Below are 114,110 nucleotides of genomic sequence, written 5' to 3' on the forward strand. Positions count from 1 at the left end.
TGGACCGTCCCATCACGGATGACGAGCAGGCGGCTCGCTTCGGTGGGCAGGTGCTCGCCAGCGGCAGGTTCCTGGTGAAGCTGACGGACCCGCTGGAGTCCTTCCCCACCATCTTCCTCTACGTGCGGGATGGCATGGGCTCCAGCTTCGAGTGGCTCGGGCTGCAGGTGGCGTGGGCGTTGGGGGAGCTGACGGGGACGGGCTCGCTCGTCTTCTCGCTGGCGGCGGCGGTGCCCGCGGTGGTGGTGGCCTGGGTGGCCACCCGGCGGCTGGGCCCGGCGTGGGGTGGGGTGGCCGCGCTGCTGGTGCTGCTGTCACCGATGTCCGCGCTGCTGTCGATGACCGCTCATGCGCACCTGCTGTCCCGCGCGGCCTTGTCGGTGGCGGTGGTGTGCTTCCTCCAGGCGGAGGAGAAGGGCGGGCGCTGGTGGACGTGGCTGGGGCTGGTGAGTGGTGTCTCCTTCCTGTGTCGGCCGTTCGAGACCCTCTTCTTCCTGGCGCCGTTCTACCTCTGGGTGCTCTGGCGGCTGGTGCGCCGGGAGCTGCCCGTGGGAGCGTGTCTGGGAGGGCTGGTGCTGGGCTGGTTGCCGGCGGTGGTGGCCTTCCTCGCCTTCAACCATGCGGTGACGGGGGACGCGTTGCTCCCCGCGCGCGTGTCCATGTACACCTTCCCGGCGAAGCTCTCCGCGCATGACGCCTCGATGCTGGAGCGCTTCGGCGCGAACACCAGCTACAACGCGTTGATGCTCGCGGTGTGGTTCCTCGGGCCGGTGGGGGTGCTCCTCGTGGGAGTCGGGGCGTCGTGGGACCGGCTGACGAAGCTGTTGCTCCTGTCGGTGCTGGCGCTGCTGGGGCTGGGGCTCTTCCACGACAACCACGGCATCCACTCGGTGGGTCCCATTCACTATTCGGAATGCGCGCCGGCGCTGGCGCTGGTGGCCGTGCATGGGCTGCGGAGGCTGGTGGATGTGGCCCGCCGGGCTGAGCTGCCGTCCGCGACAGTCATGGCGGGAGTGCTCGGTTCCCTGGTGGTCGGACTGGGCATCTTCGACATGCGCAACGCGCTGGCCCTGCGAGAGCAAGCCCTCATCCACGAGTCGATGGAGGCGTACCTGAATGACGCGGGGCTGGGGCGCGCGGTGGTGCTGGCGCCTCAGTACGCCGTGGCCTGGAATCAAGTGCCCGCGTTCCGGAAGGTGGGGAGCTTCGTCCTGGAGTGGCCTCCTCCGCACCCGAGCTACGAGGAAGACCTCATCGTCCTGCACGATGGGCCGGGCTTCGCGGAGAAGCTGCGACCGCGGTTCCCGGATCGCCGCTTCTTCCGAATGGTGCCCGGCAAGGCCCCGGACCCCTTCCGGCTGGAGCCCCTGGACGACGGTGGCGCGCCTCCTCCCGCCTCGCCCGCGCCCACCGCGGAAACGGGCGGACGTTGAAGCGCGTCATGCGAGCGCGCGAACGCGTGGGCGCCGCGAGTCCGTCCCTCGCGGCGTTTCAATCCGCCGTCATCCCGTCCTTCTGGCCCTGAGCTTTCGAGGCCCCTCATGGCAACCTCCGCCGCGCGCCCCAGCTCCCTCCGTCCTTCTCCGCACTCCCTCCTCGTCTTCGTCACGGCGCTGGCGGTGTATGCGGGGACGCTGCGCAACGGGCTCGTCTATGACGACATCCCGCTCGTGGTGCAGAACCCGTGGTTGCGCTCGCTGGACACGCTGGCCGAGGCCTTCCAGCGCCCGCTGTTCGCGTTCGACGACGAGCCCACCTCCCAGGTGGATCGCAGCCCCGCGGAGAGCTACTTCCGGCCGCTCGCCCACGTGCTGTTCTTCGCGCAACGCGCGCTCTTCGGCACCACGGCCTGGCCGCACCACCTGGTGCTGATGCTCCTGCATGGCCTGGCGTCGCTCCTGGTGGGATGGCTCCTGCGTGAGTGCCTCCGTCGCCCCGGGGAGAACCTCTCCGAGGCAGGAAGCTGGGCCGCGCTCGCCGGCGCGCTGCTCTTCGCCGTGCACCCCGTGCACACGGAGTCGGTGGCCTGGGTGAGTGGGTGCATGGACGTCGCGGCCACGCTGATGGTCCTGCTCTCGGTGCGCCTCATGGTGGGGAGCTCCGGCTCATGGCGATGGGGCGTGGGAGCGGGCCTGTTGTGGTTCGCGGGCCTGCTGTTCAAGGAAGTGGCGGTGGTGTTCCCCGTGGTGCTGTGGGCCACGGACCGTGCGGTGGGCACGCGTCCCGCCCGCCCGGGGCTTCGAGGGTGGGCGCTCCGATATGCCCCCCTGGGGCTGGGGCTGCTGGGGTACGCGGCCCTCCGGCTCAACGCGGTGGGCTTGTCTCTTCCCGTCCCCGTGGGGTCGGGGCGCACGGGGCTGTATCCCCTGCACATGCTGGCCCTGGCGGGGAAGCTGCTGGGCAAGCTGCTCTGGCCCCATCCGCTCGTGCTGACCATTCCCCTGCGTGTTCCACCCGAGCCGACCGAGATAGCCCTGGGCGCCGTGTTGCTCGTGGCCCTGCTCGGCCTGCTGTGGTGGAAGCGCCGCGACGCGGGGCCGGCCTTCGCTGGCGGCGTGTGGCTCCTGGCCCCGCTCCTGCCCGTCTTCTTCTTGCAGCTCAGAGGCGTGGAGGCCTACGCGGAGCGGTTCCTCTACCTGCCTTCCGTGGGCTTCTGCCTGTTGGCCGCAACGGGGCTGCGAGGGCTCCTGGAGCGATGGCGCGAGCATGCGCGAGCAGTGAAGCTCCTGGTGGGGGGTGTCGTCGTGGTGTGCTCCGTGCTGACGCTGGTGCGTGTGCCCGCCTGGCATGACGAGGTCTCGCTCTGGGAAGACACGGTGGCGATGACGCCTGGCCAGCCCATCCTCAGAGGCTATCTGGGCGGGGCCTATCTCAAGGCGCGTCGCCCCGAGCAGGCCCTGGCGGAGCTCCAGCTTGCCGCGGTGGAGCTGCCACGCAGCTATCAAATCCAGAGCGACCTGGCGGTGGCCTACGCGCTCCTGGGAAGGATGGACCTCGCCATCGTCCAGTTCGAGCGCATCCTCCAGCTTCGTCCTGGCGAGCCGGTGGTCATCCACAACCTCGGGCTCGCGTTGCGGCGGACGAAGCGGATGGAGGAGGCGGTTGCTCGCTTTCAGGAGGTCCTGCGGCTGGCTCCGCGTCGCGCGGATTCTCACCTGGAACTCGGGCGTACGCTGCTGCAGATGGGACGCCCGGCGGAGGCCGTGGCTCCACTGGAGGAGGCCTTGCGCCTCCAGCCAGAGTCAGAGCCCGCTCGGCGAGGATTGCAGCAGGCCCGGATGGCCCTGGGCTCCCCGCCCTGATTCAGGTGACAGCGCGAGTGAGGGGCGGCCCACTTGGTCCGGCCCCACCTCGTCAACGGAAGTCGCGCCGCTCGAAGATGAAGATGGCGGCGGCGGTGAAGAGCGCAGCCCAGCCCAGGCCGTAGCCCACGCCCGAAAGGAAGGTCGAGGTATCGACCGGGAGGCCGTACGTCGCATAGGGGCGGAAGTTCATCCGCTCCAGATTCGGCAGCAGGTAGTAGAGCGCCTTCGCGAAGGTCTTCACCGAGCCGTCATCCAGTCGGTTCGCGATGTCGTAGAGGTCCGAGGCCAGGTGGCCGGTGAAGTAGATGCCGGTGGTGGCGATGGCCGACACTGCGGGGCCCGTGAAGCTCGAGAAGAGGATTCCCGCGCTGGTCAGGACCAGCAGTTCGAACCAGAGACCCACCGCCGCGACGATTTGCGTGGGGTGGATGCTCACCTGGAACATCAGCAACTGGCTGGCGAAGATGAGCATCATCGCCCCCATCATCACCGCGAGCGTCAGCATGTTGCCCGCCAGCCGCGCCAGCAGGAACTGGGTGCGCGACACGGGCTTGCTCACGACGAGGAAGATGGTGCGCCGCTCGATTTCGCGGCTCAGCAGCCCACTCGACAGGAAGATGGTGAGGAAGACGAGGATGAGGCTCATCATCCCCAGGCCAAAGTCGGTGAGCACCCGGTCGAACGTGGCGACCGTCACCTCCGTAATCAACGTCGACGACAGCAGCACCACCGCCGCGAAGGCTCCGACCACCACCGTGACGCGGTTGCGGCGTGCCTCCCGGAACCCGTTCCAGACCATCGCGCCGAACGCGCTCATGTGTTGATCTCCCCGCCGACACTCGTCGTTCGTCCGGAATCCTTGAGGGCGTCCATGAAGAGCTGCTCCAGGGAGAACTGAGCCGCCTGGAGGCTGTTGACGCGTCCGCCGGCCGCCAGCACCTGGCCCAGCATCTTCTGGCTCTGGGCATCGGGCACCTGCACCCGCACACGCCCGTCCAGGGACTGGGTGGACTCCAGGGCCACGCCCAGGCTCTTCACCTGCTCCAGCGGCAGGCCTTCCACCACCATCTCCACGGTGGGCACCTGCGTGGAGAGCAGCTCCCTGACGCTGCCCTCGCGCACGCGACGGCCGCCCACGAGCACGGCCAGCCTGTCACAGAGTGCTTCCACGTCCGGGATGATGTGGCTGCAGAAGAGGACGGTGGTCCCCCGGTCCCTCTCGGCGAGGATGAGGTCGCGCATCTGCCGTCGCCCGACGGGGTCCAGACCGCTGGTGGGCTCGTCGAGGATGAGCATCTTCGGTCGGGCCACCAGCGCCTGCGCGAGCGCCACGCGCTGCACCATGCCCTTGGAGTAGCGCCGAATCTGGAGCTTCTCCGCGGCCCCCATCTCCACGGAGCCGAGGACCTCCGTCACGCGCACGTCGAGCTCGTGGCCGCTCATGCCGCACAGCTGGCCCGCGAGCGTCACGAACTCACGGCCCGTGAGGTACTCGTAGGGCGCGGGATTCTCAGGCAGGAAGCCCACGAGTCGCCGCGTGGCGGCCTTGTCCACGGGCTGGCCGAACAGCAGCGCGTTGCCGCTGCTGGGCCGCACCAGGTTCATCAGAATCTTGATGGTGGTGGACTTACCGGCGCCGTTGGGACCGAGCAGGCCGTAGATCTGCCCGGCGCCCACCTCGAGGTCCAGGCCCTGGAGGGCGCGAACGGTGCGGTTGAACCAGAAGCCTACCTTGTAGGTCTTCGAGAGTCCCCGGACTTGGATGGGAGGGGCGTCAGGGCTGAGGGGATTCATGGTTCTTCGCGTCCATGGGCTTTGGAACGAGGCGCTCCCCGTCCGACGTCTTCTCGTTGTAGATGATTCCCAGCCGGAACCGCGTCGCCGTGGAATAGGCGCGTCCGTCGTCACCCAGGAAGAGCTTGCCGCCCAGGGGATCGCCAGGAAGCTCGCTCAGGTCTCCTGCTGAGACGAGGGCTTCAAGGGAGCCGGGCAACTGGCCGGTGCGAGCCTTGTGGTGCTGGAGGGCCTCGTCGAGTTGCTGGAGAAGGCGCTCCTGGAGGATTTCATTCACGCGGCGCTCGTAATACGTGCGCGTCTCCTCGTCTTCGGCGCTGTCGCGCAACGTCTGCGCGAGACCCAGGCTGGTTTCGAATTCCCCGGCCTGGGCATACAACCGGGTCGCCAACCCCGAGTACCACTCCGGCGCGCCGGGCTCCCGCGCGAGCTCTTCGATGATGACGGCCGCCTCTTGATAGCGGCGCTCGAAGAACATGAGGTTGTAGGCGAGCTGGAAGTGGATGCGCTTGTCCTCCGGCGTGTTGGCCATGCCCTTGCGGAGGATGGTCGAGGACTCCTTGACGTTCGCGTACTGCTCACGACCCATGTGGATGGGGATGGTGATTCCCGCGAACGTGTAGACCTTGGCGAACCGGGGGTCGAGGTCCGTGGTGAGGTCCGCGTAGTAGTAGACGTCGCGGTAATCAGACACAGACCTGGCCGAGCCGACCCGGTTGATCGTCAGAATCCAGAAGTAGTCGGTGACCAGGCCGAGCTGCGCCTTGAACAGTGCCTTGAGGAAACCAGGGCGCGGCAGGATGGGACGGTCACCCAGATGCGGAGGGGGGCGGGGCTGGCCAGAGAGGTAGACCACCAGAAGCAGTCCAGCAGCCAGCAGCACGGTAGGCAGCTTGCGCATCATTCCCTTGAAGAAGCAGACACGGGACACCCGAGGATCCTCGGATGTCCCGTTGATACAGCGCGGCGCTTCACCCAACCACAGGTCCAGCGCCTACATGACTACGGGCAGCTCACGTCGTTGTACGCGTTACCCGGCTCGCCGCCGCCAATCCCGCCCGGCGGGTCGATGCCGCACGTGCCCGTGAGAGTGGTGGAAATCGTCGCGAGGGAGGTGATGCCCCAGGTGTCGCCGAGGGGGTCGTTGTCAACGTTACCGGCCGCCGTCGCGTAGAAGTCGCAGTTCGGGCAGGTGCCGTCCACGCCAATCTTGCCCAGGGGCGCCTGGGTGACGGTGGGGGGCTCCGTGAAGCGCGCCAGGTCCTGGCCGATGCAGCCCTTGTCGTAGAGACGCGCGCTGACAGCCTGCGCCGCCGCGGTGCAGTTCGAGGCGATGGCGTAGGTGAAGCGGTTGCCCGGCTCCGGATCAAAGCCGACGACCTTGAAGTCCGAAACGTACTTGTCCTTCTCGCCGAAGTACGCCTTCTGGGCCGTGAAGATGGCCTTCAGGTTCGTCTTGGCCTCGGACTGCTTGGACTTGGCCTGGAAGCGGATGAAGTTCGGGATGGCGATGGCGGCCAGGATGCCGATGATGGCGACCACGATCATCAGCTCGATGAGGGTGAAGCCACCCTTCTTCTTCAGGAGACGGTTCAGCATGTCGGGAGTGCTCCGCAGGTGCAGAGGGGGGTTGAACGACAGCCCGGATTCATAGCACGAACGGTGCCATGGCCAACAGTTGCCCCAACCCGATGAATTCCCACAGCGGGGTGGGGCGGATCTCGCTCGCCTGTCGCCTGAGCTGCCAAAAATTGTCACCGCGCCTGCCGCAAATCGTCGATCCGCGATGCTGTCCTCCCTGGGCCGCGACGCTAGGATGCCCGACTCCGTGACGGACTCCTCCCTCGTGCCAGGCTGGGCCGGGCCCCTCTTCACCGCCTTCCTCCTGGTCCTCGGCCTGTGTATCGGCAGCTTCCTCAATGTTGTCATCGCCCGTGTCCCTGAAGGACTGAGCATCGTCCGGCCGGGTTCGCGCTGCCCCAAGTGCGGGCATGTCCTGTCCTGGTACGAGAACATCCCCGTCCTCTCGTGGCTCGCGCTGAGGGCTCGGTGTCGTTCGTGTCACGCGCCCATCTCCCCGCGCTACGTGCTGGTGGAGGTGCTCACCGGACTGCTCTTCCTCGCGTGTTTGCGGAGGTTCGGGTGGACGTACGAGTTGTTCCCCGCGCTCGTGCTCGTGTCGCTGCTGATACCGCTCACCTTCATCGACCTGGCGCACTGGATCCTGCCGTTTTCGCTGACGGTTCCGGGCATCGCCGCGGGGCTGGTGCTCGCGGTGCCCCGAGGCGCGGACGCGGTGGTGGATGCCACGTTGGGAGCGGTCATCGGCTTCCTCGCCTTCCGCCTGATGGAGTACGTGGGCTGGAAGGTCTTCCGGAAGGAAGCGCTGGGCGGCGGTGACAAGTTCCTCGTCGCGCTCCTGGGGGCGTTTCTTTCCTGGCGAGCCCTGCTGGGCATCCTCTTCATGTCATCGCTGCAAGGCGCGGTGGTGGGACTGGCCATGCTCGGACTCACCGGGCGCGCGGGGCCGTCGACACCTCCCGATGCCGCGCCCGTGACGCCTCCCGAGGGCGTCGCGCCACCTCCCGATGCTCCGCGCGTCAAGTCATCCGAAGGCGCGGCTTCCCCTTCCGAGGAGAAGCTCGTCTCGCACACGACCGAGGGCTCCGCCCTGCCTTCCGGTACCGAGAGCGCGGCGCTTCCGCCTGTCGTTCCGGCTGACGCGTCGTCTCCTGGCATCGGCGCGACGACGGCCGGGCCCGAGGGCACGAATGAGTCCGAGCCCGAATCCACGATGACGTGGGAGTTCACCCGGCCGGGGATTCCGTTGTGGAAGCGCTTGTTGCTGGTGCCCTGGTGCCTGCTCTTCCAGCCGATTCCCGATGCGCCCATGGACGATGAAACGGGCGAGGAAGAGGAGTGGGTGCCTGGGCCCACCAACATTCCCTTCGGGCCGTGGCTCGCGCTGGCGGGCCTGGAGGTGATGTTGCTGGGGCCGTGGCTCGCGCGCGTGCTGCCGATGGACATCGCCATGTTGCTCGGGGGCGCGCCGTGAAGCGCGCGCACGCGCGATGAAGTGGCGCATCGCCAGCGTGGCGTTCCTGCTGAGCTCGCTCTGCACGGGACTCTCCTGGTTGTCGCTGCAGCCCGTCCTCATCCGGTTGTTGGAGCTGGGGCGTCGGCTCGTGTCGCCGGGGACACCGGACGCGGAGGTGCTGACGCAGGTGCGAGGCTTTCTGCCGCTCGCGCTGGGACTGGACCTGGTCGCGCTCACGTTGCTGTCGTACGTGGTGTTGGACCTGACGGTGGGCCGTCCGCTGCGCTCCGCCGAGGCCATGGTGGAACAGCTGGGGCGACTGGAACTGGACCCGCACCTGACACCCACGCAAGGCGGGCCGCTGCTGTCGAGGATGCAGCGCGCGTTGCAGCGGCTGGCGGAGGCGCTGCGTTCGGAGCAGGCCCTCACGCGCTCCCAGGTGGAGTCGCTGCGGGAGGCCAACACCCGTCTGGCGCGAGCCCAGACGGAGCTGGTCTCCGCCGAGCGGCTGGCCACGGTGGGCAGGCTCGCGGCGGGCGTGGCTCACGAGGTGGGAAACCCCCTGGCGGGCATCCTCGGGTACCTGTCGCTGGCGCGGATGAAGGCGCCCACGGAGGAGCTGAAGGACTACCTGGAGCGCATCGACCACGAGGTGCAGCGCATCGACCGCATCGTCCGGAGCCTGCTGGACCTGGGGCGGCCGGAGACGGCGTCGCCAGGGCCGGTGGATGTCGGCTCGGTGGTGGAGACGTGTGTGCGGCTGGTCCGCGCCGCGCCCGAGCTCGCGGGTGTGTCGGTGGACCTGGCGCTGGAGCCGGGGGTGTTCGCCCGGGCGGAGGCCGGCCCGCTGTCGCAGATCCTCATCAACCTCCTGCTCAACGCCGCGCAGGCCATGGGAGGGCAGGGGAGCGTCAGTGTGGTGACCCTTCGTGAAGAGGGAGAGGCCCGGCTGGTGGTGAGGGACCACGGCCCAGGCATTCCGCCCGAGGTCATGCCCCGGTTGTTCGAGCCCTTCTTCACCACGAAGGGGCGACAGGGCACCGGGCTGGGGCTGGCTGTGTCGCTGCGGCTGACGCAGGTCATGGGCGGTCGGCTGGGGGCGGAGAACCTGCCTGAAGGTGGCGCGCGCTTCACCGTGTCCCTGCCCGCCGTGTGAGCGGACGCTGTCCGGCCAGAAGATATCTCCTGCCTCGGGACTGGGGGATGATGCCAGAAGGCCCCCATGTCCTTGTTCCGCACCATCCTCGTCGCCGATGACGAGCCCTCCATCCGGCACATCCTCACGTTGGTGCTCACCGACAAGGGCTACGACGTTCGCGCTGTCGCGGACGGGGAGGAGGCGCTGCGGGAGCTGGCCACGCGCGACTACGACGTCCTCGTCTCCGACGTGCGGATGCCTCGCAAGGATGGGCTCACGCTGCTGCGCGAGGCGCAGGCCGCGCACCCGGGGCTCACCGTGGTGGTGATGAGTGCCTACGGCTCGCAGGAGCAGGCCCTGGAGGCGGTGTCCGCCGGCGCGTACGACTACGTCCAGAAGCCCTTCAAGCCCGAGGAAATCGTCTTCGTCCTGCGCAAGGCCGAGGAGCGCGAGCGGCTGCTGCGCGAGAACCGGCGGCTCAAGCAGGGCGGTCTTCCCTCCGTGCCCCAGGGGCACATCCTCGGAGGGAGCGCGTCGCTCCATGCGGTGCTCAAGCAGGTGGCGCGCCTGGCACCGGTGGACACCACCGTGCTCATCAGCGGGGAGAGCGGTACGGGTAAGGAGCTCATCGCCCGGGAGCTGCACGCGCGCAGCCCGCGAGCCCCGCTCCCCTTCGTCGCCGTCAACTGCGGCGCCATTCCGGGAGGGCTGCTCGAGAGCGAGCTGTTCGGTCACGCCAAGGGCGCCTTCACCGATGCGCGCACGGCCAAGCGCGGCCTCTTCTCCGAGGCTGACGGCGGCACGCTCTTCCTGGACGAGGTGGGCGAGCTGCCGTTGCCCGCGCAGGTGAAGCTCCTGCGGGTGCTGCAAGAAGGAGAAATCCGTCCGGTGGGCGAGAACCGGGTGGAGAAGGTGGACGTGCGCGTGGTGGCGGCCACGCTGCGGGACTTGGGCAAGCTGGTGGAGAAGGGGGAGTTCCGCGAGGACCTCTACTACCGCCTCAACGTGGTGAACGTGAGGGTGCCTCCCTTGCGAGAGCGCCGCGAGGACGTGCCCCTGCTGGCGAGCGCCTTCATCCACCGCTTCAACCGCGAGCTCAACCGCGAGTCTCCCGTGGAAGGTCTGTCGCCGGAGGCCGAGGCCCTGATGTCCGCCTACGCCTGGCCGGGCAACGTGCGCGAGCTGGAGAACGCCATGGAGCGGGCAGTCCTCCTGGCGGATGGCCCGCATATCCTTCCGGCCAACCTGCCCGAAAGGCTGTGGGCCGCGCCCGCACCCGGGCCGACGGGAACCAACACCGGCGGGATGCCACAGGTCGGTAGCGACCTGTCGCTCAAGCGGGCCATCCGGGAGCTGGAGGAGTCCTACATCCGGGCGGCCCTGAGACGGACGAAGGGGAACCGGACCCGGGCGGCGGAGGTCCTGGACATCAGTCACAGGGCGTTGCTGTACAAGATCAAGGAGTACGGCATCGACCCGGACGCGGAGGCTGAACGGAGCTGAAGGGGAGATTCCGTCGGGCCGTATTTGACGGAATGCGGCCGGAGCCGGAAAATCGGGCCTCCGCGACCGTGGTGGGGGGCCCGGCGCAGTTTGGACGCAGGGGTCCCGGCCGAACGGAGAGCAGGCGGGCTCCGGGCACTTTTTAGGAGGGGTTGACGGCCAGTGCTACGCTGGCTGCCTCTCGACGGAGTCAAGCATGGCGAAGGGCAAACTGGCACTCGGTCTGGACATCGGATCGACCTCCATCAAGATGATCCTGCTCAAGGAGCAGCGCAAGCGGGGCGAGGTCGGCTTCGCGTTGCAGAGCTTCGGCATGAAGCCGCTGCCGCCCGAGGCCATCGTCGATGGCGCGCTGATGAACTCCACCGCCATCGTCCAGGCGGTGCAGGAGCTGATGTCCGAGCTGAAGGTGAAGGGCAAGGACGTCGCCATCGGCGTGTCCGGCCACTCGGTCATCATCAAGAAGATTCAGATGCCGCGCATGTCCCAGGAGGAGCTCGAGGAGAGCATCCAGTGGGAGGCCGAGCAGTACATCCCGTTCGATGTGAAGGACGTGAACATCGACACGCAGATCCTCGACGGGGGCGGCAACGACGCCACCGGGCAGATGGACGTGCTGCTGGTGGCCGCCAAGAAGGACATGATCAACGACTACACCACGGTGGTCTCCGAGGCGGGGCTCGCCCCGGTGGTCGTGGATGTGGACGCCTTCGCCGTGCAGAACATGTTCTCCGTCAACTACGACCTGCCGGAGAAGGAGACCGTGGTCCTCATCAACGCGGGCGCCTCGGTGGTGAACATCAACATCATCGCCAACGGCGTGACGGTCTTCACCCGCGACGTCACCATCGGTGGCAACCAGTTCACCGAGGAGATCCAGAAGCAGCTCAACGTCTCCTACGAGGAGGCGGAAGCGCTGAAGATCGGCGGCAACCGCGCGGACGCGGATGCCGTGGTGCCCCAGGAGGTCGAGCGCGTGCTCTCCAGCGTCGCCGAGCAGGTGGCCGGTGAAATCCAGCGCTCGCTGGACTTCTACGCGGGCACCGCGGCGGACTCGAACTTCACCAAGGTCTACCTGTCCGGCGGCACGGCGAAGATTCCGGCCCTGTTCAAGACCATTGAAGCGCGCACCGGGGTGCCGGTGGAGATCCTCAACCCGTTCCGCAAGATTGAAGTGGACAACCGCAAGTTCGACCCCGCGTTCATCATGGACGTGGCGCCCATGGCCGCGGTGGCAGTGGGACTGGCGCTCCGGCGTCCTGGCGACAAGCTGGCCTAGACCGTCCACTTCCTGGAGACGACGCACATGATGATTCGCATCAACCTGCTTCCCGTCCGGAAGGTTCAGACCCAGCAGAAGGGCCGGCAGATCCTGGTCCTCTTCGCGCTGGCGCTCATTGGCGCCGCCGTGGGCAACTACCTCTGGTTCGACGACCGCGACAGTGAGTTCCAGCGCAACGCCCTGTCCATCACCCAGACGCGCGCGAAGATCGCCGAGCTGGAGAAGGTCATCGGCGAGGTGAAGAACATCAACGCCCGCAAGACCGAGGTGGAGAAGAAGCTGGCCGTGCTGGACTCGCTGCGCAAGGGCCGCAACGGTCCGGTCCGGATGATGGACGCGCTGGCCTCCGCCACGCCGAAGAAGGTCTGGGTGAAGGCCTTCGTCGAGACCAGCAGCGCGGTCGCCATCGATGGCTCGGCCGTCAGCCACGATGAGGTCGCCGAGTTCATGCGCGGCCTCAACGGCGTGGTGTGGACGCCCAAGGGCATGGGGCGCCTGGTGGATCAGCGCCGGGACACGAAGACGTCTCGCGTGGAGCTCCTGACGGCGGAAGCCACCATCGAGGAGTTTCCCGCCGGCCAAATCACCCCGTTCTTCACCAACATCGACCTGACCAGCGCCGTGCAGACGAAGGGGTCCGCGGGGCCCACGGGTGTGCCCTCCCTGGTTGACTTCAAGATCACCCTCACCGCGAACTACGCCATCTGACCGAGGCCATCGCCATGGACAAGTACCTGGACCAATTCGTCAAGGCGTCCCCGGCCGCCAAGTTCGGTGGCCTGGCAGCGGTCATCATCTTGATGACCGTCGCCAACTTCTTCCTGCTCATCGACCCCACCGAGACCCGCATCAAGCACCAGCTGTCCGAGCGGCGCACGCTGGACCTGGAGCTGGCGGAGAAGAGTGAGATCGCCCAGAACCTCAACGAGCGGCGGCGTGAGATGGACGTGCTGGAGCAGAAGCTCGCCGAGGCCCTCACGGAGCTGCCGGAGAAGAAGGACGTCGAGGAGCTGCTCGCGCAGATCAACGACATCGGCAAGAAGAGCGGCCTGGAAATCTCCCTGGTGCAGCCCGACCGCGAATACGTGGGCAGCGGCGAGTTCTTCGCCCGCATCCCCATCCGGATGACGGTGAGCGGCAACTACCATGAGATCGGCATGTTCCTGCAGGAGATGGCGAACATGCGCCGCATCGTGAACGTCAACAACATCAACCTCGGCCAGCCGACCCTCAAGAACGAGAAGGTCGTGCTGCAGAGCACCTTCCTGGCGACGACTTTCCGGTTCGTCGAGACCAAGAACTAGAAACTTGATCCGTCCGGAAAGTAGGGCGACAAGGGGATTGAGGATGAAGATGTTCAAGGCCACCATGACGACTGCCGCGCTCGCGCTGACGCTCGCTGCCTGTGAGGAGGCACCTCCGCCCCCTCCGCCGGTGGCGGCGCCGCCTCCCGTGGCGCAGGCCGCGGCGCCCGTGGAGACGGCACCGACCGCGGTCGAGGCCGTGGCCGTGGCGCCATACGTCTACAGTTACAACCCGGTGGGCAAGCGGGATCCGTTCCGCAGCCCGTTGGAAGAGCTGGGCCCGGTGGCCCAGGCCAATCCCGTCACGACGTGCATGGAGCCTTTGTGCGCGTTCGACCTGGACCAGCTCAAGCTGGTCGCGGTCGTCACGGGTGACGCCAATCCACTGGCGATGGTCGAAGACCCGCTGGGTCGAGGTCACATCGTGCGCCGCAACACCCGGGTTGGACGCCAGGGTGGCAAGGTCACGCAAATCCTTCGCGATTCGTTGACGGTGACTGAGGTGTTTTCGGGCAACGGAGAGATCATCAAGAATCCGGTGACTCTGCAGCTCAAGCCCGATGACCAGCAGGACCCTAGTTACAATCTGATGACGGGCAAAAACTACGGGGAGTAGCGCCCCCTGTGGCGCGCCCGCGGGCGGCAGCCCGCTTCCAACTTGGTGAGGGGACGCATGCTCGAGAGGAGCGCTGTGACGAGGGGCAAGTGGATGTTGGCGACCGCTTTTGCGGTCGTCCTTGCGGGCGCCAGCAGCAGTGGCGCCGAACTGAATACGCTTCGGGACCTGGATGTGTCCCGTACCGGCTCGGGCGCCCAGGTGGTGGTGACCGGAACCCGGCCCCCCACCTTCACCGTGTTCCGGCTGAGTGGTCCGGAGCGGTTGGTGGTGGACCTCTCGTCGGCTGACGCGACGGGTATCAAGGGCCACCACGACGGCTCCGGCCCCGTGGCCGGGGTCGTGGCGTCGCAGTTCTCGGACGAGCGCGCGAGCGTCGGCCGGGTGCTGCTGGCGCTGGACAAGGCGTCGCAGTACGACGTCCGGGCGGATGGAAACCGCGTGGTGATTTCGGTGGATGGCGCGACGCCCGCCGCCGAGGTCAAGCGTCCGGAGCCCGTCGCCGCTCCTGTCGCCACGGCTCCCGCTGCCCCGACGCCCGCACCGGTCGCCGAGGTCAAGCCCGCCGCGCCCGCCGCCGTCATGGTGGCCGAAGCGCCGGCGAAGCCCGCCGCTGAAAAGCCCGCGCTGCCAGAGAACGTGGTCGCCGCCGAGGCGGATGAGCGTGAGGTGGCTCAGCCAGCTCAACGCATCACGCAGCTGGCCTATTCCGACGACACGCTTCGCATCCGCGCGGATGGCGACATCGCGCGCTACGAGGTGCTGGAGCTGGCGGACCCGCCGCGGCTCGCGGTGGACCTGTACGGTGTGGGGCTCTCCGCCCGCGCCCCTCGCGTGAATGGCGCGACCCTCAGGGACGTGCGTGTCGGCGCCCACTCGGACAAGGTCCGGCTGGTGCTCGACGTGCGCGGCAAGATGCCCGCCTACCGGGTGGACCGGGCCGACAAGGGCCTGGAAGTGGTGCTGGGTGGAGCGGTGGCCCGCAAGGCCGCGCCCGAGCCCTCGCCGCAAGAGGTCATCGCGTCAGTGGCTGAAGTGGAGCCGCTGCGCCCCGCGCCCCAGCCGGTGGAGGCGCCTGTCACGGCCTCCCTGGTGGAGGTGAAGGACCTGTCCTTCCAGGAGGGTGGGGCGGGTGGTCGCGTGGTGCTGAAGCTGTCCGGAACGGCCGCCTGGAAGGTGGACCGTCCCGACCCGCGCAGCGCCGTGCTGACGCTGGACAACGCCCGGCTGCCGAAGAAGCTGGAGCGCAGCCTGGACACCAGCGCGCTGGAGACGCCGGTGAAGATGATCAGCGCTTTCAGTGTCCCCGGTGAGGGCCGCAAGGTGCGCGTGGTCGTCGCCGCCGACGGCGCCATCGAGGAGAAGGTCACCCAGAACGGCGGGACGCTCTCCTGGCGCCTGGACGTGAAGGGCGTGAAGACGGACGAGGTGTCCGTGGCGCAGCGCACCGCCGGCTTCACCGCCGAGGCGCCCGCCTATGCCGCCGAGGGCGCGCCGCAGCAGGCCCGCTACCGTGGCAAGCGCGTCTCCTTCGAGTTCAAGGACATCGACATCCAGAACCTCCTGCGGGTCATCGCGGAGATCTCCAAGAAGAACGTGGTCGTCGCGGACGACGTGTCCGGCCGTGTCACCATCCGCCTGCGCAACGTTCCCTGGGACCAGGCGCTGGACCTCATCCTGCGCACCAAGCAGCTGGGCAAGGAGGAGTTCGGCAACATCATCCGCATCGCTCCCCTGAAGACGTTGGAGGAGGAGGCCCGGTTGCGTCAGGAGCGCAAGAAGTCGCTCCAGCAGCAGGAGGACCTGCTGGTCAACCTCATCCCCGTCAATTACGCGGTGGCGGCCGACATGGCCTCGCGGGTGAAGGACGTGCTGAGCGAGCGCGGCAACGTCACGGTGGACACGCGCACCAACGTGCTCATCGTGAAGGACGTCCGCTCCAACACGGAGAAGGCCCGCGCGCTGGTGCGCAGCCTGGACACGCAGACCCCGCAGGTGCTCATCGAGAGCCGCATCGTGGAGGCGAGCACCGCCTTCAGCCGTCAGCTCGGCGTGCAGTGGGGCGGCCAGGCGCGCGCTTCCCAGGGCACGGGCAACCCCACGGGCCTCATCTTCCCGAACAACGTCGCCGTCACGGGCGGCTCCGTGGGCACGGCCCCGGGTCTTCCCGCCGCGCCGAACTTCGCGGTGAACCTGCCGGCGTCGGTGGGTGAGGGCGCCGGTGGCGCGCTCGGCTTCGTCTTCGGCTCGGCTGGCGGCGCGCTGCAACTCAACCTGCGGCTGTCCGCGGCGGAGAACGAGGGCACGGTGAAGACCATCTCCGCGCCCCGCGTGACGACGCTGGACAACAACACCGCGCGCATCAGCCAGGGTGTGTCCATCCCGTTCAGCCAGACGTCGGCGGGTGGTGTGAACACGACCTTCGTGGAAGCCCGCCTGTCGCTGGAGGTGACGCCGCACATCACCCAGGACGGCAGCATCCTGATGTCCATCAACGCCTCCAACAACCAGCCGGACCAGTCCAACACCGGAGCGAACGGGCAGCCGTCCATCCAGCGCAAGGAAGCCAACACCCAGGTGCTGGTGAAGGATGGAGACACCACGGTCATCGGCGGCATCTACGTCCGCCGTGGCGCGACCACGACCAACGCGGTGCCCTTCCTCTCGAAGATTCCGGTGCTGGGACTCCTCTTCAAGAACTACTCGGAGCGGGATGAGCGTCAGGAACTGCTCATCTTCATCACGCCCCGCATCCTCAACCGGCAGACCATCGCGCAGAGCCTGTAAGGCATCGCGCCTCTTCATGCAGGAGAGCGTTCGCTCATGAAGCCCATCTATCTCGCCGCGCTGCTGGCGTTCGGCACGGTGTCTTGTGTCGACAACCTCCCGAAGCTCCAGATTCTCCAGGCCGCTCCACCCGAAGAGGACTGCAACGTTCCTGATGACGTGGCGTTGCTGAGCGGTTCGTTGAACCTCGCGCTGGCTGGTGACTACACCTCGGGGTTCATCGTCACCTCCAACCTGTCCGACACGCCCATCGTCGTCGGTGAGGCGCCGGTCTCCGATATCGACTCCACCGCCGTCTATCTCACCGAGCTCGAGCTCAGCTATCAGACCGAGCCGGAGCTCAACATCCCCAGTGCGACGATTCCCATCTACGGGACCTTCCGTGGCAATGAGGATGGTTCCCTGGTGCTCGGACTGTTGACGCGCGACGCGGAAAGCGCGCTGCGGTCCGCGGTCGGCGGAGGCGGCACCGTTGTCGACGTGCTCGTGACTCTGCGGGTCCGAGGACACACGGTCGCTGGCGGCGACGTGGAGACGAACGAGATTTCCTACCCGCTGGTCGTGGGCTTCGCCCCCTACGTCTGCCCCACGGCGGGCGATGTCCACGGCCCCCTCGTGGGGCCGTGTGACCCGCGTGGGCAGAATGGCGCTGTCCCCGAGTGCGTGACGCCCTGAGCGGCGCCGCTGCCCAAGAACCCTGAGAGCCCATGTCCTTTCGCACGCACCTCGAGTCAGTGGTCAACCAGGTGGATGGAGCCCTCGCCTGCAGCGTGATGGGCTTCGACGGCATCTCCGTGGACACCTTCCAGCGCGAGGAGGCAAGCGAGCTGGACTTGAGTGGTGCCTGGGTGGAGTACGCCAACCTCCTCACGCAGCTGCGCAACGCCGCGGAGACGCTCAAGACGGGGACGGTCAGCGAGGTCAGCGTCAACAGCGACAAGGTGCTGACGCTGATGCGGTTGGTGTCACCGGAGTACTTCCTGGTGCTGGCGCTGCGCGCGGATGGCAACTACGGCAAGGGGCGCTATGTGCTGCGCGTGACGGCCCCCAAGGTGAGCGCGGAGCTGTAGCCGCGCTCGCTGTAAACCAGTCACCCAGACGACGCGCCGCTCCACTGGTTTCCCCTTCCCATGGAAGGGGGCATGGGCTAGACACCCCCGACTTTTCAAGCTTCCGCTATTTCGAGTCTGAAGGAGTCGGTCCCCATGGCCGGATTCATTGATACGTCCGAGTTTCACAACAACATGAAGATCGAAATCGACGGTGAGCCGTTCGTCATCGTCGAGTTCCAGCACGTGAAGCCCGGCAAGGGTTCCGCCTTCGTTCGCACCAAGATTCGCAGCCTCCTCTCGGGCCGCGTCCTCCAGCCCACGCTGAAGTCCGGCGAGAAGGTGGGCAAGCCGGACATCGAAGAGAAGGACATGCAGTACCTGTATGTCCAGGGCGACGACTACTACTTCATGGACAAGCGCGACTTCGAGCAGACCTTCATCAGCGAGAAGGCACTCGGCGACGCGAAGAACTTCCTGAAGGAGAACATCGACGCCACCATCCTGTTCTGGAACGGGAAGGCGATTGCCGTCACGCTGCCCAACTCGGTGGACCTCAAGGTCGTCAAGTGCGACCCGGGCGTGCGCGGCGACACGGTGTCTGGTGCGCTGAAGCCCGCCACGCTGGAGACCGGCTTCGAGGTCTACGTGCCCCTGTTCATCAACGAGGGTGACGTCCTGAAGATCGACACGCGCGACGGTGGCAAGTACCTGACCCGCGTCGCCACCGCGGGCTAGCTCAGGCTCCGCTCGGAGGGACGCGAGAATGGCAACCAAGCGCAAGTCGACCCGGGCGTCCGCGCCCACCAGCGCGCCCGCCCCGGCGAGCGCGCGAGACGCGGGCAACACGTCCCTGGACGTGGAGGCCCTGCGAGAAATCGTCAACATCCTGGAGGCCTCGGACGTGACGAGGCTGGTGTGGAAGCGCGGGGAAGAGAAGCTCTTCATCCGCCGCGGCCACGCCCCGGAGACGACCATCGTCCACCACTCGGCCCCCTCGGCCGTCCAGGTGGGCCCGGCCGTCGAGTACACGGCTCCGTCGGCGCCTCGCGCCGCCCCGGTCGCCGCTGCCCACTCCGTGGCCGAGAAGGCGCCGGAGAAGCCGGGCCACGTGGTCACCAGCCCCTTCGTCGGTACCTTCTATCGGACGCCGGCGCCGGATCAGCCCGCCTTCGTCGATGTGGGTTCGGTGGTGAAGAAGGGCCAGGTGCTCTGCATCATCGAAGCGATGAAGTTGATGAACGAAATCGAGTCCGAGGTGTCCGGCCGCGTGGCCGAGATCCTCGTGGAGAACGGTCGCCCGGTGGAGTTCGGCCAGGCGCTGTTCCGCATCGAGCCGGCTTGACGCGGCGCGCGCGCCTTCGCTTTTCGCGGGGCGCGCGCCCGAGCCGGCCGTTTCAGGAGACACCCCCGTGTTCAAGAAGGTGCTGATTGCCAACCGCGGGGAGATTGCCCTGCGGGTCATCCGCGCCTGCCGGGAGCTGGGCATCGCCACGGTGGCGGTGCACTCCACGGCGGACGCCAACGCCCTCCATGTCCGCTTCGCCGATGAGGCCGTCTGCATTGGCCCGCCAGCGTCCAAGGAGAGCTACCTCAACGTCCCGCAGTTGCTCTCCGCCGCGGAAATCACCCGCGCGGACGCCATCCACCCCGGCTACGGCTTCCTCTCCGAGAACGCCGAATTCGCCGAGGTGTGTGAGAACTGCAAGATTCGCTTCATCGGTCCGCGTCCGGAGATGCTGCGGATGATGGGCAACAAGGTCCGTGCGCGGCAGGCGGCGCGCGAGGCGGGCATGCCCCTGTTGCCCGGCAGCCCCGGCACGGTGAAGGACCCTCGCGAGGCGGAGGCGTTCGCCCGGGAGATTGGCTTCCCCGTCATCCTCAAGGCCGCCGCCGGCGGTGGTGGCAAGGGGATGAAAATCGTCCGCGAGCCGAGCGCACTGGCCCAGGCGTTCTCCACCGCGCAGGCGGAGGCGGTGGCCTCCTTCGCCAACGGCGACCTCTACATCGAGCGGTACGTGGAGAAGCCGCGCCACATCGAAATCCAGATTGTCGCCGACGAACACGGCAACGTCATCCACCTCAACGAGCGCGAGTGCTCGGTGCAGCGCCGGCACCAGAAGCTCATTGAGGAGTGCCCGTCACCCGCGCTCACGCCGGAGCTGCGGCAGCGGATGGGTGAGGTGTCCGTCCAGGCGATGCGCAAGCTGCGCTACAACAACGTCGGCACCATCGAATACCTGCTGGACGAGCGCGGCGAGTTCTACTTCATGGAGATGAACACGCGCATCCAGGTGGAGCACCCGGTGACGGAACTCGTCATGGGTGTCGACCTGGTCCGTGAGCAGATCCGCATGGCCTACGGCCACCCGCTGCGCTTCAAGCAGGAAGACGTGCAGATGCGCGGACACTCCATCGAGTGCCGTGTCAATGCCGAGGACCCGATTACCTTCGCGCCGTGGCCCGGCAAGATTACCGGCTACAGCGTCCCGGGTGGCTACGGGGTGCGCGTGGACTCGGGGGCCTACGAGAACTACACGGTGCTGCCGTACTACGACAGCCTCCTGGCCAAGCTCATCGTCCACGCGGAGGACCGCGAGACGGCGATCCGCCGCATGCAGCGCGCGCTGGGCGAGTACGTCGTGGAAGGCATCCGCACCAACATCCCCTTCCACCGCGCGGCGCTGGCGGACGAGTCGTTCCAGGAAGGCAACTACGACACGCGTTTCGTCGAGCGTCTCCTGGCCAGTGAGACAGGTTCTCGCCGGCTGAAAAAAGCAGTCGAAGAGACGCCGTAGCACACGTCCGCCTACGTGGCGTTCCCGCCCGTGGGGCGGGCATGCAAGCAGGTGAGCTGGCCCCGGGGGGAGCCGGGCTGTTTCTTGACCCGCGTTGGAGGATTCCGTTAGCCTCCGACTCTCCCCCTTTTGAAGATAGAAACCCGCGAAGTTCCAAGGGGTTTCGGCTTTCCGGAAGCCCACGCTCGATGGACAAGAACAAGATCATCGAAGCCGCCGCGAAGCTCGTCGCGAAGGGCGCCTACGACAAAGCCATCAAGGAGTACCAGAAGGTCCTGGAGGTCGACCCGAAGGACATCCGGGTCCTCCAGAAGATGGGGGAGCTGTACGTCAAGAAGAACGACAACGCCCAGGCGGCGCACTTCTTCACGAAGGTCGCGGAGAGCTACTCCTCCGATGGGTTCTTCCTCAAGGCCGTCGCTCTCTACAAGCAAGTCCTCAAGCTCAATCCGAACCTGCTGGAGGTGAACCTCAAGCTGGCGGAGCTTCACCAGCAGCTCGGGCTGATGTCGGAGGCGATGGCGTACTTCCAGATCGTCGCCAACCACTACGACAAGGCGGGCGACACCAAGTCGTCGCTCGATACCTTGAAGAAGATGGTGGATCTCGACCCGGAGAACGTGGCGTCGAAGATCAAACTCGCGGAGCTCTATGCGCGCGAGAACATGACGCGCGAAGCCATCCAGGAGTTCAAGCGCGCCGCCGAGTACCTCAAGCGCAACAGCCGTGGCGACGACTGGGCCCGCGTGGCCGAGCGACTGTCCACGCTCGAGCCGGACAACCTGCCCCTGGCCAAGGAGCTGGCGTCCTCGTACTTGCAACGCGGTGACCAGAAGCGCGCGCTCGCGAAGCTGCAGGTGTGCTTCAAGGCGGACGGCCGCGACGTGGAGACGCTGTCGCTCCTGGCCCAGGCGTTCCAGGGACTGGGGCAGACGTCCAAGACGGTGTCTGTCTACAAGGAGCTGGCGAAGATCCACCAGGAGCGCGGCCGGCCCACGGAGGCCGAGGCCGTCTGGACGCAGATTGAAGTGTTGGATCCGCAGGACCCGGATCTCCTGGCCCGCCGTGCGCCCGCGCCGCAGCCCGCCGCCGCGCCGCAGCCTGCTCAGGCCCCGCAGTCCGCCGCCGCGCCGCAGCCCGCCGCTCGCGCCGCGCCGCAGCCCGCGCCCCAGGCCGCTCCGGCTCCCGTGGCGCCGCCCGCGCAGCAGGGCGGACTGGCGCGAGAGCAGCTCTCCAAGCTGCTCACGGAGACCGACGTCTACGTGAAGTACGGGCTCCACGACAAAGCCCTGGAGCACCTGCGCAAGGTCTTCTCCGTGGACCCGGAGAACCTGGATGCGCACGAGAAGGCGTATCAAATCTACGTCGCGTCCGGGAACGCGGCGCAGGCGTCCGAGCAGCTGCTGAACGTGCTGCGACTGTGCACGCGCGCGGCGGACTCGACGCGCGCGCAGCAGTACCTGGCGACCATCCTCCAGCAGAACCCCTCCCACCCGGAGGTGCCGGCGTTCCTGTCGGTGCTGCGCGTGGAAGGTCCGGTGACGACGGCGCCGTCGGCCACGGTGGTGGAGTCGGTGGGCGAGGACGCCATCCTGGTGGACTCCAGCGACGACGAGGTCCTCGTCGCGCCGCCCCCCGAGGACGCGCTGCTGCACCCGCCCGGCGACGAGCTGGCGCTGGCCACGCTGCCCTCGAACGACTCCGACGAGGTCATCGACGACGACGGGGATGCCACCGTCGTCAGTGAGGAAGCGCTCGTCGGCGAGGCCATCACCTCGGGTGAGCACGACGTCTTCGACACGCCCGCGCCGGAAGACCTGGCCGCGGACTCCGCGGACGAAACGCTCGTCTCCAGTGACGACGACGGGCTGATGCTGACGGACGAGCCCGGCCTCGTGTCGTCGGAGGACGAGCCGCTCGTCGAGTCGGCCGACCTGGATGCGTCGTACGCCAGCGACGAGGGCCTGTCGCTGGGGGACTCGGACGACGAGGCCACGTCGACGTCGATGGCGGCACTGTCGCTCGGAGACGAGGACGAACCGCCTCCGACGATGGTGCGCGCGCCCACGCGGGCCCTGCTCCAGGAAGCCGCGCCGAACACGCGCAAGCAGCCGGTGTACGTGGAAGAGGCGCAGCTCGACGTGGACGAGATGCCCACGCGGGTGGGCATCGCTCCGCTGGATGCCTCCATGCTCGACGAGCTGGAGGAGGCGCCGGGCTCGGACATGCCCTCGCTGGGGGATCCGTTCGAGGAAGAGGAGCCCACCGCCTCGCACGCCGTCGTGTCGCTGGACGACATGCCGACGGAGGACCCAGAGACCGACTTCGGCTCGGAGCCTCAGGCCGAGTCCGACTTCGAATCAGAGCCCCAGGACGAGACCGACTTCGGGTTGGAGTCCCAGGCCGAGCCCGACTTCGAGTCGGTGGAGGAGCCCGAGGAGGCGTCCGCCGAACTCGTCGCCGACAGCGCCAGCGAGGGTGACGAGGAGGAGCCGGCGGCCGAGGAGTGCGACGAGGCGGCCTTCTTCCTGGACCAGGGCCTGATGGAAGAGGCCCGCGAAATCCTGGAGACGGTGTCGATTGCCTTCCCGGGCCATGCGCGCGCCACCGAGCTGATGGAGCGGCTGGAGGCGATGGAGGCCAGTGGTGGGGCGGCGCCCGAAGAGGAGCCGCTGGAGCCCATCTCGGTGCCTTCCGTGCAGCCGGTGACGGATGCGGGCGCGGAGCGCGACGCGTTCGACCTGGCGGCGGAGCTGGCCGGCGAAATCGACAACCTGGGCGACGACACGGCGGCCGCGGCGCCCGCGGAAGAGGACTTCCAGTACTCGGTGGAGGAGGTGTTCTCCGAGTTCAAGAAGGGCCTGGCCAAGGTGGTGAAGCCCGAGGACGTGGACACGCACTACGACCTGGGCATCGCCTACAAGGAAATGGGCCTGCTGGACGACGCGCTCCACGAGTTCGAGGTGGCCCGGCAGGGCTGCGCGGGCACCAAGCGCGAGGTGGACTGCCTGACGATGATGGGCATGTTGCACCTGTTGCGCGGCGACGGCGGCTCGGCGGTGGAGACCTTCCGAGAGGGGCTCGCGAGCCCGTTCGCCACGGGTGAGGCGGCCAAGGCGCTCGGCTTCGAGCTGGCGACGGCCTACGAGGCGAACGGCGAGCCAGGCAAGGCGCTGTACCACTACCAGCGAGTGGCGGTGATGGACGCGAAGTACCGCGACGTGGGGACGCAGGTGTCCCGCATCGCGGCGAGTACGCAACCGGAAGAAGACCCCCTGCCGACCCCGGCACCCGCCGCGGTGAATGGCTCCAAGGCCCATGGTGCCGCACCCGCAGCGGCGGTGGCGAATCCCCCGGTGCCAGCGGCCGGCGCGCCCAAGGCGCGCAAGGTCGGTTACGTGTAGTTGCCCCCGAGGTCCGGCGAGCCCATGACGACCTACCTCGATTTCTTCGACCTCACCCAGGAGCCCTTCTCCAACGCTCCGGTGAGCCGCTTCTATTACAACTCGGCGCAGCACTCCCAGGCGCTCACCCGACTGATGCATGCGGTGAGCTACATGAAGGGCCTGTCCATCCTCGTCGGCGACATCGGCGCGGGGAAGACGACGCTGGCCCGCCGCATGCTCGATTCGCTGCCCGAGTCCGAGTACGAGGCCGCGCTGCTGGTCATCATCCACTCGGGCATCACCGCCAACTGGCTCTTGCGGCGCATCGCCCTGCAACTGGGCGTGGAGAACCCCGCGCAGGAGAAGCTGGCGCTCCTGTCGCAGCTCTACCAGCGGCTCCTGCAAATCTACGAGTCCGGCAAGAAGGCCGTCGTCCTCATCGACGAGGCGCAGATGCTGGAGACGCGGGAGTTGATGGAGGAGTTCCGCGGCCTGCTGAACCTGGAAGTGCCGGAGCGCAAGCTCATCTCCTTCGTGTTCTTCGGCCTGCCCGAGATTGAGAAGAACCTGAAGCTGGACCCGCCGCTCGCCCAGCGCGTGGCCATGCGCTACAAGCTCGAGCCCTTCACCGCCGAGTCCACCGAGGCCTACATCAAGCACCGCCTCCGGCTCGCGGGCTGCCCGCGCATGCCGTTCACTCCGGAGGCCCTGCTGGCGGTGCATGAGCACTCGTCGGGCTCGCCGCGTGTCATCAACACGCTGTGCGACAACGCGCTCTTCGAGGCCTTCCTCGCCCGCGCCGAGACGGTCTCCGCCGAGCTGGTGCATCGCATTGGAAAGAACCTGGGACTCCAGGGCATCAATGCGGCCGCTCCCGGAGCAGGCGAGCGGGCGAGCGCCCCGGCGACCCATCTGCCCCGAGCGTCGAACAACAAGCTCGATCTGGCGGAGATAGACCGTTACCTCGAAGGGCTGGGTAAGCTCTAGGGGCTTTGGCGACACAGAGCCGCAACGGTGCGCTTCGAGCGCTGCTGCTCGTGCTCCTCGTTCTATCGGGGAGTGTGCTCGCGTTGCGCATGCCCGAGACGTGGGAGGTGGCCTGCACCGTCGCGCGGCGACACCTGCCGGACGTGCTCGGGCTGGACGTAGGAATCGGCCGGTGTGAGTTGGATCCGCTCGGCTCGCGCGTGGTGGTGCACGGCTTCTCGCTCTTCCTTCCGGGCGAGGACACGCCGCTGGTGGCGGCGGACACCGCGGAAGTGCAGTTCGGGTTCCTGCGCCCCTTCTCCGGACGGCTGACGCTCGCGCTGGTCCGGGCCGAGCGGCCGCGCGTGACGCTGGATTTGTCCCAGCCCTCGGCGGACCCGGCGAAGAAGTCGGAGGGCTGCTTCCTGGATCCACTCGAGCGGGTGCGGGTGTCCCACCTGGACATCAGCGGAGCGGAGCTGCTACTGGCGCTGCCCGAGGGCCGGCGCGTGGAGGTGGCGGACCTGGACGTGCGCTGGACGGAGCGCTGGGGCGTCATCGAACTGGATGCGGAGGCGCGTCGCGGCCTCGTGCGATTGGGCGCGGATGGCGCGGAGCTGGCGCTGCAGCGGCTGGCCTTCGCTGGCGCCTTGGACCCCGACGAGGCGCTGCTGGAGCTGGAGCGCGCCGAGGTGTCCCTGGATGACATCATCACCACGGTGTCGGGACGCGTGGACTCGCTGTGCCAGCCCCACCTGGCGCTGGACGCGCAGGTCTTCCTCCCGCTGCGCACGCTGTCGCAGGCGAAGCTCCTGCCAAAGCCCGCGACGGGGCACCTGTGGAGTCGCGTGTCCATCGCCGGCAAGCCGGAGTCGCCCGCGGTGTCGCTGGAGCTGTCGGGCAACGGGCTGGGGTACGACAGGTTTGGGCCGGCCAACATCTCCGCGCGCCTGTCGTACTCGGGCGATGAGCTTCGGGTGGAGGAGGTGGTGGTGCCAGTGGGGTCGGGCCGGGTGCGCGCCACGGGCAAGCTGGGGCTGACGCCGCTGTTCCCCCTGGAGGTGAGCCTCAAGACGGAGGATGCCTCATTGGCGCGCATCCTCGACAAGGCGGGGGTGAAGGGCGCGTGGGTGGACTTCGCGGCTTCGCTCGACGCGCAGCTCACGGGCAACCTGCTGCCGCGCTTCTCGCTGTCGGGACCGCTGGATTTGCGCACCAGCCGTTTCAAGCTGGCCACGCGGGCCTATGACGCGCCATCGACCGATGGAATCACCATCCTGGAGTTCGACAAGGGGCGTGCGCAGGCGCAGGTGAAGCTCCAGGCGGACCGGGTGTCGTTCAATCACGTCTCCGCGGAGGTGGGGCGCTCACGCGTCCAGGGCGACGTGGGGCTGCTCATTGGCGGCGGGCTGGGGCTCGACATCCACGGACAGGGTGAGCTGGACCTGGCGGACTTTGGCCACATCGCGGGCCTGAAGTGGGCGGGACGGGGCAACGCCACGTATTCAGTGACGGGGCCGGTGTCGCAGGTGAAGGTGGAGTCCGGGCTGTCGTTCCGCGACTTCGTCTTCTGGAGCTTCTCGCTGGGCGTGCTGCAGGGGAAGCTGAACTACTCCGACGGGGTGTTGGCCTTCCCTTCGTTCACCGGACAGAAAGGGCGCACGCAGTACTACGGCAAGGCCGGCGTGGGCTTCGGACGGTTGCTCAACCTGCGGCTCGAGGTGAATGTCCCGCAGGGACGCACCGAGGACCTGGTGGACGTGGTGGCGGGCCTGACGCCGTCGCTGGCGGTGATGCAGGGCACGCTGGGTGGCACGGCTTCGGGCCGCGTGGAAATCGACAGTCCCATCGAGCGGCTGGAGGGACTGGTGGCCTTCGACGTGAAGGACACCACGTACTACGGACGCAGGCTGGGGGATGGCTCGGCGCGACTGCGCTTCGTGGACGGCAAGGCGATGGTGCTCGAGCGCACGGAGCTGCGCGGTCCGCTGGGGCGCACGTGGGCGGAGGGCACGCTGCTGTTCGCGGGAGGGCTGGATTACCGCTTCGGTGGAGATGGCCTGTCGCTGGCGGAGACGGTGGAGCCGGAGCTCGCGCGACGCATGGGCATCCAGGGGACGATGGTGATGGACGGCGTCGTGTCCGGAACCTCCGACGTGCCCGTGGTCGACGTCACCCTGCGCGCCCCGCGTGTGACGTTCGCCGAGCGCGGCCTGGGCGCGATGGACCTCACCGGGCGACTGGTGGGCAAGGACCTGGAGGTCTGGGGCCGCCCCTTCCAGGACGCCAACGGCCGCGTGAAGCTCAGGGTCCAGGACTCGTGGCCCTATGACGCGTCGCTGACGCTGTCGCTGCCGGAAATCCGTCCGCTGCTTCCCTCGGAGCCGCTGTGGGCGGGCGTGTCCGGCGCGGTGTCCGGCGCGCTCACGGCGAAGGGGCCGCTGATGGAGCCCGGAGCGGCGCACCTGCGGGCGACGGTGGACAAGCTCGTGCTGTCCCGCGACGACGTGCGGGGCGAGAACACGGCGCCCATCAGCCTCGCGTACGAGAAGGGGCGGTTTGAGGTGCAGCCCTTCCGCTTCCTCGGGCCGTACGTCGACCTGAACCTGGGCGGCTGGATGACCACGCGCGGGGGAATCGGCTTCACCCTGCGCGGTGGCGGAGACCTGCGCCTCCTGGAGTCGCTGCTGCCGGCGATGGTGGAGCGCTCCACGGGCCGCGTCACCGTGGACGCGGAGGCCACGGGCACGCTGGAGGCGCCGTCCGTGGTGGGCAGCGCGGAGTTGCTGGACCTGCGCCTGGCCATGCGGGACCTGCCCGTCAACATCCGAGGCATGTCCGGCCGCGTGGAGATGACGGGTCAGCGGCTGCTGCTGGAGCACCTGCAGGGGCAGCTCAACGAAGGGCGCATCTCCGCGCGCGGCGACGTGCGGCTCGCGCGATTCATGCCCCAGCGGCTGGGCCTCACGGTGCAACTGGACGAGGTTCCCTACCGCCTCACGGAAGACCTGCCGGCGACGTTCTCCGGGCTGCTCCAGGTGGTGGGGCCGCCCCGAGGCTTCACCGTCACGGGCGGCATGGACATCGTCAAGATGCGCTACCAGAAGGCGCTGGACGTGGAGTCGCTGCTCAAGTCCATGCAGAAGCGCGCCAACGTGGCGTCGGCGGCGAACGTCATCGCGGGCGAGCAGCAGAAGCCCTGGGTCATCTGGGACGTGAACGTCCACTTCGGCGACGTGCTCGTGGACAACAACCTGGCCAAGGCGCGGATGCTGGGGGACGTGCGGCTGACGGGCACGGACCTGCGGCCGGGCCTCCTGGGTCGGGTGGAGCTGGCGGAGGGCAGCCAGGCGTTCTTCCGCAACAACCCCTTCACCATCAGCCAGGGGCAGCTGGAGTTCCAGGACCCCACCAGCCTGGAGCCCGTCTTCGAGGTCCAGGCCCAGACGCTGGTGCGCGAGTACGTGGTGAAGCTGCACGCCTTCGGCAAGCCCTCGGACCCCCAGGTGCTCCTGTCCTCGGAGCCGGCGCTGGTGGAAGGCGACATCGTCTCCCTGCTGACGCTGGGTTTCACCTCGTCGGACCGAGACACGGCGGCGTCCGCCGGGGCCGGGCTGGCGGCCGAGGCCCTCTTCAACGTGTCGGGCCTGGACCGGCAGGTCCAGCGGTTCCTCCCCAGCAATCCGGTGCTGCGGGATTTGTCCCTCCAGATTTCCACGACCTACAACGACGCCACACGTCAAGCGGAGCCCACCGCGCAACTGGAGTCGAAGTTCCTCAGCGAGCAGCTTAAAATCGGTATGACTCAACCGGTGAGTGGGCGAGGAACGCGGGCGCGTGCCGAGTACCGCTTCGACGACAGACTTTCCGCGCAGGCCCAGTGGGACAACGAGAACAGCGAAGCCTCGTTTGGCAACCTCGGGCTCGAGCTGAAGCTGAGCTGGGAGGTCGAGTAGCCCGCGCCGCCATGGCGCTGGCACTGGGGCTCTGCGTCCTGTGCGCGGGCCTGGCGCGAGCCCAACTTCGCGAGGTCGACGTTCCCGGGCCGGAAGTGGTGGCCGTGGAGCTGCATCTGCCGGGCGGTGTGGACGGACAGGGGCTCAGCGGACTGGTGGCGGTGCGCAAGGGCCAGTTGCTGACGCCCGCGGCCGTGCGCCGCTCGGTGGAGCGACTGTGGGCCACGGGGCGCTTCGCGGACGTGGTGGCGAGCGTGGTGGACGTGCCCGGTGGGGTGCGCCTGGTGTTCCAGCTCACGCCCGTGTCGAGGCTCGCGCGGCTGCGCTTCGAAGGCAACGCGGTGCTGTCGGACGGGGAGCTGCTGGATGCCAGCGGCCTCCTGGAGGGCGGCCCCCTGGACGGCGAGGAGCTGGAGGGGGCGGTGTCCTCCGTGCTCCAGGCGTACCAGCGCAAGGGCTACGACTCCGTGAAGGTGACGGCGCGGCAGGAGCCGGTGACGGACGGCGTGGCGGTGTTGCTCCTCGTCTCCGAGGGCCAGCCGACGCGCGTGCGACAGGTGAGCTTCTCGGGCAGCCCGGGGCTGCCGCTGCCGCGCCTGCTGGAAGTGCTGGCGATGCCGCCGGGCGACGTGTTCGACCGGGCGCGGCTGGAGTCGGGGCTGGACCAGTTGCGTGCGCTGTTGCGTGAGTCGGGCCACTGGAGAGCCCAGGTGGGCACGCCCTCGGTGCTCGTGGAGGGCAGCTCCGCCTCGGTGGCGGTGCCCCTGTCAGCGGGGCCTCGGTATTCGCTGCGCTTCCATGGCAACCACCGCTTCTCCGCGGAGATTCTGGAGGGTGTGCTGGCGCATGACGCCGCGGAGCCGCTCGACGAGGTGGTGGCGGGCCGGCTGGCGCGGCGGGTGGAGTCCTTCTACCGGCACCGTGGCTTCCACGACGCGAAGGTGCACTCGCGCGAGGTGGTCCGGCCGGACGGAGAGGTGGCCGTGCTGGCCTTCGACGTGGACGAGGGCCAGCCCCTGCGCGTCAACGAGGTCCGCTTCCATGGCAACGCCTCGCTCGGCTCGGGGACGCTGAGGGAGTTCCTCGCGGAGCGCATTCGCGCGGGCGAGCTCCAGCCGGAGCTGGACCTGCGACTCCAGGACGACCCGCTGGACGCGGAGGGTCGCCATGGCCGTCGCGCCGCGGCGAGGGAGCCCGTGCCGGACCCGTCCACGGTCTACGTGGAAGAGGCGTGGCTGGAGGCGACGGAGGCGATGAACGAGGCGTACCGCGAGCGGGGCTTCCTGTCCTCGTCCGTGGTGTTCCGTGGGCTGACGGTGGATGCGCGCACGCGGACGGCGGTGGCGGACTTCGACGTGGAGGAAGGGCCGCAGGCGCGCGTGACGGAGGTCCGCTACGAGGGGCTGCCGGAAGGTACGGCGCGGCTCTCGACGGGGGCGGGGGTGGGGGTGCACAAGGGCCTGCCCCTGAGCTTCGAGGCGGTGGAGGCGGCGCGCCTGTCCCTGGAGCGAGGGCTGGGGCAGCAGGGATATCTCTTCGCCCGCGTCACCACGGAGTCGTCCGTTGGAGAGGACGGACGGGCGGCGACGGTGGTGTTCCGCGCGGACGCGGGGCCCCAGGTGAAGGTGGGCAAGGTGCTGGTGCAGGGGCTGACGCGCACGGACCCGGACCTCATCATGGCCAACCTCAACCTGGAGGAAGGGCAGCCGCTCGCGCTGGAGGCGCTGACGGAGGGCCAGCGTCGACTGGCCCGGTTGGGGTTGTTCCGACAGGTGGATGTCTCGCTCGCGGACCCGACTCGCCGCGAGCCGTCCAAGGACATCGTGGTGACGGTGCACGAGCGGCCGCGCCTGGATGGGCAGGTCTCCGGTGGCTACTTCCTCGTCGATGGTCCTCGCATCACCCTGGACACGACGTATCGCAATCTCGATGGGCTGGGCTTGAGCCTGCTGGCGCGCGGGAAGGTGAACTACGCGGGCTGGAGCGCGGAGGCGCTGTCCGCGGACCGTCGCATCGCCTGTCAGCAGTCCGGAGGCGCGGCCTCCGCGGGCTGTGACGTGGAGCTTCAGGGGCTGGCGGGCCTGGGAGGTCGTGGCAACCTGGCGCTGTCGCAGCCGCGCCTGTACTTCCTGCTGCCGTTCGAAGTGGGCGCGCGACTGGATTTGATTGCCGAGCGCGTGCACCGGCCCTCGTACGTGTCCGCGCGATTCGCGGCGGCCGCGGCGCTCGACTGGGCGGTGACGTCCTGGTTCAACGCCTCGCTGTCGTACGAAGTGGAGAACAACCGGCTGCGCTCGCGCGCGGGCGTGCTGGAGTTGCTCAACCGCGCCGACCAGGAGCGGCTGCGCTACCCCTACGGCGACTTCGCGCTGCACTCGCTGCGGCCGTCCATCACCCTCGACTTCCGGGACGACCCGGCGAATCCCCGGCGCGGCCTGGTGCTCATCAGCAGCGCGGAGCTCACGCGAGGCATCAGCGTGAAGCCCACGGACGTGGCGGGCAATGCCGTGGCGGCGTTCCCCATCAACAGCGTGAAGCTGGCGAGCAACCTGAGTGGCTACATCCCCCTGGGACGCAGGGCGAGTCTGGCGCTGTCGGCGCGCGCGGGGACCATCGTCCCGCTGGAGCCGGGCGCGCAGACCATCGGCTCGAAGTTGTTCTATCTGGGGGGCTCGTCGAGCCTGCGCGGCTTCCGCGAGGACGGTGTGTTGCCGGAGGACGTGCGCGAGGCGCTGCATCAGCGGCTGCGGGATTGCCGCTCACTCATCAGCCCGTCGGGGTGCTCGGGAGAGCTGAAGGCGGTGCTCGCGGGGCAGGTGCCGGGGAGCCAGGGCGGTGAGCTCTTCACGCTGGGCAAGGCGGAGCTGCGGGTGCCGGCGCTCACGTCGCTGGACCTGGGGCTGTTCCTCGAGGCGGGCAACCTGTGGTTGGACCGGACGCGGTTGGATTTTGAGCGACTGCGCTACGCGGCGGGCGTGGGCCTGCGGTACGTGACGCCGGTGGGCCCGCTGGCGTTCGACGTGGGCTTCAACCTGGACCCGGATGAGGAAGTGAACGAGGCGCGGACGCAGTTCCACTTCAGCATCGGTACGTTCTGAGGAGGCGGGATGCGCGGGTCCGCATGGCTGACGGCGCTGGTGGTGGTGGGGTGGGGGGTGGGGTGCGGCCACACGGAGGACGCGGCGATGAAGCCGGAGCGTCCCAAGTGGATGCCTCCGGAGGGGACGTGTCCGAAGGGCGCGCTCGTCCAGATGGAGCGGCTGGGGCTGAAGCCAGGGGACAAGGTCCCTGTCATCGTCGATGCCATCCAGGACCACCCAGGTCCCGCCCGGTACAACTACAGCTTCGTGATTGCGCTGCCTCGGGACGACGGGGAGAAGAAGCTGCCCGGCGCGCGCATCGGTGGACGGTTGTACGTGACGAAGCACCGGGTGTTCGGTCGCTATGACCGGGTGTTCCTGCCGGAGAGCGGCGCGATGTCGGTGCCGTTCTGCGGCATCCTGCTGGATGCGCGGTGGGACCGTGACGGCGAGGGGCTGATTGCCTACCCGAGCCCGATGAAGGGCTTCTCCGTCGTGCAGGACAACACGGGCGTCATCCTCGTCGTGGACCAGTACCCGTGAGCTGTCGCGCCCTCCCGTGAGGTACAGTCCGGGACGTGTTCTACGCGTGCGTCCGGGCCGTGGTGGCGGTGTGTCTGCGACTCTTCTACCGGGTGAAGGTGAATGCACCCGGCGCCGAGCCGGAGGGCCCGGTGTTGTTCGTGGGCAACCACCCCAATGGCCTCATCGACCCGGCCCTGGTCTTCATCCTCACGCGCCGCAAGGTGACGTTCCTGGCGAAGGCGCCGCTGTTCCGCATGCCCGTCCTCGGCTGGCTGCTCAAGGGACTCGATGCGCTGCCCGTGTACCGCAAGCAGGATGACCCGACGAAGATGGGAGGCAACGAGGGCACGCTCGACGCCGCCAAGGGCGCGCTCGTGCAAGGCCGCGCCATCACCATCTTTCCCGAGGGCAAGAGCCACTCCGAGCCTGGCCTGGCGGAGCTGAAGACGGGGGCCTCGCGCATCGCGCTGAGTGCCGCGAAGGAGGGCGCCCCGGTGCGCATCGTTCCCGTGGGCCTCACCTACGCGGAGAAGCACGTCTTCCGCAGTGAGGTGCTCATCGACGTGGGCCCCGCCATCGAAGTCGCCACCTTCCTCTCCGCGGATGCCGCCTCGGAACCTGATTCCGTGCGCGCCCTGACCGAGCGCATCGCGGAGGGGCTCCGCGCCGTGACGCTCAACCTGGAAGAGTGGGCGGACCTGCCGCTCGTGCAACTCGCCGAGCAGCTCTTCTCCTTCAAGCAGGGGGGAACGCTGGACGCGGAGCGGCTGCGCCTGTGGGCGCGTGGGGTGCAACTGTTCCGCGCCCAGGAGCCCGAGCGGTTCGAGGACGTGCGCACCCATCTCGCGTCCTTCCAGCGTCGTCTCGCGCTGGTGCATGCGGACGGGCCCAAGGACCTCGCGCTCGTCTACCGCACAGGCAACGTCGTCCCCTTCGTCGTGAAGAACCTGCTGGCGCTGGTGTTCGGCCTGCCGCTCTTCGCGCTGGGACTCGTGCTCTTCTGGGTGCCCTACCAGGTGCCCAGGGTGGCCAGCCGCAAGGCCGAACTCGACGTGCAGGCGACGGTGAAGTTCCTCACGGCCTTCGTCGTGGCGCTCGTGTGGTGGGCCGCGCTCACTGTCGCCGCGGGACTGTGGGGGGGCACCTTCTGGGCGCTCCCGACCTTCCTCATCGTGCCGCCCCTGGCGCTGTTCACGCTCTACTTCGCGGAGCGCTGGGACGTGCTCCGGCGGGACATCGACGTGTTCTTCACGCTGGGCAACCGCGCGCGCCTCAAGGCCCTGCTGCTCTCCGACGGAGAGCGGCTGGCCGCGGAGGTGGAGCGACTGGCGGAAGAGTACCGGCCGAAGGTAGACGCCACTGTCAGGCGGTAACGCGCTCTCTCGGCACGGCCTCGCGGAACAGCCGTGCGCCGATGAGCAGGGCCACTCCGCCCAGCAGCACGGGCAGGGCATTCACGGCGATGGCGGTGCGCAGGTTCGCCGCGTCGGCGATGTTGCCGATGAGCGTGGGCGAAATCGCGTCCCCCAGCAGGTGGATGCACAACACGTTCAGCCCCATGGCGAAGGCGCGGAACGCGGGTGGCACGCAGTTGACGATGGCGGCGTTGATGGGGCCGCTGTTGAGGAAGATGAGGAACTGCGCCACGCCCATCGCCGCGAGCGCGGGTCCCACGTCCTTCAGGTTGACCGCGAGGTACATGCACGGCGCCGCCAGCAAGAGGCCGATGCCGGACATCGACAGTCCACCACCCTCGCGCTTGCGGTCCATCTTGTCGCCCAGCCATCCACCGGCCACCGTCCCCAGCAGGCCCGCCACCGCCGTAATCGCGCCGAAGATGAAGCCGGAGCTGTCCGCCGCCATCCCTCGCTCGCGCACCAGATAGGTCGGCATCCAGAAGCCCAGTCCGCCGATGGAGAACGTCATCAGCGTGTAGCCCGCCGTCACCGCCCAGAAGGCCGCGTTGCGACCCAGCCCCTTGAGCCCCACCATGAAGGGCAGCTTCGCCGCCGCGTCCGGACCATCCATGGCCCCGCGCTTCGGCTCCGGCATGAAGAAGGCCAGGGCCCCCAGAATCAGGCCCGGCACGCCTCCCGCGAAGAAGGCCACGTGCCACGAATACGCCTGCGTCAGCCACCCACCCAGCCCGTAGCCCGCCGCCGCGCCCACCGGAATGGCGATGTAGAAGAACGCGAGCATCCGGGTGCGCTGCTCGCGCGGGTACAGGTCCGAGATGATGCTCGGCGCCACCGCGCCATAGCCCGCCTCGCCGATGCCAATCACCGCGCGCGCGACGAGCAACGCGATGAAGGACGTGGCCAGTCCACTCGCCCCCGTCGCGAGGCTCCACAGCAACACCCCGCCCGCCACCAGCAGCCGGCGTGGATACCTGTCACCCAGGAAGCCGCCCACCGGGGAAGCCAGCATGAACACCACGATGAACATGGTGCCCAGCAGCCCCGCCTGGGTGTCGTTGATGCCGAACTCCTTCTGGATGCCCGGCAGCGCCACCGCGACGATGTACCGGTCCAGGTAGTTGACCAGGTTGATGAGCGTGAGGACGAGCAGCGCGTAGCCGGCATTCGCCGCGGGAGCGATGGGCGCGGTGGTCGGGGAAGGGGAGAGGCTCACGGAAGACGTGCTCATGACCGGGCCGCCCCGGCTCCGAAGCGGTGCGCGAGCAGTCCCCACCTCAAGCCCCTGTCACTCACGCGGCAGCCGTCCAATCCCAGGGCCTTCACCGACTCCAACAGGATGATGGCGCCCGCGGGGATGACGTCCGCGCGCTTGGGCTGCATGCCCGGCAGCGCTCTGCGCTCTTCCAGTGGCAACTGGCACAGCCGGTCCGCCAGCGCGGTCAGCTCGCCCACGGACAGCGTGCCGCCATGCACCCGCTCCGCGTCATACGGGTCGATGGCGTGTCGCACCGCGTACAGCGTCGTCACCGTGCCCGCGACGCCCACCAGCCCCGAGGCGGGAGGTGGAGGGGGCAGCGTCTTGAAGGTGTCGCGCAGGTGCGACTCGATGCGCGCCCGGTCCTCCGAGGACATCGGGTCGGAGCGCACGAAGCGCTCGGTGAGCCGCACCGCGCCCACGTCGAAACTGTGCCGGAATTCCACGTGGCCCGCGGGGTTGCCGAAGATGAACTCCGTGGAGCCTCCGCCAATGTCCAGCACCAGCAGGGGCCCCGCCGCCTCGCCCGCGAAGTCCGAGTACACCGCGGCGAAGGACAGCTGCGCCTCCAGTTGCCCGGAGATGATTTCCACCGTGACGCCCGCGCGCTCCTTCGCGGCGGAGAGGAACTCCGCGCCGTTGCTCGCGTCGCGTGCCGCGCTGGTGGCGGACACCGCGATGTCCTCCGCGCCCAGCTCCCGCGCCTCGCGCGCGAAGGACTTCAGCACCGAAAGCGTGGCCTCCATGCCCTCCGCCGACAGCCGACGGGTGGCGTCCACGCCACGGCCCAGCCGGGTGATTTCCGCGCGCTCCCGGATGGCCTCGAAGCGGCCCTCCGCCGTGCGTTCCGCGACCAGCAACAGCACGGAGTTGGTACCGATATCGATGGTGGCGAATCGCGGCATGCGCGCAAGCCTACTCAACGCAGGAGCGCTTCCAAAGCATCCGCCAGCGCCCGGTACTCCTCCGGCGTGTTGTAGAGCTGCGCGGACACGCGGACGTGACGGTGGGGCGGCTTGGGCCAGGCGACGATGGGCACCTCGATGCGGTACTCGTCGAACAGGCGAAGGTGGACCGGGTCCAGGTAGAGGGGCGGCTCGGGCTGCTCCGGGTAGCCCGCGGGCAGGGTGACCACCGCCATGCTGCCCACCATGTCCTCGGGGCAGGCGGGGGCGGTCTTCATCCGCTCGCACAGCAGTGCGCGCGCGGCCAGGGCCTTGCTCCGGTTGGCCGCCATCACCTCGGGCCAGCCTCCGGGTAGCAGGCCACCCACCACTCGCAGCGCTTCCGGGACACAGAGCGCGGCGGTGGGGTCCATGGTCCCCGTCCAGTCGAAGAGGAGCCGGAAGCGGGAGCGGTCCGTGCGGGGCGAGTTGCGCCCATGGCTCACGGCCAGGGGCGTCATGCCCTCCTGCAGGTCGCGGCGCACGTGGAGGAAGGCCGCGCCCTTGGGAGCGCACAGCCACTTGTGGCAGTTGCCCGTGTAGTAGCCCGCGCCCAGCGAGCGCAGCGACAGGGGCACCATGCCGGGCCCGTGCGCGCCGTCCACCAGCGTCTCGATTCCCCTGGCTCGCAGCTCGGAGATGAGCCGGGCCAGGGGCATCACCAGCGCCGTCTGGCTGGAGACGTGGTCCACGAGGAACAGGCGCGTGCGGGGCGTCACATGCGCGAGCACCACGTCCACGATGGACTGCGCGGAAGTCACGGGCCAGGGGAGCTTCGCCACCACGACCTTCGCGCCCCACTGCGCCGCGACGAAGTCCAGCGCGTTGCGACTGGCGTTGTATTCGTGGTCCGTGGTGAGCAGCTCGTCACCCGGCTCGAAGCGCAGCGAGCGCAGCACCGTGGTGACGCCGCTGGTGGCGTTGGCGACGAAGGACACGTCCTCCGCATCCGCGTCGACGAAGTCGGCGAGCTTTCCCCGGGCCTCGTCCAGCAGCGGCTCGATTTCGCGGTGGAGGAAACGGACGGGCTCCGCCTCCATGCGCGCGCGCAGCTCCGACTGCTTCTGGAGCACGGCGGTGGGGCACGCTCCGAAGGAGCCGTGGTTGAGGAACAGGACCTCGGGGTCCAGTCCCCAGTGGGAACGGAAGGGGGCGCTCATGCGCGGGAACTGGACCCGAGCACGCGCCCCCTGTCAACGCGCCACGAGTCCTACGGCTGCGCGTCCGCGAGCGGCGCCCAGTCGGGCGTCAACAGCGTGCCCTTCTCCGCCCGGAGGGGGAGCTGGTTGTTGCCGTCCGCCGTCATCACGAACAGCTGCGAGCCGCCTGCCCGGGTGGTGGAGAAGAGCACCAGCCGACCGTTGGGCGAGAAGGCGGGCTCCTCGTTGTTGCCCTGGTCCTGCGTCAGGCGCGTCACCTTGCCCGACTCGACGTGGATGGTGAACAGGTCGAACGCGTTGCGCTCGTCGCGCGCGGTGAAGACGATGAGGTCGCCGCGCGGAGACCAGTCCGGCGTCTGGTTGTAGTTGCCCTGGAAGGTGAGGCGCCGCACGCCCGAGCCATCCGCGCCCATGATGTAGATTTGAGGGCTGCCGCCGCGGTTGGACACGAAGGCGATGCGCTTGCCGTCGGGCGACCACGCGGGGCTGGTGTTGAGGCCGTAGGGCGTGTCGGTGATGGCCTTCGCGCCGCTGCCGTCGGCGCCGGACACGTAGATTTGCGCGCTCTCTCCCTCGGCCAGCGAGTACGCCAGCCGCTTGCCGTCCGGAGAGAAGGCGCCACCGGTGGCCATCTGCCCGGCGGAGACCACCGAGCGGGCTTCGCCACCCGGACGCTGCACCCAGATGTCCGGCCGGTTCTTCCGGTAGGACGTGTACGCCACCTGCGCGCCGTCCTGGCTCAGCGAGGGGAGGATGTTGATGCCGCCCTTGGTGAGCGACACGGGATTGCCGCCGTCCCAGTCCGCCACCACCACGTCGCGGTTGTTGCCCGCCTTGCGCACGTAGGTGATGCGCGACAGGAAGGGGCTGGGCTCGCGGGTGAAGTGCCGGTACAGCGCGTCCGCCAGCCGGTGGGCCAGCAGCGACGGGTTGTTGGCCGGCGCGTCCTTGGCGACCTTGAGGTCCTCGCGGCCGGTGCCCACGTTGAACAGGCGCAGCTCGCCGCGCAGCGTGCCCGCGTCGTCCGCGAGCGACACCTTGACGAGCGCCTCGGCGCCCACGTCCGCCCAGCGGCTGAAGGTGATGGTGCCGGCGGCCATGCCCTCCTTGGGGTCGGCCGTGAAGCTCTTGCGGTCCAGCACCTGGAGGATGCCGGAGGCCACGAGGTCGAAGTTGAACGCCGTGTCGAACGTGTTGGCCTGCGCCTTGGCACCCTCGTTCTGGGTGATGGGCGCGGGGACCGCCACGGGCAGCGGGCGGAAGTTGGCGCCGGAGATTTCGATGGTCGGCGTCTGGGCGAATGCCGCGAGCGGCACGAGGACGAGGGAGAGGAGCAGGGCTTTCATAGGGCGTTGAACATCAGGTTGACGCCGTTCTTCTGCAGCGCGTCTCGGAGGTGGTCGGGAGGAGGCGAGAAGGGTGAGGCCTTGCGCACGGCGTTGAGGACCGCCGCGTCGAACAAATCATTGCCACTGGGCTTGGTGAGGCTCACGTCCAGCACCTCGCCCGAGCGGCCCAGGCGCAGCGCGACGAGCGCCTTGAGGTGCAGGCGCTCCGATTCGGGGATGGTGTCCGCGACGCTGTAGTTGCGCCGCACCTGTGCCTGGAGCATCCCGAAGTAGCGCTCGCCCTCGGCGGTGGCCGAGTCGCCGTCCGCGTCTCCATCCTCGGCGCCCTCGGGCTCTTCATCCGGCGACGCCTTGGCCGTCTTGTCGAAGGCGCCGAAGAGCCGCTTGCGGCGGTCCTCGCCTTCCTTCTCACCCTTCACGGGCGTGGGCTTGGGCGCGGAGGAGGGCTCCGGCTTGACGCCGGGGATGGGCACCGCGACAGCGGCGGAGGACGGCGGAGGCGGCGCTTCAGGCGCGGGCTTGGGCGCGTCCACCTGCTTGGGCGGCGGTGGCGGCTGCTCCTTGCGCGGCAGGAGCTTGGCGTCGCGGGGCTTGCCCAGGCGCACCAGCGTTGCGCGGATGGGCTGCGCCGTGAGGTCCACCGGGGGCGACGCGTTGAAGCGCGCATACAGCACCGCGGCGAGCAGCAGGGCGATGTGCCCCACCACCGACGCGATGACGAACGGCGACACCCGCGCGGAGCGATTGACGAGCAGGCTGTGGCTCACCGCGGAGTGCATGGGCTAGCGCTTCGCCTCCTTCGGCTTCTTCGAGGTCGACGAGGTGTTGGACGTCTTGGCCCCTGTCGAAGGGTCCGTGATCATCCCCACATTGTTGATGCCCGCCCGCTGCGCGGCCGCCATGACCTCCACGACGGTGCCGTAGGGCACGTCCCGGTCGGCATGGAGGAACACTTCTTTATCGGCCTGCACCTTGGCGTTGGCGGCGAGCTTCGCCTCCAGCTCCTCCAGGGGCACCTCGGCGTCGCCGATGTAGACCTTCTTGCCCGCGTCGATGGAGAGGACCACCTTCTTCTCCGTGGCCTCCACGGGCGCGGCCTTGGTCTCCGGCAGGTTCACCTTCACGCCCTGCTGGATGAGGGGCGCGGTCACCATGAAGATGATGAGCAGCACCAGCATCACGTCCACCATGGGCGTGACGTTGATCTCGCTCATCGTGGTGCGGCCACCACTGCGATTGCCTCCGCCCATTCCCATGGTCGCGCCCGCCTAGCGGAAGAAGTGACGCTTGATGATGTTGAGGAAGTCCGCGGAGAAGTTCGACATCTCCGTGTCGAACACCTTGATGCGGCTGACGAACGAGTTGTAGGCGACCACTGCCGGAATCGCCGCGAACAGGCCCGCCGCCGTGGCGAACAGCGCGTTGCCCACGGGCGCCGCCACCGTGGCCAATGTCGCATTGCCCTGCTCGGCGATTTGATTGAAGGCGCTGAGGATTCCGATGACGGTGCCGAACAGGCCCACGAAGGGTGAGGCCGCGCCGACGGTGCCCAGGAACGACACCCGCGCCTCCAGCTCCGTGATTTGCGACGTGGAGGCCCGCATCAGCGCGCGCTCCACGTTCTCGATTCCGCCCAGCCGCTCCGCCATGGCGCCCTCGGCGCCGCCTTCCTTGGCCTGGGCCAGCTTGGACAGCTCCTCGTAGCCGGCGCAGAAGACCTTGGACAGGGGCGAGGCGTCGAGCTTCTGGGCCGTCTGGTAGATGGCCTCCAGCCGGGACGCCTTCCAGAAGGTGTCGAGGAAGGTGAGAGACTGTGCGCGGGCCTTGGCGAGCTGGGTGGCCTTCATGGCGATGAGGGCCCAGGAAGCCACGGAGACACCCATCAGGAGCAGCAGGACGGCCAGCTCGATGAAGGAAGCGTCGCGGATGATCTCCACGTAGTTCATGGCGCCAAGCGCCAGGGGCAGGTGGGGCGTCATGAGGTGGAGCGCGTAACACTCCGCTACAACTGGGTCAAACAAACGGGGACGGGGGCCGGTTGCCTGCTTGAAGTTGCTTGGCCGTACGGATGAATAATTCCCGGAGAGGGTCGTCAGAGGTGACTGAAACGGGCCGAACACCTCAACACCCCACGGACAGGTTGCCCCCCATGAACTCCAGACTGCTGGTCGCTCTCCTCTGCCTGGCGGCGGTCTCCACCGGCTGCATCATCCACGGCGAAGACGACTACGACGAGCCCATCTACCCGGGCGACGCGACGTTCCGCTGGACCTTCGGCGGACTGCGCTGCGACGAGGACCGCGACATCAAGGGCGTCAACATCACAATTCCCGGCGAGCGGCTGGCCAACGACGGCCAATACGCGTGTCAGGCCAACGGCTTCGACGGCATCGTCCTCCACGACTTCGCGCCGGGCATCTACAGCTTCAACGTGGAGGCGATCAGCTACACCAACGAGGTGCTCTACGAGGCGAGCGGCACCTTCCGCGTGGATGGCGACGTGACGGTGAGCATCGACCTCGCGCCGCTGGGCGCCCCGCCGTCCTTCGCGTACGTGAACTGGCTGTTTCCGGCGAACTCCAGCAGCGGCAACCCGAACTGCAACCAGGCGGGTGTGGCCTTCGTGGATGCCCGGGTGGATGGCGGGCAGTGGGCGCGCTTCGACTGCACGGCGGGGCATGGCGGCAACAGCGTGAAGACGCCGTACCTGGACCCGGGTGAGCACGACCTGGAGCTGGTCGCCCTCGACTCGCAGCAGCGCACGCTGTACGCCCACAGCGGGCGGTTCTCCACCCGCTACGGCGAGCCGACGTCATACACCGCCACCCTTCGCACCACGAGCAGCGGCGCCACCATCCGCTGGGAGTTCGTGGAGGGGTCGAGCAGGCTGGGCTGCGGGCAGGCCGGCGTGACGCACGTGGAGGCCCGCATCGATGGGGGCGCGTGGGTCCGCTTCAGCTGCTTGGAGGGAAGCTCGGGCGCCAGCGTCACCACGCCCACGCTGAACCCCGGCAACCATGACCTGCAACTGGTGGCCGTCGATGGGCAGAACCGTCCCTGGTATTATTACAGCGCGCAGTTCTCGATTCAGTCCGGCGAGACGAAGCAGGTGCTGGCCCCGATGTGGGTGATTGGCGGGGCGTCCATCAAGTGGGAGCTGCGCGCCGGTGGCTCCGCGCTGAGCTGCTCGCAGGCGGGCATCACCGAGGTGGCCATCAACTTCCGCGATGTCTTCACTGGGGAGCTGGTGTACGGCATCGTCGGTGACCGGCACGGCTGCAACGACGCGCCGGTGGTCTACGAGTTCCTCCGCCCGGGCCGCTACGAGGTGGAGATGTACGCGAAGGCGGGCAACGGCACGGAGTACTTCTCGGTGAACGACAGCGTGTTCATCAATGTCGACGGCCACGTGTTCCCGGGAGCGAGTAGCGCCGCACTGGTGTCGCTGTTCCCGTAGTCGAGCCCGCTTGCTCGTGGGGTGAAGAAGAGGGTCGGGGCCACGCGCCTCGGCCCTCTTCGCGTTGCGGGGGAGCCCGTGTCGTTGGCATCAAACGTGATAGGGACACCGGACATGCGGCAAGGCAGCCACAGTCCCATTGGCGTATTTGATTCAGGTGTCGGAGGGCTCACGGTCCTCAAGTCACTCATGGAGCACCTCCCCCACGAGAGCACGGTGTATCTGGGGGACACGGCCCGGGTGCCCTACGGCACCAAGTCCGGCGAGGTGGTGACGCGCTACTCGCTGAAGAACGCGGAGTTCCTGCTGGAGCGCGGCATCAAGCTGCTGGTGGTGGCGTGCAACACGGCCTCCGCCGCGGCCCTGCCCGCGCTGGAGGCGGCGCTGCCGGTGCCGGTGGTGGGCGTCATCCAGCCAGGAGCCCAGGCGGCCCTGGAGCGCACGCGAGGCGGCGGAGTGGGCGTCATCGGTACGCCGGGCACCATCCGCTCCGGGGCCTATCAGCGCGCCCTGGAGACGGCGAACCCCGGGGTGCGGGTGAAGGCCCGCGCCTGTCCGCTCTTCGTTCCGCTGGCGGAGGAGGGATGGACCACGGGCGACGTGCCCCTGCTGACGGCGCGTGAGTATCTGGGGGAGTTCGCGCGGGAAGGCGTGGACACGCTCGTCCTGGGCTGCACGCACTACCCGCTGCTCAAGGGAGTCATCGCGGAGGTGGTGGGGCCCCATGTCGCGCTGGTGGACTCGGCGGAGGCCACCGCGCTGGCGGTGGCGGCGCTGCTGGCTCGCAAGGAGCTGCTGGCGCCCGCGACGACGCGTGCCCCGTCTCACGCGTACTACGTGACCGACGTTCCCGAGCGCTTCATGGAAGTGGGGGCGAGGTTCCTCGGCCGGCCCATCGATGCCGCCGAGCAGGTCGACCTGAAGTTCTGAGTCCCTGGCGTCGGGGGAGGCGCTCCGCGCGGCACGCGGGCCTCACCCCTCGGCGGTCCATCGCGTGGACCTCGCTCGAGTCATCGGAACACGGGCGTCTTCCGCCCGTGGGCCGGCTCAGGCGGACGGGCGGGTGGTGGCCGTGGCGGGCGGGGCTTCTTCCGGCGTGGTGGCCTTGGTGAGCAGCTCCTTGGCGGCCTGGACGACGGGAGCCTCGGCGGCGACCTGGGCCTCCACGAGCGCGCGGGCGGCCTCGTCACCGATGTCGTCCTCGCGCGGCACCAGGCCGGTGACACGCGTCACGAGGCGCTCCGCCAGGGGGAAGAAGTGCACCAGGTTGAGCGGCCAGTTCAGCCAGCCCACGGTGATGCAGTAGTACTTGTTGAAGGGCGCGGTGTGGTGGATGCGGTGGTGCGCCGGCGGCAGGATGAGGTGCACGCGCTGCAGGAAGCCGATGATGGCCGGCGGCGAGTCCATGTGCGACCACTTGTGGAACTGGTTGGTCGCCATCACCCAGAAGATCATCGCGCCCAGGAAGCTGGCGCAGAACACCCAGCCAGAGCTGCTCAGCGGCATGGACACCGCGGCCACGGCCACGGGCAGGGAGATGAGGCAGTTGTTGCCGTTGGTCTCCACGAAGTCGTGGCGGGTGATGGCCTTCTCGTCGACGTGGTGCTCGCGGAACGGGCGAATGAGGGCCTTGCCCAGAATCGGCATCTCCGTGGAGCCCCACGTGTCGCCCATCCAGTGGACGAAGCCGGAGACGAAGTCCGCGGCGAGGTAGCCCAACAGCACCGCGCCCAGGAGCAGCCACGGGCCGCCATGCGGGTTGTTGTAGAGCCGGTACACCAGGAACAGCTCCAGCGCGATGAAGCTGACGATGGCGCCAATCTCCATGGCGCGGATGGCGGGTGAGTAGCCTCCGGCCAGGACCTGGGCGTCCTGGAGGCGAACCTTGTTCTTGATCTCGTTCGTCTTCTTCATCCGTGGAGTCCTGGACGTTGGCGCCGCTGACCACCGCACCGCATGTTCTGTACGTACCCCAGCCGCTTTCGGCTTTTCAACGGACCGGGGTCGCGTTCTCACATGAAGGGTGGGCTGCATGGCAGGCGGGCGTCGTCCGCGAGAAATGCGCGGGGTCAGCGGCCAGGCTCCCCTGGCGCGACATGCGGGGTTGACGCTTACCTTGTGTCGTGGGGAAGCGGCTGGTACGGTCCGCCCACTCGGCAATGACGAAAACCTTCGAGAAGGCCGTCACCGGCTTCAACCACAACATCAAGCACAAGGGGAAGGTTTACCACGTCCAGACCGAGGACTCGGGCGTCAACAATCCCCACATCATCACCCACCTGTTCGTGGGCGGTAACATCCTCGCGTCCAAGAAGACGTCCTACTCGGACATCCTCAACGCGGAGAATCTGGCGGAGGTCGTCCGTGAGTTGATGGAGGAGCAGCACAAGGAGATGCTGCGCAACCTCATCAACAACGTGTACGACAACTTCGAGTCCACGGTCCGGCACTATCAGCCCGGTCAGCTGGCCTCGGAGGCTGAACAGGCCCACGCGAAGCTGCAGCCCGGCCAGCCGATGGCGCCCAAGCCGGTCGTCGTCGCTCCCGTCGCGCCCCTGCCTCCCGCGCTTCCCCCCGAGGTCGCCGCTGCTCGCGCCTTGAAGGAGAAGCCGAAGATCAACGAGGTCGGCGTCGAGACGCTGTTCGGAGAGGACCTCATCTCCGAGAAGAGCCTCGACGAGGTCATCCTCAGCTACCTCGCCGGAGAAGGCGACCAGTAGCCCGCGACTCCCCGGTGGCGTCTCGCCCCGGGAGCGCGGTGTCGGCCAGTCGACAGTTCCAGACTAGGGCAGCACCCACTGCACCCACGTGGCTCCGTACACCGTGAGCACCGCGGCGGCGAGCAGGTCCAGCAGCACTCCCACGCGCATCATCACTGGCAGGCGCACCACGCCGCTGCCGAAGACGATGGCGTTGGGCGGCGTGCCCGCGGGCAGGGCGAAGTCGCACGAGGCCGCGAAAGTGCTCACCGCCAGCAGGGGCCGCGAGGCGGGCAACACGTTGAGCATGACGTTCGTCGTGGCCGTGTTGGAGGCGATGGCCGACAGCAGGATGGTGGCGCTGGCGACCACGCCGTGCTGCACCAGGACTGGCAGCGACTCCAGGCCGGACAGCCGTGAGGTCATCCACGAGGCCAGGCCACTGGCCTCGATGCCCGCCGCCAGCGCGAAGCCGCCGCCCAGCAGGAGCAGCGTGTCCCAGGGCACGCGCCGCAGGGCCGCCACGGACAGACGCCCCAGTACGAGCAGCGTCAGCGCGCCGACCATCGCCACCATGGCCTCGTAGTGCTTGCCCCCCAGCTTGAAGCCGTTGAAGGCGTGGGCCACGGGGCCAGCGAGCATCTGGCGCAGCGGGTCGCCGAAAATCCACAACAGCGCCGCCACGAAGAAGACGAGGCCCACCGTGCGCTCCCCCCGTGAGAGGGGGCCCAACTGGGCCAGCTCGCGGTCGATGACGTCCCCGCCCTGGCCGGGTCCCATCTTGTCGCGACGGGCCCACCTCCACAGCACCGCCCACGTCAGCGGCAGGAAGATGAGGACGAAGGGGAGGGCCGCGACCATGTACTCGACGAAGCCCACGTCGGTGCCCAGCCGGCGCGACACCACGCCCGCGAAGACGGAGTTGGTGGGGCTGCCAATCTTGGTGCCGATGCCGCCGATGTTGGAGCCGTACGCGACGGCCAGCATGAGCGCCGCGCCGAAGTGCTCCAGGGGGCGTCCCTCCGCGGCGCGGAGCTGGGAGAGCAGCGCCATGCCAATGGGCACCATCATCACCGCCGTGGCGGTGTTGGAAATCCAGAGCGACACGGCGGCGGTGGCCGCGAGCATGCCGAACAGCAGCCGCTCCGGCCCGGTGCCGACGGCGCGCATGATGAGCAGGGCGATTCTCCGGTGCAGGCCCCACTGCTCCATGCCCGCGCCCAGGGCCATGCCGCCCATGAAGAGGAAGATGTAGGGGTCCAGGAAGGGCAGGGTGGCGCGTCCCACCGCGACGGCGACGTTGTCCGTGTCGAAGACGCCCAGCAGTGGAAAGAGCGCCACGGGGAGCACCGCCGTCCATGCCATGGGGACGGCCTCGGTGAACCACCAGAGGGCCATCCACGCGGCGACGGCGGCCGCGGCGGCGGGGCGGTGGTCCAGGCCCGGCAGGGTGTGGAGACCGGAGGGAATCCCGTAGATGAGGGCGGCGGCCACGGGCCCGGCGATGCGTCCCACCCACTGTCCCGTTGTCGCACGCCGCACGGCCTGCTCGCTCATAAGGCGTGGCACCGTCGCACAGGTGGCGCCGGGGGTGGGAGGGGAAAGCCCGCCTGCGGCCCGGCGTGCGTGGGGCGCTCCCGCCCGGCCGTGGTAGGTTGGCGCTCTCCCGCGCCGCGCCATGATTCAATTCTTCCACGTCTACAAGGCGTATCCCGGCGATCCGCCGGTGCTCTCGGACATCAACCTCAGTGTGGAGAAGGGCGAGTTCGTGTTCCTCACGGGCCCTTCCGGCGCGGGGAAGACGACGCTGCTCAAGCTCATCTTCTGCGCGGAGAAAGCCACCAAGGGGCAGATTCTGGTGGGGGGCCGCAACATCGCCCGCATCCGCGAGTCCGCCGTGCCGTACCTGCGCCGCAACATCGGCGTCGTGTTCCAGGACTTCAAGCTGCTGCCGCACCGGACGGTGGAGGACAACGTGTCCTTCACGCTGGACGTGCTGGGCGTGCCGCGCACGGAAGCGCGCGACAAGGTGCGGCGGATGCTGAAGCTGGTGGGGCTGGAGCACAAGGCGGACTCGTTCCCCCTGCGCCTCTCCGGTGGAGAGCAGCAGCGCGTGGTCATCGCGCGGGCGCTGGTGAATGACCCGACCATCCTCCTGGCGGACGAGCCCACCGGTAACCTGGACCCGGCGCTCACCGTCGAAATCATGGACCTGCTCACCCAGGTGAACATCCGAGGCACCACGGTGGTGGTGGCCACGCACGACGCCACGCTGCTGTCGCGCTACCAGAAGCGCACGGTGGGCCTGGAGCGCGGGCAGATTGTCTCCGACGAGGACGGCGTCAAGGCGGCGCGACGGATGGTGGTATGAGCGCGCTGGCGAAGACGCGGTACTTCTGGCGCTCGGCGGCGGTGGGGCTCAAACACTCGCCCTTCGTGCACTTCATCGCGGTGACCACCATCGCCATCGCCCTGTTCTCCGCGGGGCTCGCGCGGGGCAGTGCGCGCGTGTTGGACAACCTGCTCGCGTCGCTGGGCGGCGAAGTCGAAGTCACGGTGTATCTGGCACCGGAGCTGGGACAGGACGAGGCGCATGGCGTTCGCGCCCGCGTCGAGGAGCTCAGCCAGGGACAGGTGACGCTGGTGCCTCCGGATGCCGCGCTGGAGCGGCTTCGCACCGAGCTGGGCGATTTGGGCGAGGCCCTGTCGGAGCTGCCGGAGAACCCGCTGCCCGCGGCGCTGGAGCTGCGTGTTCCTCCGGAGCAGCGCACGCCCGAGGCGCTCCAGGCCCTGGCGAAGGAGCTGCGCGCGCTGCCCGGGGTGTCCGGCGTGGACTACGGAGAGCAGGCCGTGGAGCGACTGACGGCCATCGCCCGGGCCCTGCGCTTCGGCGCGCTGGTGGCCTTCGTCGTCGTGCTGGGCGCCACCGTGGTCATCGTCGCGGCCACGCTCCAGCTCGCCATCTATTCGCGGCGCGAGGAGATTGAAATCCAGAAGCTGGTCGGCGCCACGGACCGCTTCGTCAAGGCGCCCTTCCTGCTGGAGGGACTGCTTCAGGGGTTGCTCGGCGCGGGCGTGGCGTTGCTCGGGTTGTGGGCCTTCGGTCGGCTGGTGGGGCCCACGCTGGGCTCGCTGTTCGCGTTCCTCCTGGGCCCGGGTGTCGCCGCGCCGTGGGTGGAGCCGCGCTTGGTGCTGGAATTGGTGGGCGCGGGGTGCGGCCTGGGGCTGGGCGGCAGCTTCGTCGCGGTGGGGCGTTTCCTGCGCGTATGAGCCGCTCCTTCGTCCTCACCCTGGCGCTGGTGCTGGCCGGCCTCCCCGCGCACGCGCAGAAGCTGGAGGAGGCGGAGCAGTCCGCGCTGCGCGAGAAGCTCGCCGCCCAGCGCGCGACGCTGGCGCTCGTCGAGTCGAAGAAGCTCACGGTGCTCGAGGGCCTGGAGCTGATGGAGGAGATGGTCGCCTTCTCCCGGCGGCGCGTGCGGGCCCTGGAGGGGGACCTCGCGGTGTTCCGCAAGCGCGTCATCCTGGCCGAGCGCGAGGAGGTGCTGCTGCGCGAGGCGCTGCGCGTGCAACTGCGGCGACTGTCCCCCCGGCTGCGCACCCTCTACCGCGTCATGCGACGGCGGCCGCTGGAGGTGCTCCTGTCGGCGGAGGACTTCGCCGCGCTGGTGTGGCGGGCCCGCGCGCTGGAGGCGAGCATGTCGGGCGATTTGGACCTGCTGCGCGGCGTGCAGCGCGTGGCGCACCTACAACGGCAGTCCACGCTCGAGCTGAAGCGGCTCCAGACCTCGCTCGCCGCGCGGGTCACCTTCCTCCAGGAGCAGGAGCGGCTGGCCCGCGCGCAGCACGAGGCGCTCGAGGAAGTGGTGGGCTCGCTCGCGGGCGAGGCCGAGCTGGCCCGTCGCGCGGTGAAGGAGCTGGAGCAGGCGGACGCGGAGCTGACCCAGGTGGTGCGCGAGCTGAAGGAAGCCCCCGCCACGCATGGTTTCGGAGCCCTGCGCGGCAAGCTGCCCCAGCCCACGCGCGGCATCATCGAGGTGGCGTTCGGCAAGGTCGTCAACCCGCGCTTCAACACCGTCACCGTGCAGAAGGGGCTCGACATCCGCGCCGCCACCGGGACGCCCGTGGTCGCCGTCGCCGATGGCACCGTCGTCTATGCGGGCTCGCTGCGGGGCTACGGCAACCTGCTCATCGTCGACCACGGCGACGGCTACCACACGCTCATGGCCCACCTGTCCGTCATCGCCCTGGAGCTGGGCGCCGCCGTGGCCACCGGCGAGGTGGTGGGCGAAGTGGGAGACACGGGCTCGCTCAAGGGCTCGTACCTCTACTTCGAGGTCCGAAAGTCCGGGCAGGCCGTCGACCCCGGGCCCTGGCTGGCCCCTGTGCCATGACGCGTTGCGGCGAAACGATTCGCGCCTTGTTATCCTGAGGCAACAGACTCCCACCACGAGAGGAGCAGGCGAGCGCATGGACCTCATGGGCGGAATGCAGAAGGCGGTACGGCGCGTGCTGGTGGCGCGAGGTGTCCAGTCCTCGACAGTCGATGTCGGGGGGCAGTCGGTGCACTTCTACTCGCTGAAGGGGCAGGGGAAGGGGCCGCCGGTGGTGCTGGTGCACGGACTGGGCGGCTCGGCCAATGGCTTCGGCCGCACCTTCTTCGGCCTGGCGAAGCGCTTCTCGCGAGTCGTCGCGCCCGACCTGCCAGGACACGGCTTCTCCACCGAGTACTGCGGTGGGCAGGTCTGCGTGCGCAACCAGTTCGAGGTGCTGCGCGCCTTCGTGGAGCAGGAGGTGAAGGAGCCGGCCTTCGTCGTCGGCAACTCGCTGGGCGGAGCGATGGCGGTGAGCCTCGCGTCGGAGTATCCCCAGTGGGTGCGCGCGCTGGTGCTGGTGGCTCCGGCGGGAGCGGAGCTGCCGGTGGAGGAGAGCACCGCCCTGCTCAACTCCTTCAAGGTGGGCACGCCCGCGGAGGCCCGCGCCTTCACGAGGCGCCTGTTCCACCAGGCCCCGCTGCCCGCGCTGCTCCTGGCGACAGAGCTGCGCCGCTTCTATGACACACCCACCGTGAAGGCCCTCACCGCCGAGGCGATGTCCACCCGGCTCAGCCTGGAGCCAGAAGCGGTGCGCAAGCTGTCCATGCCGGTGCTGTTCCTCTGGGGGGGCAGCGAGCGGCTGTTGCCGTCACGCTCCCTGGACTGGTTCCGCGCCCACCTGCCGGCGCACGCCCAGGTGCGGGTGGTGCAGGGCTTCGGGCACGTGCCGCAGATGGAGCGTCCGGACGAGCTGGTGTCGCACCTGGTGCGCTTCGCGGATGCGTCGAGCCTCTGAGGGCCGGGTATAGACTGGGACGCCCTTCGAGCCTCACCGCGAAAGGACGTACCGACGTGACGGGTCTCCACCAGCCATGGCGCGCGGCGCTGGCCGCGCTCCTCCTCCTGTCAGGGCCCTCGGCCGCGGAAGAGAAGAAGGACGCGGCTGTGCGGTCCTCCGCTTCCAGCGCGGTACGGGCGGAGAAGGACGACGTCACCTACCGACAGCTGGAGACCTTCGCTCGCGTGCTGTCGTACGTGGAGAACAACTACGTGGAGGGGCCGGACCAGGAGCGGCTCATCTACGGCGCCATCCAGGGCATGCTCGACACGTTGGACCCGCACACCGTCTTCATGCCGCCGGAGGTCTTCCGCGAGATGAAGATCGACACCTCGGGCGAGTGGGGTGGGCTGGGCATCGAAATCGCGCGCAAGAACGACCGCATCGTCGTCGTGGCTCCCATCGACGACACGCCGGCGGCGCGAGCGGGAATCAAGGCGGGCGACGAGCTGGTGGGCATCGACGGCGAGAGCACGCGGGGCATGGACGTGGGGCGGGCCATGCAGAAGATGCGAGGGCCCGCGGGGGGACGCGTGCTCTTGAGCATCCTGCGGCACGGCTTCAGCGCGCCTCGCGAAATCGCCATCATCCGGGACCACATCCGCATCGTCTCCGTGGAGAGCGAGCTCTACGGCGGCTTCGGCCACGTCAAGGTGAAGAACTTCCAGGAGCGCACGGACCTGTACCTGCGCAAGGAACTCGACAGGCTGCGCGGCCTCAACGGTGGCAAGGAGCTGCGCGGCGTGGTGCTCGACCTGCGCAACAACCCGGGCGGCCTGCTGGACCAGGCGGTGGCGGTGAGTGACCGCTTCCTGCCGGGCAACCTGCCCATCGTCTCCACCCGGGGACGTGACGGTCGCAACTCCACCGAGGAGCGCAGCAAGGACCGCGACACGGAGAAGAACTACCCCCTCGTCGTGCTGGTCAACGCGGGCAGCGCGTCCGCGTCCGAAATCGTGGCCGGCGCGCTCCAGGACCACGGCCGCGCCACCGTCCTGGGCACGCAGACGTTCGGCAAGGGCAGTGTGCAGACAGTCATCGAGCTGGAGGACGGCTCCGGTTTGAAGCTGACCATCGCCCGCTACTACACACCCAAGGGCCGCAGCATCCAGGAGCGGGGCATCACCCCCGACTACGTCGTGCCAGACGAGCCGGGTGGCAAGCCGGGCCGTGAGACGCCACGCGAGAAGGACCTCCAGCGTCACTTCCGCGCCGAGTCCACCTCTACCTCCGAGTCGTCCTCTTCCGCGCCTCGCGGCCTGCCCGAGAACCTCGCGCCGTGGGACGCCACCGCAGCCCTCAAGGACTATCCGCTCAAGGTCGCCCTCGAGTATCTCAACGGCCTCAGCGCCGCTTCGGGGCGCCCTCCGGCTCGCGCCGAGGGTCGTTGAAGACACCTTCCCCCTTGCATTTCGGCGAGACCTCCATTTGATGGCGGGCGGACAAAGGTGAACGAGTGATGCGACCTTCGAGCAATCGCGCGATGCACGCGGCCCTCAGCGGGTGGTTGGTGGGCATGCTGGCCGTCGGCCCCGCCGCCGCGCAGTCGAGCCTCCCCCTCCGACTGACTCCCCGAGCAGTACCCACCGCCTCACCGTCCTCCGTGACGGTGGTGGCCATCTCGCTGGATGCGACATCACGAACGGAGGCGGCGCGGCTGGCGTACTGGGCGGAGCAGTCGGTGGCACGCTCCGGACGGCTGGACCTGGTGCGGTTGTCGGACGCGCTGGACGCGCAGGGCAAGGCGGCGCGCGAGGCGAAGGCCGCCGAGGGTGCGTCGGCCATGAAGGACGGCCAGACGGCGTATGACGAGCTGGACACGCAGAAGGCGCTCCAGCAGTTCGAGGCGGCCGCGCGCGCGTTCGAGGCGAGTGACTTGTCGCGCAACTTCGGCGACCTGAGCCGCGCCCGGGTGATGAAGGCGGCCTCGCAGGTGGCCAACGGCGAGGGCACGGCGGCGCAGTTGGAGATTCGCGCGGTGCTGGCGGTGGACCCCCGCGCCCAGTTCTCGCCCAACTTCTTCCCGCCGGACGACATGGCCTTCGTGGACAAGGAGCGCAAGGCGGCGCTGGCCGGCTCCACCGCGACGCTGTCGGTGCGCACCGAGCCCGTGCCCGCGCAGGTGTACGTGGACGGCCAGTTCCGCGGCGTGTCGCCGGTGGACCTCAAGGGGCTGACGCCCGCGGACCACTACGTGACGGTGATGGCGCCGGGCTTCGAGGTGGAGCAGCGCCGGGCACGCGAGGGCGAGACGACGCTCACGCTGGCTCCCGCCGCGTCCATGCGTGCGCTCCAGACGCTGACCGAGCGCATCGTGCGCAAGCCGGAGGGGCCGGAGCGTGACCTGGCCCTGCGCGAGTTGGGCACGCTCGCGGGCGTGTCCCAGGTGCTGGCCCTGCTGGTTCGCGGTGGCACGGGCACCGCTCCGCTCCAGGTGACGGGCCTCCGGCTCGACGTCGCGGACGGACACAACCTGGCCTACGCGCTGGGACCGGTTCCCGCGGGCGAGACCATGGCGACGGGCTCCGACGCGCTCTTGTCCTCGCTGGTGGGCGCGGACACGGCCCGGCTCGCCGGCAACAAGCCGGTGACCCACTTCGCGAGCGGCGGTGGCTCCAACCGCAAGACGCTGGGCTACGTGCTGATGGCTACTGGCGTGGCGCTCTTGGCGGGCGGCATCTACTTCGGCATGGAGGCGTCCTCGAAGGAGGATGACTTCCGACGCGCGCCGCAGACGAGCCCTCGGGCACAGGACTTCAAGGACACGGGCAAGACGTACGCGCTGGTCGCGGACATCGGGCTGCTCACGGGCGCGGTCGCCGCGGGCCTCGGCGGCTACTTTGCCTTCTCCGGTGGCGGCAGCGGTGGCGGTGACTCCAAGCCCACCCCCGCGCCGGCGCCCGCACCCAAGCGTTCGCGTGCCACGCCGCCGCCCAAGGCCGACTCCAAGAGCGACTCGTTGAGCATGCCTCCGCCCCCCAAGGGCACCAGGCCCGTGGGCGAGTCGCTGCCCATGCCGCCTCCGCCGCCCCCGGCGAAGACGACGCCCGCGGCCTCTCCCGCGAAGACGACGCCCGCGGCTCCCGCCACGAAGACGACCCCGCCGCCCCCGGTGAGCGAGCCGACCCCGCCGCCCACGACGCGCTCGCAGGACACGCGCCGCTCCAAGGACGACGAGGCCGCCCAGCGCGAAGAGGAACTGCGCAAGCGGCGTGAAGAGGTGGAGCGCCAGCGCCGCGAACTGGAGGATCGCCGCAAGCAGGAGGAGGAGTCGGAGGCCAAGCGCAAGCGCGAGGAAGAGGAGAAGCGCAAGCGCGAGGAAGACGAGAAGAAGAAGCGGCCGTCCATCGACGAAGACGATCTCCGGAATTACTAGCCATGCGCCGTCCCCTTCGTTTCCTCATTCCCTTCGCGGCCCTGTCCCTGGGCCTGTCCGCGTGCAGCCTCCTGGTCGACTTCGACGAGGAGGGGCAGCCGTGTGACGACCGCAACCAATGCCTGGAGGGCTTCATCTGCAAGGACGACAGCTGCGTCCGGGACAGCAGCGCCGTTCCGGACTCCGGCTCGGATGCGGGCTCGCCAGGGCAGACGGACTCCGGTTCGGATGCGGGCTCGCCAGGGCAGACGGACGCGGGTCCGGTTGACGCGGGCCCGGTGGACGCCGGGCCGTAGTCGCCGCCGCGAGGGGCGGTAGTTCCTACAGCCCCTCGCTTCGCGTGGTCCGGTTGCCGCGCCGTGTCCTCGGGGACACGCCCGCCTGGCGGCCCCCCTGCCGACGCAAACCCCCGTCTCCACGGGGACTGTCGAGGCGAAGCCGGGGGGCCACCCTCCCGGGAGGGGTTGGCATCCGCCGTGCTCTGTCGTGTGCCCAGGAGGTTTCATCGACATGGGCAAGCGCGTCGGAGTGCTGATGGGCGGGTGGGGCGAGGAGCGGGAGATTTCGCTCAAGACGGGAGAGGCCGTGGTCGCGGCGCTGGAATCCCGCGGCCATCAGGTCACCCGGGTGTTCGCGGGGCCGGGTCTGGACAGGGCGCTGCGCGCCGCGGAGCTGGACGTGGCCTTCATCGCGCTGCACGGGCGCATGGGCGAGGACGGCCGGGTGCAGGGCCTCCTGGAGTTGCTGGAGCTGCCGTACACGGGCTCGGGCGTGCTGGCCTCGGCGCTGGCGATGAACAAGCCCATGGCCAAGAAGCTCTTCCGCCTGCACAACCTGCCCACGCCCCAGGGGTATCGCGTGGGTCGCGACGCCGCCGCGCGCGCCCTGGAGCTGCAAGGCGACCTGGGCTTCCCCTGCGTCGTGAAGCCCGCATGCGGCGGCTCGTCGGTGGGCCTCTCCATCGTCCGCGAGCCGGAGTCGCTCGTCGCGGCGGTGGCCCAGGCGTGCCGCTTCGGCGGCGAGGCGCTGGTGGAGCGCTTCATTCCGGGCCGCGAGGTGACGGTGGGCATCCTCGGCGACAAGGTGCTGGGCAGCTGCGAGGTGGGCACTCCTCGCGAGGGCTTCGACTTCGAGGCCAAGTACAAGGGCGGCGCGCGCTACTTCCTGCCGCCCCGCCTGTCCGCCACGCGCGTGGCCAATGTGGAGGCCCTGGCGCTCTCCGCGTACCGCGCCCTGGGCTGCCGGGGGTACGCCCGAGTGGACCTCTTGTGCTCCGACACCGACAACGATGTGGTGCTGGAGGTCAACACGCTGCCCGGCTTCACCCCCACCAGCCTGCTGTCCAAGATTGCCGCCCATGCGGGCGTGGAGTTCCCGGAGCTCGTCGAGCGCATCCTCGCGCTGGCGACGCGGGACGAGGCGGGTGTCATGGACGCGCCCGTGGTCGCCCCCGCTCCCACCATCTCCGAGCCTCGCCGCGCGGTGAGCTGACCTTCCGGGTAGTCCGAGCCCTGGCGCCGCCTCAGCCCCGGCGCCAACCCCTTGGATCTCCTTGAAGCCCCGGTAACGCGAGGTGTCACCCCGGACCTGAACGGAACGTTCAAACTCTGGGAATAATTTGACACGTCCTTGACGCCTCCCTATTGTCCGGCGCGATCAGTCCTGGATGGTTAAAGCCTTGTCTTTTCGGGCACATACGGGACGGGGGCTCAGCGGACCCAGGAGGCGGCGGTCGGCGTGAGACGGGATTCCGATGCCGCCACGCAAGGAAGGACCGCGGGCCACGGGGGCTGCGCGGGAGGGGCTGAGCGTCACTGATGACCACCGTCGAGATCATCTTCCTGGGCGTCTATTTCAGCGTCCTGTGCGTGCTGGCGGTTTACGGCTCGCACCGGTACCGAATGGCGTTCCTGTATTACCGGCACAAGTTCAAGCTGCCGACGCCCAAGAGCCCTTTGAAGGAGCTTCCACGCGTCACCATCCAACTCCCCATCTTCAACGAGATGTATGTGGTGGAGCGTCTGGTGGAGTCGGTGTGCCGCATCGACTACCCCCGCGAGCTCCTGGAAATCCAGGTTCTCGACGACTCAACGGATGAGACGTGTGGCATCGCCCGGGCGTGCGTGGAGCGGCACCGGCAGAAGGGCCACGACATCGTCTACATCCACCGCGTCAACCGCGAGGGATTCAAGGCGGGTGCGCTGGAGCACGGGCTGAAGTCGGCGCGGGGCGAGTTCGTCGCCGTGTTCGACGCGGACTTCGTGCCGAGCCCTGACTTCCTGTTGCGCACGGTGCCGTTCTTCTCCGACGCGAAGGTGGGCATGGTGCAGGTGCGCTGGGGGCACCTCAACCGTGAGTTCTCCATCCTCACGCAGGCCCAGAGCATCTTCCTGGACGGCCACTTCATCATCGAGCACACGGCGCGCAACCGCTCCGGCTGCTTCTTCAACTTCAACGGCACCGCCGGCATCTGGCGTCGCGGCACCATCGCGGACGCGGGTGGCTGGCAGCACGACACGCTGACCGAGGACCTGGACTTGAGCTACCGCGCTCAGCTCAAGGGCTGGCAGTTCGTGTTCCTCCCGGAGGTCATCTCCCCGGCCGAAGTCCCGGTGGACATGAACGCCTTCAAGAGCCAGCAGCACCGCTGGGCCAAGGGCTCCATCCAGACGGCGAAGAAGCTGCTCCCCACCATCCTCAAGAGCGACCTGCCGCTGGCGGTGAAGCGCGAGGCGTTCTTCCACCTCACCAACAACATGGCTTATCTGTTGATGGTGCTGCTGTCGGTGCTGATGCCCATCAGCATGGTGGTGCGCTTCCAGCACGGCCTCTACGGCACGCTGTTCCTGGACCTGCCCTTCTTCATCTCCGCGACGGCGAGCGTGTGCTTCTTCTACGTCGCCGCGCAGCGGGAGCGGGGCGTGACGGGCTGGGAGCGGGTGAAGTACCTGCCGTTCCTGATGAGCCTGGGCATCGGCCTGGCCATCAACAACGCCAAGGCCGTGGCGGAGGCGCTGCTCAACCAGCAGTCGGGCTTCGCCCGCACGCCGAAGACGGGCGCCGAGGGCAAGAAGGTCATCGCGGTGAAGAAGGCGTACCGCGGCAGCAAGACGCTGATGCCGGTGGTGGAGCTGCTGTTCGCGGCGTACTTCACCGGGGCGCTGTGGTTCGCCATCGACGCGCGCATCTACACGTCGCTGCCCTTCATCATCCTGTTCCAGGCGGGCTTCCTCTACGTGGGCATCTCCAGCCTGCTGCAGGGGCTCGCCGGCCGCGTGAAGCTCAGCGACGCCAGCCCCGCGGTGAATCCCGCCGAGGAGCAGGCCCGCCGCGCCGCCTGAAGGTGACCCGCGCCGCGCCCCTTCGCATCGGGGCGCGGTGGCTTGTGTCCCTAGAGGCCCGCGTCCGGCGGGTCTCGCAGCAGCACCTGCCGCAGCCTCACTGGAGGCGGACCGGAGCGGGAAGGCCGGCACCCTTCGTCGATGGACGTGCTGGCCACCGCGCGCAGCGTGAGGCCCGCGTCGTCACACGCCACCAGCTCCGTGGGGAACGCGACGGGGCAGGGTGCTCCCGAGCCGGTGAAGCCCGTGGCGCGCGTCTCGCCCACGAAACCTCCGGGTGTGCGCTCGAGGATGATGGACGCGGTGCTCGAGTCGGGTGACTCCGTGCCCGCGTCGCCGTCCGCGCGGGCTCGCACCACGGCCAGTGACAGCGTCCCGCCATCATCTTCGCCGTGGTAGCGGAAGGCCGGATTCTCGGCGTGGCGGTACTCGCCTGCCTGGCTGCTCTCGCACCCCGCGGGGACGCGCACAGGGGGCGGAGGTGGGGGCCGTGTCTCCACGGTGGGAGGAGCCTTGGCGGGGCACGCCGTGAGACAGAGGACACTGAAGCCGAGGGCCAATGAGGGCAGGGCGCGGTGCATGGGGCGCGGATATTGGCTGAATGGACGGTTGGGAGGGACTTCGTTTGATTCCCCTTGGACGACTCTCTAACCTTCGGTCCGTCATGAGCATTCGACGCCTCGTCCTCTTTTCGCTGGTGGCCGCCCTGGTGGCCCCGTCTTCCGCGCTCGCGCAGGCCGATGACCTCCTGGCCCCCCTCACGCCGTCGAAGTCGTCGAAGGCGAAGGCGGGCAAGACGAAGGTGGTGAAGAAGAAGAAGGCGGAGAAGGTGACGAAGAAGCCCGCGCGCACCAAGGCTCCGGCCACCGCGAGGGGCAGCAAGAAGAAGAACCTGCCGCCTCCCGACGAAGGCCTGCTGGCGCCGCTGGCCCCGGTGAAGACGGAGCTGGCGGTGTTCATCGGCGGCCCCGTCCGGGGTGCGCGGCTGACGCTGGATGGTCGCGACGTGGGGGTGCTCACGCCGGCTCCCACGCAACTGACGGTGACGCCGGGCGAGCACACGCTGGTGGTCCGCAAGCCGGGCTACGCGGAATACACGCGGCGGCTGGACGTGAAGGAGGGCACGCAGACGGAGGTCAAGGTGGCGCTGGAGGCCACCATGGGCTTCGCGCGAGCGCTCGCGGACGTGGCCGGCACCGTGGTGCTGGTGGACGACGTCGAGGTGGGCACGGTGCCGCTGAGCGACATCCTCCTCAAGCCCGGCTCGCGCGAAATCGAGTTCCGCGCCGAGGGCTACAAGTCCCACGTCCACAACATCAACGTGCTGGCCGGGACGAACTACGAGCTGACCGGGCGGATGCGCCCGGCGGTGGACACGGGTCTGGCGAGCAACACGGCGCGTGCCGGGGACTCTCCGCGCACCCCGCCGGTGCTGGACCCCTCGACGTCGATGCCTGACGAGCCGAACCCGGCCCTGTCGTTCGACACCGACTCGCCGGACGCGGAGGTAGAGGGCTCCAGCAAGCCCTGGTACGGGCGTTGGTACGTCTGGGCGGGAGTGGGCGCGGTGGTCGCCGCCGGTACCGTGGGCGCGGTGATGGCCACGCGGGACCCCACCCTCAAGCTGCAGGACAAGAACACGCTGTGCCCCGAGGACTGCGTCTTCTTGAAGGGCGGAGCCCCACGCTCTGGTGGCGCCGGTGCGGGTCCCTTCAAGACGCCCGCGGTCGGCGGGCTGCGCTTCTAGGCTTGGGTGCTCCAGGCCGCGCCCGCGCTGCTTCGGCGGGAGCGCGGCCTGTCGGGCCTCATTCGCCGCGCAAGTCATCCTCGACGGCGCGCTGCTCCGGGGCGGTGAGCACCAGGTAGACGTCCGACACGCGGCCCACGCCCCAGGAGTCCAGGACGGTGACGCGGACCTTGAAGGGCGAGGACTCCGGCAGCAGCTCGGTGACGTCAATCTCGCCGGGCTCGAAGCTGAAGGCGCGGCGGCCCACGTTGTCGACCTGCTCGTTGCCCATGTGGACGCTCTCGGTGAAGCCCACGACGGCGCGCCGCACCACCTTCTTGCCCTGGCCGTCGAGCACTTCCAGCAGCAGGAAGTTGTCCACGCTGAAGCCGAGCGTGCCCTTGGCGTCGCCGTAAAGACGGGCCCGCTGGCCATCCCGGCGCAGCACCGCGCTCTCTCCGAAGGTGACGACGCGAGGCGTGCGCTCGCCTTCGTCCGTGTCGACCTCCACGTCATCGCGCACCTTGTCGAAGGACTCCGTCTCCTGGGGCGGCGTGTCGGCCACGAGGCGGACGGCGCGGGGGGCCAGGGAAACAGAGGGGGTGGGGGCGGCCGCGGGGACGTTCCGCGCACACGCCATCCACCCGAGGGCAGCGGCCAGGAGAAGCGTTCGAGAGTGCATGCCCACGAAGGCTAGACGAGCCGTGGTGCCCCGGGTCAATTAGCATGCGCGCATGCGGACGCTCCTGCCTGGCCTGCTGTCGTGGTGCATGCTCCTCGGGCAGCCCGCTCGAGGAGAAGAGGTCTCCCCGGAGGTGCAGCTGAGCCTCCAGCACCTCAAGCCCGCCGAGCGGGAGCGCGCGGCGAAGGCGCTGGGGCCGCTGGATGAACTGCCGCGCTACCGGGTGCAGTTGGAGGTGGACCCTGTCTCCCGCGAGGCGAAGGGGCGGGTGCAGGTGGAGGTGATGGCCCGCGACAAGCCGCTGACGGAGCTGTACCTGCGGGTGACGCCCAACGCGCAGGGGGGCAAGCGCGTGGTGCTGTCCGATGCGCGGCTGGGGCGCCAGCCCATCGTCCTGGAGCAGCCGGAGCCCACGTTGTACCGCTATCGACTGGTGGACCCGGTGCCTCCGGGCGCGGCGGCGGTGCTGGACGTGGCCGTCCGGGCGGTCGCCCCGAAGGGGGAGAAGCCCGCGGCGACGCTCCTCGGGGGTGGAGGGCAGGGGCCGAAGGGCGACCACGGGGCCTTTTCTGTCACGGCGGACTTCATGAGCCTGGTCGGCGTCGTGCCCCAGGTTCCGCCGCTGGACGACAAGGGCCAGCCCTGGGCGGGGCCGCAGGGCATCGGAGACCTGGCGTTGTATGCGCCGGCGCATGTGCTGGCCTCCATCACCGTGCCGTCGGGCTGGTCCGTGCATGCCACGGGTGTGGCGATGGGCGAGGTGCCCGAGCGCGACGGCCGCGTGCGCTTCGCCTTCGCCGCGGGCGCGGTGCGCGACTTCCCCATCCTCGTGTCCAAGGGCTACGAGGTGTCCACGGCCACGGTGAACGGCGTCACGGTGGAGAGCCACTACGCGGTGAAGGACAAGGAGGTGGGCGAGCGCGTGCTGAAATACGCCTCGTCGGCGCTGGCGGAGTTCGAGAAGCGCCTGGGGCCGCTGCCGTACACGCACTTCCGGGTGGTGGAGGCGCCGCTGTCCGGCGGGGCGGGAGGCATGGAGTTCCCCGGCCTCATCACCGTGTCGAGCATGCTGTATCGCGGCGTGGTGGACCCGTTCGAACTGGTGGCCGGCCAGGTGGACGTGGAGCAGTTGAAGGAAGTGCTGGCGATGCTGGGCCCCGCGGGTTCCGCGCCCCTGACACAACTGAGTGGCTCGCTGGAGCGCACGCTGGAGTTCACCGTCGCGCACGAGGTGGCGCACCAGTACTTCGCGGGCCTCGTGGGTTCGGACCCCATCCACGCCCCCGTGGTGGACGAGTCGCTGGCCCAGTACGCCGCGCTTCTCTACATCGAGTGGAAGCACGGCAAGGCGGCGGCGGAGGCGCTCCGGCGCGAGCTGCTGGTGTCGCCGTACCACATGTACCGGCTGGCGGGCGGCGAGGACGCGCGAGCGGACCGGCCCACGAGCGCGTTCGACAACGAGACGGAGTACGGGGCGCTGGTGTACGGCAAGGCGCCGCTGCTGCACCACGCGTCACGCAAGCTGGTGGGCGACACCGCGTTCTTCCAGGGCCTGCGTTCCTACGTGGACACGTACCGCTTCAAGTGGACGTGCAAGGAGTGCTTCACCAAGGAGCTGGCCAAGGCGAGCCCTGGGAACGCGAAGGCCCTGGAGCGGCTGCGCGTGCGCTGGTGGAACGAGGCCCGTGGCGATGATGACCTGGGCCTGCCCAACCTGGACGCGGTGATGGGCACGCTGGGCGCCGGAAGCGGGTTGGACGTGGACAACCTGGACCCGCAGACGAAGGAGTTGCTCGAGTCGATTCTGCCCTCGCTGCTGGGGCAGTGAGGGCAGGGCGTCAGTCGAAGAGCGCCTGGACGAACTCGCGCGGCTCGAAGCGGCGCAGGTCCGCGATTTTCTCGCCCACGCCGACCCATACGACGGGCAGCTTCAGCTCGTCGCAGATGCCGATGATGACGCCGCCCTTGGCGGTGCCGTCCAGCTTCGTCAGCGCGATGGCGGTGATGCCCACGGCCTCGTGGAACTGCTTGGCCTGCTGAATGGCGTTCTGCCCGTTGGTGGAGTCCAGCACGAGCAGCACCTCGTGCGGCGTGCCGGGCATGGCCTTGTCCATGACGCGCTTGACCTTCTTCAGCTCCTCCATCAGCGGCGCCTTGGTGTGCAGCCGGCCCGCCGTGTCGGCGATGACGACGTCGGCGCCCTCGGCCTGGGCCTTCTTGATGGCGTCGAAGATGACGGAGCCCGGGTCGCCACCCTCGGTGCCCTTCACCAACTGCGCCTTCGCGCGCTCGGCCCACACGTCGAGCTGCTCTGTGGCGGCGGCGCGGAACGTGTCGCCCGCGGCGAGGATGACCTTCTTGCCCTCGCCCGTGAGCTTCGCGGCGAGCTTGCCGATGGTCGTCGTCTTCCCCGCGCCGTTGACGCCCACCACCATGACGACGTGCGGCGGACCGCCGCCTTCCAGCGAGCGCGGCACGGGCAGGTCGACGATGCGGGCGACCTCCGTGCGGATGAGGTCCTTGATGCGATGGGAGTCACTCAGCTCGCTGCGCTTGAGCTTCTCGCGCGCCACCTCCACCAGCTCGCTGGCCGTGCGCACGCCGATGTCCGCCGTGAAGAGAATCTCCTCCAGCTCCACCAGCACGGACTCGTCCACCTGCCGTTGCTGGCCGAACAGGCCGTTGAGGCGGGCCATGAAGCCCTGGCTCCGCGTCTTGTCCAGGCCCTGGGCCAGCGTACGGCCGGCCTCTGCGTCCACCTTGGCGCGGGCGGCGGCCTCCTCGGCGCGACGGGCCTCCTCGACGACGGCGGCCTCCCGGGCGCGCTCGTCCTCCACGAGCCGCTGGGCCTCGGCCTGCTCGCGCTTGCGCCGCTCCCGGGCCTCTTCATCGGCGGCCTTCTTCGCGCGGTACTCTGCGCGCTTCTCCTCCTCCTCGCGCTCCTTGAGGACCCGGGCCTGTTCCTCCAGCCGGGCGCGCTCGCCCGAGTCGGTGGTGGTCCTGGCGGCGAGGGCGGCCTCCTCTCGCTGACGGGCCAGCTCCTGGGCGCGGGCGTGGGCCTCGTCCACCTCGCGAAGCCGGGCGGCCTCCTTCTCGGAGGGCGGCAGCTCCACGCGCAGCTCGGGCCGCTCCGCGGGCAGCGCGGGCCTCTGCTCCGGGACGGGGACGCCGGGCTTCCTGCCGGGCTCGGGGGCGCGCTTGCGGAAGAAGAGCTTCTTGGCCGCCAGAATCATCAGCAGGGCGAAGAGGGCGGCTCCGCCAATGCCCACCGCGTCGCCCGCGGTGAGGCCATCCGACGGAGGGGTTCCCGTCCCCGGCTGGGTCGTCTCCCCGCCCGGAGTGGGGGCGGGGGAGGGGGAGGGCGGCACCTGAGCGGTCAGGGCGTCGAGGGCATTGGGGGTCTTCATGTGCGCCGCTCCGCATACACCAACACGCCGGTGGATGCAGCGCCCGTGGCCGAGTAGAACCGACGTGCCATGCGCCTCAAGCTCCCCACCGTCATGCTTTCGTCGGTCCTCCTGCTGGGAAGTGCCTGCATCGTCGAGGCCCCGGGTGGTGCGAGTCCCGAGCAGCGGCGAGCCGCCACCGTCACCCAGGTACCAGCCCTGTCCGTGCGCAATGGCGCAAACCTGGGCGGCAAGGTGGAGCTCGTCGCCGCCACCGTGCAACCCGGGCGGCTGACGCCCGGGGAGCGGGCCCAGGTCACCGTCTACTTCAAGGTGCTCGAGGCCCTGGACGCCGACTACCTCATCTTCGTCCACGTCGAGGACGCCGGCGGGCGCATGGAGCGGATGAACCTGGACCACATGCCGGCCAACGGCATGTTGCCCACGTCACAGTGGAAGCCGGGCGAGACGGTGAAGGACGAGTTCTCCATCTACCTCCCCGCCGATGCCAACCCGAAGGCCCTCAACATCTGGCTGGGCCTGTGGGACCCGAAGACGGATGCCCGCCTGCCGCTGACGAACCGGGACGCGGTGCGAAACGACGGAAGGGACCGCATCCTCATCGCCCAGGTCCCCGTGGCCCACTGAAGTCGTGGGAGTGTGATGGACACGGCCTGGGTGGTGCTCGGGATTCTGGCGGGGCTGGCGCTGGGCGTCGCCCTCCTGTTCGGAGTCGTCGTCACCCTGGGCTTCAGTGGGGAAGCGCATCGCCACCGGGCCACGCGACTTCACGCGGCCCTGCTGCGAGGGACGTTGTTCGTGGCAATCGTGCCCGTGCCGCTCTCGCTCTGGGTGGGTTGGCGGTACGTCTTCTCGGAGCGGGGATTGGAAGGAGTCCCACTCACGTGGGGCCTGCCGATGGCCGCCTCCGTGGGGTGCGCGGCGGTGGCTGCCTTGTTCTTCTTCGCGGGCGAGTGGCTCGCGGGTCGTGAGTCCGAGAAGCGGCTCGAGGCGGAGCGCCGAGCGCTGGCGGCACTGCGCGCCGCGGTCGTCCAGGGGGCGCGGGAGAAGGCGTGCCTCCTGGTGGCAAGCGACCCTCGGGCCACGGCCGACGACATGCGACGGTGTCGTGAGCACGTCGACTCGCTCTCCGAACCGACGCGGCGTTGGAGCGAGCTGTCGCGATTCCTGGGCGACTCGGGCTTCAGGTCCTGGAACCCGTGGCAGGTGGGCTTGAGCCCCGTGTGGGACTGGAACAGGTCCGTGGTGGTCGTCCGGCACGAGCAGGCGTGGTTCCTCCAGGTGTTCTACGAGACGTGGCTCGCACGGCCCGACGCGCTCCAGTCCTCGGACGAACTGGAACAGCTGAGCGCGTGTCTGCGAACGAGCACCCGTCGCCACGGGTGGAGTGTCTCGGCGGTGGAGGTGCTCATGTCCCAGGTGCTCCCGGAGCTCCTCTGGAAGCTCGAGGCGCGAGGGGATCTGTCCCAGAGCGAAGCGCTTGCGCGGGTGCGCGAGCAGCTCGCTGCGTTCCGGACACGCTCCGCCGAGGAGGAAGGACCACCGCCTCCCTCAGTCACCGAGGTTCCCGAAGGCACCATCGGTCTGGCGGAGATACGTGCCGACGGCGTGCTGCGCCTCTGGCTGCGAAGCACTCCGGACGCGGGGGCCTTCGGCGACGTCTACCTCGAGTACCAGCCCTTCGAGGCGGAGCATCGGCAGTGGATGGGGCACCTCGGCTCGATGACCCAGGGCGTGGTGAAGCCGGTGCCGCCCATGAAGGTGCCCAGGTCGCTGGCCGCGTGAGCCGCCAAGCGAGACGCGCCCGATGGGGCCAACGCGGTGGCGGACAGCGCCAGCCGTCGTTGACGGTCCATGGGTGGGCTCACAGGAAAAGCGCCGGAGTGGCCCTGTAAGCCGAGTTCTGTCCCCGCCCCTTTCGGAACGGGCGATGAACATTCATCTAGGGCCCTGGTTACCCAGGGGCCTCATCAGCGAGCAACCCGAACGCATGGGACGGGCAATCCCTGTCCCCCGGACAGCGGGGACGCGCTCCTATTGGCTCTTGCTCCAGGTGGGGTTTACCGTGCCGTCTGAGTCACCCCAGACGCGGTGCGCTCTTACCGCACCGTTTCACCCTTACCCGCCCCCTTGCGGGAACAGGCGGTCTGTTTTCTGTGGCACTTTCCTGCGAGTCGCCTCGACTGGCTGTTAGCCAGCACCCTGCCCTATGGAGCCCGGACTTTCCTCCCGCCACCCGTGACTGCGGTGGCCGGCGTTCACCCGGACCACTCCGGCACCTGTCCCTTACAACAGGCTCGGGACAGCGGTCCACTCCAGGGGGCTCGCGGGGCTCGGGGGACTACATCCGCTCGTCGATGGCGCGGTTGCTCATCTCATCCGCCTCGGCGTTCTTCGCGCGGGGGATGTGGTGGAGCTTCACCTTGGAGAAAAGTCCCAGCAGCCGCCGCGCCTCCTCGAAGAGGGGCCTCAGCGTCATGCTCTTCACCTGGTACTGCCCACCGAGCTGGCGGATGAGCAGCTCGCTGTCGGCGTAGACGTCCACCTCGCGCGCGCCCATCGACTTCGCGTGCTTCAGGCCTAGCAGGAGCCCCTGATACTCGGCGGAGTTGTTCGTCTGCGTCCCGAGGAAGCGGCCCAGTCGCGCCACCACGTGGCCTTCGGGGTCCGTCACCACCGCGCCCGCGCCCGCGGGCCCGGGGTTTCCTCTCGCGGCGCCGTCCGAATAGACGCGCACGCGAGGAAGGGGCTCGGAAGGAGGGGACGGCTCCACCGCTGTCGATGCGGGAGCCGAGGTCGCCGTCACTCCGTCCTCGGCCCTCGAGGGAGGGCCCAGACGGGTGGCGGCTTCGTCGAGAAGCTGACCCAGTCGCTCCCGCGTGAGTCCGCGGAAGGTGCGCACCGTCGACGAGAGCGGCTCCTCACGCGCGATGTGGCGGAGGATGTCGACGAGGGACGGTGCGGGCATCGCGGCCTACTTCGCCGCCGCGGGTGTTTCCTGGAGGGCTTCCACCGCGTAGATGATGCGGTTGCAGGACGGGCAGACGTCCGTGCCCAGCGAGGTGCGCAGGTTGTTGTAGAGCTGCGGGGGCACGTTCATGTTGCAGCCCTGGCAGGTCCCCGCCACCACGCCGACCAGCGCGGGCAGCTTCTTCTTGCGGATGACCTCGTAGCGCCGCAGCAGGTTCGAATCGACGGCGCTCGCGACACCCGAGCGACGGCCCTCAAGCGTCTTCACCTGCGCCTCGGACTCGCCCAGCTTGCCTCGCAGCTCCGCCATTCGCGCCGAGAGGCCTTGCTGCTTCGTTCCGAAGTCGGCCTCCTTCCCCTTGAGGGCCTCGCGAGCCAGGCCGAGCTGCTTGATCAGCTCCACCTGCTCCTCAGCCATCGTCAGGTTGGCCTTCTTGGCGATATCGATTTCACGGGCGAGGGCGGAGTACTCGCGGGTGGAGCGCTGTTCGCTCAGCCGCGCCTCCCACTTCTTCACCTTGTCCTTCTCGTCCGTGATGTTCTGCTCGCGCTCCGCCTTCTGTCGCTCCATGTCAGTGACACGCGCGCGCTCAGCCTCGATGGCGCTGCGAGCTACACCCAACTCCCGCTCCAACTCGGCAATCTGACGGGGGTGGACGTCCGCGGCCTTCCGGAGCGATGCGACCTCCAGGTCCACATTCTGAAGCTCCGCCAGCGCCTTCAATTTCTCCCGCAAAGTTGCTGCCTCCCACAGAGCCGCACCGTGTACGGCCGCGCGCTCTTCTACCAACAAGGGTGATAAGGGTCCAACGCCCAAATGGACCATGAGTCATCCCCTGGGCCCTTGGATTGCTCCTCGCCATTTGAAAGAGCTTCACGCACCCGTTAGACCGGGCACGTGCTCCGCGCCACCTTTCATCGCCCGTTGCTCCTCCTCGCGCTCGTCTCCGCCTGCCGCGAGACGCCCCCTCCCTCGGCCCCCGTCGCTCCCGCGCCGACGGCTCCCTCGCCCGCGCGCCCTGCCGCCGACGTGAAGTGGGGTGTCATCGAGGGTCGCGTTCGCCTCACGGGCACTCCCCCGGCCCCCACCTTGTCTCCCACCACCGGCACCGTCGTGTCCGTGTGCGGCGAGCAGGCGGAGGACCGCTCCCTCGTCGTCGGCGCCGAAGGGGCACTCGCCCACACAGTGGTTTCCCTCAAGTCCGGCGCCGGGCTCCCCGCACCGGCGAGCCTCCCGGCCGACCCCATGCTGGACCAGAAGAAGTGCGTCTACGAGCCGCCCGTCCTGGCCGCCCGGGCAGGCGGCACCCTGACGCTGCGAAACTCTGATCCGCTCGTGCACAACGTGCGCGCCGCCTCCGGCTCCAACCGCTCCTTCTTCAACGTGGCCATGCCGCTGGAGGGGATGACGACCCGCAAGCCGCTCCCCGCGGAGCCGGGCGTGGTGCCCATCCGCTGTGACATCCACCCGTGGATGCGCGCCGTGGTGCGTACCTTCGACCACTCGTACTACGCCACCACCAGCCCGGAAGGGCGCTTCCGCCTGGAGGTCCCCGAGGGCACCCACACCCTCGTCCTCTGGCACGAGCGTCTGCCCCAGGCCGAGCAGACCGTGAATGTCCGCGCCGGAGAGGTCGTCGAGGTGGAGCAGTCCTGGGCGGTAGGAGACCTGAAGTAGCTGGCCCGCCCAGGCCTGTAGCAAAAGAGTCTGGAAGTTTTTCGGCGCTGCGCGTTCTACATGTCGAGGCGTGGGTGATCCGGATTTCATTTCCGCTGCGGCGGAAAAATTGCTACAATACTGGCGAGCAACACCACGAGAGGGGGGCCGAGTCATGCAGCAGGCCAAGAAGCGAACGACTCTGACGAGCCAGGCACACACCCACCAGGAGCCGACCCGCAAGGAAGTCCGGCCGGTGGGGATGCAGGAAATGGGGCCTGGCCTCTACGAGCAGATCCGCCGTGCGCTGATGGAGTTGTCGCTGGCGTCAGGGACTTGAGCGGAGCCGAAGCGTCACGCTGAACGGAGCCCTGGCGGCGCCCCTTGACGGGCGCGCCTCGCTTCAAGGCCTCGTGGGTACCACCGAGGCGCAGGGACTCCCGGCGAATGCCAGGGAGTCCCTACAACCCCACGACTCAGGTTTCTTCTTCTTCGGTTTCCGCGGTCGCGGTCTCGTCGTCGTCGAACGAGTCGAGGTCTTCTTCCTCTTCCTCGCTCGCGGCGGCGGGCTCTTCGGGTTCAATCGGTTCGATGACCTTCGGGGCGGCGGCCAAGCGTCCGCGTCGTCCCTCGGGCTGGGGCTTGAGAGCAGGGCTTTCCCGCTGGTCCGCGCCGCACTTGGGGCACAGCGGGTCAGGCTTCTTCATGTCGTAGAACTTCGTCTGGCACTTGTAGCAGACGAACTTCGATCCGAGGTCCTTCGCCGGCATTCGCCACCTTCTGAATAAGGCCGAGAGAAGACAGAGGGCGGCTGCATAGTTGGCGCGCAAGACGGAGTCAACCGATGGTTTGCGCGGGAGATTTCTAGCGGTAGCATCCAGAACCCAGTCTCCCCTCAGTGAGCCGGACGCTCCCCTTGAACTTCACCTGCGACAATTGCCAGAAGCGGTACTCCATTGCGGACGAAAAAGTCCGCGGCAAGACGGTCAAGGTCCGTTGCAAGAACTGCCAGAACGTCATCACCGTCGAAGGACCCGCCGAAGAGGAGAGCACCCGCGTGGTGTCGCTCGCGGACGTGGAGCGGCTGAGAGCGCAAGAGCGCTCCCTGGCCGAGCCCGCCGCCGCGCCCGTCACCGCCGCGCCCGCGTTGGCCAAGGCGCCACCCGCCGCGCTTCAAACGCCCTGGGACGATGAGCCCACGCGTGCCGCACCCATGCGGGCCACGGGTTCGCCCTGGTTCGTGATGGTGCGCAACAAGCAGGAAGGCCCTCTCGACGAGGGGGCGCTCCGGGAGCTCGTCGCCACTGGCACCATCAGTGGCCGCAGCTTCTTCTGGCAGCAGGGCATGGCGGACTGGAAGCGCGGCGCGGATGTGCCGGAGCTCGCTGGTCTGTTCACCCCGCCACCCGAGCCGGAGCCCCTTCCTCCACCCCCTCCGCCCGTGGCGGAGCCGCCTCCCGCCCGAGCCTCGAAGAGCACACCTGCTCGCCGGGAGCCGGAGCCCGAGCAGCAGCCCTATTTCCCCGAGCCGGAGCCGCAGTACCCCCAGGAGCCGGAGCCTGAGCAGCAGCCCGAGCCCCAGCGAGCGTGGGTGCCTGAGGAGGACCCGGACACGACGTACTTCGGTGAGCCTGATCCTCGAGGCCAGTCCCAGGCCTCGGCGCGGCGAGGGGCGGCACCGGCCGCCAGCGCGGCGCCGCTGAACGAGCTGTTCTCCGACCTGGACCTTCCAGAGCGGGGGGACCAGGACGACGTTCCCCAGGAGGACCCGCTGGCCTCGCTGGGCGGCGGTGACGAAGAGGAGCGCAGGCCTCGGGAGGACACGCGTCACTTCGCCAAGAAGGCGGGTGTCACGCGGCGCAACTCCGGCTGGAAGTACGCCGTCTTCGCGCTGCTGCTCATCATCGTGCCGGTGGGAGCCGCCTACGTGTTGTCGGAGTCGCTGGGCGTCATGCCGCTGCGGGTGACGACGGTGGACGCCGAGGGCAACCGGGTGGAGCAGTCCGTCTTCACCGGTGCTGGCATGGGCGCGCTGCGCGACAAACTGCTGGGCAAGACGCCCCCGCCAGCTCCGCCGCCTGCGACGAAGGTGACGCCCGAGTCGCCCCCGGCCGCAGTGCAGCCCGCCGAGCCCAAGGCCGCCGAGCCGACGGCCGGCACCGAGGGCGCCGCCGTGGCGGCTCCGTCCAAGGAGCAGGTCGCGGCGGTCTACAACGACACGGAGAAGAAGGACGTCGCTCCGGAGGTCCGCGAGGATGCGGACGTGGCCGCGGCGGACACCGAGGAAGTGGGCGGTCCGTCGGACGAGGAAGTGGAGCGCATCGTGGAGCAGACCCAGGTCGCGTTCCGCGACTGCGTGGACCAGGAGTTGCGCCGCAATCCGTCCTTCAAGGGCGGGAAGGTGACGCTCACCGCCACCGTGGGCACGTCGGGCGCGGTGAAGGCCGCCACGTTCAGCCGCAAGGACCTGAACGGCTCCTCGAACACGGTGGGCACCTGCATCCGGGACCGTGCCAAGCGCATGGTCTTCTCCAGCTTCTCGGGTGAGGACGTCGACCTGGAGATTCCGCTCGTCCTCTCCGGGCGGTAGTCCCGAACCAGGGCCCCGGGCCTCTCCCTCTCATCGAAGGGAGGCCTCGGGACCTGGCGCGGCCGCCGAGAGTCCGCCTCAGAGGTCGAAGTTGCCCGCGGGCGGCTTCTTGCCCTGCATCGCCCGCTGACGCGCCAGGCGCACTTCCTCGCGCAGCGCCTCGGTGGCTTCCGCGTCCACCCGCATCGTCTCCAGGTCCAGCACGTCACCCTCGCGCACGCCCGAGGGGAGTGACGTGAGGGGCCGTGTCACCTCGCGCCCTTCGACGATGAGCACCGCGACGTCGTCCTCGATGCGGTCCAGCGTGGCCCGCGACACGCGTGTCTTCGTCATGGGTTGCAGTCCTGGGCGGGACGTCGTTCCTGGGCCGCCGCCTCGCGCGTCTTGTAGACGATGAGGTTCTCGGGGTGGATCTTCTTCGCCCCGTCGCAGTCCGGGAAGTGGAACAACTGCCGCTTCCGGCTGGCGTGGTACGGGCCCTTGTACTTCTTCGAGCGGTCCGTGCGCCCCTCCGCCACGGGCGCGGGCGGCTCCGTCCGGGTCGTCTGGAGCGTGTCGATGGGCCTCAGGTCCTCGGGGGGCGGGGGCGGGGGCGGGACCTTCTTCTCGGGCAGGGGCTTGCCCGCCCAGAAGTCCGGCTCCGGAGTGGGGCCCTGACCCGGGTGCGTGTAGCGCGTGTCGCTGGGGCTTCCCTGCGGCAGTCGCTCGGGCGTGACGACCAGTGACTTGCCGTCGCTGACCACCTGCACCTCGCCATCCACGTCGGTGCGGAACACCTGGACGTGCGCGGCCTTCAAGCGCTCCAGCGTGGCGGCGGCGGGTGCCTTGAAGGGATTGTCGGCGCCCACGGAGATGACCGCGGCGCGGGCGCCCACGCGGGCGAGGAAGGGCGCGGTGGTGGCGCCCGCGAGCCCGTGAGCCCCCACCTTGATCAGCGTGGACTGGATGGGGACCTCTCGCGCGAGCAGGTACTCCTCCGTCTGCGCGAGCGCGTCACCGGCGAAGAGCACCGACGTCTCGCCGTAGGAGAGCCGCATGACGATGGAGTTGATCTCCAGCGTGGCCTCGGACGCCTCCAGGAGCGGCTCGCTGGGGGCTCGGGGCCAGAGGATGGTCAGCGACACTCCGTCCCCCAGGTTGATGCGCTGGGGGGCATTGGGCGTGGACGTCGGCGGCGCGGGCGAGACGACCTGGATGCGGCGCCCGCTGATGGACGTGAGCAGGGCGTCGTACTCGCGCGGCGCCGAGGGCAATTGAGGCTCCATCAGCTGTCGCGCGCCCACGCGCCGCAGCACCGGATCCAACGCTCCGTGATGGTCGTTGTGCGGGTGGGTGAGGATGACCAGGTCCAACTGCTTGACGAGCAGCTCCGGGAGGCGGTTCACCAGGTGGCCCGCGGCCTTCTCCGGGCCCGAGTCCACCAGCACCGTGTTTCCCGTGGGGGAGACGATGAGGGCGGCGTCCCCCTGGCCCACGTCGAAGAAGTAGACGTGCAGCTTCCCGTCGGGGGCGTTGCCGAAGTAGCGCTTGGCCTCCGTGGCACGCGTGGCGGACGGGTCCGGCGATTCCTTGCAGGCCGCCAGGGCCAGCAGGGTCCCCAGCAGGGCGAGATGGCGCGGGCTCATGGGTGACAATCCTCGGCGGGGCGACGCTCGCGCAGGGCGGCTTCGCGGTTCAGGAAGAGCGTGCGTTCAGACTTGGAACGCTTCAGCGTGGAGCACGTCTCGCGGTGGAACACCTTGCTGCCCTTGAGCCCCACGTAGGGGCCCTGTCCCTCGGTGTTCGCGGGCGTCGAGCCTCGCTCACCGGGTGCGGTTCCAGGTGAAGGGACTTTCACCTCGTCTCGCGGTTCGACGGTGCCGCGCCCTGGCCGGGAGTGGCCAGGCACGACGGGTCCGAGCGCGATGGGGCCCGGGGTGATTCCGCCCGGAACGACGAGCAGCGCGCCGGTGCCTCCGTTCGCCCGCAGCGTGACGGTATGGCCGTCGCTGGCGGCAACCACTTCGCCATCCCGGTCCGTGCGCAGCACGTGCGCGCCGACGGCGTCGAGCCGCTCCAGCGTCTCTCGCGCGGGATGGCCGTAGTCGTTCTTGGCGCCACAGGAGATGACGGCGGCCTGGGGCTTCGCCGCGGCGAGGAACGCGGCCGTGGAGGAGTGCCGTCCGCCATGGTGGGCGACCTTCAGCACGGTGGTGGTGAGGTCCAGGGGGCGCTGGAGCAGGGCGGCCTCGGTGTCCGGCTCCGCGTCGCCGACGAGCAGGAAGGCCGTCCTCCCGTACGTCAGCTTGGCGACGATGGAGTTGGAGTTGGCGTCCGAGCGCGTTCCCACGAGAAAGGGCTCCTTCGGCGCGCGCGGCCAGAGCACGGTGAGCGAGACTCCCTCACCCAGGCCGATGGTGAGAAGGGAGTCCGGCGTGGCGGGATTGGGCTCCGGGTTCATCACCTGGCCCACCGACTCGCCGACGAAGCCGAGCAAATCCCGGTATGCCTCGCTGGGGTGGTTGAAGCCCGGGTCCATGAACCGCCGGGCGCCGACGGCGCGCAGCGCGTCCGTGAGTCCGCCCAGGTGGTCCAGGTGCGGGTGGGTGAGGATGACCAGGTCCAGCGGCCCCGTCACCAGGGTGCGCAGGCGGGCGGCGAGTCGTTCCCGGGCCTCGGGAGGGCCGCCGTCAATGAGGACCGTCTTGCCCGTGGGGGAGATGACGAGCGCGGCGTCGCCCTGACCCACGTCGAAGAAGTGGACCGTGAGCGGCCTGGTGTCGGTGCTGGGAGTGGGAGGGGAGGGTGGGCCCGCGGCGATGCCTGGAAGCGCGGCGAGCAGGAGGGCGAGGAAGCTGGACAGCCGAAGACGGGACATCACGGTGCGGACTCTACCGCCACGTTCCCACCCTCGGCACCTCGGGTGCGAGCAGGAAACGCACGGGTCGCCCGCGCGCTTCCCGAGGACCTCGAAGTGGGCTAAGGGGCCGCCATGTCCGACTCCGAGGACCTCTTCAAGTACGTCGAGGAAATCGCCGACCAGGCCCGCCGCCGCGTTCAGGCGTTGACGAGCGCCCGGGAGGCCCCCCCCACCGACGCCGCTCCCGACGCCTTCACCCGCCACGGCACGGGGCGCGTGGACCCGGACTCCATCCGGTCCGCCTCGGACCTGGCGCCGTACATCGACCACACGCTGCTCAAGCCCGAGGCGCGCCAGGAGGACGTGGTGAAGGTGGCCGAGGAGGCGCGTCAGCACGGCTTCGCCACGGTCTGCGTGAACAGCTCGCACGTGGCCACCGTTGCCAGAATCCTCGCGGGCTCCTCCACGGTGCCCATCGCCGTGGTGGGCTTCCCGCTGGGCGCGGCGCTGTCGTCGGCCAAGGCGTTCGAGGCGCGCGAGGCCATTGAAGCCGGGGCGCGCGAAATCGACATGGTGGTCAACATCGGCGCGCTCAAGGCGAAGGACCACACGCTCGTGTTCACGGACATCGCCGCCGTGGTGAAGGCCAGCAGCCCGTTGCCGGTGAAGGTCATCCTGGAGACGGCGCTGCTGTCGGACGAAGAGAAGGTCTTCGCCTGCCTGCTGTCGAAGGTCGCGGGCGCCGCCTTCGTGAAGACGTCCACGGGTTTCAGTTCGGGCGGCGCGACGGTGGAGGACGTGTCGCTGATGCGCGCCATGGTGGGCGAGGACGTGGGCGTCAAGGCGTCCGGCGGCATCCGCTCGTCCGAGGACGCCATGAACATGCTGCGCGCGGGCGCCAACCGACTGGGCGCTTCCGCGTCGGTGGCCATCGTCACCGGCCAGGTTTCCACCGCGAAGTACTAACTCGGCGGAGCCGACGTGAACGCGAAACAGCGAGACGAACTCAAGGCGCTGCTGCTGGCGCTGCATGCCGAGTTGACCGAGAAGACGCCCTCGAGAATCGAGCCCAATCGCACCGATGAGGCGCGCATCGGCGGCGACGAGGACGAGCAGCCCCTCAACGAGATGATGCAGGCCATCGCCTCCAACCGGAACCGGAACATGGACGGCGTGCTGGCCCGCGTGCTCAAGGCGCTGGGCAAGCTGCGCGACGAGCCGGACTCCTTCGGGGAGTGCGAGGAGTGCGGGGACGAGGTTCCGCTCGGGCGGCTGCGCGCCATGCCCTACGCGGAGCTGTGCGTGACGTGCCAGGGCGGCAAGGACGGCCCCAAGGGCCGCGCCACGCGTCGCAAGCTCACCGACTACAGCTGAAAAACTCCACCGGCGCGGCGAGGCTTGTCTTCCGCGCGCGCCCAGACCGTACGAGGCTTCGAGGCTCCATGAACGACACCGGACTGAGAGAGCGGGCGGAAGCGTGGCGCCTGGCGGACCCCGACCCCGCCACCGCCGACGAACTGGCGCGGCTGCTCGCCCAGGGAGACCTCACTGAACTGGCGGACCGTTTCGCCGGAGACCTGGAGTTCGGCACCGCGGGCCTGCGTGGCGTGCTGGGCGCCGGGCCCAACCGGATGAACCGCGCCGTGGTGCGCCGCACCACCGCGGGCCTGGCGCGCTACCTCAAGGAGCATGTGCCGGACGCCGCCACCCGGGGCGTGGTGGTGGGCCGTGACGCGCGCAGGCTGAGCGCGGAGCTGGCGGAGGACACCGCCGCCGTGCTCGCCGCGGAAGGCATCCCCGCCCACGTCTTCTCACCGCCGGTGCCCACGCCGCTCACCGCGTACGCCTGCCTCCACCTCAACGCCGCCGCCGCCATCATGGTGACGGCCAGCCACAATCCACCCGAGTACAACGGTTACAAGGTGTATTGGGGCAACGGCGCTCAAATCATCCCGCCGCACGACACGGGCATCGCCGCCGCCATTGCCCGGGTGGAGCCCGCCAACCGCGTGCCCCTGCTGACGGTGGCCCAGGCTCGCGAGCAGGGCCTGTGGCGCGACATCCCGGACTCGCTGGGCGAGGACTACCTGCGCGCCATCCTCGGGCTGCGCGTGCACAAGAGGGGCTCCGACACGCTGTCCATCGTCTACACGGCGATGCACGGCGTGGGCGGAGTCTGGGCGGAGCGGGCCCTGCGCGACGCGGGCTTCCCGCGCTTCACGCCCGTGGCCGAGCAGCAGATGCCCGACGGCCGCTTCCCCACGGTGCGCTTCCCCAACCCGGAGGAGCCCGGCGCCATGGACCTGTCTCGCGCCACCGCCGAGCGCGTGAAGGCCGACCTGGTGCTGGCCAATGACCCGGACGCGGACCGGCTGGCCGTCATGGCCCGCGAGGCGGACGGTGGGCTGCGCATGCTCACCGGCAACGAGGTGGGTGTACTGCTGGGCCACTACCTTTTGACGCAGGGGACGAAGCACGCTCGGCCACATGTCGTCACCACCATCGTCTCGTCGACGCAGCTGGGGGACATCGCCCGCTCGCTCGGCGCGGCGTATGACGAGGTGCTCACGGGCTTCAAGTGGATCGCCAATCGCGCGCTGGAACGCGAGCACGCCGAGGGCACTCAGTTCGTCTTCGGCTACGAGGAGGCGCTGGGCTACACCGCCGGCACCGTGACGCGGGACAAGGACGGCGTCGGCGCGGCGCTCGTCATGGCGGACCTGGCCGCGTGGTGCGAGTCGCGCGGCACCACCGTGCTCGGCTACCTGGAGGAAATCCAGCGCCGGCACGGCCTCTACGTCGGTGCCCAGCGCAACGTCACGCTGCCCGGCGCCGCGGGCGCGCAGGTCATCCGCGGCATCATGGACGCCTTCCGCGCCCGGCCTCCCTCCCACATCGGCACGGAGGCCGTGCGGGCCGTGCTCGACTACCAGCGGGGCGTGAATGGCCTGCCGCCGTCCAACGTGCTCGCGCTGGAACTGGAGGGCGGGGGCCGCGTCACCCTGCGTCCGTCCGGCACCGAGCCGAAGATCAAGTACTACTTCGAGCGCAAGGAGACGCCGGGTGCGGGTGAGCCCCTCGCCCAGGCCCGTGCTCGCGCCGAGGCCCGGTTGACCTCCTTCATCGACGCTTTTGTCGCGCTCGCACGTGAGCGTGGACAACCCACCTGAGTCTTGATTCACACCTCATCTCGCGCCTCGGTTTCCCCCTGGCCGCGCCTCGCGTGGCCCCCGTCGAAAGGATTCGTGTGAAGCGCCTCGTTCCTGGAGTCCTCCTCGCCTGCTGTCTGATGGCCCTTCCTGGTACCGCGCTGGCGCGGGGGCAGGGCTGGTCCGTGCTCGCCGCCGACACGCTGGGGCGGGGCAATACGGCGTTCTCTGGCCAGATTGGCTGGCCCGGCCTCACGCTGGGCGTGCTCCACGGCAGCTCGGAGCGCTTCGACATCGGCGGCAAGTTCAGCTTCAACTGGGGCCGCGAGGGCTGGGTGCGCCACACCTCGCCCGGCATCAAGCTGCAGGCGTGGATGCGGCTGGAGCTGGCGAAGACGAACCAGGTCTCCTTCGCGCTCACCTTCCAGCCCGGGCCGCTCTTCTACTTCGACGACGGCGACACGGACGTGGGCCTGGCGCTGCCGGTGGCCTTCGTCGTGGGCATCCCCGTGTCCAGCGCGCTGATGGTGAACGTGGGCATCGACATGCCCTTCCACGTGTACTTCGGGGAGGGCATCGGCCCCGTCATCCCCATCCTGGTGGGCGGCGGGCTGGAGTACTTCATCGACAGCCGGCTGGCGGCCACCTTCAACCTGCGCATGGGCCCCTCGCTCATCCCCGACTGGGATGAGAGCGAGTTCGCCATGGAAGCCCTCTTCGGCATCGCCTACCGCTTCTAGGCGACGCGCCGGTTCGGGCCTACCAGGAGGACGTCTGCTCGGGCAGCTCCACCGTGAAGGTGCTGCCCAGGTTGACGCGGCTCTGCACCGTCAGCTTGCCGCCCATGGACTCCACCAGGGCGCGCGCCACGGTGAGGCCCAGCCCGGCGCCCTTCTCCGGCGGCTTCGTCGTGTAGTAGGGCTCGAAGACGGCCTGCAGCTCGTCCTCGAAGATGCCGATGCCCGTGTCCTTCACGAACAGGCGCGGGCCGAAGTCGCCGAACATGTCCGGCAGCTCCACGCCCACGTGAATGCGACGCGGCCGGTCCATCACGTCTTCCACGGCCTCCGCCGCGTTGGCGAGGATCTCCACCAGCACCTGCTCCAACTGGCGGCGGTTGAACACGACGGCGATGGGGTCCTCCGGCAGCACCACCGTCACTTCGGCGGCGCCCAGACGGCCGTTGCCCCGCACCCGCTCCACCACCCCGGGAACCAGCTCCCGCAGGTCGAAGCGCTGGATGTCCTTGGGGTTGGTGGGGCCCAGCGAGAGCAGGTGCTGGCCGTACAGCCGCATCTGCTCGCCGGCGACACCCAGCTTCTTGAGCTCGTCCACGTCCGGCGGCAGGCCCTGCAGCGCGCGCTCGCGCACATGCCCCAGCGCCCGCTGGAGGCCCTCGCCGATGTGACCCAGGTTCTGCGCGACATCCGCCGCCAGCGTGCCCACGCGCGCCAGCCGCTCCATCTCCACCCAGCGGGTGCGTGGATCCAACAGCTCCTCGGCCCGCTGCCCACCGCGGTCGCGGTGCGCCTTGAGCTCCAGCAGCGTGTGCACGCGGACCTTCAGCTCCAGCGGATCCAACGGCTCCGTGGTCAGCAGATCATCCACTCCGGCTTCCAGCACCTGTCGCCGCGTCTGGCGGTCCGCCCTGCGGGTCAGCATCAGCACCGGCACGGACAGCGCACCCAGCTCCGCCTGGAGCCGTCGGTACGCCGCCAGCCCATCCGTCCCCGGACGCTCCACGTCCAGCAGCACCAGGTCCGCGGCCTGTCGGGCCCCGCTCCCACGCGCTGGCAGGACGTCGTAGCCCGCGGGGGCCAGGATGGAGCACAGCCGCTCCATGCCTTCTGACTCCACGTCCACCGCCAAAACGCGGGGTCTGTACGTCTCGGTCGTTCCCGTCGTATCCAGCATCACCCACCCCCGCCGTGTTGACCGGACCGACCGGGCCCGGGTTTCACAAGGAGTCCCTCCGGACCTTGCGACAGATTGGATGAAGCCTCCCCCCCGGTGGCCTGATTCCAATCCGGCGCGGCCCGACCTGACCTCATTATGCGAGGCGCGTGCCGTCGTGATTTCCGACGCCCCGTGTCTCAATCCCGGAGAAACCCGGAGTTCCATCCAATAACGGCAGGGGGTTGGAGTGTCGTCTTTCTCCATCATCCGAAGGAGAGGACGTTGGCCACCAGACACCTGGGGGTCACTCCTGACCAGGAATCATTCTATACCCGGGTATGGAATGACTCGCACTGGTTTGGTGACCTTAGCGGGACTCCTGCTCGTATGGGACGCCGAGTGAGGCAGGGGTGCTGTTGCGCTGGCCCTGGAAGGTGAGGACCAGGAGGGTGAGGAGGTAGGGCAGCGCGAGCAGGACGCCCTGGGGGACGACGTCCAGGAGGCCCGGGGCGCTGGAGGCGAGGCCGATTCGCAGCGCGTTGCCGAAGGCGAAGAAGGCCGCGGCGAAGAAGGCGCCCAGGGGTGTCCAGCGGCCGAACACCATGGCGGCCAGGGCCATGAAGCCCAGGCCCGCGGGCGTGTGTTGCTCGAAGCGGTCCAGCACGGTGGTGGAGAGCACGGCGCCACCCAGTCCCGCGAGCAGTCCACCGCCCAGCACCGCGCCCCACCTCAAAGCGGGAACGGAAAGTCCCAGGGTGGCCACCGCGTGGGGCTTGTCGCCCACGGCGCGCAGGCGGAGTCCCAGGGGCGTGCGAGTCAACATCCCCTGGAGCAGCAGCGGCAACAACAGCGCCAGGTACGTGGGCGCGGCGTGGCCTGAGAGCGCGCCCAGCACGGGCACCGAGGCGAGCTCGGGCCAGTTCCAGGGGGCGAGCTGTTGGATGGGGGGCGTCCCGTTGGGCCCGAAGTGCGTCTCGAGCAGGAAGGTGCCGCCCGCCAGGGCCACGAGGTTGAGGGCGATGCCGGACACCACCTGGTCCGAGCGCCAGCGGATGCACAGGTAGCCGTGCACCGCCGCCAGCGTCGCGCCCGCGAGCATTCCGACGCCCACGGCCAGCGGCGTGGGCATGACGAGCGCGGCCACCGCGGCGCAGAAGGCGCCCACGCGCATCATCCCCTCCACGCCCACGGCGACGACGCCCGCGCGCTCGGAGAGCACCGCGCCCAGGGCGGCGAAGACGAGCGCGGGGGCCGCGTCCAGCGTGGCGAACAGGAGCCGGTGGATGATTTCAAGCATGGGGCACCTGCGCGGCCGGAGCAGGCGGCGCGGCCGTGGCGACTGTCGGGGTGCTTCGACGGCGCAGCGCCGCCAGCCAGATGAGGCGTCCGGCCACGAAGAGCAGCGCGAGGCCCTGGATGAGCTCGGGGAAGCTCTTGTGCACATCGAGCAGCTGCATGCGCGTGCCACCCGCTCGCAGCACACCGAAGAAGAGGGCCGCGGCGCCCACGCCCAGCGGATGGTTGTTGCCGATGAGGGCGATGGCGATGCCGTCGAAGCCGTAGGGCGCGCCCAGCGTGCCCGGGTAGCGGCCCTCGGTGCCCAGCACGAGCACCGCGCCGGCGAGTCCCGCCAGTGCTCCGGCCAGCGCCATGGCGAACCCCGCGCGCCGCGCCACGGGGATGCCCGCGGCCCGCGCCGCCTCGTCACCCAGGCCCACCGCCCGCGTTTCGAAGCCGGAGCGGGTGCGCGCAAGCCACGCCCAGACCGTCACCGCCGCCACGACGGCGAGGATGAAGCCCAGGTTGAGGCGGGAGCTGTCACCCAGCAGTCGTGGAAGCTGCGAGGTGGGGTGGATCTCCGCCGTGCCGGAGATGGAGGCGCCGGCCTCGGCCACGCCGCGCAACGGCCCGACGACGAGCCAGTTGTCCACCAGCCGCACCGCCACCCAGTTGAGCATGATGGTGGAGATGACCTCGTGCACGCCCCGGTACAGCTTGAGCGCGCCGGCAATCCCCGCCCAGGCGGCCCCGGCCACCGCCGCGCCGAGGAGCGCGGCCGGGATGTGCAGGACGCCGGGCAGGGTCACGTGCGCGCCGACCACCGCGGCCGCGAGCGCTCCGAGCAGCATCTGTCCCTGCGCGCCGATGTTGAACAGGCCCACCTTGAAGGCCACCGCGACGGACAGGCCGGTGAGGGTGAGCAGCGCCGCCTTCATCGCCGCTTCGCCCAGGGGCCGGGTGAGGACGGTGACGGCGGCGCCCTCGATGAACCGGGGCCAGTCGCCAATGCCGCCCCAGAGCATCTCGAGATAGGCCGCCGTGGCGACCGCCGTGCCATCCGTGTCCCGGGTGAGGGCGATGAGCTGCCAGCACACCACCAGCGACAACAGCACCGACAGCACCGAGGGCAGGGCCTGCCGTGTCCGCTCACCCATGGGCCTGCTCCGCTCCCAGCATGCGACGTCCCATCTCCCGCTCGTCGTACTCGGCCCGGGTGAACTGGCCCGTCACGCGGCCCTCGAAGAGCACATAGACGCGGTCCGCCAGGGCCAGCACTTCTTCCAGGTCCAGTGACACCAGCACCACTCCCGTCCCCTGGGCCCGCGCCTCGCGCAGCCGCGCATGCACCTGCGCCACCGCGCCGATGTCCAGGCCTCGCGTGGGCTGCACCACCACGAGCAGACGCGGCCGGGCATCCAGCTCGCGCGCCACGACGACCTTCTGCTGGTTGCCACCCGACAGGGCCTGCAAGGGCAGGGTCGGCTCGGGCGGGCGCACGTCGTATGAGGCCAGGAGCGTCTGGGCCCGCTCGCGGCGCCCGGCGAAATCAATCCACAGGCCCCGCGCGAAGGGCGGCCCCGTGTGGCGTCCCAGGGCGATGTTCTCCTCCACGCTGAGCGCCTTCACCACCGCGCGGCGCAGCCGGTCCTCGGGCACGTGGCCCACGCCGCGCGCTCGCGCCTGGGCGGGCGTGAGCCCCGTCAGCGCTCCTCCGAGCAGCGTGCCGCCACCCGCGGTCAGCGGACGCAGGCCGGTGAGCACTTCGGCCAGCTCGCGTTGGCCGTTGCCGTCCACGCCGGCGATGCCGACGATTTCTCCCTCGCGCACCGTCAGGTCCACGCCGCGCAGCGCGGGGCACCCGTTGTCGCCTCGTGCCTGGAGTCCCGTTGCCTCCAGCAGGACGTCGCCGGGCTTCTCACCGCCGCCTGGCGCGGGCCTTCCGTCGTCCCCTCGCACCGGGAGCCCCACCGCTTCCATCAGGGCGTCGCTGGGGAGCTTCTCTCCCGAGGCCGCCGCTTGGCCCGTCACGGCGCGCTGGCTCTCGCCCACCATCAGGGCGGCCAGGGCCGTCGCCGAGGTCTCCGAGGGCCTCACCTCCGCCACCAGTCGGCCGCGCCGCATGACGGCGATGCGGTCCGCCACGCCGAGCACTTCCTTCAGCTTGTGGCTGATGAGCACGACGGTGCGCCCCTGCGCGACGAGGCCGCGCATGACGCGGGCCAGTTCGTCGGCTTCCTGGGGGGTGAGGACGGCGGTGGGCTCGTCGAGGATGAGCACCTGGGCACCCCGGTGCAGCGCCTTGACGATTTCCACCTTCTGCTGCGAGCCCACCGTGAGCGTGTCCACGCGGGCGCGCGGGTCCAACACGAAGCCGAAACGCTCGCAGGTGGCGGCGACCTCCCTGACGGCGCGCTCCCAGTCGAACAGCCCCCGGCGGGTGGGCTCGCGGCCGAGCACCACGTTCTCCGCCACCGTCAGCGTGGGCACGAGCATGAAGTGCTGGTGCACCATGCCGATGCCCAGGGCAATCGCGTCCCGAGGGCTCTTGAGGCGCACGGACCTGCCGTGCACGGACACCTCGCCCGAGTCCGGATGGTAGAGCCCGTAGAGGACGTTCATCAGGCTGGACTTGCCCGCGCCGTTCTCTCCCACCACCGCGAGCAGCTCGCCCGCGCCGATATCGAGGGACACGTCATCCAGCGCCATGACGGCGCCGAAACGCTTCTGGATATGTCGAAGGGAAATCAGGGCGCGGCGGCCTGGAAGGTGGCGAGGTCCGCCGGGACGGAAGGCACCTGGAGCTGTCCGGAGACGACGCGCTGGCGCAGCGCCTCCACCTTCTGGAGCGCCTCCGCCTTGCCCGGGAAGTCCACCCGGACCTCGGCCATGGCCACGCCGTTCTCCTTGAGGCCCAGCACCTGCTCGGTGGCGGTGAACTTGCCGTCCACCAGGTCCTTCGCGGCCTGGTACACGACCAGGTCCGTGTGCTTCAGCATGGAGGTCAGGATGGCTTCCGGCGCCACGTGCGACTGGTCCGAATCCACGCCGATGGCGTACACGCTCTTGCCGGCCGCGCGCGCCTCCTTCACCGCCTGGATGACGCCGATGCCGTCCGAGCCCGCCGCGTGGAAGATGACGTCCGCGCCCTTGGCGATGAGGTCCTGCGCCACCTGCTTGCCCGCGGCCATGTCGTTGAAGCTGCCGGTGTAGACGGACATCAGGGTCTGGGCTGCCTCGGGCTTCGTCGTCTTCACGCCGGCGCGATAGCCGACCTCGAAGCGCTGGATGAGGGGCACCTCGATGCCGCCCACGAAGCCCACCTTGTTCGTCTTCGTCACCAGCCCCGCCAGCGCGCCGACGAGGAAGCTGCCCTCGTGCTCCTTGAAGAGGACGGTGCGCACGTTGGGCAGCCGCAGCGTCTTGCCCTGGGCATCCAGCACCTGGCTGTCGATGAGCAGGAAGCGGGCCTGGGGGTTCTCCTGGGCGGAGCTGCGCACGGCGTTGGCCAGCAGGTAGCCGTTGCCGATGGTGAGCTGGGAGCCCCGGTCCACGAGCAGCTGGAGGTTGGGGACGTAGTCCTCCTGGGCCTTGCTCTGGAGGACGACGGGCTGGATGGGCAGGGGCTGGAGGGTGGACGCGATGGAGGCCAGGTGGCCGGGCAGGGACTTGCGCACGTCGTCGGGCGTGGCGTCCACGTACTTGCCGCCCTCGTAGCGCTTGCCGGCGGCCCACAGCTCCAGGCCGCGCAGGGCGGCGTCGTTGAACGAGTGATCACCCCGGCCGCCCACGTCGATGACGAGGCCCACGGGAAGCGGCTTCTTCGCCTCCTGCTGAGCGGAGGCGGGGGCCGAAGCGCCGGAGGGGGGCGTCTCTTCCTTCTGCTTGGAACAGGCGCAGAGGAGCGCCGTGAGGGCGAGGACCTGAAGGCGAAGCGTCATGGCTGGCTATCTACCAGATGCGGAGGCGCCTTTCGCGGAAGTGCATGGGGGCCCGGGTTCCTGGTATGGGCAGTCCCCGTGCAACCCTACGAGCTCATCAAGTCGAAGCGGGATGGGGGCCGGCTGGAGCCGGCTGACATCCGCGCGTTCATCCAGGCATATACGGCGGGAACGGTAGCGGACTATCAGATGGCGGCCATGTGCATGGCCGTCTTCTTCCGGGGGCTGGACTCCCGAGAGCTGGGCGCCTGGGCGCGCGCCATGCTGGAGTCGGGCGAGGTGTTGGACCTGTCCGACACCCCGGCCGTGAAGGTGGACAAGCATTCGACGGGCGGAGTGGGGGACAAGGTGTCTCTGAGCCTGGCGCCCCTGGCGGCGGCGTGCGGGGTGCCGGTGCCCATGATTTCGGGCCGGGGCCTGGGCCACACGGGCGGGACGCTGGACAAGCTGGAGTCCATCCCCGGCTTCAACGTGAATCTGTCGACGTCCGAGTACCGCCGGCTGGTGCGCGAGGTGGGCTGCTGCCTGATTGGCCAGACGGCGCAGGTGGCGCCCGCGGACAAGAAGCTCTACGCGCTGCGTGATGTGACGGCGACGGTGGACTGCATCCCGCTGATTGCGTCCTCCATCATGAGCAAGAAGCTGGCGGAGGGCATCGACGCGCTGGTGCTGGACGTCAAGGTCGGCAGCGGCGCGTTCATGAAGCGCGACGAGGATGCCCGCACGCTGGCCCGGACGATGATTGGCCTGGGCGCGGAGATGGGGCGCAAGGTCGTCGCGTTGCTGACGGACATGGACCAGCCGCTCGGGCGCAAGGTGGGCAACGCCCTGGAGGTGATGGAGGCGGTGGACATGCTCCGTGGCGAGGCCCCGGACGACTACACCGAAATCACCTACGCGCTGACGGCGGAGATGCTGGTGCTCGGCAAGAAGGCCGCCACCGTGGACGAGGCGCGCGAGAAGCTGCGCAAGTCCGTGGCGGATGGCAGCGCGCTGCGCAAGCTGAAGGAAATCGTCCTGTCTCAGGGCGGAGACCCGCGCTCCATCGACGACTACTCGCTCCTGCCCCAGGCGCGCTCCACGGTGGACGTGGTGGCGCCCCGTGGAGGGTATGTGACGGGCATCGACACGGAGGGAGTGGGCCTCGCGGGCGTGGCGCTCGGCGCGGGCCGTCAGCGGGTGGACAGCAAGATAGACCCCGCCGTGGGCTTCACCCTCTTGAAGAAGACGGGCGAGGCCGTGGTGAAGGGCGAGCCCGTGGTCCGCGTGCACTACAACGACGAAGCTCCGGTGGAGGGCGTGAAGGCCCGTCTGCTGGCGGCCTACCACTTCGGCGATGCCGCCCCCGCCCCCCGTCCGCTGGTGCGCGAGCGGGTGGAGTAGGGCGGCTCGGACCTCGAGCCCGCGCGGCTCGAGGTCCGGTGCCTGGCGCCTCGTGACGGTGATGGCCCGTGCGCCTACGCGCCGTGGCCGCCGTCGACGTTGAGCACGGTGCCCGTGATGTACGTGGCACCCGGGCCCGCGAGGAACACGATGCTGTCGGCGATCTCCTCGGGGCGGCCGAAGCGGCCCAGGGCGATGGCCGCGTTGATGGCGGGCTTCATCGGCTCAAGGCCGGAGGACATGTCCGTGGCCGTGAAGCCCGGCTGCACCACGTTGACGGTGATGCCCTTGGGGCCCAGGTCTCTCGCCACGCCCTTGGTGTAGCCGACCACCGCCGCCTTCGTCGCCGTGTAGTCCGCCATGCCGGCCATGCCCACGCGCCCGGTGATGCTGGAGCCCACGGTGATGATGCGCCCGCCCTGGCCCATCACCTTGACCGCCTCGCGGATGGCCGCGATGACCCCGTGGACGTTGATGTTCTGCTGTCGCTCGAACGCCACCGCATCGCTTTCCGGGCTGTCGACCGCTCCTGGCGTGGCCACTCCCGCGTTGTTCACGAGGATGTCCAGCCGACCGAAGCGCTGGGTGACCGCCTGGACCAGCTTCGCTGCCTCCGCCGGTACGCCCTGGTCGGACTGGAAGGCCGCCGCCCGGACGCCTTGGGCCTCCAGCTCCCGCACGAGCGCTTGGGCCTTCTCCGCCGAGGCGACGTAGCTGATGGCCACATCCGCCCCTTCTTGCGCGAGCGCCCGCGCCGTCGCCGCGCCAATCCCCCGAGAACCCCCCGTCACCAGCGCCACCTTGCCTGCGAGCTTCTTGGCCATGTTCGTCATTCCTTCTGGGTTGTGTACTTATCGGTACTGAATTGGACACACCCAGGCGCGCTCCGCGCGGTTCCGCCCGAGCCCGGGCGCGGGATGTGTACCGATTGGTATAGATGTAGAGTCCTGGCCCGGAGTCGTCAAGGGGATTAGTATCGAACGGTATGAAACCGAAGACGGCAGCCGCCCAGGTGGGGCGTCCCCGGGGTTTCGACGTGGATGAGGCGTTGGACCGTGCGCTGCGCCTGTTCTGGCGGCAGGGGTACGAGGGCACCTCGCTGTCGGACCTGACGGAGCAACTGGGCATCAACCGGCCCAGCCTGTACGCGGCGTTCGGCAACAAGGAGTCGCTGTTCCGCAAGGCGTTGGACCGCTACGTCGAACGCCATCTGGTCCTCTATCGGGACGCGTTCGACAGGCCCACGGCCCGCGCCGCTGTCGAGCACCTGCTGCTCGGGCTGGCGGACGCGCAGACGCTGCCCCGGGAGCCCAAGGGCTGCATCACCGTGCAGGGCGCGCTGGTGAGCGGCGCGGATGCCGCCCCCATCCAGGGGGAGCTGGCGGCGAGGCGCGCGGCGGGAGAGCAGGCCCTTCGCGAGCGAATCGAGCAGGGGCAGCGCGAGGGGGACGTTCCGGCGCACGTCGACTGCGCGGACCTGGCGCGCTACTTCACCACCGTCTCGCAGGGCATGGCCGTCCAGGCCGCCACGGGAGCCAGTCGCGAGGACCTGCGGCGCGTGGCCCGGACCTCCCTGCTCGCGTGGCCCCCCGTCTGAGGAAGTTCGCCGTCCCCTCCGGTGGTCGAGGAGGCTTCGCTCGGTCCTTCACGTTGGCCCCGGAACGCGGCATCTTTCCGGCCCCAACGGCGGCAGGGACGCATGAACACGGGCGAAGCGCTGTATCTCCATCCGGGAGTGAAGGTCCGGCCCTGCGAGTGGGGCTTCGGCGTCTTCACCGATGAGCTCATCAAGGCGGGCGAACTCATCGAGGAGTGTCGCTACCTCAAGGTGCTGCAGAAGCACACGCGGCATCCGCCGCTCGACGACTACGTCTTCCAGATTCGCTGGGGCGAGCGCGAGCAGCAGCCCGCGGGGGACTGGGTCGCGCTCGTGCTGGGCTACGGCATGCTCTACAACCACGCGAAGGAGCCCACCGCCGCGTACTACCGCGCGGTGGACCGCGACATCTTCACCTTCTACGCCCTGAGGGACATCCACCCCGGCGAGCAGATCTTCATCAGTTACGGCGAGGAGTGGTGGGACACCCGGAACGAGGATGTCCCCCCTTGAGCCCTCGGGGTGTGTTCCGGGGGGCATGAGCGGGCGCTGGGGGCCGCCGGGTTCGACGCAGGGCGCAAAGAGGGGGCACTCCTGGTACAGGACATTCCTGGGGGAACCCACGCGGGGGATGAAATTCGGCGCCTCCCTGGCGGGTGGGCAAGCGTATGATGGGTGGCGGATGGTGCTTCATGGACACGTGACGCAGGCGGCCGTGGCCGTTCGCCGGGGGACCTGGAAGGGGGAGCCGAGGGTGGGCTTCGACCTCCCGGAGGACGCCCTGCCGGCCGGGCCCGGTGAGCCGCGCGCGTGGCCCCGGGGGCGGGCCACCTCCAAGGGGCTTCCGGCGGTGGTACGGGCATGAGCGGCAGGACTGGAACGGCGATGGCCGAGAGGAACAACTCGATGAGCGACAAGGCCGAGGACCGGCGCGACTCCCCCCGGATTCCCATGCGCCTGAAGGTGCGCCGGGCGGGCAGCTCGGCGGACTTCGAGGCACGGGATGGGGACCTGTCCCTGGGCGGCTGCGCCTGGAATGGCCCCGGACTGGAGGCGGGCGCGCAGGTGGAGGTGCGCTTCACGCTGCCCATCCTTCCCGACGAAGTGGAGGCGAAGGGCGAGGTGCTCCACGTGACGGATGGCCCGCAGGGCCCCGCCGCGCACGTGCGCTTCGTGGACCTGCCGGTGGAGGCGGAGCTGGCCATCGCCCGCCACCTGGACGACATGCGGCTCGCGGGCGAACCTCGCTGAGGCCCACCCCGTCACCTTGGAAGGCGGCGACATGGCGGATGAGATTCCCTGGGAGCGGCTGTTCGAAGAGGCCACCCGCGTGCGGGAGCGGGCGCACGTGCCGTACTCCCGCTTCCCGGTAGGGGCCGCCGTCCTGTACGCGGACGGCTCCGTGATGTCCGGCTGCAACGTGGAGAACGCCACCTACGGGCTGACGGTCTGCGCCGAGCGCAATGCCTTCGCCGCGGGCGTGGCGCAGGGCCGCTCCCAGCCGGTGGCGGTGGCGGTCGTCGCGAACACGGCCACACCCGTCCCTCCGTGCGGCATGTGCCGGCAGGTGATGGCCGAGTTCGGCACGCCGCAAATGCAGGTGCGCAGCCGCACCCCTCGAGGGGACGAGATGCGCTACTCCCTGGGCGAGCTGCTGCCGCACGCCTTCACCAAGGACTTCCTCTAAGAGAGCCTGAGCACCCGTGGATCTGCTTCTGACCGGCGGCACCGTGGTGACGATGAACCGCGAGCGAGAGGTGCTCGTGGGCGCTGATGTGCTCGTCCAGGACGGGCGCATCGCGAAGGTGGGACGGGGCCTGAAGGCCCGTGGAACGCGGCGCGTGGTGGACGTGGCGGGGAAGGTGGTGCTGCCGGGCCTCATCCATGGCCACCTGCACGCCTGCCAGACGCTGTTCCGGGGCCGCGCGGATGGGATGGAGCTGCTCGACTGGCTTCGCGAGCGCATCTGGCCCTTCGAGGCGTCCCACGACGCGGCCTCCATGCGCGCGTCGGCGGACCTGACCTTCGCGGAGTTGATCCGCTCGGGCTCCACGGCCGCGCTCGACATGGGCAGCGTGCATCACTACGACGCGGTCTTCGAGTCCGCGCGGGACTCCGGCTTCCGGCTGGTGGGTGGCAAGGCGATGATGGACGCGGGCGCAAACGTGCCCGACGGCCTGCGCGAATCCACCGCGGAGTCGCTGGCCCACAGCCTGGCGCTGCTGGAGCGCTGGCACGGTACGCATGACGGGCGGCTGCGCTACGCCTTCGCGCCCCGCTTCGTGTTGTCCTGCACGCCGGAGCTGATGCGTGAGGTGGCGAAGCTGTCGCGCGAGCACAACGTGCGCATCCACACCCACGCCAGCGAGAACGCGAAGGAGACGGACGCGGTGCGCCAGTACTCGGGCGGCCGGGACAACGTCGACTTCTTCCACACGCTGGGGCTGACGGGGCGGCACGTGACGCTGGCCCACTGCGTGTGGCTGTCCGCGGAGGAGCAGGAACTCATCCGCGAGACGCACACCGTGGTGTGCCACTGCCCCGGCTCCAACCTCAAGCTCGCCTCGGGCATCGCCAAGGTACCGGAGCTGCTGGAGGCCGGCGTGACGGTGGCGCTGGGCTCGGATGGCGCGCCCTGCAACAACACGCTCGACATCTTCCACGAGATGCGGCTCGCGGCGGTGCTGCACAACCCTCGTGTGGGGCCTCGCGCGATGACGCCCCTGCGCGTCCTGGAGATGGCCACGCTGAACGGTGCCCGGGCGCTGGGGCTGGAGGACGAGGTGGGCTCGCTCGAGCAGGGCAAGCGCGCCGACATCACCGTGGTGGATGTGAGCGGCCTGCACTGCGGTCCCTCGGCCGAGGACATCCTGGCGCCGCTGGTGCATTCCGCGCGCGGCAGCGACGTGACGCACGTCTTCATCGACGGCAAGCCGGTGTTGAAGGACGGCGTGCTGACCACGCTGGACGCGTCGTCGGTGATGGCCAGCGCGAAGTCCAACGTCGAGCGCATCCTCCGCCGTCGGCAGCGCGCCCGGGGTTCAGGCGGTCGGTAGCCGCAGCACGAAGGACGTGGGCCAGTCCGGGGTGTCCTCCACGGAGAGCGTTCCTCCGTGGGCCTCCGCGGCCAGTCGGGAGAAGTACAGCCCCAGGCCGTAGCCCCGGCGGTTGTCTCGCTCCTGGTCGCCCTGCACGTACTTGTCGAAGAGGCGTGCGCGCAGCTCGCCCGGAATTGGCGGGCCGTCGTTGCGCACCGCCAGCCACGCGCCCTGGGCGTCGGTGCCGCCCTCCAGCCGTACGCGGCCGCCCGTGGGCGCGTAGCGCAGGGCATTGGTGGCCAGGTTCTCCACCACGCGAACGAGCAGCTCCGGGTCTCCGTGCAGTGCCAGCGTCCGGGGCGCGACGACGTCCAGGGTGAGCTTGCGGGCGCGGGCGACGTTCTCCAGCGAGCGGCGTACGTCCTCCAGCAAGCGGCCCATGTCGAGCGGCACCTTGCGGGGCTCCAGCCGGCCCTGCTCCAGCCGGGGCACGTCCATCATGTCGGTGATCATCCGGTCCAGGCGCGCGGTGACGGCCAGGCCCGTGCGCGCGGACTCGTGGAGGTGGCCCTGGGGGAGCTCCTGCTCCATCCAGGCCAGCGTCATGGTCAGCGCGGACAGGGGCGAGCGCAGGTCATGGACGAGGAACTGCGTCAGCAGCTCCTTGTCGTGCTGGAGCGCCCGGAGCTCGTCGTTCTTCGCGTGCTCCTCGTCGAGCATCCTGGCGATGATGCGCCGGGCCTCCTCGACTTCCTGGAACCGGCGGGCCTCCAGGGCGCTGTCCACTTCCGCGCGGGTGAGGGCCACCGCGAGCACGCGCACCCTCCCGGTGCCGTAGTGCTTCACCGCCGCGACCATCATCAGGGTGACGACGGCGATGACCACCGCGCCCCAGCCGACGCCCGCCTCACGCATCAGCGCCGCCTGGGCCACCGACGACAGCGCGGCCGTGCCGTAGACGACGGTGGGGCGCAGGGCGAGCCCGCTGAGCGTCACCACGAGGGCGAAGAGGCCCAGGCTGAAGCCCGCCACCCCGGCCGGAAAGGGCGAGATGGGGAGGGCCAGGTGTTGCAGGCCATAGACGAGGGCGACGTCCACGGGGGACTGGACGATGCCCAACCAGCTGGCCTCGGGGCGGTTGCGCACGACGAAGAGCACCGTCGCCACGCCCACATAGGGCACCAGCAGGAGCGGGTAGGGGCTCCAGTCCTCGCCGCCGGTCAGCCACAGCGTGGTGGTGAGAATCAGGAAGAGCGTCGCGCCGACGAGCCGCACCGCCGCGCCCGTGCCCAGCACGCTTCGTCGCTGGGCGTCCACGGCGCGCGCCAGCGAGTCATCGAAGGAGGAGTGGGTCCAACCCAACGCACTGTCCACTGGGGCAGGGTTTTCCCCGCTTCCCGGCGCCGGGGCAAGTCCCCCACTTGGGGGAGGCCGCCAGGGGACGGCTCGCGGGCCCTCACTGGCGGCGTGCGAGCAGGGAGGCGCGATGGGACTTGTGGGTGGTGGGCAATCGCCTTAGGTGAGTTCGCGTAGCACTGATCAGAGGGGTGGATGCGGCTGCTTGCTCCCCCCTGAGTTCGTGTAAGGTGGCTGGAAGTAGGTCTGGACGGAGGTAGACCGGCGATATGTGGGACAGACTCAAGAGGGCGTTGCGCAGCTTCGCGGGCTTCTTCGTCTCCTCCATCGAGGATCCGGAGCTCATCCTCGAGCAGAACATCCGTGACCTGAACGACCAGGTCCCGAAGATGAATGAGTCCATCGCCATGGTCCGGGCGAATGTGACGCTGCTGGAGAAGGAGAACACCAAGTACAAGGACGACGTGCGCGGGCTGACGGCCAAGGTGAAGGCCGCCATCCAGGCCGGTCGCGACGACCTGGCGGCGCAGTACGCGACGAAGCTCCAGGTGGAGAAGGAAGCGCTGGCGCGCAACGAGGCGCAGCTGGAGACGGCGCGGCTGGCGTACGAGAAGGCGCTGAACGTCAAGAAGGCGTTCATGCGGGAGAAGGACAAGAAGACGGCGGAGGCCATGACGGCCATTCGCGACGCGCGACGCGCCAAGTGGCAGGCCAAGGTGGCCGACACGATGGAGTCCTTCACCGTCGCCGGCATCGACTCGACGCACGACGAGATGCTGCGCAAGGTGGAGGAGCGGACCGCCGTGAACGAGGCGCGCATGCAGATGGCGCTCGAGTCGGTGGACCACCAGTCCGCGCAGATTGAGGAAGAGGCCGAGAAGATCCAGGCCAACGAGTTGGTGAAGCAGTTCAAGATGGAGATGGGGCTGATGGAGAGCCCCGCCCCGGTGTCTGACGTGAGTGGACAGACGGGGAAGACCATCGGCAAGAAGGTCGGGGTCGAGTAGGCCCCGGCGGTCGGCATCATGATGAAGGGAAGAGACCTGGGAACTGACGGATGAAGCTCCACCGTGGGCCAGGTCTCTTTCTCTTCCTGTTCCTGTGCGCGTTGGGCGCGGGCTGGGTGCTCGCATCCCGCATGGGATATCTGGACACCCTCCAGGCGCGCTTCTTTCCCTCCGTGCGCGAGGCGATCCGCCTGTCTCCCGGAGACTTTCCCGCGGGCGTGTCGGCGCCGGTGGCGGACGTGGCGTCCGTGCCGCTGCGGCCGGTGCTCATCGGTTTCACGCCGCGCGGCTCGGCGGCGGGGCTGCTCGTGGCGGCCGGTGGGGCGACGACGCTGGACAACCCCGCGCCCCCGCCGAACGCGGCGCAGGGCTTCCTGAAGACGGCCTATGCGCTGGACGCGCGGGCGGTGCTCTTCGGCCGAGAGGAGGAGCTGCGGCAGGCCCTGGCCATTGGCGCGGAGAACGGCGGCGTGGACATGGCCATGCTGTCGGTGGACCGGCTGGCGTCGTGGGCCCCGGGCCTGCGGGACGCGGCGCCGAGGACGATATTGCTGGCGGGACGAAGCCGGGGGCAGGAGGCGCTCGCGGCGGTGGGCGTGACGGACCTGGCGAGCCTGCGAGGCAAACGCGTGGGCGTCTATCCGTTCAGCTCCACGCACTACTTCGCGCTGTGGGTGCTGGCGCGAGCGGGGCTGCGGACGACGGACGTGCGCTGGGTGGACCTGCCCTCCACGCTGGATGCCGGGCGGGCGCTGCGCGAGGGCCGCGCGGACGCCGTGGTGGGGCTGTGGGGCGACGTGGAGCTGGCGGCGAAGGACCGGGGCGGCGCGGTGCTCGCGACGACGGCGGATGCGCCGCACCTGGTGGCGACGGTGCTGGTGGCGCGGGGGGATTTCGCGGCGCGCTATCCGGACGCGGTGAGGCGGGTGCTGCGCGGGATGCTGGACGCGGGGCAGAGCGTGCTGAAGGACCCGACGGCGGGGGCTCGGATGCTGGGCGAGGTGGCGCCGTACCTGGGTGACCCGATAGAGGCCATCCGCAGCGCGCCTCCCGCGACACTGGCGGACAATCGAGCGTTCTTCGGCCTTTCCGGCGAGGCGCCGGTCACCTATGACGAGCTGTACCAGAGCGCCGCCGCGCTCTTCCAGAAGCTCAAGCAGGGACCCCAGGTGCCACTCGCGGAGGATACGAGGGACCTGGGAGCGTTGAAGTACGTGTCGGAGGCGCGCGGTCCCTGAGGCAAGTCGACCGGGCGCCGGGAAGGGGAGGTCGGACGTGGCGAAGAAGTCGCCGAACTACATCAAGGCCGCATTCATGCTGCCGGCCAACCTCGTGGGGTTGGGTACGGCGGCCGCTTCGGCGGCGCTGACAGGCGAGCCGTTGCCCGCCTTGCTGGCGCTCGGGCTGGAGGGGCTGTACCTGGGCCTCTTCTCGTCCATGCCGCGCTTCCAGCGGGCCATCCGCTCGCGGGAGCCCACGGACCCGGAGGCCGCGCGCAAGGCGGTGGACTCGCTGCTGGCGGACCTGGCGCCGTCGCAGCGCGAGCACTACCAGCAGCTCGTCGGCCTCAAGGAAAAGATTCTCGCCAACTACCGCAAGCTGCCGGGCGGCAAGGTGCTGGAGTCCGACAGCGAGCCGCGCCTGGACGCGCTGCTGACATCGTTCCTGCGGCTCATCTCCACGCTGAACCAGTACCGCTCGTACCTCAACAGCTCCGACCGGGGACACCTGGAGAAGGACGTGCGGGAGCTGGAAGAGGACGTGGCGCGCGAGACGAATCCCCGGCTGAAGGACGTGAAGCAGAACCGGGTGGATATTCTTCGCAAGCGGCTGGCGCGCTTCGAACAGGCGAGCGAGAGCCGGGAAGTGGTCAGCCACCAGCTCGCTGGCATCGAAGACATGATGCGGCTGACGCACGAGCAGTCGATCGCCATCCGGGACCCGGAGGTCGTCAACCGGCAGCTCACCATGCTGAGCGCGGAGGCCGAGGCCACCGACGAGTCCGTGCGGCAGATGGAGCAGTTCCTGGAGTTCACCGAGGAGACTCGCGGCCCGCTGCCGCATGGCTCGCGGGTGCGCTGACGCGTCGTCGCGGAGCTTCGCCTGGGCTGCGCATCATGGGGGCTGCTCGTCCCTTCCTCTGTCTCGCGGAGGAAGGGGCTTCTTCCAGAACGCAATGACTCCGCGGGGGCCCTCCGTCATGAGGATGCCGACGGTCACTGCCCCCATGAGAAGTCCCTGGCAGGCGTAGATGCCCAGCCCTCCGCCGACGAAGAGGCCCACGAGGCTGACGGCGGGATGGATACGCCACCCGAAGACGGCTCCGACGACGGCGCCCGCGAGGGCACTCAGAATCACCAGCATCTCGATGAGCGTCATGGGACTCCTCGGCGAATGGGCATCGCTCGTGTTTCAAGCGCCGTGCCCTCGCGCCCCGTGACGGGTCACGTTGGAGTGGCCCTCGGGACTCCGTCAGATTGGCAATCTGGCGGCATGGCTTGCTGTCGCATTGACGTCGCGGGTTGCTGGTGGGGACTCCCCTCCGAAGCCTCTGTGGCGGGCATTGAGTCTCGTGGAAGTTGCCTGCCCATCATCCGGGTCCCTTGGCCGGGAGGCGGACGTACGCCGCGCACAGGAATACATTGACTCTCCGCCCCAGCCGTCCTGTCCTGCCGTCATGTTCCGCCGAGCCTGGCTTCCGACCCTCCTCCTCGTGCTCGCCATCGCGGGCTGCTCACGCTGTGGCAAGGACGAGGGGCCCGTCGCCCCGACGGCCTCCGGCCCCGCGCGCTACCTGCCTCGCGATGCGCAAGCCTCCGTCGTCATCCACGACCTGGGAGCGCTCGGAGAGAAGCTGGCGCGCTTCCAGAACCTGAAGGTCGCCTCCTTCGCCGCCCAGCTCCAGAGCTTCTCCTCGGCGGAGGGCTATGTGAATGCGGTGATGCGGCAGGTGGGCGTCGACCTGCGCAGCCGTCAGGCCCTGGAGGCCGCGGGCCTCGCTCCCGAGCTGGGCGCTGGCGCGGCCTTCCTCGGTGACGGTCGCGCCATCTCCGTCGTGGGTGTCAGGGACGCGGAGAAGCTCGAGGCGACGTTCGCCGGCTTCGCGCGCACCCGACTTGGAGCCTCCGAGAAGAAGGAGGAGAGCGGCGTGGGCGGCAAGCTCGTCACCTTCAACCGCCCGGGCCACCCCGCCGCGGCGCTGGGCCTGCTCTTCATCAGCGGCGGGAAGTTCGCGCTCCTGGGCGCGGGGCCCTCCGTCGCGTCGCTGCGCCCCCTGGCCAGCCAGGCCGAGGAAAAGTCGCTCGCGAAGGAGCCCGTGCTGGCCGCTTCGCTCCAGCGCCTGCCGTCGAAGCGAGACTTCCACGTGTTCATCCCCGGCGGCGCGGGCCTGCTGCTCCCCGCGGGCACCGTGCAGGGACTCACGCTCACCGGGCTCGTCGACGACCGTGCCGTCACCGTCCACGCGGACGCGCCGTGGCCGGACACGAAGGAGTCGCTGGCCGCGTTGGACCCGGTGAAGGACGCGGCGGACCTGCGCGGCTTCCTGCCTCCGGACAGCTTCTTCGTGGCGCGCTTCCGGGGCGACCCGTCCCAACTCGACGGTGTGTGGCCCTACCTCGTGGGCGACTACCTGACGCGCGCGGTGCAGAAGAGCGGGCTCGACGTGAAGGCGGAGGTGCTCGACAACTTCAAGCCGGGCACGGTGCTGGGCCTGTCGCTGTCGCCCAAGGTGCAGCTGGGCTCCGGCATGCCCGCGCTCGATTTGCGCCGCACCAACCCCTTCCGCTTCGTCAACCTGGTGGCCCTGTCGGAGCTGGAGGACGCCACGCGGACGCAGGCCCTCCTGGAGAAGCTGCCGCAGCTCTCCAGCGACTTCGGCGCCAAGGTGGAGGCCTCCGACCTGAAGGGCCAGCGCGTGTACCTCACCTCGTATCGCGCGGGGGAGGGCGCCCACTTCGCGCTCGGGCCCAATGGCAAGCTGCTGGTCGCCTCGCCCCAGTCGCAGTTGGAGGCCTCGCTCACCGCCCTCGCGGCGAAGGCCGGCGAAGGGCCGCTGACCTCGGACCTGAAGGACGTGGGCAAGGACGCCGCGTTCAGCGCGGTGCTGGATTTGCGCCGGCTGGCGGACTCGGTGAAGAACCTCCCGTCGGAGGCGTGGGGCATTGGCGGCTTCGCCATCAAGGCCACCACCGTGCGCTGGCTGGAGGCCACCGATGACCTTCGCGCCGTGACGCTGTCCGTGTCTCGCAAGGAGCGCGCGCTCCAGGCGGAGATGTCCCTGCGCCTCACCCCCACCTCGCCGTCTTCCACCACGACCCAGCCGGCCACTCCGTGATTCACGCTCGAGACGTCACCAAGGAATATCTGGATGGAGATGGCACCCGGGTGCGGGTGCTCGACGGAATGACCCTGGACGTCGAAGCCGGGGACTTCGTCGCGGTGGTGGGCCCGTCCGGCAGCGGCAAATCCACGCTGCTGCACCTGTTGGGCGGCCTGGATGTCGACTACCGGGGCGAGGTGAAGGTGGGCGGAGTGACGCTCGGGGGCCTGAAGGACAAGGACCTGGCGCGCTTCCGCAACACGCACGTGGGCTTCGTCTTCCAGTCCTTCCACCTCATCCCCAACTTGTCGGCGCTGGAGAACGTGCTGCTGCCCTCGTACTTCGGTCCGCGCACTCCCGACGCCATCAAGCGCGCGGAGGCCCTGCTGGAGCGCGTGGGCCTGGGCGCGAAGAAGGACCGCGCCCCGGTGCGCCTGTCCGGCGGAGAGCGTCAGCGTGTGGCCATCGCCCGCGCCCTCTACGGCGGACCTCGGCTGCTCTTGTGCGACGAGCCCACCGGCAACCTGGATGCGACCACGGGCGACGGGGTCATCCAGCTCTTCCGTGAGCTGCATCGCGAGGGACTCACCGTGCTCGCCGTCACGCACGAGGAACGGATGAGCGCGGCCGCGCGGCGGGTGTTGCGACTCAAGGAGGGCAAGCTCGTGGAAGAGCCCGCACCGGAGCGTGCGACCCTGGGAGGTGCTCCGTGAGACTGGACGCGCTGTCTCGACTGGTGCGGCTGAGCCTCGCGCGCGAGCGCCGGGGGGCCTTCTTCTCCGCGTTCGGCGTGGCGATGGGCGTGGGCACGCTGGTGTTCTTCATCGGCCTGGGCCTGGGCGTGGGCCGCGTCATCCGCGAGAAGATCTTCCCCACCGACGCGCGACTGCTGGACGTGGTGCCCCCGGCGGTGTCGCTGGGCTCGCTGCTGGGGGGCGGCAAGCTGGACGCGGAGGCGGTGGAGCGCCTGCGCTCGCTGCCCGGCGTGGAGGCGGCGCACCGGAAGATGAGCGTGCGCGTGCCCGCGGTGACCCGCTACGACGGGGCCTTCTTCGGCACCAAGCTGCGCATGGGCATGGAGGTGCTGGCGGTGGGCGTGGAGCCGGCGCTCGTGAAGGGCGACGTGCAGATGGGCGAGTTCAAGGACCCGGGTGAGGGGCAGCCGATTCCGGCGCTCGTCTCCACGCGGCTCCTGGAGCTGTACAACAAGACGTTCGCCCCGGCGCGCAAGCTGCCGCAGCTCTCCGCGAGCATGCTTGTCGGCTTCGGCTTCCCGGTGGAGTTCAACCGCTCCTACGTGGCGGCGAACTCCGCGTCGGGACCCAGCCGCTCCGCGCAGACGCAGGTGGTGGGGGCGTCGGACCGGGCCATGTTCGCCGGCATCACCATTCCGCTGGAGACAGCGATGCGCATCAACCGCGAGGCGGGCGTGGACGCGGACACCTTCACGGGTGTCACGCTCGTCGCCACGGACCCGTCCAAGGTGCCCGCGCTGGTGGACGCGGTGAAGGCCATGGGCCTGGAGATCGACGACCAGGAGCGCCGCATGGCGGAGAACACGGGCGCGGCCGTCGCGCTGACGACCTCCGCGCTGGCGCTGCTGTCCATCCTCATCTGCATCCTGGCGGCGGTGAACATCGCCCACGCGCTGTCGGCCTCGGTGCGTGCGCGCGCCAAGGAGATTGGGGTGATGCAGGCGGTGGGGGCGTCGCGCTCGGACATCCGGGCCATCGTCCTGGCAGAGGCCGCCGTGGTGGGACTCGCGGGCGGCGCCATTGGCACCGCCGTGGCGCTGCTCACTTCCTTCGGCGTCAACCGCTTCGCCGCGGGCTACCTGCCCAACTTCCCGTACAAGCCCGACAGCTTCTTCTCCTTCCCCTGGCCGGTGGTGCTGGGTGGGGTGGTGCTGGGACTCCTGGCCGCGCTGGCCGGGGCCTACTTTCCCAGCCGCCGCGCCGCCGCCACCGACCCCGCACGGACACTCGCCGGATGAAGCTTCCCTCCCGAAAGACGCTGCTGGGCAATGTGCTCAGCCTGGCCGCCATCGCCTGGATCTACGGAGGGGACCTCGCGGACGCGCTGCGAGCTCGCACCGCGGATGTCTCGGCCCTCGTCGAACTGCCCTCGCCCGTGCGCCCCGCGGTGGTGCTGGCGCTGGCCGCCCTGGCGACCGCCGTCGTTGTCCTGGGCGGACTGGCGCGGGGCAGGGTCGAGGACTTCAAGGGCTACCGGCTCCTGCCCATCCTCCTGGTCGGCGCGCTCTTCGCGGACCTGGTCCTGTCGGAGAGCCGCATCCCCATCGACTCCACGGACATGGCGTCCATGAGCCTGCAGCGCTTCCACAAGCTCGCCCAGGCGCTGTCCACCCAGGACGCGGTGGCCGAGGACCCTCGCGTGCTCCAGCCCCTGCTGGAAGAGCTCGGCCGCCCTCCCTACCTGGTGCGTGGGGAGCCGCTCACGGCCTATGCCCTCCAGGTCCGAAAGGACTGCGAGGGCCCGGTGCGGGATGCCCCAGGGGTGCGGCCCGGAACGCTGCTGTACTGTGTCGCGCCGGAGCGCAAGGGGGCCTGGGTGACGATGGTGGGCCTGGCCGAGGAGAATCGCTTCGGCGCGCCGGAGCTGCTGTCGGCGGGCGGCAAGCTGCGCTTCCTGCTCGTCCAGCCCGCGATTTCCGACGAGGAACAGGCCGAACCGGGGGACGCGTTCCGGGAGGTTCCGGGGCCCGCGGCCGAGGACGGCACGGACGGCGGCACCTCCAGTCTTCAACCTTGAGAAAAATGGCGCTGCTACGCGCCTGTTGCCTGCTCGCCTGGAGAGCGCGTGAGGGTCGCCGCGAGGTTGACCCTACAGAGGGGCGATCGCTAGGCTCCCGTCGAACGGACCCTCCCCCACGTGACGACCTCTCAACCGAAGCGTCAGCCCATCCCATTCGGGAAGTACCTCCTACTGGACCGCGTCAACATCGGCGGCATGGCGGAGGTGTGGCGCGGCAAGCAGTTCGGCGCGAGCGGCTTCGAGCGGCTCGTGGCGATCAAACGCATCCTGCCGAACATCGCGGAGGACGAAGAGTTCATCTCGATGTTCATCGATGAGGCGAAGATCAGCGTTCAGCTGAGCCACGCCAACATCGCGCAGATCTACGAGCTGGGGCAGATCGCCAGCAGCTACTTCATCTCGATGGAGTACATCCCCGGCAAGGACATGCGGGCCATCTTCGACCGGTGCCGGAAGAAGGGTGAGCCCGCGCCCGTGCCGCTGGTGGCCTTCTGCCTGTCGAAGATGTGCGAGGGCCTGGACTACGCCCACCGCAAGAAGGACGGGATGGGGCGGGACATGAACATCGTCCACCGCGACATCTCGCCGCAGAACGTCCTCATCTCCTTCGAGGGCGAGGTCAAGGTCATCGACTTCGGCATCGCCAAGGCGGCGGGCAAGGCGACCAAGACGCAGGCGGGCATCCTCAAGGGCAAGTTCGGCTACATGAGCCCGGAGCAGATCCGCGGCCTGCCGTTGGACCGGCGCTCGGACGTGTTCGCCATCGGCGTGTGTCTCTACGAGATGCTCACCGGCGAGCGGCTCTTCGTGGGCGACAGCGACTTCAGCGTGCTGGAGAAGGTGCGCAAGGCGGAGGTGCCGCCGCCGTCCACGTACAACCGGCGCATCCCGGAGGTGCTGGAGAAGATCGTCATGCGCGCGCTCGCCAAGGACGTGGACGAGCGCTACCAGTACGCCAGCGAGCTGGGCGACGACCTGCAGCGCTTCCTCATCACCAGCGAGACCATCTTCGGCCGCAAGGACCTCATGCAGTACATGAAGTCCACCTTCGCGGAGGAAGTGGAGCGCGAGAAGCAGCGCCTGTCTGACTACGCCGACATCCGTCCTCCCGATGGCATGCTCGCCGCGCTCGAAGCGGCGACGGGCTTCAGCACGGGAGGCTCGGGCGGGATGATGGCCATGCCCGCGGCGGCTCCACAGCCTCCGCCTCCGCAGGCGGTTCCCGTGGTGCAGCCGATGGCCGCGCCGCCCCGGGCCACCGCGACGATGGGGTCCGTGTCGCCCACCGGCGTGCGGCGCTCGCCCACGCTGGCCGCGCTGCCCCGGTTGACGGCGGCCACCGCCGCGCCCGCGCCGAAGGAGGACGAGATCCAGGCCACGCAGTTGGTGTCCAGCGACCACGTCTTCGACGACAGGCCGGAGCCGACCACGCAGCCTGGAGCGACGGTGGGCCGCACCGTCACTCCGCTGGAGACGCGCGCCCAGTCCCAGGGCGACGAGGACGAGGAGCCCACCACGGGCAAGACGTCGATCGTCCCACCCCAGGCCCCCCCGAGGATGTCCCAGCCGATGCCCGTGCTGACGCCCGCGGGCGCGCCGCCACGTCCCTCGGTGACGGTGCCCACGCTGATGCCCTCGGAAGTCGCCGCGTCGGCCCCTGGGCCGCGTAGCAGCCGTGGCGGAAATGATGGGCTGCCCCGCATCGTCCGGGACGGGCCCGCGCCGGACACCTCGCAGGGGATTTCGCGCTCGGCGCTCCCGCCGGAGGTCTCGCAGGGGCTCTCCCGCGCGGCGCTGGCGGAGGGGCTGCAGAACAACTCGCGTCCGCCTCCCATGCTCGGCGCGGGAACTCCGCCGAGGCCGCCTCCGCCGCGTCACGTCGAGCAGGACGAGGACGACGACCAGGAAGACCGGCCGACCGCCGCCGTTCCCGCGCTGGGCCGACGGAGCCTGGACAAGCGGGTGCTCTATGGGGTGGGCGGGGCCGTGGCGCTGCTGGTGCTCCTCCTCGTGGGGTGGGTGGCGACGCGTCCGGGGGTTGGCTACGTCATGCTGGATCTCCAGCGTGTGCCGCCCGAGGTGCGAGGTCGGATGCAGGTGACGCTGGACACCCAGCCCATCCCCGTGGAGAGCGGTGGCACCACGCTCTTGCGCGAGGTGACGGCGGGGCAGGTCATGGTGACGGTGAGCGCGGAGGGCTACAAGACCTTCACGCGGACCCTCCAGGTCAACAGCGGCAAGGGCGTGGAGCCGGTGGAAGTCGCACTGGAGAGCCTGGTGCGCACCGCGTCGCTGGTGCTCGTCACTCAGCCCTCGGATGCCCAGGTGAAGGTGGACGGCAAGGTCATCCGGGCGCAGGGCGCTTCGGACGCGTTCATCAAGGGCGTCCCCATCTCCGGCCAGGAGTGGGTGGTGGAAATCAGCGCGCCGCAGCACAAGCCCGCCTCCAAGCGCGTGCCGTTGACGGGTGACGGTCCGTTCGAGGTGTCGCTGAAGCTGGAGCCGGTGGTGTCCAAGGTGTCAGTGAAGATCGACTCCAAGCCGGCGGGCGCGGTCATCTTCGCGGGTGGCCAGGAGCTGGGGGAGACGCCGGCCACGGTGCTGGTGTCCCCGAACGTGCGTCAGCTCACCCTGAAGCTGAAGTGCCACAACGACGCGGAGGTGGACGTTCCCGCGCCGGAGGCCGGAGAATCCATCGCCACGGCGACGGTTTCCCTCAAGCGTCAGCCCCGCTGCCGTTAGATTTCATGAAATCGAGCCCCGCTTCCCTCGTGGGAAGCGGGTGCGTCAGCTCCTCGAACCGGGGAGCGACAGGAGGCGTGTGTCCGTGAGCAAGGTGCGCAAGGTTCACAAGGAAGATCCGCTGGCGGACCTCCCCCGTTGGGCGCAGCAACTGGCCCGCAAGTACTACACGAAGACGGTCAGCACCTTCCTGCTCTACGGGGCGGTGAGGGACCTCCAGCCGCTCCAGTTGGAGGACGGCGGGCGGGGCTTCGGCACGCTGAAGACCTTCCTCTCCGAGGAGCTGTTCGGCGGGCGGGACCACGTCCTCTTCTACGACCGCTCGTCGGGCATCCGCTCGGCCACGCCGGAGACGCAGAAGGACCTGGCGCGGACGATGTCCGGCTACGACGCGATGTACGGCACGGACTACGCGAAGGTGACGCCGAGAGACCCAGGCCGCGCGCTCCAGATTCTGGAGAACTTCCTGCGGATGCGGCTGAGCGAGGGACGCTCGCTGGCGCTCATCATCGACTTCGCGGAGACGCTGGTGCCGGGCGGGGAGATTTCCCACCTGTCGTCCGAGGACCGCTTCGTGCTGGCCACGTTGGACAAGTGGGCGCATGACCCGCAGTTCCTCGCGGGCGATGTGTCCGTGGTGCTGCTGGCGGAGAACCTGGCGGACATCTCTCCGCGCATCTCCCGCAACCCGTACGTGGCGCCGATTGAACTGCCGCTGCCCACCGAGGAGGAGCGGCTGGAGTACGTGCGCTACAAGCTGGAGGGCAAGCGGCTCCAGTCGCTGTCGGAGGTGCCGCTGGCGGGCCTGGCGAAGATGACGGCCGGCCTGTCGCGCATCAACCTGGACCGCGTGCTGACGGAGGCGCTGGAGCGGGAGATTCGCATCACCTCCGACCTGCTCAAGGAGAAGAAGAAGGAGATCATCCAGGCGGAGTGCCACGGCCTTCTGGAGTTCATCGAGCCGACGCACACGCTGGATGCGGTCGCCGGACATGCCAAGGCGAAGCAGATGCTGCGGCAGGCGGCCTCCGCGCTGAAGAAGGGGCGCATCGAGGTGATGCCCATGGGCTACCTGCTGTCGGGCCCGGTGGGCACGGGCAAGACGTTCATGGTGAGCTGCTTCGCCGGGGAGATTGGAATCCCGGTGGTGAAGTTCCTGAACTTCCGCAGCCAGTGGCAGGGTGTCACCGAGGCGAACCTCGAGAAGATCTTCAACCTCCTCAAGGCGCTGTGGCCGGTGGCGGTGATGATCGACGAGGCGGACACCTTCCTCGGCAACCGTGACTCGGGTGGAGATTCGGGGACGAGCAGCCGCGTGTTCGGCTCCATCGCCTCCTTCATGGGCAACACGCAGTACCGCGGCAAGATTGTCTGGTTCCTGATGACGGCGCGGCCGGACCTGCTGCCCATCGACCTCAAGCGTCAGGGGCGCGCGGAGGAGCACCTGGCGCTCTTCTATCCGCAGACGGACGCGGAGCGGGACGAGCTGTTCCAGGTCATGTCCAAGAAGACGGGCGTGTCGGTGGAGGGCATCGATTCCTTCTCCCAGATGATTCCGGAGGGGATTCGGGCCTTCAGCGGCGCGGATATCGAGGCCGTCATGGTGCGCTCGAAGTTCCGCGCGCTGGCGGAGGGCCGGGAGTCCGTGGCGAAGGAGGACCTGGCGGCGGTGCTGGCGGACTTCGTGCCCCCCAGCTACCCGCTGGAAATCGAGCTCCAGAACCTGGTCGCGGTGCAGGAATGCACCAGCCGGGAGCTGCTGCCGGAGGTCTACCGCTCGGTGGACCGTGATGCCATCACCCGTCGCGTGCGCGAGCTGAAGGCGCTGCTCGAAGCGGGGTAGCGCTTCAGGAGACCGGCACCGGGGTTCCGCCCAGGTGCGGGTCGTCCACGTGCTCCACGATGGCCACGCGGTCTCCTGCGGAGAGCGCGTCGTGGAGCACGATGATGGCTTCGTTCGAGTGACGGATGCAGCCATGGGACACGTCCGCGCCCAAGAGGGCGGGGGCGTTGGTTCCATGCAGCTCCTCGGCGGAGTGCCGGCCGTCGGCCCAGGACAGGTCGAGGATGCGTGTGCCGAAGACGTGCCGGTCGTTCCACAGGCGCGCGCCCGCTGCTTCGGCGGCGGCCTGGTCCAGTCGGGCCCGGACGACCTTGAGCCCCGCGCGCGTGGGCGTCGTGGACGTGCCCGAGGCATTCGGGAAGATGTCCAGCAGGCGGCCCTCCGCGTCGTAGAGGAACGTGCGGTGCTCGCGCAGCGCGACGACGACGCGCACGGGTTGGCCATCGTAGAGGGCGGGAGGCGTCCCGCGCGACTGGCCGCGCATGCCGGGCTCGGGTGCCAGGGCATCGAGCGCGCGCAGCGTGGCGGCGTCCAGGACGCCCGTGGGTTTGACCGAGGGGAAGTCGCGGCGCGCGTGGACCTGGAAGTTGCGCAGGGCGCGCACCGTCTGCGGACCGAACTGTCCGTCCGCGCCGCCGTGGAGCGCGAAGCCCATCTTCAGCAGCGCTGTCTGTACCGCGCGCGGGCCGTCACCTCGCGAGCCCGAACCGAGGACCTGTTGTCCGGACGCAACGTCTACGAGCTGGGGCAGCCCGGTGAAGCGGGCGTTGCCGAGGGGCGGGGATACCGAGAGCCAGGATGAGCTTCCCCAACCGTTCGTGGTGGTGGGCTGCACGGGAGTGGGAAGGACTGACTTGCCACTGACGGGGGCGTCGCCGCGCAAGGGCATGGTGCGCTCTGGAGTCCCGAGTGATGCCGAGTCTCTTGCCAGTGCGCCGCTCGGCCCCAACGGGGTGTTAGCGAAGTCGTGGGCGGTGGCGATGGCTCGCTCTGGCGTCCCGAGTGAGGCCGAGTCTTTTGCCAGTGTGCCGCTCGAACCCAGCGGGGTGTTTACGAAATCGTGGGCGAGCTTGCCGGCCCCTTCACCACGTTGTGCCGTCCGGACTTCGTGGGACGGGCGTCGCGAGACCTGGACGGAGAACGCCGCGCGTGGGGCGGTCTCCACGGAGTTGTCTCGGGCTCGCGTCGGGGGATGCGTGTGAGCCCATCCTGCTTCCACGACCCTCGAGGGAGGGACGTCGTCGGCGTCGAGCGAGAAGGGCAGGGTGGGCGAATCGTTCCGCGAAATGGGCGAGGTCATCCCCAGCCCCTGTGCAATTCACTCGCCCGACGATGGGCAGCCCGAAGCGCCCCTCGCGTGGATGCCCAGGGCGCGCTGAACGAAGGGGCGACGTGAGCCCCGTCACCCTGCAACCGCGCGCCCGACGATGTGCAGCCCGAAGCGCCCCGCGCGGGATGCCCAGGGTGCGCTCAGCCAATCGTCGAGGTCATCCCTCGCCACGCGGCAACGATGCGTCCCACGGCGGGACGTCCGAAGACGTCCTCGCTTGGAGGCTCAGGGTGCGCTCAGCGAGAGGACCTTCCCCGTGGGGATGGAGCGGTGGTCCTTGATGTTGTTCCACCGCATGATGTCCTCGACGGTGATGCCGTAGCGCTGCGCCACGGACCAGAGCGTCTCGCCCTCGGCCAGCGCGTGCACCTTTCCGCCCGGCGTCCCCACGTTCGCGGCCACCTGCTTCGCCACCACCACCGTGCCCGCGCGCTCCTGCACCTGGGAGGTGCCCTCGGGCCACACGTACACCAACGAGCCGACCTGCAACGTCGGGTTGCGGCGGCGCAGGTTGTTCCACTTCTTCAGGTCATCCACCGACACGTTGAACTTCGTGGCGATGACCCACAGGCTGTCGCCGGACTGCACGCCGTACGTCACGCGCTTGCGCCCATTGAGCGTCTCCGTCTTCACCGGACCCGCTGCCACGGGGCCCTTCGGAGTCCCCGCGGGAACCTCGTCCTCGGGCCGGTGCACCACCACGCCGCTGCGGCGGGCCTGCGCCACCTTGCTCGCCAGCGCGCCGCCACTCGTGGGGCCCGCCTTGCTCGCCGGCACCGGAATCACAAGGTCCGTGCCGAGCTTCAACGTCCGCGCGCTCTTGAGCCGGTTCATCTGGAGGATGGCCTCCGACGCCGTGCCGTAGCGCTCCGCGATTTGCGACAGCGTGTCGCCCCGCTTCACGGTGTGCACCCGGAACGTCAGTCGCTCGGCCGGCGAGAGCTTCTTGAAGCCCTCCACGAACCGGGGTGACGAGCCCGGGGGAAGCCGCAGCTTGTAGGGGTTCTTCGCGCTCGCCGGAGGCGTGCACCAGCGCTTCAGCTCTGGGTTCAGGTCCTGCACGTCCTGGATGTTCACCCCCGCCGCGCGCGCCACCACGTCCAGGTCCGTCGCGTCCGTCAGTTCCACCACGTCGAACTCGAGGGGCTGCTCGTAGTCGAACTCCTGCTCGGAGAAGCCGAACGCCGACGGGTTCTTCGCCACCAGCGCGGCGGCGATGAGCTTGGGCACGTAGTGCTTCGTCTCCTTCGCCAGGCCCTTCTCCTCCGACAGCACCCAGAAGTCGCGCGTGCCGTGGCGCTCCACCATGCGACGCACGCGGTAGGAGCCGGTGTTGTAGCCCGCCCACGCGAGGTACCAGTGGCCCAGCTCCCTGTAGAGGTCCTTGAGGTACGTCGCCGCGGCGCCGGTCGCCTTGATGGGGTCCCTGCGCTCGTCCACCCAGAAGTCCTGCTTGAGGCCGTACTGCTTGCCGGTGCTGGAGATGAACTGCCACGGACCGGACGCGTGCGCCCACGAGTACGCGTGCGCGGAGAAGCCGCTCTCAATCATCGCCAGGTACACGGTGTCCCGAGGCAGGCCGTGCTTCTCCAGAATGGGCTGCATCACTGGCAGGTAGCGCGCGGAGCGGGACATCCACTTGCGGAACCAGCGCCGTCCGGGCCCCTGGAAGAACTGGATGTACTGCGCCACCAGCGGCTGCATCTCCACCGGGATGTCGTAGCGGTCCTGAATCAGCCCCACGTCGAACGCGGCCAGGTTGGTGATGAGCGGCAGCTGCTCCGGCGTGTCGTCCTCGCGGAAGGTGGGCTCCTCCAGCGCGTCCAGCATTCGCATGCGCAGCGGGTTCGCGAGCCCCAGTCGACGCAGGGACTGCATCACCTCCGCGCTCGGCCGGGCCGCTGGGTCCAGCGTCACGCCTTCCAGCGCGCGCAGTTCCTCCATCTCCGCGGACTCGGACTCCACCACCTCGCGCGTCGCCTCGGGCTCCCCGTCCGCGTCCTCCGCGTCCTGACCGTTCGCGATGGCGCGCTTGTCGTCGAGCTCCGGCGCATCACTGTTGCCCGGTGTCGACGACTTCTCTTCAGCGGACACCGTGTTGCCGGTAGCGGCTTGCGCCGTGCTCGGGGGCACCGGCGTCGTGCGCGCGGCCTGCGTCTTCGCCGCGTTGCCCGAGTTCGTGGGCGCCATGTTCGCGGTGGCGGGGGCCGTCTTTTCTCCACTGCTGTTCGCGGGCGTGGAGGGCTTCAACCCGCTGCCAGCGACGGGGCTCGTCGCCTCGCCAGCGCTCGCGGGGGTGGGGGCCTTCACCGCGTTGTTCTCGCTCGGGCCCGAAGCAGCACCAGCATTCGCGGAGGCAGGGGCCTTCACCGCGTTGGTCTCGCTCGGGCTCGCGGCAGCGCCAGCACTCGCGGAGGCAGGAGCCTTCACGGAGTTGCCAGAGACAGTGCCGGCGCCCGTGGGCGCATCGACCTGGGCCGTGGAGCCAACAGCAGGCGAGGAAGCAGAGCCCTCGGTCTTCACCGCACCGGTGTTCGTGGGCTGGGTCTTCGTGACGCTGCCGCCCGTGGTGGGCGGCGTGTCCTTCACCGTCGAAGGGGTGGGGGCAACGGCGCGCGTCTCATCCGCGGCGAGCACGCGCATGCCGGGCGGAGGCGGGGGCATGGGCGGTGGCACTCCCTCCGAGAGAGGGAGCGAGGCCAGGTTCAGCACGAGCAGGCAGAGAGGCAGCATTTGGTCGCAGGAAGAGTGCGCCCAGAAGCAGGCGAAGGCCGAAGTATTCGCCCTTTTTCTTGACAGTCAAACAAGGAGTCGCGCGGTATGGCCGAACTCTGCACGCTCCGTGGGTGCGGCCTGCCAGGCGCTGACGCGTGATTACGGTTTGGCGGGCTTCCGGGTGTCCGCTGGCTTGCTCGACGGCTGAGCGTCCACCGGCTTGCCATGCCCTGGCCCCAGGATTCGCGGCAGATACGTCGCGAAGTCGAAGTGGGGCGAGTTCTCCGGGTTGTGGCAGGTGACGCACACGGCTTCACCAGGAGACGCGAGGATGTTGTCGGCGCTCGGCTCGTCCGAGTGCGCGGAGCCAGGCCCGTGGCAGCTCTCGCACCCCACGTCCTCGCGTCCGGCCACCTTGTCCAGCCGGCACACGCCACCGGGCTGCTCCCAGCCCGTGACATGGCACCCCACGCAGTTGAGGTGGTGCTGCTTGCCGACCTCTTCCAGCGTCTCCCAGGCGTGGTGGTGCTTGGACTTCTCCCACACCGGGAAGGACTCCTCGTGGCACGCGCGGCACGGCTCGTTGCCGACGAAGCCCGACTCACCCTTGGCGGGAACAGGGCAATCCTGGCCGTGCTCCTTCGCCCAGGCGAGGTTCAGCTTGCCCACCTCCGCGTCGTAGCGCGCCACCAGCGCCTGCGCGTCCGGCAGCGAGGGCAGTCCCGACTCCAGCGGCACGAAGCGCACCGTGAAGCCGTTGACGTCCGTGGCCGCCGCGGGAGGCGCCGTCACCAGGGCCTGCCTGCGCGCCACCAACTCGTCGCGCTTGGCCTGCTTGAGCGCCTTGAGCTTTGGGTCGATGCCCGGAAGATTGATGTCCTTGTCCAGGAGCGCGGTGCGCTGCTCCAGGGCTGCCACCTCGCGCTCCAGATCGGCCTGTCCCTTCTGAAGCGCGAAGCGTCCCGGCTTCGGCGCGTAGCTCAGGTCCACGCGCACCAGCGAGCGGCCCTTGCTCTGCGGCGCGACGACGGGCACCGACGCCTTCACCAACCGGTTCTGCTCACCACTCATCTCCGTGGCGGAGCGCGTGGCCACCAGCACATCCACCGCGAGCCCCGGCGTCTCCGCGGCCTTCTGCGCCTCTTCCAACGGCGCATCCAGCAGCCCCAGCACGAAGTCCGCGCCCTCCGCGCGGGCCTTGGCACTGGCCGCCACGAGCTGAGCGGGCGTCTCCCCCGCGACGACGCCCACCTTGCGAGCGCCCGCTGGCAGCAGCTTCACCGCGCCGTCCGCGACCTCCGGCAGACCCAGCCCCTGGCGGAAGTCCGCGCCGCGCGTGTCGTCCAGCGGCCCCGTGGCGCGCACCGACAGCCCCATCAGTCGCATGGCATCCGCCAGCGCCTTCGCCTTCAGCTCCTCCTGGGGAACCTGTCCGGGCTTGAGGGTGGTCTCCCCGAAGAGGCTGTTGCCGCCGTCCACGTACAGCACGGGCAGGGTGGTTCCCTGGCGAGCCTCGCGCACCTGGAACGCCGCGCGGGCGATGCCACCGCGCATGTTCTCGCTGCAGCCGCAGGGGCCCAGGTAGCCGCGGGTGTCCGCGGAGACGAAGAGGATGGCGCCGGGCGCCGAACTGGACGCGGTGCCGACACCCGCCTCGGGCTCGGGCGGGTGGGGCGGCGGCTCCTTGCGCATGCACCCACCGAGCACCAGCACCAGGCCCCAGAGGGCGGCGAGGAGGACGGGGCGCGGCATGCGGTTCACCAGAGGATGCTCTGCACCAGTTCGTCGATCTTCTCGCCCATGGCCTCCAGCCCGTTCATCTTCGACAGGAAGCCGTCGGCGCCGACCTGCTCGGCCAGCTTGGACAGCTCGTCGTCGGGCAGGCTGGAGAACAGGACGATGGGGATGTCCTGGGTGCCGTACTCGTTCTTCAGCGTGCGGCAGATGTCGGTGCCCTTGGCCTCGGGCATGTGGATGTCCGTGAGGATGAGGTCCGGCCGCCAGCTCTGGAGCGTCTTCTCGAACTCCATGAGCGTGGAGGTGGCGACGACCTCGTAGCCGCGCGCTTCCAGCACGGCCTTCTCCATGGCGAGCGTGATTTCGCTGTCGTCAATCAGGAGGATTCTTCGCTTCTCGGACACGTCGACCTTCCTTGGGCTCCGTTTCTATCCTACCCCCACCCGGCGCACCAACGCCTTTCCCACGGGGTAAGACGGGGTGGTGTCGTGGACGTCCCCCTCCCGGTCGTCCGGGCGGGGGGCGGGGCCTGACTTCTTCCGGCAAACCCACCGAAAAGGAGTATGCAGGGCGCCATGATGCACCCAGACCGCCGAGCCTGGACGGCCCTTCTCCTGGTGGGAAGTCTCCTCTGGACGCTGCCCGTCGCGGCGCTCAATTCGGGCCTGGGGTCCCCCTCGTCCCCCGTGGACCGGCAGTCCCCCCACTCCACCACCCAGGGGTTCCTGGCCGCGGCCCACCGGGGGGACTACGCCACTGCGGCGCACTACCTGGACCTGGACTTCATCCCCCGCGCCCAGCAGCCCGAGCGGGGCGCCCAGCTGGCCCGCCGGCTCAAGTTCGTCCTGGACCGCAAGCTCTCCATCGACCTGTCCCTCTTGAGCAAGGCCGCGGAGGGTGACCCGGCCGACCCCCGCTTCGACCTGCTGGGCATCATTCCGCTGGAGGGCGCCAATGTGTCCATCCGCGTCCAGCGGGTGGCCCAGGACGGCTCCCTGGTCTGGGTGTTCAGCGAGTCCACCGTGCGGATGGTGGACCCCCTCTTCGAGACCTACGGCCCCCGCGTGGCGGAGTGGCTGCCGCCCTTCTTCTTCTCCGGCACGGTGTTCGGCCTGGAGCCCTGGCAGTGGCTGGGCCTGCTGGTGACGCTCTTGGGCTCGGTGGGACTGGCCCTGCTCCTGGAGCGGATGTCGCTCGCGTTCGGGCTGCGGCTGGCGAAGTGGACGCACCTCACCCTGGATGACCAACTGGTGGCGGCGGGGCGGGGGCCCCTGCGGCTGCCGTACTTCGCGATACTCCTGGCGGCGGGCACGTCCCTGTTGCTGCTGCCGCGCCCGGTGCAGACGCTGTTCAACCGGCTGAGCTATTCGCTCATCATCATCGCGGTGGCGTGGTTCATCCTGCGCTTCCTGCGGGTGTTCGCCAACTTCGTGCAGAACCGCGTGTCGGGCGACATGCGCGACGCGGGCCGGGCCCGCTCGCTGCGCACCCAGTTCGCGGTGCTGCGCGCCGTCTTCGAGGCGGCGACCTATGTGGTGGCCGCCGCGCTGCTCCTGATGCAGTTCGAGGTGGTGCGCAACGTGGGCGTGTCGCTGCTCGCGTCCGCCGGTATCGCCGGTATCGTCATCGGCCTCGCGGCGCAGAAGTCCATCGCCACGCTGCTCGCCGGCATCCAGCTCTCCATCACCCAGCCGGTGCGCATTGGCGACCAGGTGGTGGTGGAGACCGAGTTCGGCACCGTGGAGGAAATCACCCTCACGTACGTGGTGCTGCGCGTCTGGGACCAACGCCGCATGGTCATCCCGATTACCTACTTCCTGGACAAGCCCTTCCAGAACTGGAGCAAGTCCAGCACGGAGATGCTCGGCGCCGTCACCCTCCAGGTGGACTACTCCACGGACGTGGACGCGGTGCGCGGGGAGCTGCGGCGCATCGTCGAGCAGGACGCGAAGCACCTGTGGGACGGGCGGCTCCAGTCCGTCGTCGTGCTGGAGGCCCAGGACCGCACGCTCACCGTCCGCGCGCTCGTCAGCGCGGCCAACCCGGACAAGCTCTTCGACCTGCGCGCCCTCGTCCGTGAGCGGCTGGTCGCCTTCCTGCGGGCCCATCCCGAGTGGCTGCCCTTCACCCGCACCGAGTCCCGGCAGGCCCCCACCGCGCTGCCGCCCCCGGAGGCTCGGGACCCCCAGCCGGATGCCCCCCAGGACCTCCCTCCGACGGGCCCTCGCACCTCCTGAGAGGGTGCGACAGAGACAGGGAGCCCTTGCCTGCCGGAAGGGTGTTTTGAATATTGGTGACGCCGCACCGTCGTTGCGTTGGAATTTTCGCACCTACCGCATGTGGGAGTCTTCGAGATGAAGCGTCATTCCAGGTTGTGCGGAGCCCTTCTGTCGCTGGCCGTCGCGGCGCCGTTGACCGCGGCCGCGCAGGACCGGGGCCGCACGGATGGGCCCGAGGAATCCGAGTATGGCAAGGGCGGCTATTCGGGCTCGAACAGCCAGGGCGTGTCGCTCCAGCTCGACTGGGGTGCGGCCATCAATGACAAGGAGCCCCCCGAGGACGCGCCGTCGGGCCCGCCGCTGTACGTGGGCGCCACGCTGTCGTTGTGGGGCGCGGACTGGTTCTCGCTCGACGCGAGCGCCGCCTATGTCTTCGACGGCGGTCGCTTCATCGGCATGGTGGGACCGAAGTTCCGCACCTGGGGCTGGCCGCTGGTGTTCACCGCGGGCCTGAGGGCCGGCGCCATCGTGATTCCCGAGGCGGAGGGGCTGCGCTTCGGCATCTCCCCCCAGGTGGGCGCCGAGATTCTGATGGGCCACCGGGACAACATCCTGCTGGGGCTCAACTACAACCCGGACATCCCCATCGGCGGTGGCGGCGTGACGCACCGGCTGGGCATGTCCATCGGTTACAGGTTCTAGGGGAGGTCGCTCGCCATGATTGCCCAAGTGCTCGCAGCCACGCTGGCGTTGGCCTCCAGTCAGGCCCCAGTCAGCCTCTCCTCCACGGGAGGAGGTCCGCAGGTCTCCCTGCCTTTCCCCACGGGCACCACGCAGACCTACAACATCATCCAGTGGGACCCGAACCAGCTGCCGCGCATCTACGAGCGCTCGGACCAGCTTCCCCTCACGGACGAGGAGCTGACCAAGCTGTCCCAGGCCGGCTTCGAGCCCGCGCAGTTGGTGAAGATGATTGAAGAGCGGCGCTGCGCATGTGACGCCAGCGCGGACGGCCTCATCAAGTTGAAGAAGGCCGGGGTGGACAAGAACGTGCTCGCGGCGGTGTCGCGCCACGGCATCGCGCCCAACCGGGAGCTGGAGCTGCTGGTGACGATGGACTTCACCGGTGAGAGCCGCGTCGCGCGCGAGGCGTTCCTCTATTTCTTCGTCGACGACGGGGACCTCACCCGCGTCTTCAGCGCCAACATCACGGACCTGCTCCAGCGCCGCAACCGCCACGAGACGACGGTGGACCGCAGCGACATCCTCGTCGCGCGCACGGTGCGCCGCGTTCAGCTCTCCGGGCGGGTGCCGCTGAAGACGTACGGCAAGCACAACGTGCTGGTGGTCGCCAGCGCCAGCCCCACGCTCACCCATCCCTCCCAGCTCACTCCGCAGGAACGGACGAAGTCGCAGAGCTACACCTTCGACTATCCCCGCGCCTCGCTCATGAGCCTGTGCCGCCTGACGGCGGGGTACCGCCGTGACGCGGTGCTCAACTACAAATGGAACTTCGAGGGCAGCCGCTTCGAATGCGAATGGAACTAGGAGTCATACGCACCATGAAGACCCATCGCCTCATCCTGACCGCCTGCCTCGCCGCCTCGCTCGTCGCGTGCAGTGGCCCGCGCGCGTACACGCGCGGGTCGTACGAAGACCCGAACGAAATCGAGATGCTGTCGGACCAGTTCAACGAGAATGACCTGCAGCTCATCGCCAAGAAGATGGCGGAGTCGCTGGCCAACTCGCCGCGCTTCTCCACGCCGCGTCCGGACGGCTCGCTGCCCATCGTCCTCGTGGGCAAGCTGAAGAACAGCACGTCCGAGCACATCGACATGCGCTCGCTGGGCGACAAGATTCAGACGGCGCTCGCGCAGACGGGCCGCTTCGCCATGGTGGACCAGGCCGCGCGCCAGGACATCGCGGAGGAGTACGAGTACCAGCAGTCGGGCTACGTGGACCCGAACGCGGCCAAGGGCCCGGGCGCGCAGGTGTCCGTGGACTTCATGATGACGGGAGACCTGGCCTCCATCATCCAGGAGGTCGGCCGCGACAAGCTCGTGTACTACAAGATGACGGCGAAGCTGAGCAACGTGCGCACCGGCCTCATCGAGTGGACGGACGAGAAGCAGATCCGCAAGAAGTTCGAGAAGCGCGGCGTCAGCTGGTAGCAGGCTGACGCAAGCCGCTGGCTCCACGCGAAGGCTCGACTGCTCATGACCTCTCTTCTCCGCCACCTGGCGCGCCCTCGAGGTGGGGGCGTGCTCGCGCTGGCGAGCGTGCTCCTGCTGACTGGCTGCGCGGGCGACTACGTGGCGCGCACGCGCGGCGTCCGCATGTCCTATCAGTCGGAAGACTATCCGGGCGCGCTGGCGGGGCTCGACGCCGTCTCGAACGAGGGCTCGGAGAAGGACGCGCTGCTCGTGCTCCTGGACAAGGGCATGGTGCTGCACGCCGCTGGCAAGTGGGCGGAGAGCAACAAGGTGATGGAGGAGGCGGAGCAGCTCAGCGCGCGGCTCGACGGCGTCTCCGTCAGCGAAGAGGCGGGGGCGCTCGTGACGAACGAGCGTCAGCGCGCCTATCGCGGCGAGGACTTCGAGAAGCTGATGATCTCCGTCGTCCAGGCGCTCAACTACGCGGAGCTGGGAGACGACGAGGCGGCCATGGTGGAGGTGCGTCAGGTCAACGAGCGCCTCCAGAAGATGGTCACCGAGGAGAAGAAGCCGTACCAGCAGCTCGCCATCGCCCGCTACCTGGGCGGTGTCATCCGCGAGGACCAGCGCGACTGGGACTCGGCCTATATCGACTACGCGAAGGCGTACGAGCTGGAGCCCCGGCTGGGCGCGCTGGTGGAGCCCCTGCTGCGGCTGTCGAAGTACACCGGCCGCGATGACGTCTACGCGGCGCTGAAGGAGAAGTACCCGGAGGTGGCCCATCCGCCCCTGGCCCGCGACGAGTCCCAGGTCGTCGTGGTGGTGGAAGCGGGGCTGTCGCCGGAGAAGCAGCCCACGTCCCGC

At 69.2% G+C, this 114,110-nt stretch carries 98 protein-coding genes and 1 other RNA gene (2 of these 99 cut by a window edge); 64 read left to right on the top strand and 35 right to left on the bottom strand.

The genetic code is table 11. The annotated features are described in order from the left end of the window. A protein-coding gene (locus HUA75_RS02325) for a glycosyltransferase family 39 protein (RefSeq protein ID WP_174485421.1) crosses the window boundary here: on the top strand, positions 1-1,433 show its 3' portion. 358 nt of this gene lie to the left of the window's left edge; only the last 1,433 of its 1,791 coding nucleotides appear in the window; the start codon falls outside the window, past its left edge; its stop codon occupies positions 1,431-1,433. 108 nt (positions 1,434-1,541) lie between these two features. Then, positions 1,542-3,302: a tetratricopeptide repeat protein gene (locus HUA75_RS02330; RefSeq protein ID WP_174485422.1), complete on the top strand. Its 1,761-nt coding sequence runs from the start codon at positions 1,542-1,544 to the stop codon at positions 3,300-3,302. A 52-nt stretch (positions 3,303-3,354) separates the two neighbouring features. Here HUA75_RS02330 and HUA75_RS02335 read toward each other — a convergent pair whose 3' ends face one another. The 4 genes from HUA75_RS02335 to HUA75_RS02350 all read right to left on the bottom strand — a co-directional run bounded on the left by HUA75_RS02335 (position 3,355) and on the right by HUA75_RS02350 (position 6,683). Next, positions 3,355-4,122, bottom strand: coding sequence for an ABC transporter permease (locus HUA75_RS02335; RefSeq protein ID WP_174461564.1), 768 nt, complete (start codon positions 4,120-4,122; stop codon positions 3,355-3,357). Further along, entirely contained in the window at positions 4,119-5,099 is a 981-nt protein-coding gene (locus HUA75_RS02340) for an ABC transporter ATP-binding protein (RefSeq protein WP_174485423.1), read from the bottom strand. The genes HUA75_RS02335 and HUA75_RS02340 overlap by 4 nt, the downstream gene beginning before the upstream one ends. Next, positions 5,080-6,030, bottom strand: coding sequence for a tetratricopeptide repeat protein (locus tag HUA75_RS02345; protein ID WP_371746038.1), 951 nt, complete (start codon positions 6,028-6,030; stop codon positions 5,080-5,082). The genes HUA75_RS02340 and HUA75_RS02345 overlap by 20 nt, the downstream gene beginning before the upstream one ends. Before the next feature lie 71 nt (positions 6,031-6,101). Continuing rightward, entirely contained in the window at positions 6,102-6,683 is a 582-nt protein-coding gene (locus HUA75_RS02350) for a prepilin-type N-terminal cleavage/methylation domain-containing protein (RefSeq protein ID WP_254627396.1), read from the bottom strand. Positions 6,684-6,927: 244 nt separating this feature from the next. On the opposite strand from HUA75_RS02350, the gene HUA75_RS46415 reads away from it, so the two are divergent. The 19 genes from HUA75_RS46415 (at position 6,928) to HUA75_RS02450 (ending at position 33,899) form a co-directional block, all read left to right on the top strand. Beyond that, on the top strand, positions 6,928-8,154 hold the full coding sequence (locus HUA75_RS46415) for a prepilin peptidase (protein WP_371746040.1): 1,227 nt from the start codon (positions 6,928-6,930) through the stop codon (positions 8,152-8,154). 16 nt (positions 8,155-8,170) lie between these two features. Continuing rightward, positions 8,171-9,292: a sensor histidine kinase gene (locus HUA75_RS02365; RefSeq protein ID WP_141642890.1), complete on the top strand. Its 1,122-nt coding sequence runs from the start codon at positions 8,171-8,173 to the stop codon at positions 9,290-9,292. Positions 9,293-9,358: 66 nt separating this feature from the next. Further along, positions 9,359-10,777 (top strand): sigma-54 dependent transcriptional regulator, encoded by a 1,419-nt coding sequence (locus HUA75_RS02370; RefSeq protein WP_141642889.1) that lies wholly within the window; start codon positions 9,359-9,361, stop codon positions 10,775-10,777. 196 nt (positions 10,778-10,973) lie between these two features. Continuing rightward, a complete protein-coding gene (gene pilM, locus HUA75_RS02375) occupies positions 10,974-12,056 on the top strand; it encodes a type IV pilus assembly protein PilM (protein ID WP_141642888.1) in 1,083 nt (360 codons plus the stop codon). Positions 12,057-12,083: 27 nt separating this feature from the next. Beyond that, on the top strand, positions 12,084-12,767 hold the full coding sequence (locus HUA75_RS02380) for a PilN domain-containing protein (protein WP_141642887.1): 684 nt from the start codon (positions 12,084-12,086) through the stop codon (positions 12,765-12,767). A gap of 14 nt (positions 12,768-12,781) precedes the next feature. Next, positions 12,782-13,363, top strand: coding sequence for a type 4a pilus biogenesis protein PilO (locus tag HUA75_RS02385; protein ID WP_141642886.1), 582 nt, complete (start codon positions 12,782-12,784; stop codon positions 13,361-13,363). Positions 13,364-13,406: 43 nt separating this feature from the next. After that, positions 13,407-13,979 carry a pilus assembly protein PilP gene (locus tag HUA75_RS02390; protein WP_174485425.1) on the top strand — a complete coding sequence of 191 codons (573 nt, stop codon included), beginning with the start codon at positions 13,407-13,409 and terminating at the stop codon, positions 13,977-13,979. 57 nt (positions 13,980-14,036) lie between these two features. Further along, positions 14,037-16,766 carry a type IV pilus secretin PilQ gene (pilQ, locus tag HUA75_RS02395; RefSeq protein WP_174485426.1) on the top strand — a complete coding sequence of 910 codons (2,730 nt, stop codon included), beginning with the start codon at positions 14,037-14,039 and terminating at the stop codon, positions 16,764-16,766. 36 nt (positions 16,767-16,802) lie between these two features. Next, on the top strand, positions 16,803-17,441 hold the full coding sequence (locus tag HUA75_RS02400; RefSeq protein ID WP_174485427.1) for a hypothetical protein: 639 nt from the start codon (positions 16,803-16,805) through the stop codon (positions 17,439-17,441). A 32-nt stretch (positions 17,442-17,473) separates the two neighbouring features. Further along, positions 17,474-17,836, top strand: coding sequence for a hypothetical protein (locus HUA75_RS02405; protein ID WP_141642882.1), 363 nt, complete (start codon positions 17,474-17,476; stop codon positions 17,834-17,836). A gap of 135 nt (positions 17,837-17,971) precedes the next feature. Beyond that, positions 17,972-18,553, top strand: coding sequence for an elongation factor P (efp, locus tag HUA75_RS02410; RefSeq protein WP_141642881.1), 582 nt, complete (start codon positions 17,972-17,974; stop codon positions 18,551-18,553). Between the two features lie 28 nt (positions 18,554-18,581). After that, positions 18,582-19,160, top strand: a complete 579-nt coding sequence (gene accB, locus HUA75_RS02415; protein ID WP_174485428.1) for an acetyl-CoA carboxylase biotin carboxyl carrier protein — start codon at positions 18,582-18,584, stop codon at positions 19,158-19,160. Positions 19,161-19,227: 67 nt separating this feature from the next. Then, the gene (accC, locus tag HUA75_RS02420; protein WP_141642879.1) at positions 19,228-20,613 is read left to right on the top strand and encodes an acetyl-CoA carboxylase biotin carboxylase subunit; all 1,386 of its coding nucleotides are present in this window, start codon (positions 19,228-19,230) and stop codon (positions 20,611-20,613) included. A gap of 188 nt (positions 20,614-20,801) precedes the next feature. Next, positions 20,802-24,017 carry a tetratricopeptide repeat protein gene (locus HUA75_RS02425; RefSeq protein WP_141642878.1) on the top strand — a complete coding sequence of 1,072 codons (3,216 nt, stop codon included), beginning with the start codon at positions 20,802-20,804 and terminating at the stop codon, positions 24,015-24,017. Between the two features lie 24 nt (positions 24,018-24,041). Then, complete coding sequence (locus HUA75_RS02430; RefSeq protein WP_174485429.1) at positions 24,042-24,986, top strand: ExeA family protein; 945 nt, start codon at positions 24,042-24,044, stop codon at positions 24,984-24,986. Between the two features lie 5 nt (positions 24,987-24,991). Then, positions 24,992-28,921, top strand: a complete 3,930-nt coding sequence (locus HUA75_RS02435) for a translocation/assembly module TamB domain-containing protein (RefSeq protein ID WP_174485430.1) — start codon at positions 24,992-24,994, stop codon at positions 28,919-28,921. 11 nt (positions 28,922-28,932) lie between these two features. Further along, positions 28,933-32,019, top strand: a complete 3,087-nt coding sequence (locus HUA75_RS02440; RefSeq protein WP_174485431.1) for a POTRA domain-containing protein — start codon at positions 28,933-28,935, stop codon at positions 32,017-32,019. Positions 32,020-32,028: 9 nt separating this feature from the next. After that, positions 32,029-32,544, top strand: a complete 516-nt coding sequence (locus HUA75_RS02445; RefSeq protein ID WP_141642874.1) for a hypothetical protein — start codon at positions 32,029-32,031, stop codon at positions 32,542-32,544. Between the two features lie 35 nt (positions 32,545-32,579). Next, entirely contained in the window at positions 32,580-33,899 is a 1,320-nt protein-coding gene (locus HUA75_RS02450) for a lysophospholipid acyltransferase family protein (RefSeq protein ID WP_174485432.1), read from the top strand. On the opposite strand, the gene HUA75_RS02455 is transcribed toward HUA75_RS02450, so the two are convergent. From HUA75_RS02455 to HUA75_RS02485, 7 genes are read right to left on the bottom strand one after another with little or no spacing between them, the layout of a single operon-like run. Further along, entirely contained in the window at positions 33,889-35,172 is a 1,284-nt protein-coding gene (locus tag HUA75_RS02455) for an MFS transporter (RefSeq protein WP_174485433.1), read from the bottom strand. The genes HUA75_RS02450 and HUA75_RS02455 overlap by 11 nt on opposite strands. Next, positions 35,169-36,104 carry a Ppx/GppA phosphatase family protein gene (locus HUA75_RS02460; RefSeq protein ID WP_174485434.1) on the bottom strand — a complete coding sequence of 312 codons (936 nt, stop codon included), beginning with the start codon at positions 36,102-36,104 and terminating at the stop codon, positions 35,169-35,171. Before HUA75_RS02460 ends, HUA75_RS02455 begins: the two co-directional genes overlap by 4 nt. Positions 36,105-36,118: 14 nt before the next feature. Further along, positions 36,119-37,303: an aminotransferase class V-fold PLP-dependent enzyme gene (locus HUA75_RS02465; protein WP_174485435.1), complete on the bottom strand. Its 1,185-nt coding sequence runs from the start codon at positions 37,301-37,303 to the stop codon at positions 36,119-36,121. A gap of 50 nt (positions 37,304-37,353) precedes the next feature. Next, complete coding sequence (locus HUA75_RS02470) at positions 37,354-38,649, bottom strand: LpqB family beta-propeller domain-containing protein (protein ID WP_141642869.1); 1,296 nt, start codon at positions 38,647-38,649, stop codon at positions 37,354-37,356. Then, positions 38,646-39,431: an energy transducer TonB gene (locus tag HUA75_RS02475; protein WP_174485436.1), complete on the bottom strand. Its 786-nt coding sequence runs from the start codon at positions 39,429-39,431 to the stop codon at positions 38,646-38,648. Before HUA75_RS02475 ends, HUA75_RS02470 begins: the two co-directional genes overlap by 4 nt. Positions 39,432-39,434: 3 nt before the next feature. Then, complete coding sequence (tolR, locus tag HUA75_RS02480) at positions 39,435-39,908, bottom strand: protein TolR (RefSeq protein ID WP_141642867.1); 474 nt, start codon at positions 39,906-39,908, stop codon at positions 39,435-39,437. A 12-nt stretch (positions 39,909-39,920) separates the two neighbouring features. Then, the gene (locus HUA75_RS02485; protein WP_141642866.1) at positions 39,921-40,631 is read right to left on the bottom strand and encodes a MotA/TolQ/ExbB proton channel family protein; all 711 of its coding nucleotides are present in this window, start codon (positions 40,629-40,631) and stop codon (positions 39,921-39,923) included. Between the two features lie 170 nt (positions 40,632-40,801). Between HUA75_RS02485 and HUA75_RS02490 the strand changes: the two genes are divergently transcribed. Together HUA75_RS02490 and murI are read left to right on the top strand one after the other, a co-directional pair. Beyond that, a complete protein-coding gene (locus HUA75_RS02490; RefSeq protein ID WP_174485437.1) occupies positions 40,802-42,109 on the top strand; it encodes a hypothetical protein in 1,308 nt (435 codons plus the stop codon). 114 nt (positions 42,110-42,223) lie between these two features. Then, positions 42,224-43,039, top strand: coding sequence for a glutamate racemase (gene murI / locus HUA75_RS02495; RefSeq protein ID WP_174485438.1), 816 nt, complete (start codon positions 42,224-42,226; stop codon positions 43,037-43,039). Between the two features lie 117 nt (positions 43,040-43,156). Here murI and carF read toward each other — a convergent pair whose 3' ends face one another. Then, positions 43,157-44,023, bottom strand: a complete 867-nt coding sequence (gene carF, locus HUA75_RS02500) for a plasmanylethanolamine desaturase (RefSeq protein WP_141642863.1) — start codon at positions 44,021-44,023, stop codon at positions 43,157-43,159. Between the two features lie 245 nt (positions 44,024-44,268). On the opposite strand from carF, the gene HUA75_RS02505 reads away from it, so the two are divergent. Next, entirely contained in the window at positions 44,269-44,829 is a 561-nt protein-coding gene (locus HUA75_RS02505) for a nickel-dependent hydrogenase large subunit (protein WP_141642862.1), read from the top strand. 63 nt (positions 44,830-44,892) lie between these two features. On the opposite strand, the gene HUA75_RS02510 is transcribed toward HUA75_RS02505, so the two are convergent. Continuing rightward, the gene (locus HUA75_RS02510) at positions 44,893-46,350 is read right to left on the bottom strand and encodes a DASS family sodium-coupled anion symporter (RefSeq protein WP_371746041.1); all 1,458 of its coding nucleotides are present in this window, start codon (positions 46,348-46,350) and stop codon (positions 44,893-44,895) included. A 136-nt stretch (positions 46,351-46,486) separates the two neighbouring features. Between HUA75_RS02510 and ftsE the strand changes: the two genes are divergently transcribed. The 9 genes from ftsE to HUA75_RS02555 all read left to right on the top strand — a co-directional run bounded on the left by ftsE (position 46,487) and on the right by HUA75_RS02555 (position 56,895). Next, on the top strand, positions 46,487-47,179 hold the full coding sequence (gene ftsE, locus HUA75_RS02515; RefSeq protein ID WP_174461555.1) for a cell division ATP-binding protein FtsE: 693 nt from the start codon (positions 46,487-46,489) through the stop codon (positions 47,177-47,179). Further along, positions 47,176-48,078 (top strand): ABC transporter permease, encoded by a 903-nt coding sequence (locus HUA75_RS02520; RefSeq protein WP_141642859.1) that lies wholly within the window; start codon positions 47,176-47,178, stop codon positions 48,076-48,078. The genes ftsE and HUA75_RS02520 overlap by 4 nt, the downstream gene beginning before the upstream one ends. Continuing rightward, on the top strand, positions 48,075-49,199 hold the full coding sequence (locus HUA75_RS02525) for a murein hydrolase activator EnvC (protein ID WP_174485440.1): 1,125 nt from the start codon (positions 48,075-48,077) through the stop codon (positions 49,197-49,199). Before HUA75_RS02520 ends, HUA75_RS02525 begins: the two co-directional genes overlap by 4 nt. Before the next feature lie 76 nt (positions 49,200-49,275). After that, positions 49,276-50,136 carry an alpha/beta fold hydrolase gene (locus HUA75_RS02530; RefSeq protein WP_141642857.1) on the top strand — a complete coding sequence of 287 codons (861 nt, stop codon included), beginning with the start codon at positions 49,276-49,278 and terminating at the stop codon, positions 50,134-50,136. A gap of 56 nt (positions 50,137-50,192) precedes the next feature. Then, the gene (locus HUA75_RS02535) at positions 50,193-51,569 is read left to right on the top strand and encodes a S41 family peptidase (protein WP_174485441.1); all 1,377 of its coding nucleotides are present in this window, start codon (positions 50,193-50,195) and stop codon (positions 51,567-51,569) included. A gap of 68 nt (positions 51,570-51,637) precedes the next feature. Further along, positions 51,638-53,554, top strand: coding sequence for a PEGA domain-containing protein (locus HUA75_RS02540; RefSeq protein ID WP_174485442.1), 1,917 nt, complete (start codon positions 51,638-51,640; stop codon positions 53,552-53,554). A 2-nt stretch (positions 53,555-53,556) separates the two neighbouring features. Continuing rightward, positions 53,557-53,850 (top strand): hypothetical protein, encoded by a 294-nt coding sequence (locus tag HUA75_RS02545; protein ID WP_141649248.1) that lies wholly within the window; start codon positions 53,557-53,559, stop codon positions 53,848-53,850. A gap of 214 nt (positions 53,851-54,064) precedes the next feature. Next, positions 54,065-55,045, top strand: a complete 981-nt coding sequence (locus tag HUA75_RS02550) for a D-alanine--D-alanine ligase (protein WP_174485443.1) — start codon at positions 54,065-54,067, stop codon at positions 55,043-55,045. A gap of 326 nt (positions 55,046-55,371) precedes the next feature. Next, complete coding sequence (locus HUA75_RS02555) at positions 55,372-56,895, top strand: cellulose synthase family protein (RefSeq protein ID WP_141649246.1); 1,524 nt, start codon at positions 55,372-55,374, stop codon at positions 56,893-56,895. A gap of 50 nt (positions 56,896-56,945) precedes the next feature. Here the strand turns inward: HUA75_RS02555 and HUA75_RS02560 are convergent, their stop codons facing one another. Then, complete coding sequence (locus tag HUA75_RS02560; protein WP_141649245.1) at positions 56,946-57,476, bottom strand: hypothetical protein; 531 nt, start codon at positions 57,474-57,476, stop codon at positions 56,946-56,948. An 83-nt stretch (positions 57,477-57,559) separates the two neighbouring features. Between HUA75_RS02560 and HUA75_RS02565 the strand changes: the two genes are divergently transcribed. Beyond that, entirely contained in the window at positions 57,560-58,642 is a 1,083-nt protein-coding gene (locus tag HUA75_RS02565) for a PEGA domain-containing protein (RefSeq protein WP_174485444.1), read from the top strand. 58 nt (positions 58,643-58,700) lie between these two features. Here HUA75_RS02565 and HUA75_RS02570 read toward each other — a convergent pair whose 3' ends face one another. Next, a complete protein-coding gene (locus HUA75_RS02570) occupies positions 58,701-59,303 on the bottom strand; it encodes a hypothetical protein (protein ID WP_174453047.1) in 603 nt (200 codons plus the stop codon). A 52-nt stretch (positions 59,304-59,355) separates the two neighbouring features. Here HUA75_RS02570 and HUA75_RS02575 point away from each other — a divergent pair, with 52 nt between their 5' ends. Continuing rightward, positions 59,356-61,131: a M1 family aminopeptidase gene (locus HUA75_RS02575; RefSeq protein ID WP_141649163.1), complete on the top strand. Its 1,776-nt coding sequence runs from the start codon at positions 59,356-59,358 to the stop codon at positions 61,129-61,131. A 10-nt stretch (positions 61,132-61,141) separates the two neighbouring features. Here HUA75_RS02575 and ftsY read toward each other — a convergent pair whose 3' ends face one another. Continuing rightward, positions 61,142-62,710, bottom strand: a complete 1,569-nt coding sequence (ftsY, locus tag HUA75_RS02580; RefSeq protein ID WP_174461549.1) for a signal recognition particle-docking protein FtsY — start codon at positions 62,708-62,710, stop codon at positions 61,142-61,144. Positions 62,711-62,779: 69 nt separating this feature from the next. On the opposite strand from ftsY, the gene HUA75_RS02585 reads away from it, so the two are divergent. Continuing rightward, positions 62,780-63,337 (top strand): hypothetical protein, encoded by a 558-nt coding sequence (locus HUA75_RS02585; RefSeq protein ID WP_141649162.1) that lies wholly within the window; start codon positions 62,780-62,782, stop codon positions 63,335-63,337. A gap of 15 nt (positions 63,338-63,352) precedes the next feature. Continuing rightward, positions 63,353-64,495, top strand: coding sequence for a hypothetical protein (locus tag HUA75_RS02590; protein ID WP_174485445.1), 1,143 nt, complete (start codon positions 63,353-63,355; stop codon positions 64,493-64,495). 91 nt (positions 64,496-64,586) lie between these two features. Here the strand turns inward: HUA75_RS02590 and rnpB are convergent. The 3 genes from rnpB to HUA75_RS02605 all read right to left on the bottom strand — a co-directional run bounded on the left by rnpB (position 64,587) and on the right by HUA75_RS02605 (position 66,416). Beyond that, positions 64,587-64,984: RNase P RNA component class A (gene rnpB / locus HUA75_RS02595), an RNA gene on the bottom strand. 67 nt (positions 64,985-65,051) lie between these two features. Next, complete coding sequence (locus HUA75_RS02600) at positions 65,052-65,678, bottom strand: ribonuclease HI family protein (protein ID WP_174485446.1); 627 nt, start codon at positions 65,676-65,678, stop codon at positions 65,052-65,054. A 6-nt stretch (positions 65,679-65,684) separates the two neighbouring features. Beyond that, positions 65,685-66,416, bottom strand: a complete 732-nt coding sequence (locus tag HUA75_RS02605; RefSeq protein WP_141649159.1) for a zinc ribbon domain-containing protein — start codon at positions 66,414-66,416, stop codon at positions 65,685-65,687. 162 nt (positions 66,417-66,578) lie between these two features. On the opposite strand from HUA75_RS02605, the gene HUA75_RS02610 reads away from it, so the two are divergent. Both HUA75_RS02610 and HUA75_RS02615 read left to right on the top strand, forming a co-directional pair. Next, positions 66,579-67,358: a hypothetical protein gene (locus HUA75_RS02610; RefSeq protein WP_174485447.1), complete on the top strand. Its 780-nt coding sequence runs from the start codon at positions 66,579-66,581 to the stop codon at positions 67,356-67,358. 154 nt (positions 67,359-67,512) lie between these two features. Continuing rightward, entirely contained in the window at positions 67,513-67,677 is a 165-nt protein-coding gene (locus HUA75_RS02615) for a hypothetical protein (RefSeq protein WP_174453057.1), read from the top strand. 136 nt (positions 67,678-67,813) lie between these two features. Here HUA75_RS02615 and HUA75_RS02620 read toward each other — a convergent pair whose 3' ends face one another. Next, positions 67,814-68,107, bottom strand: a complete 294-nt coding sequence (locus HUA75_RS02620; protein ID WP_141649469.1) for an FYDLN acid domain-containing protein — start codon at positions 68,105-68,107, stop codon at positions 67,814-67,816. Positions 68,108-68,253: 146 nt separating this feature from the next. On the opposite strand from HUA75_RS02620, the gene HUA75_RS02625 reads away from it, so the two are divergent. After that, positions 68,254-69,927 carry an AgmX/PglI C-terminal domain-containing protein gene (locus HUA75_RS02625; RefSeq protein WP_174485900.1) on the top strand — a complete coding sequence of 558 codons (1,674 nt, stop codon included), beginning with the start codon at positions 68,254-68,256 and terminating at the stop codon, positions 69,925-69,927. Between the two features lie 78 nt (positions 69,928-70,005). On the opposite strand, the gene HUA75_RS02630 is transcribed toward HUA75_RS02625, so the two are convergent. The 3 genes from HUA75_RS02630 to HUA75_RS02640 are packed head-to-tail and all read right to left on the bottom strand — an operon-like array spanning position 70,006 to position 72,784. Then, the gene (locus HUA75_RS02630) at positions 70,006-70,260 is read right to left on the bottom strand and encodes a DUF3006 domain-containing protein (protein ID WP_174485448.1); all 255 of its coding nucleotides are present in this window, start codon (positions 70,258-70,260) and stop codon (positions 70,006-70,008) included. Further along, the gene (locus HUA75_RS02635) at positions 70,257-71,552 is read right to left on the bottom strand and encodes a ComEC/Rec2 family competence protein (protein WP_174453060.1); all 1,296 of its coding nucleotides are present in this window, start codon (positions 71,550-71,552) and stop codon (positions 70,257-70,259) included. The genes HUA75_RS02630 and HUA75_RS02635 overlap by 4 nt, the downstream gene beginning before the upstream one ends. Then, a complete protein-coding gene (locus HUA75_RS02640; protein ID WP_174461637.1) occupies positions 71,549-72,784 on the bottom strand; it encodes a ComEC/Rec2 family competence protein in 1,236 nt (411 codons plus the stop codon). The genes HUA75_RS02635 and HUA75_RS02640 overlap by 4 nt, the downstream gene beginning before the upstream one ends. 114 nt (positions 72,785-72,898) lie before the next feature. On the opposite strand from HUA75_RS02640, the gene deoC reads away from it, so the two are divergent. The 4 genes from deoC (at position 72,899) to HUA75_RS02660 (ending at position 76,655) form a co-directional block, all read left to right on the top strand. Continuing rightward, positions 72,899-73,732 carry a deoxyribose-phosphate aldolase gene (gene deoC, locus HUA75_RS02645; RefSeq protein WP_174485449.1) on the top strand — a complete coding sequence of 278 codons (834 nt, stop codon included), beginning with the start codon at positions 72,899-72,901 and terminating at the stop codon, positions 73,730-73,732. 15 nt (positions 73,733-73,747) lie between these two features. Continuing rightward, the gene (locus HUA75_RS02650; RefSeq protein WP_174485450.1) at positions 73,748-74,140 is read left to right on the top strand and encodes a TraR/DksA C4-type zinc finger protein; all 393 of its coding nucleotides are present in this window, start codon (positions 73,748-73,750) and stop codon (positions 74,138-74,140) included. Between the two features lie 68 nt (positions 74,141-74,208). Then, positions 74,209-75,936 carry a phospho-sugar mutase gene (locus HUA75_RS02655; protein ID WP_174485451.1) on the top strand — a complete coding sequence of 576 codons (1,728 nt, stop codon included), beginning with the start codon at positions 74,209-74,211 and terminating at the stop codon, positions 75,934-75,936. 77 nt (positions 75,937-76,013) lie between these two features. Beyond that, entirely contained in the window at positions 76,014-76,655 is a 642-nt protein-coding gene (locus HUA75_RS02660; protein ID WP_174453063.1) for a hypothetical protein, read from the top strand. A 19-nt stretch (positions 76,656-76,674) separates the two neighbouring features. Here the strand turns inward: HUA75_RS02660 and HUA75_RS02665 are convergent, their stop codons facing one another. The 5 genes from HUA75_RS02665 to HUA75_RS02685 all read right to left on the bottom strand — a co-directional run bounded on the left by HUA75_RS02665 (position 76,675) and on the right by HUA75_RS02685 (position 83,030). After that, complete coding sequence (locus HUA75_RS02665; protein ID WP_254623541.1) at positions 76,675-77,757, bottom strand: sensor histidine kinase; 1,083 nt, start codon at positions 77,755-77,757, stop codon at positions 76,675-76,677. A gap of 421 nt (positions 77,758-78,178) precedes the next feature. Beyond that, entirely contained in the window at positions 78,179-79,108 is a 930-nt protein-coding gene (locus HUA75_RS02670; RefSeq protein WP_141647629.1) for an ABC transporter permease, read from the bottom strand. Then, positions 79,101-80,246: an ABC transporter permease gene (locus HUA75_RS02675; protein WP_141647628.1), complete on the bottom strand. Its 1,146-nt coding sequence runs from the start codon at positions 80,244-80,246 to the stop codon at positions 79,101-79,103. Before HUA75_RS02675 ends, HUA75_RS02670 begins: the two co-directional genes overlap by 8 nt. Then, entirely contained in the window at positions 80,239-81,798 is a 1,560-nt protein-coding gene (locus tag HUA75_RS02680) for an ABC transporter ATP-binding protein (RefSeq protein WP_174485452.1), read from the bottom strand. The genes HUA75_RS02675 and HUA75_RS02680 overlap by 8 nt, the downstream gene beginning before the upstream one ends. A 38-nt stretch (positions 81,799-81,836) precedes the next feature. Then, the gene (locus HUA75_RS02685; protein ID WP_174485453.1) at positions 81,837-83,030 is read right to left on the bottom strand and encodes a BMP family protein; all 1,194 of its coding nucleotides are present in this window, start codon (positions 83,028-83,030) and stop codon (positions 81,837-81,839) included. Between the two features lie 78 nt (positions 83,031-83,108). Between HUA75_RS02685 and HUA75_RS02690 the strand changes: the two genes are divergently transcribed. Further along, on the top strand, positions 83,109-84,413 hold the full coding sequence (locus HUA75_RS02690; protein ID WP_141647625.1) for a thymidine phosphorylase: 1,305 nt from the start codon (positions 83,109-83,111) through the stop codon (positions 84,411-84,413). A 74-nt stretch (positions 84,414-84,487) separates the two neighbouring features. Here HUA75_RS02690 and HUA75_RS02695 read toward each other — a convergent pair whose 3' ends face one another. After that, a complete protein-coding gene (locus HUA75_RS02695) occupies positions 84,488-85,237 on the bottom strand; it encodes an SDR family NAD(P)-dependent oxidoreductase (RefSeq protein WP_174485454.1) in 750 nt (249 codons plus the stop codon). 161 nt (positions 85,238-85,398) lie between these two features. Between HUA75_RS02695 and HUA75_RS02700 the strand changes: the two genes are divergently transcribed. The 5 genes from HUA75_RS02700 (at position 85,399) to HUA75_RS02720 (ending at position 89,066) form a co-directional block, all read left to right on the top strand. Then, the gene (locus HUA75_RS02700) at positions 85,399-86,010 is read left to right on the top strand and encodes a TetR/AcrR family transcriptional regulator (protein ID WP_174485455.1); all 612 of its coding nucleotides are present in this window, start codon (positions 85,399-85,401) and stop codon (positions 86,008-86,010) included. 102 nt (positions 86,011-86,112) lie between these two features. Beyond that, the gene (locus tag HUA75_RS02705) at positions 86,113-86,523 is read left to right on the top strand and encodes an SET domain-containing protein-lysine N-methyltransferase (RefSeq protein WP_174485456.1); all 411 of its coding nucleotides are present in this window, start codon (positions 86,113-86,115) and stop codon (positions 86,521-86,523) included. Between the two features lie 372 nt (positions 86,524-86,895). Further along, positions 86,896-87,261 carry a PilZ domain-containing protein gene (locus tag HUA75_RS02710; RefSeq protein WP_141648176.1) on the top strand — a complete coding sequence of 122 codons (366 nt, stop codon included), beginning with the start codon at positions 86,896-86,898 and terminating at the stop codon, positions 87,259-87,261. Positions 87,262-87,292: 31 nt separating this feature from the next. Next, positions 87,293-87,697 carry a cytidine deaminase gene (locus HUA75_RS02715; RefSeq protein WP_174453072.1) on the top strand — a complete coding sequence of 135 codons (405 nt, stop codon included), beginning with the start codon at positions 87,293-87,295 and terminating at the stop codon, positions 87,695-87,697. Positions 87,698-87,713: 16 nt separating this feature from the next. Next, positions 87,714-89,066, top strand: coding sequence for a 5'-deoxyadenosine deaminase (locus HUA75_RS02720; protein WP_174485457.1), 1,353 nt, complete (start codon positions 87,714-87,716; stop codon positions 89,064-89,066). On the opposite strand, the gene HUA75_RS02725 is transcribed toward HUA75_RS02720, so the two are convergent. Then, positions 89,052-90,410 (bottom strand): sensor histidine kinase KdpD, encoded by a 1,359-nt coding sequence (locus HUA75_RS02725; protein WP_254623540.1) that lies wholly within the window; start codon positions 90,408-90,410, stop codon positions 89,052-89,054. The genes HUA75_RS02720 and HUA75_RS02725 overlap by 15 nt on opposite strands. A 263-nt stretch (positions 90,411-90,673) precedes the next feature. Here HUA75_RS02725 and HUA75_RS02730 point away from each other — a divergent pair, with 263 nt between their 5' ends. From HUA75_RS02730 to HUA75_RS02740, 3 genes are all read left to right on the top strand, one after another. Then, positions 90,674-91,411 (top strand): PspA/IM30 family protein, encoded by a 738-nt coding sequence (locus HUA75_RS02730; protein ID WP_141648171.1) that lies wholly within the window; start codon positions 90,674-90,676, stop codon positions 91,409-91,411. A gap of 50 nt (positions 91,412-91,461) precedes the next feature. After that, entirely contained in the window at positions 91,462-92,649 is a 1,188-nt protein-coding gene (locus HUA75_RS02735; protein WP_141648170.1) for an ABC transporter substrate-binding protein, read from the top strand. A gap of 76 nt (positions 92,650-92,725) precedes the next feature. Continuing rightward, positions 92,726-93,493, top strand: coding sequence for a hypothetical protein (locus tag HUA75_RS02740; protein ID WP_141648175.1), 768 nt, complete (start codon positions 92,726-92,728; stop codon positions 93,491-93,493). A 33-nt stretch (positions 93,494-93,526) separates the two neighbouring features. On the opposite strand, the gene HUA75_RS02745 is transcribed toward HUA75_RS02740, so the two are convergent. Beyond that, on the bottom strand, positions 93,527-93,790 hold the full coding sequence (locus tag HUA75_RS02745; protein WP_174453075.1) for a hypothetical protein: 264 nt from the start codon (positions 93,788-93,790) through the stop codon (positions 93,527-93,529). A 298-nt stretch (positions 93,791-94,088) separates the two neighbouring features. On the opposite strand from HUA75_RS02745, the gene HUA75_RS02750 reads away from it, so the two are divergent. The 6 genes from HUA75_RS02750 to HUA75_RS02775 all read left to right on the top strand — a co-directional run bounded on the left by HUA75_RS02750 (position 94,089) and on the right by HUA75_RS02775 (position 103,092). Continuing rightward, the gene (locus HUA75_RS02750) at positions 94,089-95,747 is read left to right on the top strand and encodes a hypothetical protein (protein ID WP_174485458.1); all 1,659 of its coding nucleotides are present in this window, start codon (positions 94,089-94,091) and stop codon (positions 95,745-95,747) included. Continuing rightward, the gene (locus HUA75_RS02755; RefSeq protein WP_141648167.1) at positions 95,744-96,445 is read left to right on the top strand and encodes an ABC transporter ATP-binding protein; all 702 of its coding nucleotides are present in this window, start codon (positions 95,744-95,746) and stop codon (positions 96,443-96,445) included. Before HUA75_RS02750 ends, HUA75_RS02755 begins: the two co-directional genes overlap by 4 nt. Next, positions 96,442-97,725, top strand: a complete 1,284-nt coding sequence (locus HUA75_RS02760; protein ID WP_174485459.1) for an ABC transporter permease — start codon at positions 96,442-96,444, stop codon at positions 97,723-97,725. Before HUA75_RS02755 ends, HUA75_RS02760 begins: the two co-directional genes overlap by 4 nt. Beyond that, complete coding sequence (locus tag HUA75_RS02765; protein WP_174485460.1) at positions 97,722-98,504, top strand: hypothetical protein; 783 nt, start codon at positions 97,722-97,724, stop codon at positions 98,502-98,504. The genes HUA75_RS02760 and HUA75_RS02765 overlap by 4 nt, the downstream gene beginning before the upstream one ends. Before the next feature lie 120 nt (positions 98,505-98,624). After that, positions 98,625-101,249: a serine/threonine-protein kinase gene (locus HUA75_RS02770; protein WP_174461533.1), complete on the top strand. Its 2,625-nt coding sequence runs from the start codon at positions 98,625-98,627 to the stop codon at positions 101,247-101,249. 85 nt (positions 101,250-101,334) lie between these two features. After that, entirely contained in the window at positions 101,335-103,092 is a 1,758-nt protein-coding gene (locus tag HUA75_RS02775; protein WP_141648740.1) for an ATP-binding protein, read from the top strand. Between the two features lie 4 nt (positions 103,093-103,096). On the opposite strand, the gene HUA75_RS02780 is transcribed toward HUA75_RS02775, so the two are convergent. The 4 genes from HUA75_RS02780 to HUA75_RS02795 all read right to left on the bottom strand — a co-directional run bounded on the left by HUA75_RS02780 (position 103,097) and on the right by HUA75_RS02795 (position 109,278). Continuing rightward, the gene (locus HUA75_RS02780) at positions 103,097-103,981 is read right to left on the bottom strand and encodes a L,D-transpeptidase family protein (protein WP_174485461.1); all 885 of its coding nucleotides are present in this window, start codon (positions 103,979-103,981) and stop codon (positions 103,097-103,099) included. Between the two features lie 666 nt (positions 103,982-104,647). Then, positions 104,648-107,086 (bottom strand): LysM peptidoglycan-binding domain-containing protein, encoded by a 2,439-nt coding sequence (locus HUA75_RS02785; RefSeq protein WP_254627345.1) that lies wholly within the window; start codon positions 107,084-107,086, stop codon positions 104,648-104,650. 210 nt (positions 107,087-107,296) lie between these two features. After that, positions 107,297-108,889, bottom strand: coding sequence for a multiheme c-type cytochrome (locus HUA75_RS02790; RefSeq protein WP_174485462.1), 1,593 nt, complete (start codon positions 108,887-108,889; stop codon positions 107,297-107,299). 5 nt (positions 108,890-108,894) lie between these two features. Next, complete coding sequence (locus HUA75_RS02795; protein WP_015351808.1) at positions 108,895-109,278, bottom strand: PleD family two-component system response regulator; 384 nt, start codon at positions 109,276-109,278, stop codon at positions 108,895-108,897. Between the two features lie 171 nt (positions 109,279-109,449). On the opposite strand from HUA75_RS02795, the gene HUA75_RS02800 reads away from it, so the two are divergent. From HUA75_RS02800 to HUA75_RS02820, 5 genes are all read left to right on the top strand, one after another. Next, positions 109,450-111,111, top strand: coding sequence for a mechanosensitive ion channel family protein (locus tag HUA75_RS02800; protein ID WP_174485463.1), 1,662 nt, complete (start codon positions 109,450-109,452; stop codon positions 111,109-111,111). A 117-nt stretch (positions 111,112-111,228) separates the two neighbouring features. Continuing rightward, positions 111,229-111,795, top strand: coding sequence for a hypothetical protein (locus tag HUA75_RS02805; protein WP_141647881.1), 567 nt, complete (start codon positions 111,229-111,231; stop codon positions 111,793-111,795). A gap of 15 nt (positions 111,796-111,810) precedes the next feature. Beyond that, entirely contained in the window at positions 111,811-112,641 is an 831-nt protein-coding gene (locus tag HUA75_RS02810; RefSeq protein WP_141647882.1) for a hypothetical protein, read from the top strand. 14 nt (positions 112,642-112,655) lie between these two features. Further along, on the top strand, positions 112,656-113,264 hold the full coding sequence (lpoB, locus tag HUA75_RS02815; protein WP_141647883.1) for a penicillin-binding protein activator LpoB: 609 nt from the start codon (positions 112,656-112,658) through the stop codon (positions 113,262-113,264). A gap of 45 nt (positions 113,265-113,309) precedes the next feature. Next, positions 113,310-114,110, top strand: partial view of a COG3014 family protein gene (locus HUA75_RS02820; RefSeq protein ID WP_174485464.1) — the 5' portion only. Its footprint extends 453 nt past the window's final position; 801 of the gene's 1,254 nt are visible here — the first part of the coding sequence; its start codon is at positions 113,310-113,312; its stop codon lies beyond the right edge, outside the window.

The organism is Myxococcus sp. CA040A (assembly GCF_013336725.1).
In the GTDB taxonomy this organism is placed as follows: Bacteria; Myxococcota; Myxococcia; order Myxococcales; family Myxococcaceae; genus Myxococcus; species Myxococcus llanfairpwllgwyngyllgogerychwyrndrobwllllantysiliogogogochensis.

What these genes read in the sequence shown, in the direction of transcription:
- HUA75_RS02330 (WP_174485422.1), top strand. Translation starts at nt 1,542, where the DNA reads ATGGCAACCTCCGCCGCGCGCCCCAGCTCCCTCCGTCCTTCTCCGCAC.
- HUA75_RS02335 (WP_174461564.1), bottom strand. Translation starts at nt 4,122, where the DNA reads ATGAGCGCGTTCGGCGCGATGGTCTGGAACGGGTTCCGGGAGGCACGC.
- HUA75_RS02340 (WP_174485423.1), bottom strand. Translation starts at nt 5,099, where the DNA reads ATGAATCCCCTCAGCCCTGACGCCCCTCCCATCCAAGTCCGGGGACTC.
- HUA75_RS02365 (WP_141642890.1), top strand. Translation starts at nt 8,171, where the DNA reads ATGAAGTGGCGCATCGCCAGCGTGGCGTTCCTGCTGAGCTCGCTCTGC.
- HUA75_RS02370 (WP_141642889.1), top strand. Translation starts at nt 9,359, where the DNA reads ATGTCCTTGTTCCGCACCATCCTCGTCGCCGATGACGAGCCCTCCATC.
- pilM (WP_141642888.1), top strand. Translation starts at nt 10,974, where the DNA reads ATGGCGAAGGGCAAACTGGCACTCGGTCTGGACATCGGATCGACCTCC.
- HUA75_RS02380 (WP_141642887.1), top strand. Translation starts at nt 12,084, where the DNA reads ATGATGATTCGCATCAACCTGCTTCCCGTCCGGAAGGTTCAGACCCAG.
- HUA75_RS02385 (WP_141642886.1), top strand. Translation starts at nt 12,782, where the DNA reads ATGGACAAGTACCTGGACCAATTCGTCAAGGCGTCCCCGGCCGCCAAG.
- HUA75_RS02390 (WP_174485425.1), top strand. Translation starts at nt 13,407, where the DNA reads ATGAAGATGTTCAAGGCCACCATGACGACTGCCGCGCTCGCGCTGACG.
- pilQ (WP_174485426.1), top strand. Translation starts at nt 14,037, where the DNA reads ATGCTCGAGAGGAGCGCTGTGACGAGGGGCAAGTGGATGTTGGCGACC.
- HUA75_RS02400 (WP_174485427.1), top strand. Translation starts at nt 16,803, where the DNA reads ATGAAGCCCATCTATCTCGCCGCGCTGCTGGCGTTCGGCACGGTGTCT.
- HUA75_RS02405 (WP_141642882.1), top strand. Translation starts at nt 17,474, where the DNA reads ATGTCCTTTCGCACGCACCTCGAGTCAGTGGTCAACCAGGTGGATGGA.
- efp (WP_141642881.1), top strand. Translation starts at nt 17,972, where the DNA reads ATGGCCGGATTCATTGATACGTCCGAGTTTCACAACAACATGAAGATC.
- accB (WP_174485428.1), top strand. Translation starts at nt 18,582, where the DNA reads ATGGCAACCAAGCGCAAGTCGACCCGGGCGTCCGCGCCCACCAGCGCG.
- HUA75_RS02425 (WP_141642878.1), top strand. Translation starts at nt 20,802, where the DNA reads ATGGACAAGAACAAGATCATCGAAGCCGCCGCGAAGCTCGTCGCGAAG.
- HUA75_RS02430 (WP_174485429.1), top strand. Translation starts at nt 24,042, where the DNA reads ATGACGACCTACCTCGATTTCTTCGACCTCACCCAGGAGCCCTTCTCC.
- HUA75_RS02440 (WP_174485431.1), top strand. Translation starts at nt 28,933, where the DNA reads ATGGCGCTGGCACTGGGGCTCTGCGTCCTGTGCGCGGGCCTGGCGCGA.
- HUA75_RS02445 (WP_141642874.1), top strand. Translation starts at nt 32,029, where the DNA reads ATGCGCGGGTCCGCATGGCTGACGGCGCTGGTGGTGGTGGGGTGGGGG.
- HUA75_RS02455 (WP_174485433.1), bottom strand. Translation starts at nt 35,172, where the DNA reads ATGAGCACGTCTTCCGTGAGCCTCTCCCCTTCCCCGACCACCGCGCCC.
- HUA75_RS02460 (WP_174485434.1), bottom strand. Translation starts at nt 36,104, where the DNA reads ATGCCGCGATTCGCCACCATCGATATCGGTACCAACTCCGTGCTGTTG.
- HUA75_RS02465 (WP_174485435.1), bottom strand. Translation starts at nt 37,303, where the DNA reads ATGAGCGCCCCCTTCCGTTCCCACTGGGGACTGGACCCCGAGGTCCTG.
- HUA75_RS02470 (WP_141642869.1), bottom strand. Translation starts at nt 38,649, where the DNA reads ATGAAAGCCCTGCTCCTCTCCCTCGTCCTCGTGCCGCTCGCGGCATTC.
- HUA75_RS02475 (WP_174485436.1), bottom strand. Translation starts at nt 39,431, where the DNA reads ATGCACTCCGCGGTGAGCCACAGCCTGCTCGTCAATCGCTCCGCGCGG.
- tolR (WP_141642867.1), bottom strand. Translation starts at nt 39,908, where the DNA reads ATGGGAATGGGCGGAGGCAATCGCAGTGGTGGCCGCACCACGATGAGC.
- HUA75_RS02485 (WP_141642866.1), bottom strand. Translation starts at nt 40,631, where the DNA reads ATGACGCCCCACCTGCCCCTGGCGCTTGGCGCCATGAACTACGTGGAG.
- HUA75_RS02490 (WP_174485437.1), top strand. Translation starts at nt 40,802, where the DNA reads ATGAACTCCAGACTGCTGGTCGCTCTCCTCTGCCTGGCGGCGGTCTCC.
- murI (WP_174485438.1), top strand. Translation starts at nt 42,224, where the DNA reads ATGCGGCAAGGCAGCCACAGTCCCATTGGCGTATTTGATTCAGGTGTC.
- carF (WP_141642863.1), bottom strand. Translation starts at nt 44,023, where the DNA reads ATGAAGAAGACGAACGAGATCAAGAACAAGGTTCGCCTCCAGGACGCC.
- HUA75_RS02505 (WP_141642862.1), top strand. Translation starts at nt 44,269, where the DNA reads ATGACGAAAACCTTCGAGAAGGCCGTCACCGGCTTCAACCACAACATC.
- ftsE (WP_174461555.1), top strand. Translation starts at nt 46,487, where the DNA reads ATGATTCAATTCTTCCACGTCTACAAGGCGTATCCCGGCGATCCGCCG.
- HUA75_RS02520 (WP_141642859.1), top strand. Translation starts at nt 47,176, where the DNA reads ATGAGCGCGCTGGCGAAGACGCGGTACTTCTGGCGCTCGGCGGCGGTG.
- HUA75_RS02525 (WP_174485440.1), top strand. Translation starts at nt 48,075, where the DNA reads ATGAGCCGCTCCTTCGTCCTCACCCTGGCGCTGGTGCTGGCCGGCCTC.
- HUA75_RS02530 (WP_141642857.1), top strand. Translation starts at nt 49,276, where the DNA reads ATGGACCTCATGGGCGGAATGCAGAAGGCGGTACGGCGCGTGCTGGTG.
- HUA75_RS02540 (WP_174485442.1), top strand. Translation starts at nt 51,638, where the DNA reads ATGCGACCTTCGAGCAATCGCGCGATGCACGCGGCCCTCAGCGGGTGG.
- HUA75_RS02545 (WP_141649248.1), top strand. Translation starts at nt 53,557, where the DNA reads ATGCGCCGTCCCCTTCGTTTCCTCATTCCCTTCGCGGCCCTGTCCCTG.
- HUA75_RS02550 (WP_174485443.1), top strand. Translation starts at nt 54,065, where the DNA reads ATGGGCAAGCGCGTCGGAGTGCTGATGGGCGGGTGGGGCGAGGAGCGG.
- HUA75_RS02555 (WP_141649246.1), top strand. Translation starts at nt 55,372, where the DNA reads ATGACCACCGTCGAGATCATCTTCCTGGGCGTCTATTTCAGCGTCCTG.
- HUA75_RS02560 (WP_141649245.1), bottom strand. Translation starts at nt 57,476, where the DNA reads ATGCACCGCGCCCTGCCCTCATTGGCCCTCGGCTTCAGTGTCCTCTGT.
- HUA75_RS02565 (WP_174485444.1), top strand. Translation starts at nt 57,560, where the DNA reads ATGAGCATTCGACGCCTCGTCCTCTTTTCGCTGGTGGCCGCCCTGGTG.
- HUA75_RS02570 (WP_174453047.1), bottom strand. Translation starts at nt 59,303, where the DNA reads ATGCACTCTCGAACGCTTCTCCTGGCCGCTGCCCTCGGGTGGATGGCG.
- HUA75_RS02575 (WP_141649163.1), top strand. Translation starts at nt 59,356, where the DNA reads ATGCGGACGCTCCTGCCTGGCCTGCTGTCGTGGTGCATGCTCCTCGGG.
- ftsY (WP_174461549.1), bottom strand. Translation starts at nt 62,710, where the DNA reads ATGAAGACCCCCAATGCCCTCGACGCCCTGACCGCTCAGGTGCCGCCC.
- HUA75_RS02585 (WP_141649162.1), top strand. Translation starts at nt 62,780, where the DNA reads ATGCGCCTCAAGCTCCCCACCGTCATGCTTTCGTCGGTCCTCCTGCTG.
- HUA75_RS02590 (WP_174485445.1), top strand. Translation starts at nt 63,353, where the DNA reads ATGGACACGGCCTGGGTGGTGCTCGGGATTCTGGCGGGGCTGGCGCTG.
- HUA75_RS02600 (WP_174485446.1), bottom strand. Translation starts at nt 65,678, where the DNA reads ATGCCCGCACCGTCCCTCGTCGACATCCTCCGCCACATCGCGCGTGAG.
- HUA75_RS02615 (WP_174453057.1), top strand. Translation starts at nt 67,513, where the DNA reads ATGCAGCAGGCCAAGAAGCGAACGACTCTGACGAGCCAGGCACACACC.
- HUA75_RS02620 (WP_141649469.1), bottom strand. Translation starts at nt 68,107, where the DNA reads ATGCCGGCGAAGGACCTCGGATCGAAGTTCGTCTGCTACAAGTGCCAG.
- HUA75_RS02630 (WP_174485448.1), bottom strand. Translation starts at nt 70,260, where the DNA reads ATGACGAAGACACGCGTGTCGCGGGCCACGCTGGACCGCATCGAGGAC.
- HUA75_RS02635 (WP_174453060.1), bottom strand. Translation starts at nt 71,552, where the DNA reads ATGAGCCCGCGCCATCTCGCCCTGCTGGGGACCCTGCTGGCCCTGGCG.
- HUA75_RS02640 (WP_174461637.1), bottom strand. Translation starts at nt 72,784, where the DNA reads ATGTCCCGTCTTCGGCTGTCCAGCTTCCTCGCCCTCCTGCTCGCCGCG.
- deoC (WP_174485449.1), top strand. Translation starts at nt 72,899, where the DNA reads ATGTCCGACTCCGAGGACCTCTTCAAGTACGTCGAGGAAATCGCCGAC.
- HUA75_RS02655 (WP_174485451.1), top strand. Translation starts at nt 74,209, where the DNA reads ATGAACGACACCGGACTGAGAGAGCGGGCGGAAGCGTGGCGCCTGGCG.
- HUA75_RS02665 (WP_254623541.1), bottom strand. Translation starts at nt 77,757, where the DNA reads ATGGAGCGGCTGTGCTCCATCCTGGCCCCCGCGGGCTACGACGTCCTG.
- HUA75_RS02670 (WP_141647629.1), bottom strand. Translation starts at nt 79,108, where the DNA reads ATGCTTGAAATCATCCACCGGCTCCTGTTCGCCACGCTGGACGCGGCC.
- HUA75_RS02675 (WP_141647628.1), bottom strand. Translation starts at nt 80,246, where the DNA reads ATGGGTGAGCGGACACGGCAGGCCCTGCCCTCGGTGCTGTCGGTGCTG.
- HUA75_RS02680 (WP_174485452.1), bottom strand. Translation starts at nt 81,798, where the DNA reads ATGGCGCTGGATGACGTGTCCCTCGATATCGGCGCGGGCGAGCTGCTC.
- HUA75_RS02685 (WP_174485453.1), bottom strand. Translation starts at nt 83,030, where the DNA reads ATGACGCTTCGCCTTCAGGTCCTCGCCCTCACGGCGCTCCTCTGCGCC.
- HUA75_RS02695 (WP_174485454.1), bottom strand. Translation starts at nt 85,237, where the DNA reads ATGGCCAAGAAGCTCGCAGGCAAGGTGGCGCTGGTGACGGGGGGTTCT.
- HUA75_RS02700 (WP_174485455.1), top strand. Translation starts at nt 85,399, where the DNA reads ATGAAACCGAAGACGGCAGCCGCCCAGGTGGGGCGTCCCCGGGGTTTC.
- HUA75_RS02705 (WP_174485456.1), top strand. Translation starts at nt 86,113, where the DNA reads ATGAACACGGGCGAAGCGCTGTATCTCCATCCGGGAGTGAAGGTCCGG.
- HUA75_RS02710 (WP_141648176.1), top strand. Translation starts at nt 86,896, where the DNA reads ATGGCCGAGAGGAACAACTCGATGAGCGACAAGGCCGAGGACCGGCGC.
- HUA75_RS02715 (WP_174453072.1), top strand. Translation starts at nt 87,293, where the DNA reads ATGGCGGATGAGATTCCCTGGGAGCGGCTGTTCGAAGAGGCCACCCGC.
- HUA75_RS02730 (WP_141648171.1), top strand. Translation starts at nt 90,674, where the DNA reads ATGTGGGACAGACTCAAGAGGGCGTTGCGCAGCTTCGCGGGCTTCTTC.
- HUA75_RS02735 (WP_141648170.1), top strand. Translation starts at nt 91,462, where the DNA reads ATGAAGCTCCACCGTGGGCCAGGTCTCTTTCTCTTCCTGTTCCTGTGC.
- HUA75_RS02740 (WP_141648175.1), top strand. Translation starts at nt 92,726, where the DNA reads ATGCTGCCGGCCAACCTCGTGGGGTTGGGTACGGCGGCCGCTTCGGCG.
- HUA75_RS02745 (WP_174453075.1), bottom strand. Translation starts at nt 93,790, where the DNA reads ATGACGCTCATCGAGATGCTGGTGATTCTGAGTGCCCTCGCGGGCGCC.
- HUA75_RS02750 (WP_174485458.1), top strand. Translation starts at nt 94,089, where the DNA reads ATGTTCCGCCGAGCCTGGCTTCCGACCCTCCTCCTCGTGCTCGCCATC.
- HUA75_RS02765 (WP_174485460.1), top strand. Translation starts at nt 97,722, where the DNA reads ATGAAGCTTCCCTCCCGAAAGACGCTGCTGGGCAATGTGCTCAGCCTG.
- HUA75_RS02780 (WP_174485461.1), bottom strand. Translation starts at nt 103,981, where the DNA reads ATGCCCTTGCGCGGCGACGCCCCCGTCAGTGGCAAGTCAGTCCTTCCC.
- HUA75_RS02785 (WP_254627345.1), bottom strand. Translation starts at nt 107,086, where the DNA reads ATGCCCCCGCCTCCGCCCGGCATGCGCGTGCTCGCCGCGGATGAGACG.
- HUA75_RS02790 (WP_174485462.1), bottom strand. Translation starts at nt 108,889, where the DNA reads ATGCCGCGCCCCGTCCTCCTCGCCGCCCTCTGGGGCCTGGTGCTGGTG.
- HUA75_RS02800 (WP_174485463.1), top strand. Translation starts at nt 109,450, where the DNA reads ATGATGCACCCAGACCGCCGAGCCTGGACGGCCCTTCTCCTGGTGGGA.
- HUA75_RS02805 (WP_141647881.1), top strand. Translation starts at nt 111,229, where the DNA reads ATGAAGCGTCATTCCAGGTTGTGCGGAGCCCTTCTGTCGCTGGCCGTC.
- HUA75_RS02810 (WP_141647882.1), top strand. Translation starts at nt 111,811, where the DNA reads ATGATTGCCCAAGTGCTCGCAGCCACGCTGGCGTTGGCCTCCAGTCAG.
- lpoB (WP_141647883.1), top strand. Translation starts at nt 112,656, where the DNA reads ATGAAGACCCATCGCCTCATCCTGACCGCCTGCCTCGCCGCCTCGCTC.